Below are 115,343 nucleotides of genomic sequence, written 5' to 3'. Positions count from 1 at the left end.
GGGATCTTGCTTGTGATTCCGCATACAATGTCCAGCGATACGTTTTTGATTACCATTTGTTGTTCCTCCCTTTTCTGTTAAAAGCCCTGTCCTGAAAATCAAAGCAGGGTTTTTTCTTGTTTTGTTTATGCAAGAGCTTCATCAAGAACTTCTTTCATGTTATCCACAAACTGAATGTTAAGTCCCTGTAGGATCTCTTTGTCCATCTCTTCGATATCCGGACGGTTTTTCGTCGGAACGAGGACTTCTTTTATTTTCGCATATTTGGCTGCAAGCAGCTTTTCTTTCAGTCCGCCAATCGGAAGCACACGGCCTCTTAAAGTAATCTCACCTGTCATGGCAAGGTCTGCGCGTACCGGTTTCCCGATAATAGCGGAAAACATGGCTGTTGCCATGGTAATACCTGCGGACGGGCCATCTTTTGGAACAGCACCTTCCGGGATATGTACATGGATATCTTTTTTCTGGAAAAATTCTGCATCGATTCCATACTCATCTGCAACGGAACGGATGTAACTGATACCTGCCTGTGCAGATTCCTTCATTACATCTCCAAGCTGTCCTGTAAGAAGCAGCTCACCTTTACCCGGCATAACATTGACTTCGATCTGAAGAGTATCACCACCAACCTGTGTCCATGCAAGGCCACGGGCGATTCCAATCTCATTTTTTTCATTGGCCATAAGATAATCATATCTCTCTTTTCCAAGGAATCTGGAAATATTTCTGGATGTTACAACCACCTTATCTTTGCCTTCTTCCATAAGAGCTCTCGCAGTCTTGCGGCAGATGCGGCCGATATTTCTCTCAAGAGAACGGACTCCGGCTTCTTTTGTATAGCTGTTGATCAGCTTGCCAAGTGCAGCCGGCTGGATCACCAGTTTTCCTTTCGGGATTCCGTTGATTTCCATCTGTTTCGGAATCAGATGCTCTCTTGCAATATGTTCCTTCTCATTCTCTGTGTATCCGGAGATCTCTATCAGTTCCATTCTGTCAAGAAGTGGTCTCGGGATTCCCTGAACATCATTTGCAGTGGCAATAAACAGTACCTCAGAAAGATCCTGGGGTATCTCCACATAATGATCATTGAACTTGCTGTTCTGCTCAGGATCCAGCACCTCGAGAAGGGCCGCGGAAGTATCTCCCTTGTAGTCGCTGCTTGTCTTGTCGATCTCGTCAAGGAGCATCAGCGGATTGCTGACACCTGCTTCTTTCAGCGCAACAGTGATCCTTCCCGGCATGGCACCCACATAAGTCTTTCTGTGACCACGAATCTCAGCCTCATCACGTACACCGCCAAGACAGATACGTACATATTTCTTATTCATGGCCTCTGCAACAGAACGGGCAATGGAAGTCTTACCGGTTCCCGGAGGGCCTACAAGACAGAGGATCGGACTCTTGCCCTTATGTGTCAGCTTACGCACTGCAAGGAATTCCATGATACGTTCTTTTACATCTTTCAGTCCGTAATGACCTTCCTCAAGGATTCTCCACGCATTCTCAAGATCTTCGGAATCCTCAGATTTTTTATCCCACGGAAGAGCAAGAACTGTCTCAAGATATCCCCTCTGCACTGTAGCCTCTGCCGCACTGGCTGCCATTCCCCTGAAACGGCCGATTTCCTTGGATATCTTCTCTTTTACTTCGTCGGAAGCGTTAAGTTCTTTCAGCTGTTTGCGGAATTCCTCAACATCATCAGCTGTATTATCCTCGCCAAGCTCCTCACGGATCGTCTTAAGCTGCTCACGGAGAATGTACTCCCTCTGATTCTTGTCGATATGAGATTTCACCTTGCGCTGTAGATCTTTTGTGATATGAATCACTTCAATCTCACTGCCAAGAAGTGCACCCAGGATCTCATAGCGGTCATTGAGAGATACAGCCTCAAGAAGCTTCTGTTTATTCTGATAGGACATCGGAAGATTCACTGCGATCTGATCGATGGTCTCCTGCACATCCTCAATGGTCATGATCTGATTTACCAGATCTCTGCTTATTTTGCCGCTCTCTCTGCAGTATTTCTGGAAAAGCTCCCGGATACTGCGGAGCATAGCATCTTTTACAGGTTCCGGATAATTTTCCTCCTGGGCTGTGACAACCTCGCATTCTGCTTTCAGGTATGGTTCTTCCTGTTCCAGGCTTAAAACCTCTGCCCGTTCCTGTCCTTCTACCAGAACACGGTAGAGATCCTGCGGAAGCTTCACCACCTGCTTAATATAGGCAATGGTTCCTACCTGATACAAATCATCAAGCCCTGGTGTCTCAACCTCCGGGTCTTTCTGTGTCAGAAGAAAAACCTTCTGGTCATGGAGCATTGCTGCTTCCACTGCACGGATTGATCTCTCTCTGCTCACATCAAAGTGTACGATCATCTCCGGCAGAACCGTAGTTCCGCGCAGAGCAATCATTGGCATTATATCGACCTGATTTGTCATTTATGTCATTCCCTTCATCAAGCTGTTACCGGCTTGCCTTTCTTTCTTGAACGGGATGTTTTGTGTCCTGCCTTCTTCGCAGGAGCCGGGGCCTCCCCGTGGATGATCTCCGCTTCTCCGGTTCCCTCCACTGCCTCTTTTGTGATGATACATTTACGGATTGTATCATCCGATGGTGTCCTGTACATCAAATCCATCAGAGTATGCTCCATAATGGAACGAAGTCCTCTGGCACCTGTTTTTCTCTCAAGAGATTTTCGCGCAACGCTCTCAAGTGCCTCGTCCTGGAACTCAAGCTCCACGCCATCCAGCTCAAAAAGCTTGTCATACTGCTTGGTAAGGGAGTTCTTAGGCTCTTTCAAAATACGGATCAGCGCATCCTCATCAAGGGAATCCAATGTCACAACAACCGGAACTCGCCCGATAAACTCAGGAATCAGACCGAATTTAATAAAGTCTTCCGGCATAACTTCCTTCAGAATTTCACCTACATTGCGCTCTTCCTTCTCGGAAACCTCTGCACCGAAACCGATAGATTTGGTATCCTGCCTGGACTCGATGATCTTCTCCAGTCCGTCAAAAGCTCCTCCGCAGATGAACAGAATGTTCGTTGTATCGATCTGGATAAACTCCTGATGCGGATGTTTTCTTCCTCCCTGCGGCGGTACGCTTGCAACAGTTCCCTCAAGAATCTTCAGGAGTGCCTGCTGTACGCCCTCACCGGACACATCTCTTGTGATAGATGTGTTCTCGGATTTTCTTGTGATCTTGTCGATTTCATCGATGTAGATGATTCCGTACTGTGCACGTTCAATGTCGTAATCTGCTGCCTGGATGATCTTCAGAAGAATATTCTCAACGTCCTCACCAACATAGCCTGCCTCTGTGAGAGTGGTGGCATCTGCGATGGCAAAAGGAACATTCAGAAGTCTTGCCAGTGTCTGTGCAAGAAGTGTCTTACCGGAACCTGTCGGGCCAAGCATCAGGATATTACTCTTCTGAAGCTCAACATCCAGGTTTCTGGAAGCAAGAATTCTCTTGTAATGATTGTAAACAGCTACAGAAAGTGCTTTTTTGGCATCGTCCTGTCCAATAACATATTCATCCAGAATGCTGTGGATCTCTTCCGGTTTCAGAAGATTGATTCCTGTTCCATAATCATCTTCTCGATCATACATGCTGAACTCTTCTTCCATGATCTCGGAACAGATACCGATACATTCATCACAAATATATGCTCCATCCGGACCTGCGATCAGCTTACGTACCTGATCTTCGGTCTTATGGCAAAAGGAGCATCTTACCTTTCCTTCTCTTACTTTATCTGCCATATGATTTTGTTTCCTTTCTAAGCGTAAATGTCCGTCTCTCGCAGACATTTGAAATTTCTTTTTAAAGCAAGATAAGACTCCTGTGTTTTTACAGGAGTCTTTTCTTACGCATTATTTGTGGATCACAACACCATCGATAAGACCATATGCCTTAGCTTCTTCAGCTGTCATATAGTTGTCACGGTCAGTATCCCGTTCCACAATCTCAAGAGGCTGTCCGGTATTCATAGAAAGAATTTCGTTCAGCTTCTTTTTAGTTTTTGCGATCTGGTCAGCTACAATCTGGATCTCAGTAGCCTGCCCCTGTGCACCGCCTGAAGGCTGGTGAATCATGATCGTTGAATTCGGAAGTGCATATCTTTTGCCTTTGGCACCGGAGGACAGGAGAAAAGCTCCCATGCTGGCTGCCATTCCAAGGCAGATTGTAGATACATCGCACTTGATATACTGCATTGTATCGTAGATTGCCATTCCGGCAGTTACAGAACCGCCCGGGCTGTTGATATAAAGCTGGATATCCTTGGACGGATCTTCAGCTTCCAGGAAGAGAAGCTGTGCAACGATCAGGTTCGCACTGACATCGTTTACCTCTTCTCCAAGGAAAATGATTCGGTCCTTAAGAAGTCTTGAATAAATATCGTAACTTCTTTCTCCTCTGCTGGTCTGCTCAATGACGTAAGGTACTAAACTCATTTTGCCCTCCATTTCCGAGGTTTATTACGCCTCTACAGCTGCATCGGCAACTAATGTAACAGCTTTCTGAACAGCCATATCTTTCTTCATCTGCTCCATCTCGTTCTCACCGATGAGATCTTTTAATTTGTCTGCTTCCATCTTGTACATCTCTGCCATCTTGGAGATTTCTTCATTTACCTCATCCTCTGTTGGCTGGATGTTCTCTACCTCAGCGATCTTCTCAAGAACAAGTCTTGTCTGGATTCTCTTAAGAGCCTGTGGCTTCATGTCTTCCATCATCTTTTCAACGCTCTGTCCTGTGAACTGGAAGTACTGCTCCATGGAAAGACCCTGAGACTGCATTCTTCTTGCAAAATCGTCAAGCATCTGACGTGTCTGTGTCTCGATCATTGCCTCCGGAATATCCATCTGGGCATTCTCGATCACTTTATCTACTGCTGCGTCTTCTTTTGCACGACGTGCATCTTCTGCTTTCTTCTCTGTCAGGTTCTTCTTAACGTCTTCTTTGTACTCAGCAAGTGTATCAAACTCAGATACATCCTTAGCGAAGTCATCGTCAAGCTCCGGAAGCTCTTTTGCTTCGATCTTCTTAACATCGCACTGGAATACTGCTTCTTTACCGGCAAGTTCTTTAGCCTGATACTCCTCCGGGAATGTAACCTTAACCTCTACGTGGTCACCTGTCTTAGCACCAACAAGCTGCTCCTCGAATCCCGGGATAAATGTGTTGGAACCAAGTGTCAGCGGGTAGTCTGTTCCTTTACCGCCCTCAAATGCTTCTCCGTCTACGAATCCCTCGAAGTCAATTGTTGCTGTATCGCCGTTCTCTGCAGCACGATCCTCAACTGTGATCGTTCTGGAGTTCTTCTCCTGCTCTTTCTTAAGCTCTGCCTCAACTTCCTCGTCTGTTACCTCTGTCTCAGACTTCGGAACCTCAAGTCCTTTATAGTCGCCAAGAGTTACCTCTGGTTTGGTAGCTACTTCTGCTGTAAAGATAAATGGTTTGCCAGGCTCAACCTGTGTTACATCGATCTTAGGCTGGGAAACGATCTCAAGATCACACTCAGCAAGTGCTTTGCTGTAATGCTCAGGAATCAGAGCGTTAGCAGCGTCCTCAAGGAATACTCCCTTTCCGTACATCTGCTCGATCATTTTTCTTGGAGCTTTTCCTTTACGGAATCCTGGAATGGAAATTCTTCCTTTCGCTTTCTGATATGCGTTCTGCATTGCCTTGTCAAGATCCTCAGCGGAAACTTCAATTGTAAGTTTCGCCATGTTTTTCTCCATTTTCTCCACCTGTAAACTCATGTTTCTTGTTCCTCCTTAATTCTATCGAGTAAATACCTTATATAAATAGTTAACACTCGCATTTTAAATATTTACAGTCATTTCTGTAGTATAGCATAATCACTATAAAAACGCCAGTATTTTTTTCGACTTATATAGCTCTTATATTGCTGTAAATTCACGGTTTTCTGTATAAATCTCGGTATCGTGCCTGTACATCTGCCCTTATTATTATGCGTTCATACAGGAACCGTCTCTTTTAATAGATTTTTTTTGTGGAATATACCACAGATTCTGCAATTTCCTCTGCTTTTGCACTTCCTTCCAGCTGACGGATCAGGGAAAGACTGAAATCGATTGCTGTTCCGAGTCCTCTGCTTGTTGTTACATTGCCGTCAACAACAACCGCCTCCAGAGACGTATTTGCGCTTGTAAGCTGTTCCATTACGGATGGATAGGATGTTGCATTTCTTCCCTTGAGGAAACCAAGTCTCTCAAATACTCCCGGTGCTGCACAGATAGCTGCTATCTTACCGCCTTTCTGGTAAAAATCCGTGAGAAGATCAGTAAGCGGTTTATATTCTTCGAGATATTTTGTTCCCGGCATTCCCCCCGGAATTACCAGCATATCTGCGTCAGAGAAATCGCACTCTCCGAAAGTCCTGTCTGTGAGAATATTGATTCCGTGGGAGGTTCTGATCTCTTTTGTTTCTTTAACAGATACTGTCTGGATATCGATTCCGGCTCTCCGCATCAGATCAACTACTGTCAATCCTTCAATATCCTCAAAACCGTCCGCGAAAAAAATATATACTTTGCTCATAATGTTTCCCATCCTTTCTTTTCTATATGATTCCGGGTTTTCCGGTGATTTTCCGTTCTATTTCATAATGCTTTTTTCTGTAGGAAATGTCAAGAAAAATACGGCTGAAATAACAAACTCCGTACTTTGCAAATGTTAATGAGCATTGCAAAACCTTGTTATTTCATATAAAATGAGGGCAGCATATTTTAAACAGGAGGTTATTAACAGTTAAATATAAATTATAAAATCATATAAGTACATGTTGAGTTTTATAAGATATTAGAGCAGAATATTATTGAAAGAAGTTGATGCTTTGAGTAAATATTATTCTATACATGAATTTTCAAAAATTATAGGCGTATCCGCCCAGACATTACGAAATTGGGATGCCAATGGAAAACTTCATCCGCATCATACTACAGTAAGCGGCTATAGATATTATTCTGACGAACAACTCAACCAGGTAATAAATGTAAAGCCTAAAAATCGCATTACAATTGGATATTGTCGCGTTTCCAGCCATAAACAGAAAGATGATCTGGAACGACAGATTGATAATGTTAAGACATATCTTCTGGCAAAAGGACAGCCATTTGAGATAATAAGTGATATCGGTTCCGGAATTGATTATAAGAAAAAAGGACTCCAGGAATTGATCAGGCGAATATCTCAAAATCAGGTTGAAAAGGTTGTTGTTTTATATAAAGATCGGCTATTGCGATTTGGTTTTGGATTGATAGAATATATCGCTTCGCTTTATAATTGTGAGATTGAGATTATTGATAATACTGAAAAATCCGAACAGCAGGAACTTGTTGAAGATCTGGTTCAGATAGTCACAGTATTCAGTTGCAAATTACAAGGAAAACGAGCGAATAAAGCCAAGAAACTTATCCGGGAACTGATACAGGAGGAAGCAGATGGTAAAAGCCATAAAAGCAATGTTGATACCAAACAATGTACAGAAAACTAAGATGTTTCAGTACGCAGGTGCTTCAAGATTTGCTTATAACTGGGCTTTGGCAAGGGAAATAGAAAACTATGAAAAAGGCGGAAAATTCATTTCAGATGCAGAACTCAGAAAAGAATTTACAAAGCTTAGACATTCTGATGAATACGCATGGTTATTGAGTATTTCAAATAATGTAACCAAACAGGCAATCAAAGATGCCTGCACTGCTTATAAGAACTTTTTCAAAGGTTTGCAGAAATTCCCAAGATTCAAGTCAAAAAAGAGATCAATGCCGAAGTTCTATCAGGATAATATTAAGATACAATTCAGCAATACTCATGTTAAGTTTGAAGGATTTTCTTCGGGCAGGAAAAGAAATAAACAAAAACTAAATTGGGTAAGACTTGCAGAGCATGGTCGTATTCCTACAGATGCTAAATATATGAATCCGCGAATATCCTTTGACGGATTGAACTGGTGGATCAGCGTATGTGTGGAATTTCCTGATTGCATAGAAAAACTTAATGATGATGGAATTGGTATAGATCTAGGAATCAAAGATCTGGCTATTTGCTCTGATGGAGCTAAGTATAAGAACATCAATAAAAGTCAGAAAGTAAAGAAACTAGAAAAACAGAAACGCAGATTACAGCGTAGTATCTCTCGCTCTTACGAGAAAAATAAGAAAGGAAAAAGTTACTGCAAAACAAATAATGTAATCAAAAAGGAAAAACTTTTATTAAAACGAAATCACAGATTAACAAATATCCGTAAGAACTATTTGAATCAGACTACATCTGAAATTGTAAATCGAAAACCAAGATTTATTTGTATTGAAGATTTGAATGTTAGTGGAATGATGAAAAATAGACATTTATCAAAAACAGTTCAGAATCAGGGTTTTTTTGAGTTTAGAAAGCAGCTTGAACACAAGTGCAGCGATAAAGGGATTCAGCTTATTGTGGCTGATCGGTTTTATCCATCATCAAAGCTTTGCAGTTGTTGTGGAAATATTAAAAAAGACTTGAAATTATCTGACAGGATTTATAAATGTGATTGTGGAAATGTCATTGATAGAGATTTTCAGGCATCTATAAATCTCAAGGCTTATGGAGAAGGATTTGCAAGCTAACACTAAAACGTTAGTGCAAATATGTACGGGTACGTTAATCCGGAATTTACGCCTATGGAGAGTACAAGAACTTGTGAGTAGATAGATATTTATATCATCAAAAGCATACTCGTTGAAGTAGGAATGAAACATAGAAGTTTATAACTTTTTATAAGTTTTCAGTAACGGTATCTGTTTTATGGAAATCGAACGTAAATTTCTGATCCCGAAAGAAAATCTGCCAGCCGACCTGGCTTCCTATCCCTGCCGCAGGATCGAGCAGGGTTATCTCTGTACTTCACCTGTAGTCCGCATCCGCAGACAGGATGATGAATATTTTCTTACTTATAAATCAAAAGGCCTGATGAGCCGCGAAGAATATAATCTTCCTCTGACTGCCGATGCCTACGAACATCTCAAACCTAAAGCCGATGGTATCCTTATTACAAAAGACCGCTACGTAATTCCTGAAAAGGACGGACTTTTTATTGAACTGGATGTGTTCCATGGAGAGTATGAGGGGGTTCTTCTTGCTGAAGTGGAATTTCCTGCCGAGGATGCTGCTAATGCTTATATTCCACCGAAATGGTTCGGGGAGGAAGTAACCTATTCCACTAAATACCATAACAGTACTATGAGCCAAGGATGGTAATATCCCGCAAATCAGCTCTTGTATTTCTTATTTCCAGTGCTATAATTGGGATTGCAGGCAGATATAGTTCATCGGTAGAACATCAGCTTCCCAAGCTGAGGAGGCGGGTTCGACTCCCGTTATCTGCTTTCATTGCCAAGGGAGGCACGCTTTCGGGAGCGTGTCTTTTTTTATAAAACATAATTCTAAGGAGGATTTTTATTATGAAGATCGGTTTTATCGGATGTGGAAATATGGGTTCTGCAATGATCGGCGGTATTCTCCGCCAGGGGATTTTTTCAAAAGATGAGATCATTGTTTCCAACCTTACAGAAGAAGGCAGAGAACGCAGCGAAAAAAATCTCGGTGTTGTCACCACTCCGGATAACAACGAAGTGGTCAGATCTGCAAAAACTATTGTACTTGCAGTAAAACCCCAGTTCTACGAGGAAGTCTTAGATGAAGTCCACAACAGCCTCACAGCAGATCACACTATCATTGGAATTGCCCCGGGCAAGACCCTTGCATGGCTGGAAGAAAAAGCCGGTCTTCCTCTGAAGGTTGTCCGTTTCATGCCAAATACTCCCGCACAGGTTGGTGAAGGCATGACTGCTGTATGTGCCAACGAGCGCGTTTCCAAAGAAGGACTCGATGAAATTCTCAAGATCACAGACAGCTTCGGATGCACAGAAGTGATCCCTGAACGTCTTATGGATGCTGCAGGCGCTGTAGGCGGCTGTGCACCGGCTTATGTATTTATGTTCATCGAAGCTATGGCAGATGCCGCCGTAAGTCAGGGAATGCCCCGTAAACAGGCTTACAAATTTGCTTCCCAGACAGTACTTGGCAGTGCAAAGATGGTTCTTGAGACAGGCAGACATCCTGGCGATCTGAAAGACATGGTCTGCTCCCCTGCCGGAACTACCATCGAAGGTGTACGCACACTGGAGAAAAACGGTTTCCGCAGTGCTGTATTTGAAGCTCTGACTGCTGCCGCTGAGAAGGGCAAAAAATTATAATTCCTCACAAACCAAAAAATAAAAACCCCGCAGGAATTTACAAAACAGATGATATAAATATATCTCTTCATCAGGCATACTGCCAAGGATATTATATCTGTACCTGATTTTGCAGATCCTGCAGGGAATTATTTTATACCAAATTTCCTGCAATTATTTCTACTTTATGATCTTCTCAGGATGATACGCACTACAGCAATTCAATCAGTGCATCAATATCTTCCATCTTCGTTCCCCAGCTTGTAGCAAAACGGATCACTGTATGATTCTCATCATATTTTTCCCAGAAATCAAACCGGACTTTTTTTGCAAGTTCTTCTTTTTTATTATTTTCCAGGATTATGAACTGCTGGTTTGTCGGAGAATCAATATAAAGCTGGTATCCTTTTTCCTGAAGAGCTTTTTTTAGCTTCATAGCAGTGTCAATGGCGTTTCGGCTGATCTTTGTATACAGATCATCTGTAAATAAAGTATCAAACTGGATTCCCAGAAGACGCCCCTTGGCCAGAAGAGCTCCCTGCTGCTTCACCATAGTCATGAAATGTTTCGGAGCTTTTTTCGTAAAAACAACTGCCTCACCACAGAGTGCTCCTACCTTGGTTCCGCCGATGTAGAATACATCTGTATATCTCGCAATATCCTCAAGTGTCACATCTGTTCCCGGGCTTACCAGGCCGTATCCAAGTCTTGCTCCGTCCAGGAACAGCGGAAGCTCATAATGTCTGCACACATTGAAAATTTCTTCCAGTTCTTTCTTTGTATAAAGCGTTCCGTATTCTGTAGGATGGGAAATATATACCATTCCCGGAAATACCATATGGTCATGACTTTCATCCCCGTAAAAAGTTTCGATATATTCGGTTATACTCTCTGCTTTGATCTTTCCGTTCTCTGCCGGAAGTGCCAGAACCTTATGTCCGGTATACTCGATAGCACCGGCTTCATGGCAGTTTACATGACCAGTCTCAGCTGCCAGTACACCCTCGTATCTGTTCAGCACGGAACCGATAACTGTCGCATTGGTCTGAGTTCCTCCTACCAGAAAAAACACCTCTGCATCCGGACAGCCACATGCCTTGCGAATCTTTTCTTTTGCAGAATCACAGTATTTATCTGTGCCATATCCGGAAAGCTTCTCCATGTTTGTCTCCACAAGTTTTTCAAGGATCGCTGGATGCGCTCCCTCGCAGTAATCGTTTACAAAAAATAACATTTTATTTTCTCCTCATCTGTATTTCCATTTTATTTGACCGTCTGCCCCGGAATGATCTTACAGGTGGAAAACGATTTGAATTTACAGGAAATCGCCCCCTTCATCTCCTGTTCCAGGAAAAGCATGGCCACATGTGCACGTTCCAGATGCTCCATCCGAAGCGTGGTAAGAAGGATATCTCCAGTAAGATAATCCGGAAGCTCATCTACTCCCAGAAGAGAGATGTCTTCCGGAACCGAAATCTTCTTCTGCCGTAACGCACGCATCACTCCAATGGAAATCTGATAATTTTCCATGATAAAGGCATCCGGCAATTCATGCGTCTCCAGATATTTCAATGTTGCCTCACATACCTCACTGGTAGTTTCTCCCAGCGGGTAAATAGATTCTTTCTCCAGTGGCAGGCCATTCTTCCGAAGTCCTGCACGGAATCCTGCACGCCTCTGCTGGAAATTAAAGATATTCTGGGTATTGGCCAGATATTTGATATTCCGGCAGCCTCTGGAAACCAGATAATCCACACAATCCCTGATTCCTTCCACCCCACCGAAGGTAACGCAATGATATTCATTCCCAAGATCATTATCATAGATCACCATTGGCTTTCGGATCGCCCGAAACGGCGGAAACTGATCCGGCTGCATCTCCGTTGCATACAGGATCACACCTGCCACATTTTCCTCATTAGCCTCACGCACTACACGCTCCACATCTTCTTTTTTTTGTGAAGAAGCGTAAGTCACGCTGATGATACAGCCCATTCTTCTGGCTTCCTGTTCAAATATCGTCAGGCTGTCCGGGCATACATCCAATTCAAAATTCTTGAGGAATCTGAGATCATTATCAATAAAAAGTACCTTGATGATATTTTTATTCTCTAATTCCTGCTTGTTTTTTTCTTCTTTTTGTCGTTCTGCTTCTCCTGAAACTTCTTCAATATAATCAAAAATCCTTCGTCGGGTTTTCTCACTGACTCCTGGTTTATTGTTTAAAACCAGGGATACCGTTGCTTTGGAAAGATTAAGATTTCTCGCTATATCTGCTGCCTTTATCTTCATTCTGATCCCTCTTGATTTAAACTTCTCCTTGATTCTAAACACTTTTGGTTTTCCTGTCAACATAAAGCAGGGAGCCGCCTCTCCGGCAACTCCCCATAAATCACTTAACCTCGCGCACACGCACAGCCATATACTCTCTTCCCGGCAGGTCGATCCGGAACTTGCCTTTAAAGGTTCCTTTTTTCTCGATGGTCATGTTCCATGTATCGATTACTTCTACCTCAAACTCTGTTTCATCATCAATATGATACTCTCGGAATGACGGACGCATAAAGCTGTAATAGAAAATATAGTACTTAATATCCTGAAGACTGTTGTCTACAGATGCCCCAACCTCATCCCACTGATTTTCAAGAGGACGAAGTCCTGGTGCAGGAGTCTCCTCCATGATTTTCTGAAGAAACTTAAATCTCTCAGGGCTCTCTCCATGAAGCTTTCCGCCATGGGACCACCAGAGGATTCCCTCATCATTCATATATGTCTCGCCATGTCCCGGATATGCACCTCTGCAGAATGCTTCCCAGAAACGTCTTGTCATTTCTTTTCCGCTGATATTTCCCCAGCCGTGCTGAATATTTCCCTCGTAAGCGATTTCATCCAGAACTACCGGTTTCTTGTATCGGATACGCCACTCATTTACCATCTCAGAGGATTTGTAAAGATCCTGTCTCTGGATGCTGCAGTGAGTAATCCATGGTCTTGTGTAATCATAGAAGCTCTTGCAGTTATGGATGGAGCGAAGATGATTGTATACATCTTTTTCCTGGATAATAGCTGCGTAACGCTCCCAGTCCTCAGTTGTCTTTTTCGGGAAAAGATCGTACTCATTCGCAAGAGACCACCATACGTTTCTGTATGCACTCACTCTGGCAATGAGATATTTCCAGTAAAGATCATCACACTCTGCACTCATCTCACTGAAGCCCCATCTGTCATATGGGTGCATCACAATGATGTCAGCCTCAATACCCAGCTCCATCAGCTTCTTCACACAGTCATCGATATGCTGGAAATGTTTCACATTAAATCTCTTGTAATCGAAGTTATTGCCTTCTGCACAGCCGCCATACTCCAGGAAATTCTCAGATGTAAGAACTGAACTGTCCATCGGAGTTCCTTCATATGGATAGCTGATCGGCTCATTCAGGTTGTAGTCGTAATGTTTCGGGAATACACAGAAACGAATCTTGTTGAATGCACTGTCTGCCAGTGTCTCCAGTGTCTGTTTCTGAAGCTCCTCGCTCTGAAGCTCCCATACATAACATGTTGTTCCGATAGAATAATATGGTTTTCCATCTTCATATGCCATGTGATAAGTATAGGATACGCGAACAGGTCCATGGTTGTCTTCTTGTGCAGGTGTTACATGGAATGCACCTGTGTACACCTCATCGGAAAAGCTTCCTTTGATCTCAAATGTATAATCTCCTTCAAAGGATGGCATGAAACGTACACGGTAAATTCCGTCTCCATCATAGAAACCATCTACGGTTTTTGTCTCTTCTTTGCCTTTAAAGGTTCCCTGAATTGCATAATCGGTAAACGGATTCCCTTCATGTTTACCTGGCATTTCAGCTTCAAAGGTTCCCCATTTTTCTACGGATTCTGTATATTTGCAAGTACTCATAAGTCGTCCTCTTTCTTTCTGTAGTCATCCAGGCGGCTGTTCACGCCCCGTTACGCTGCCTGCATCTGATATCAAGATTTAACTGCTCCGGCCATACCTTCTACGAAATATCTCTGGAAGATCAGGTATACAACCATAACCGGTATAACAGAAACAAGTACACCTGCACACAGGTAACCATAATCTGTTCCGTGCTCACCTACGAATGTCATAATACCAACCGGTACTGTCTTCATGGCATTGTCGTTGATGATAACGCTGGCCAGAAGATACTCATTCCATGTGGAAAGGAAATCTGTGATAAACAGTGTTGCGATCGCCGGTTTTGCGATCGGCAGGATGATCTTGTAAAAAAGCTGCCATTTATTACATCCGTCAATACATGCAGCCTCATCAATATCTTTCGGAATTCCCAACATGAAACCTCTCATGATCAGGATACAGTAGGAAATACCAAATCCGATATATACATAGAATAATCCGAAATATGTGTTCAGAAGATTCAGTTTGCTGTAGATAATATTAATCGGCACAAGTGCTGTCTGCATCGGAAGCATCATACCAATAAGGAAGAATACAAAAAGCCCCACTCGATGTTTGATATTCAGTCGTGTTAATGCAAAGGAAGCCATAGCTCCTACGAAGATACCAAGCGGCACTTTCAGGCAGGAAATGATCAGGTCATTTTTCATATAGTTGAAAAGATTTCCTTTTGTGATGGCATTTGTAAAGTTGTCCCATGCAATCTCAGCAGGAAGCTGGAACAGACTTAAACCGCTCATGAAATCTTTTTTATGCTTCAGTGCTGTTACAACAAGTGTGAAAATTGGCACGATCCAAATCAGCGCAAGAATGATCAGAAGCACATACAGCAGCACTTTTTTTGTGATTTTTTTACTTTTTCCGTCCATTGTCTGCACCTCCTACTTTTCTTTTGCTGTAAAGGAAATATACGGAATGATTACTACAAGCATCATAACTACCATGATACATGCAACCGCAGTTCCCATACCTACATTGTTATACTGGAATGTCTGTGAATACATATATGTAGCAAGAACCTGGGTGGAGTTGTTCGGGCCGCCGCCTGTAAGACCCTGTACAATATCATAAACCTTCATAGCTGCTACGATCAGAGTTGCAAGAACCATAACGAATGTTTCTTTCATAAGCGGTACCGTAACACTGAAGAATTTACGGACCGGGCCTGCACCGTCAATTGTTGCTGCCTCAAGGACATCCGGTGATACTGACTGAAGTCCTGCCAGGAAAAGGATCATAGGCTGGCCGATTCCCTGCCACAGTGCTGCTGCAAAAATTGCATACAGGCTGACCTTCGGGTCGGAGATCCATGTCTGTTTAAAATTAATTCCAAGTACTTTGAAAAACTGATTGATAAAACCGATATTCGGGTTGTAGATCCATCTCCAGATGATCGCTACTGCGATTGGTGCGATAACACATGGAAAATAGAAGAATGCACGGAACACAGTACGTCCGCGGAACTGTTTATTAAGGATTACTGCAAATCCAAGAGAAACCGTCATCATAAGTACGATCGTCAGCACGATCCAGATCAGGTTATTCTTCAATGCGATCATAAATGTTGCATCATTTGTAAACAGATTGATATAGTTTGCCAGACCTACAAATTCTTTCTCCGCAACACCGTTCCATTTAAACAGACTGATAAACAGTGAGTAAAATACAGGTATTACAATAACGGAAAGGTAGATCACTGCTGCCGGTATCAGAAACGCATATGCGCCAAGATCAATTTTGCTTTTTTTCTTCATTCTGGATTACCTCCATTTTTCGTAAAAGAGCGGCCAAAGCCCGCGCTCTGGCCGCTCCGTTATGCTTTTATGATTATTTAGCCTGATATTCCTCGATTGCTTTCTGGATATTAGCTGCTGCATCTTCCGGTGTCATCTCGCCGTTTGCAACTGCATCCTGTGCATTAAAGAGAACATCTGCAACCTCTGTCGGGAATGCCTGGTCAGTGATCGTGAATGTACCGTTCTCATTAGATGTTTCAAGCATACCGTTTACGTTGACCTGCTCAGCCGGAGCTTCAGCGCCCTGTACAGGAAGCGGTACGTTATAGTATTCACCATACTCTGCAACATTCTCATCACTCTGATAGTAATCCATGAACTTCACGCATGCATCAAGTTCTTCATCAGAAAGATTAGCATTGAACTGTGTCATCTCTGCGAAAGCAGACATACGGTTGTCATCACCTGACGGGAATGCAAATACACCATAATTGCTAGGATCAAGATCATTCTGGATGAACTGTCCGTCATACCACTGTCCCTGGAGATCCATTGCACACTCTCCTGTACCCATTGCCATGATGGTATCGTTCGGATCAAGTGTAAGGAAACCATCTGGGAAGTATCCTGCGTCAACCCACTCTTTATATTTCTCAAAAGCCTGTACTACTGCATCGCAGTTCCAGCTCTCCTCAAATGTGTTCAGCTTGTCATGAAGCTCAGCACCTGCATAGTGCTCAACAAGAAGCTCAAACCATCTCATTACATGCCATCCGTTAAGTCCGGCTGTATCCATTGGTGTAACTCCGTTATCTTTCAGAGTCTTAAGAGCTGCTTCGAAATCCTCGAATGTAGCAGGAACTTCGATTCCGTTATCTTCAAAGATCTGTTTATTGTAGTAAACACCAAGTGCATTGTAGCTTGTCGGATATCCGGAAAGCTTGTTTTCAAATGTACAGAGATTTAAAGAAGCTTCTGTAAATTTGTCGTTCCATCCGTTATCTTTCGCATATTGTGTAAGATCATATGTCTTTCCATTCTCCTCATAGAAGCTTCCAAGACTGCCGCCCCAGTTAAACCACATACTTGGAAGTGTATCGGAAGAAGCTGCTACTTTGCAGGCATCCTTGATTCCATCTGTGTCATAGAAAGAAGCTGTTACTTTAATATCCGGATTTGCTTCGTTGAATGCCTCTACGATCGGCTCAACCGCGTTCTGTCTTGTGTTCAGTGTCCAGAAAGAAACCTCTGTTGCTGCACTTACGGAAGAAGCCATTCCGAATACCATTGTTCCTGCAAGTACTGCTGCCATTACCTTTTTAAAATTCATCTCATTTCCTCCTTTAAACTTTTTCATGAATTTTGTTTAGTTCGTTTCGTTTTTGTTAAACTTAAGATAGCATATTGTTTAGTGCTTTTCAATCACTTTTTACTATTTCTGCATTTATTATAATTTTCTTTTTATATTTTTGTGCATTTTGCCATATTCTTATGCTTATCTGTTTAATGTGATATAAACTTTCTAATCTTATATGTAAAAAAACGCTTATACATTGTTTAGTTTATAGATTTCATCTGTTTATTCTCTGCCATTTTCAGCCTGTGTTTTTTTTACATTTTCTGCTATTTTGTGACTTATATTGCAGCATTTTCCTTTTTTTCTGCTTTATATGCTAAAAATCCCTGTGGGTATTTTATAGATCCACAGGGATTTCTTCTCTTTCTTTTAAACTTTTTTTATTATTTATCTTTTGATGCCTTTTCTGCACTGGATGTCTGGACCAGATCTTCATAGTTCACCCGCTGAGACAGTTCTCCTGCATCTTCCAGGATATCCTGAAGAAGCTCAAAACTGTGTTTCTCAAAAATAAGATTTTCTTTCCAGGTATCCTGGTCGTAATAGCGTTTTACAATAGTAGTGATAGTTTCAATATCTGTTTCCTTGAATTGTGGTGCGATCACTTCTGCGATCTCCTCCGGAGTATGGACTTGAACATAGTTCATTCCTTTCTGCAGTGCATCGGTAAATTTCTGGATGATCTCCGGATTTTCTTCCATATAACTTACTTTTGCACTGTAGGATGTGTAAGGCACATATCCGGATGCTTCTCCAAGAGATGCCACCACATAACCCCCACCTTCTTTTTCCAGGATCGTGGCTGACGGTTCGAACTCTACAGTATATGCAGCTGAATCATCACCGGTAAAAGCTGCCGCTGTGGAACCGAAATCGATACTCTGGTCAATAGTCAGATCCTTTTGCGGATCAATGCCGTTTTTCTTCAGAATATATTCAAATACCATTTCCGGCATGCCACCCTTACGACCGCCAAGAACCTTCTTCCCTTTCAGATCCTCCCATTTGAAATCAGGCATCTCTTCTCTCGCCACAAGGAAATTCCCTGCACGCTGGGTTAACTGTGCGAAATTCACGACAGGATCAGTTGCACCCTCCTGATAAGCATAGACAGATGCTTCTGCGCCCATAAATCCGATATCTGCCTCACCGGAGATTACAGCAGTCATCGTTTTATCTGCTCCAAATCCCGTCACCAATGTCAGATCCAGACCTTCCTCAGCAAAATATCCCTCCTCGATCGCAACATACTGAGGTGCGTAGAAAATCGAATGCGCCACTTCATTTAAAGTGACTTTGCTCAATTTCTCCTCTTCCTTATCTTTCTTTGCTGCAAAGACTGTCATCGGCAACGCCGTCACTGCCAGCACAACTGCAGCTGCCAGTGCGATCCATTTTTTATTTTTCATACAGATACTCCTTTTTTGACTTCTGATTTTAGCATATGCCCAAAGGACCTGAAGGGTTCTGCCGAATGGATTGGTACGTCTTCAACAGGTAAAAATCTACTCTACCGTTCATTACGATCTGTGCTATAATAGAGCTCATAACATCAGCGTTCCCTCCTGTCACTTTCCGGAACGCTGTAAACAGGAGGAAATCAATATGGATATTAAAAAGGAAATCCACGCATTATCAGAAGAAATGCTCACAAATCTTGGCAGACTGGTTGCCATTGACTCCCAGCTCGGTACACCTTCCGAGGGAAAGCCATTCGGTGAGGGCCCTGCAAAAGCCCTGGAAGAAGGACTTAAGATTGCCGAAGAGCTTGGCTTTAAAACCGTAAACCTGGATAACTACTGTGGTTATGCCGAAATGGGTGAGGGCGATGAGATCGTCGGCATCGCCGGTCATCTGGATATCGTTCCTGTAGGTGGAGACTGGACCTACGATCCGTTCAGCCTTACCCGTGAAGGCGATCATGTATACGGCCGTGGAACCACTGATGACAAAGGCCCTATCCTGGAGGCGCTTTATGCCATGAAGCTTCTCCGCGACCACGGCGTGAAGCTGAACAAAAGAGTCCGCCTGATCATGGGCTGCAACGAGGAAACAGGTTCCAGATGTATGGCACACTACAATCAGGTAGCAGAAGAGCTTTCCTGCGGTTTCACACCGGATGCCAGCTTCCCGTGTATCCACGGTGAAAAAGGCCGTGCATTTATGATGGCCTATTCTAAAAATACCCGCATCATCTCTGCAAACGGCGGCTTTGTTGCAAATGCAATGTGCGACACCTGCACAACTGTGATTCCTGCAGATGCCGGCCTGAAAGAAAAACTGGAAGCAGCACTGTCCCAGAGTAAACTTCAGGAATACAAAGTAACAGAAGAAAACGGTGAGCTTACCATTTATGCCAAAGGTGTTCCTGCCCATGCCAGCACACCGGCACTTGGTGTCAATGCTGCAGGCGTAACTTTCGAATGCCTTGCAAAAGCCGGATTCGAGGATGATTTTGTAGAATTCTATAATTCTCATCTTGGAACTTCCTGCGACGGTTCTGGTATTGGCCTGAAATTTGCAGATGAATACGGCGACCTGACATTCTGCAACGGAATCGTCAAAACAGAAAACGGAGTGATCTCCTGCACCATCGACATCCGTGTTCCTGTAACACTTGGTGAGGCAGAACTCCGCAAAATGTGTGAGGACAAACTGGAAGACAAAAACGGTCGCATTGAGATCGTTGAAGTTGGCGCACCGTTATTCTTCCCAAAAGAATCTCCTCTCGTAACCGCACTGTATAAAGCCTACACAGATGTTACAGGTGACACTGAACATAAACCGGTAGTCATCGGAGGTGGCACTTATGCCAAATCCCTCAAAAACATCATTGCTTTCGGACCTGAAAAAGAGGGAATTGATTACCGTATCCACGGAGCCGATGAGTTTATCCTGGTATCTGGTATGGAAGAAGCGGTACTGATCTATATGGAAGCGATCAAAAACCTACTTGCGATCTGAAATCAGGAGGATACGAAATCATGAGTACAAAAGCTGAATACGCTACAAAATTACACGAGAATGGCTGTAATTGTGCACAGGCAGTTGCCTGTTCTTTCTGCCGGGAATTTGGCATTGATGAAAACGAGATGTTCCGTATTGCCGAGGGCTTCGGACTTGGAATGGGTGTTATGGAAATGTGCGGTGCTCTTTCCGGAATGGCTATGATCATCGGACTTTCCAACAGCCGCGGAAACACCGAAGAAGGTTCCGGCTCCAAGGGTGACACTTACAAAAAGCTCCGCACCTATATCCAGAAATTCAAAGAAAAAAACGGATCCTGTATCTGCCGTGAATTAAAAGGTGTGGAAACAGGCAAGGTTCTCTGCAGCTGCCCGCAGTGTATCACGGATGCGGTTGCTCTTACAGAAGAATATCTTGCGGAAAACAGATAATCTCATAAAATAGAACAGCAGAATTGTATATTCCCTGTAATCCCGGGACATACAGCTCTGCTGTTTTCTTTTCCTGTTCCTATTCTCTTTTCACTGTCAGATCCTTCACCCATCTGTATTTCTTATAATCCAGGTACACCGCCGGGATCTTTACAAATTCATCCAGGCTGATGAGCTTTCTGGTAAAAATGCCAGGGCTCTTTTATTTTCCATTTATTTTTGCCCACGCCTCCTCATCAAACTTACGATCCTTAAAGTAATATGGCTTGTCCGCATCTGTGATCTCTCAGATAAAACTTTTGTTCTGCCTCTTCTAACTCATCCCCGATCACACCGTCTTCCTGAATTTCGCCGGTGACACTCCAAACTGCTCCCGGAACAGATGATAAAAGTGGCTCACATTGGAAAATCCGCAGCACTCACAGATATCCAGGATCTCCCGGTCTGTCTGTGCCAGAAGATAAACTGCATATTTCAGACGCTCCTGGTTGATATACTGGGTAGGCGTTTTCCCACAGATTTGTTTCAGCAGCCTGCAGAGATGGCTTGGAGAGCAGGGAGCCAACTCGCACATTTTTTCGTAGCCTTCCTGGAGATTTTCAATCTTTGACATATTTAAGAGAAGCTCTGACAACCAGGAAGGCATCTGATTCCAGGGATCCTTTTCATCATAAGTGAAGAAATAATCCTCCAGAAGAAGTGCAATGACACACTGCGCATGATATCTTGCGTGCCGAGGATGGCTACTGTTTACCAACTTTCCCGCAGTATCCATTGCATCCAGAACCTTGCGGAAATTTTCCCCTTCCAGATGTACATAGGCAGGCATCTCACCATTTATCAGTTTATCCATCTTTTCCTCCTGCTCCAGAAACAGGGAAACATTCCGGAGCACCTGGGTAGAAAAGCCCAGATTCCGGACGCAGAAATTCTCCGAATGATAAAAGTTATAGCTGTGCATATCATTGGGGCGTATAAAAAACAGATCCCCCTTCCTTACTGTCTGCACAGAATCATTGATCATATGATAGGCCGTACCCTCTGAAATGATGAAAAGTTCATAATGATTATGAGTATGTATTGGCACATGCTTGTAAATATCCGAAATCGTATAGGAAAGTCCGGACTCTCTGTTCAGCGGATACTGTTCTTTTCCAAATACCGGTATTTCCATCTTCTCTTCTCCTCCCCACTTTCTGATATCAATATACTACAAAAATCTGACAGCTGTAAACAAGAAACATCGTGTAAATTGTGATATTCTTTTACCGCATTGAAGAAGATTTTTCATTGAAGATGATTTCTCTGATGCAGAAACTTACTCTTTATTTTTTTCAGGGAGGACTTATTATCATGTCATCATCCAAAACTCGATTTTTTAATCCGGCTGTTGTAGGTCTGATCATGCTCAGCTTTTTCCTTGGTACCAGTGAATATACGGTGATCGGTATCCTTCCGGAAATTGCGGACGGATTCGGGATTTCACTGACTCAGGCCGGAAACATTGTATCTCTGTTTGCCTTTGCCTATGGCCTGGGCACTCCGTTTCTGGCTGCCTATGTGGGAAAATACAACCGTTTTCGTATTACCATGCTGGGAATCTCACTGTTTGCGCTCTGCAATCTGATCTGTGCCATTGCTGTCAATTACATGGTATTTCTGGTGTTCCGTATTCTTACGGCTGTGGTTTCCGGCACTGTGGTCTCCATCTCCATGACTTATGCGGAAGATGTTGCTTCCATTCCGGAGCATATCCCTGGTGTGATCGCAGGTGTTTTTTCAGGCTTCAGTGTCGCTTCTGTTGTGGGTGTGCCTATCGCTTCCACCATCACCCAAGTTTTTGGCTGGCGTGCGGCTTTTATCACGATCTTCGTGGCAACCCTGGCTCTGCTGGCACTTCTGTTTGTGAAGCTGCCGCGACAGAACCGGCTGAAGGCCGGAAGTATTCTGGAACAGTTTAAGCTTTTTCTGGACAAAAGGATCTCCATTGGCTGTGCCATCGTTTTCCTGGCAGGTGCCTCCACCTACTGCTTCTATACCTATCTGACACCGATCTTCCAGCAGGAGCTTCATATTCCGGATTCCATGCTGAGTGTTGCGCTTCTGATCTTCGGTATTGCAGCGATCACCAGCAATGTAAGCTCCGGTCAGGTGGCAAACAAAACCGGCATCCGCCTGCTGCCCCTGATCTACGTCATCCAGACTGTATGCCTGCTGCTTCTGCCCATTGCCACCCATAATCTGGTAAGCGGAGGACTGGTACTTTTTATCCTCGGTGTTATGATGTATCTTCTGAACTCACCACTGCAGATGCATTTTCTGAAGATTGCCACCAGAGAGCATCCTGCCTGTGTAAACCTGGCATCTTCTCTGATCTCGGTTTTCTTTAACTTTGGTATTGCAGCCGGTTCTGCCATGGGTGGAGTGATCGTAAAATATGCCGGACTTCGTTTTGTAGGGATCGGAGGTGCAGTTCCAGGCATCGGAGCAATCATCTGTGCTGTGATCCTGCTTCAGATCATGAAGCCTGGTGCGGATATCCGGTAAGTAAAAATACAGCCAGGAAATTATCCGGATCTTATATCTGATATTCCTGACTGTATTTTATTCTCTCAATATTCTTCTGTTACTGATGTGGTTTTATTTTCATAGTCTTTCAATCCCATAATCAGGACTTTTCTGCATTCCTATTTCATCTCGATCCTAAACAGTCTGGCTGCTTTTTCCAGAGGCATCTTCACTACAAGATTTCCGTTTTCGATCTTATATTCGCACATCTCTTCCTTCGGATAGATCACAGATACTCTGCGGATCTGATCTGCATTTTCCAGAGGGATCACTGCTTCTGTTGTTCCTGGTGTCCATACAGAAAGATAGGTATTCTTCTCTGCTTTCACTCCGTAAGCAAGAACTTCAGATTTCAGAGTTCCAAAACCAAGTGGGAAAAACGGCACGCCGTCACAGACTTCCTCTCGGATCTCCTTATACAGGGAGATTCCCTCCTTCATACGGTTCATGGAATTTTCTCCCAGCTTCCATACCATACCGCTGATATATGGGCGGAGAAGCATACCATTTACTACATTGTAGATCACATGCTCTTCTTCATCCTCATACGGATATACCCACATACCTCCCTGCTCCGGAGTTACCGCACTGGCCACGTTGGCAGCGATATTGGCATTGTAGAGGTAATCCGTCTGATCACTGGTAGACTGCAGGCTTAAGATCTTCAGCATACCATAATCCATACGCTGTCCTCCGGAACCGCAATTCTCCACAACAAGCTCCGGATAATCCCGGAAAATCTCCTCATACCACCGGTGAAGGCATTCATAATGCTCACGGATGGCATCTGCACAGCTGTCACTGTTCAGGTCACTTCCGTATCCCATGGTTACGTTATAGTCCACTTTAAAGTACTCTACGCCGTAATCATTGATCAGCCTGTCTACTACATCACGGCAGTATTTCCGTACCTCCGGATTGCGGAAATCCAGCATATAGCGTTTATTGTCAATGTGGCGTTTTCCATGGCGGCAGACAAACCAGTCATCAGGAAGCTTGTTTGCCAGCTTGCATGCAACTCCCATAACCTCGATTTCCAGCCAGAGTCCCATTTTCAGGCCTTTACTGTGTGCATAATCGCAGACTTCTTTCAGACCATTCGGGAATCTTCCGGATGCTTCTTTCCATTCCCCGACACGGTCCCACCAGAATCCGTCATCATACCATCCCGCATCCAGACAGTAATATTCACATCCGAGCTCTGCTGCCTTGTCAATAATGGAAAGCTCCCGCTCAGTTGTAGGGTCTCCCATCAGGCAGTTCATGTAATCATTAAATACCACGTTCAGTTTCTCATCGTCCGTATTTGGTCTGCGTACTTTTCTCCGATATCTGGTCAGTGCCGCTGCTGCCGGATTCAGGCCACCTTTTACAACAGCTGCCCCTGCCGGAACGGTTGTGAAGCTTTCTCCCGGTTTCAGATTCTTATACCAGCCGTGCTCCTGCTCTGTGGCGCCGCTTAAGGCAAGATACAGATTTCCGCCCTGTGCAGAGCCGTATTCTGCCAGCCACTGTCCTGAGCTTTCAATCTGGAAAATATATGTCTCCCCTGTTTCTCTGTCCTCTGCAATTCCCATGGGAAGATACTCACAGGTAGACCAGGTGCCCTTTCCGCTGTAGCAATAGCGGTTCAGGCCATATCCCTGATGATTGAAGCCATCTACGACCATGCCGTTTAAATTCAGTGTTTCTGCATCGTATTTCTGCCACTGAGCCTCACAGCACCAGCTGTTAAACGGCACATAGATATCTGTTTTTTTATAATAAGGCTTCTTGCCACCTCTGGAAATCCCCTGATACATAAAAGAAGAAACATAGGTCAGCCCCTGATCCTCGCTTCCCTCGTTGATGATCTCTGTCCAGGTCTGTACTGCCGGCACTCCGTCAAACAGGCGCATATGATATACTGCTTTCAGCTTTTCCGGGGAAACCATTACGATCTCCAGCTCTTTTCCGCCGTCCTGTGCCTTCAGCTCATGGTTCTCATAAACAAAATCCACAGAGGACTGATTGATGTTGTTTTTGTAGGCATGCATATTCAGGCTGCCTGTACCGCTTCTGTGGATCTCAACAGCCGGATAACAGATATCCTCCTTCGGCTCCATAACTGTTTTTTTTACTTCCTGTGAAGAAAAATCTGCCAGCTCTACCACACCGTTTTCTCTGATACGGAACTGGATATCCAGGCCGTTTTCATGTAATTCGATCGTTTCCATTTCTCTATTTTTACAACTCATATAAAGTATCCTCCCGCTTTTCTAATCCTGCTCACAGTATAGCATCTGTTTTTTTATAAGGTGACAGGTATCATCCCCTGAATGTAAAAATGCAATATATTGTCGTATTTATTTTTACATGATATACTGTTTTCAGACTATAAAACAGACATTGCAGCCAATGTGGATTGCGAATATCTGCTTAACTCGCACTTTTCAGTTCATACGTTCACATTCCGCTTCGCAACATATTCAGGAGGTTTTTCATGCCAGATATTTTTCAGGACTCTTCCCGGTATTTCCATGTTTCTGCTTTTTACGCTCTCTCCCTGCCTTATTATCATATGGAGCATCACACCCATTCCAGCTATGAGATCATGTATATCACCTCCGGTTCCTGCCGGGTTTTCTGCCTGAATGGCACACAGGATACAGAATTCCCGCTGAAATCCGGACAGTTTATCTTTATCCGGCCGGATGTACCTCACAGGCTGGAGATCCCGGATGGTTTTCCATGCTCGATCCTGAATCTGGAATTTTCCCTTACTTCCGAAAAAAGCCCGGTTTCTCCAGAGCTTCTTGTAAAAAAGGATCCCGGATTTTCCCGGTTCTGGAATTTTATGGATTCCTCCCAGGGCTTCTGCTCCGGCACGGATTCCCGAAGCTTAGGATACAGTCTGAAGGATCTGCTCACCTTTCTGCATCACAGCTCCGGTCAGATAAATGAGGAAGAATTTCTCTTCTTTCTTCTTTTCAGCCGAATGCTTACAGAGCTTGCATTCTGCGCCCGCTCCAGCCGGAGTGCCCAGGGAATCGTCCATCTGAAAAAAGCACTCCGCTACATTGATGAGCATTATCTGGAAGATATTGATATTCCTGCCATCTCCGCATATGCAGGGATCAACAAATCCTATCTGCAGGCACTCTTTACAGAAAAAAACGGCTGCACCATCAATACTTATATTAACCGCAAGCGTATGGAACAAGCAGTCTTTCTTCTGTGCAATAGTACTCTGCACATTACGGATATTGCCTTTTCTTCCGGATACAACAGCCGGCAGCATTTTGCACATACCTTCGAAAAATTTTATCATATGAGCCCTTCCCGGTACCGAAGTCTCCATACACGACCGCTTCAGTCAGATACAAAAAAGAAGCGGTACCATATGGCCGATGGACTGAAGCTGGAAAGCGAACCCTTTCCTCAGAAATAAAACTTACCATCTTCAATACACCTTCCGGCTGATATCTGCGATCCACGTCTGATCAGCCGGAAAAAAAGAGACCAGGCACGAAGCTCTTATCTCTTCGATAACCTGGCCGGCTTTTTATATTATTTTGAAAAACTCTTCTATGGAAGCAGATTCTGCATACTCTTCAGACTGATCGCCAGTGTGGAGGTATTGTGCAGAAGTGCGGATGTAGTCGGCTGCAGAATTCCCGCAACACCGCAGGCGATCAGACCTGCGTTAAAAGTAACGATGAAACGGTAGTTACGTCTGATGCGTTTCATCAAAGCATTGCTGATTTCCTTGAGTACTACAAGCTCCTGAAGATCATCTGCGCCTACTGTAATATCTGCGATCTCACGTGCGATTTCTGCTCCGTCACTGATGGCAATACCAACATTGGCCGCGGAAAGTGCCGGTGAATCGTTAATTCCGTCACCTACCATAATAACCTTTCTTCCGGCTGCCTTCTCTTTCTCAATGAAGTTAGCCTTGTCTTCCGGAAGTACCTCGGAATAATATTCATCCACGCCTACACGTCTGGCAATGGCTGCTGCTGTACGCTCGCTGTCACCTGTCATCATAACGATCTTGGAGATTCCTGCTGCGCGCAATGCATCAACAGAAGCCTTCGCTTCCTCACGGAGCGGATCCTCGATGCAGATCACGGCTGCAAGGCGTCCATCGATTGCAAGATAAAGGTGGGAATACTCCTCCGGAATATTATCGAATTTCGCCTGTCCATCCTCCGGAATTACACACTTCTCATCTTCAAATACGAAGTGGTAACTTCCGATCACAGCTTTATGATCTTCAATTGTTGTGGAAATGCCGTGTGCTACGATATATTCAACCTTGGAGTGCATCTCCTCGTGGGCCAGCTGTTTCTTCCTGGCTGCGCTGACAACGGCCTTAGCCATGGAGTGGGGGAAATGTTCCTCCATACATGCTGCGATACGAAGCATCTCATCCGGATTGTTCTCCTCAAATGATACCACATCCACAACTGTCGGTTTCGCCTTGGTCAGTGTTCCTGTTTTATCAAATACAATAGTATCTGCCTCAGCAATAGCCTCCAGATATTTACCGCCCTTAACTGTTACCTTATGTGTACCAGCCTCACGGATCGCGGACAGTACGGAGATCGGCATTGCAAGCTTCAGAGCACACGAAAAATCTACCATGAGGATTGCAAGTGCCTTGGTAGCATTTCTGGTGAGGAGATATGTAAGTGCTGTTCCGCCAAGTGTATACGGTACCAGCTTGTCTGCCAGATGCTCTGCTTTGCCTTCAAGGGAAGATTTCAGCTTCTCTGATTCCTCGATCATGGTAACGATCTTATCGTAACGGCTGGAACCGCCTACTGTCTTCACACGGATCGTGATCTCGCCTTCCTCAACAACAGTGCCTGCATAAGCTACGCTGTCCGGCTTCTTGCATACAGGTACAGACTCTCCTGTAAGAGATGCCTGGTTAACCATAGCCTCTCCATCTGTAACAATTCCGTCAAACGGGATAACGGTACCCATTCTTACTACTACTTCATCTCCCGGCTGGATCTCTCCGGACTCTACCAGGATCTCCTGCTCATCCTTCTTAAGCCATACCTTGCCCACGTTCAGGGACATGGTTCTGGCAAGATCGCCAACGGATTTCTTATGTGTCCATTCCTCCAGAAGCTCTCCGATTCCAAGCAGGAACATAATAGAGCCTGCTGTACCAAAGTCCTGACGGAATACAGATACGCCGATAGCAGTTGCATCCAGAACCGGCACCTCGATCTTGCGGTGAAGAAGTGTATCAATACCCTTCCAGATATATTTCAGGGAAGTAGCTGTTGTATAGATCGCATTCAGCGGATATGGCAGAAAAAGCTTTCTTCCATAATGACAGATCACCTTGGATATCAGTTTCTCCTGATATTCTGAATTCAGGGCTCTTCCTGAGCTCTGCAGTACCTGTGACGGAACTTCCACATCCTGATAATGGAACGCCCGGATACCGGAAATGATCTCCGCTCTGCTCCCCTGATAGCATACTACTGCATCACAGGTTCTCTCATATACCTTGGCAGTAACCACTCCGTTAAGGTTCTCAAGGTAATATGCCAGTGTATCTGCCTGCTCATAGCTCATTCTCTTCTGATCAAGATGGATACGAATCCTGCCTCTTGTCTCATGTCTGATAAAAAATTTCACGGAAAATCGCCTCTTTACTCAGCTTTCTCTTCTGCTGCTTCTTCTGTTGCCTCTTCTTCTGTCTCTTTGAAAGCATCCTCACCTGCAGGCTCTTCTGCTGTCTCAACATCTTCTACAGCCTCTTCCGCTACTGCTCTCTCCTCATTGATTTCCTTAGCCTCAGCATAAATATCTTCAGCGTTCTCCTGAAGGTTTGTAGCTGTCTTCATGATGCAGTCTTTAGCTCTTAAAACGGCTGCTGTACATCCTGTGTAAAGCATCTTCGCATCCTTGCTTGTAAGGATCTTGATTCCTGCTGTTCCGAAAAGAACACCTGCTGCAAAAAGTCCTGATTTTTTAAATTTGAAGTCTGCCATAATAATCTCCTCCTGATATGATTATTTCTTTACTGTTTTCCGGGAGCTCTTCTTAAATCTGCCCCGATATTTTTATCATTATATGGCACTTTTAAAAAAAAGTCCAGTGTTTTTTTGTGTGAATTTAAAACAATTTGATAAATTTTCAGTTATTTTCTTCTAACAGTTGTTTTTTACTAACAGTTGTTTGGAACTAATTTTTAGTCTTTCCAAACTGTTCTTACCTATTATATAGTTATACTATGTTTCCGGTGACAGTATTTCTATCCGATCTTATGTACCGGAAGCAGGGCAAGTGTTCTGATATTCTGCCCTGTGATATCTCCGCAAGCTTTCAGTCCGGCCAGGATCACCTCGTTAAGCTTCTGCCCGGACAAATGGCAGATCGTATCATCATCCAGCTCCACTGTGCAGGCTCCTTTTGTGCTGCAGGCCACACGGTACATGTTCTTTCTGCTGATAGCCCCTATGGACTCTAACGTATTGATCATACGGTATACAGTTGCCACGCCGATCTTCTGATCCAGGGCAAAGGCTCTGTAGTAGATTTCCTTACAGCAGGAGCACTCCCCCTCCAGGATAATGTCCAGAAGGATCATCCTCTGTCTGGTAATACGCAGCCCCCGTTCCTTCAGCTTCTCTATAATAAGATCCTTCTGCATCTGTGTGTGTCGGTAACATCCTGTTCTCTTCTCATCTTTCTCAGCTTCTGTATTCTGCAATCTGAACCCTCCTTTATTATTGAGAGAACTTTTCTTTTCCCTATTAAGTTAGTATACCTCAACTTCAGTTAGCTGTAAATAACTCTTTTGGATTTTTTTTCAGATATTGAGGATTTCGCCGTAATACGGTATACTATTTGGTGAACATGTCCATACGAAACCGTCGTTTTGACAAAATGACGAAAAATCCCCTCTCGTTTTTTCGTCAGAATGACAAGAAACTGCCGGAAACTTTGTACGATTCAGCTCTAGCTCTTTTTCTCCATTTTCGATATACTGTTAACCAGCAAAGGAAATTACGTAAAAACAATATATTAATTTTGGAGGGAAACAACAATGGCAAGTTTATCATTATCTCACATTAATAAAACTTATCCGAACGGCTTCCAGGCTGTTAAAGATTTCAACCTGGAGATCGAAGATAAAGAATTCATCATTTTCGTAGGACCGTCCGGATGTGGTAAATCTACAACACTTCGTATGATCGCAGGTCTTGAGGAGATCAGCGGTGGTACACTGAAGATCGGTGACAAGGTTATGAATGATGTAGAGCCTAAAGACCGTGATATCGCAATGGTATTCCAGAACTACGCTCTGTATCCTCATATGACAGTATATGATAACATGGCATTCGGACTTAAGCTTCGTAAAGTTCCGAAGGATCAGATCGATAAAGCTGTTCGTGAAGCAGCAAGAATCCTTGACCTTGACAAGCTTCTTGATCGTAAACCGAAGGCTCTTTCCGGTGGTCAGAGACAGCGAGTTGCTATGGGACGTGCTATCGTACGTAATCCTAAGGTATTCCTTATGGATGAGCCTCTTTCCAACCTGGATGCTAAACTTCGTGTACAGATGCGTATCGAGATCTCCAAGATCCATCAGAGACTGGGTGCTACAATCATCTATGTAACACATGACCAGACAGAGGCTATGACACTTGGTACCAGAATCGTTGTTATGAAAGACGGTATCGTTCAGCAGGTTGATACACCACAGAACCTGTATCAGAAACCGGGCAACCTTTTCGTTGCAGGATTCATGGGATCTCCGCAGATGAACTTCCTTGACTGCGTTATCTCCGAAAAAGGCGGCAACACAGTTGCTACAATCGGTAACGAGCATGAAGTTATCGTTCCTGCTGCCAAGGCTAAAGTTCTTAAAGACAAAGGCTACATCGGAAAGAAAGTTGTTCTTGGTATCCGTCCTGAGGATATCCATGATTCTCAGATGTTCCTTGAGACATCTCCAAGCAAACCAATGAACTCAGTAGTTAAAGTTTACGAGCTTCTTGGTGCCGAAGTATTCCTGTACTTTGATGTTGACGGAACTCAGATCACAGCACGAGTTGATCCTCGTACAACAGCTAAGACCGGCGATCCGATCAGATTCGCATTCGATATGGAGAAAGCTCACTTCTTCGACAAAGAGACAGAGCTCACAATCACAAACTAATTCTCACAGAATTATAAAAACTGAATTTAACCCCGGGGGATATGATTTCCCGGGGTTTCTTTTTTGCTAAAAAGTTTTACTTGAGAAAGGATCCTGATTTTATGAAAATACAGCAAACACTTCAAAAATCTCTGGAAGACTGGAACCGGATCAGTGGCCTGGATTTCTGTATCCTGGATGAGAACAACCAGATTTACATTACCACCTGTGATAAGAAACTTCCTTCTGTAGAAAAACTGACTCAGTTCCGGGAAGACGCAGCCCTCTGCGTCTCCAACCGCTCCTGCAGTCTCTATAAACTTGATAATGGCTCCGGCGATATGCTGCTGATCGTATGGGGTTCCGGCGATTCTGCTTCTACTATTGGAGAGCTTGCAGTCTGCCAGATTGAGAGCCTTCTCTCTGCCTACGCTGAAAAAACAGACAAGAATTCTTTTATGCAGAATCTTCTTCTTGACCGGTATTCCCAGGTGGAGGCTTTCAATAAAGCTGCCAAGCTGCATATTTCCCCTTCTGTCCGGCGTGCAGTATTCCTGGTTGAGACCAAGCAGCATAAGGATGAAAGTGCACTGGCCACTATCCGAAACATTTTTTCCGCCCGCACCCGGGATTTTATCACAGCCCTGGATGACTCCGGCATTATCGTTGTCCGCGAGCTGCAGAACACTGAGAGCTACGAGGAACTGGACGGCATTGCCTGCATGCTGGTGGATATGCTGAACACAGAGGCTATGACCTCCGCCTGGGTTTCCTACAGCAATGTTGCAGATGATATCATGGAACTTTCTGATGCTTACAAGGAAGCTCGTACAGCCCTGGAAGTAGGAAAGATCTTTTATGCAGAAAAAAACGTCTTCGGATACAATCAGCTTGGTATCGGCCGCCTGATCTATCAGCTACCCACACAGGTCTGCGAGATGTTTGTAAACGAGATTTTCGGAGATGAATCCCTGGAGTCCATTGATGACGAAACTTTGAATATTATCCGAACCTTCTTTGAGAATAACCTGAACCTCTCTGAGACTTCCAGACAGCTATATGTACACAGAAATACACTGGTGTACCGTTTTGAAAAGCTTCAGAAACGTTTTGGACTGGATGTCCGTACTTTTGAGGATGCCCTGGCCTTTAAGCTGGCTATGATGGTGTCGGATTATATTACATATTCCAGAAATCACGGCAAATAATGACTGTTCCTTACTTCAGCAGCATCAGATGCTCCGGCGGAAGATACAGATATTCCGGAAGATCCTGATCCGGATCTTCGGTAAAGCTGTTCTTAGGACGCATCCACCACAAACCTTCGGAAGCTTTCTCTTCTTTATTGGCTATCATGTACTGATGCTCAAATGTTGTCTCCATGTACTCGCTCACCTGTACCGGCATGCAGTTCTCACCAGGTTCTGATGCCGGACGGAGCCAGTGACCACGGATTCCCACATGGGTAATGTCCTCTCCCACCTTCTCTGCTGTATGAAGCTTCAGTTTCCAGTCCTCTGCAAAAATCTCATACTCTCCAAGCTTCTTTATGGAGGAATAATTCTTGCAGCCTGTCAGTCTGGCCGCCTCCATCAGTCCCGGCTGTTCAAAAATGCTCTTTGTCTCGCCTGTCACAAGAATACGGCCCTTGTCCACAATGGAAAGTTCTTTGCAGAATTTGTACGCCTCATCTCTGCTGTGGGTTACAAGGATCATATCGCCCTTGTAATCCTGGAGAAAATCCTGCATTTCTCTCTGTAGCACATCTTTCAGATATCCGTCCAGCGCGGAAAAGGGCTCATCCAGGAGAATAGCTTCCGGTTCACCGATCATCATTCTGGCCAGTGCCACTCTCTGCTGCTGTCCACCGGAAAGCTGGGAAGGATACCGCTTTTCAAGGCCTTCCAGGTGATACCGCCGGATCAGGTCTGCCACTTCCTCCCGGATGGAAGCTTTTCCACCGCGATAACCGCAGCTGATATTCTGTTCCACAGTCATTGTGGGAAAAAGTGCATAATTCTGAAAGAGATAGCCGATTCGCCTCTTCTGCGGCTTCAAATCAATACCTGCCTCAGAATCAAAGACCGTTTTTCCGTTAATGACGATCTTTCCCTTATCCGGTGTCTCAATTCCCGCAATACAGCGAAGAGTCATGCTTTTGCCACTGCCGGATGCGCCAAGTAGCCCGATGGCTGCCGAGCTGCCCTCAAATTTTACTTTCAGGGAAAAATCCCGGAAATTTTTTTCGATATTTATGCTGACTGCCATCAGATCCACCTTCTTGTCTTCATTCCTCTTCCGGATACGATATTGATCAATGCCACGATCGCAAAAGATATCAGCACGATCACAACTACCCAAAAGCCTGCTGTTCCATAGTTCCCAGCTGCTGTTTCTGTCGCAATTGCAACGGAAACTGTTCTCGTTTTTCCCAGAATGTTTCCCGCAAGCATGGAGGTTGCTCCGTACTCACCAATAGCACGTGCAAAGGCCAGCACCGTTCCTGATGCGATTCCAGGTCCTGCTGCAGGCATTACCACCCGCCAGAAAATCTTATTATCACTCATTCCAAGAGTCTGTCCTGCATAGATCAGATTTATGTCCACCTGCTCAAAAGCTGCTCTTGCATTTCTGTACATTAACGGAAATGCGATCACAGCTGCCGCTACCACACAACCTTTCCAGGTCTGCACGATCTTGATATCAAAATTCTCAAGGAGAAAGCTTCCAAGAGGTCTCTTGAGACTGAAGATCAGAAGCAGGAAGAAGCCTGCTACAGTCGGCGGCAGTACAAGAGGAAGTGTTAGGATCCCATCCAGTACTGCTTTCGCACCCGGACGGAGCTTCATGATCTTTCTGGCGCAGAATACTCCCAGAAAAAAAGCGATCACTGTGGCAACCAGCCCTGTTTTTAAGGAGATCCAGAGTGGACTCCAGTTTATTTCTTTTAAAAACTCTGCCATATTTTATCCCAGTCCTGCGCGGATCATTATTTAGATGTGCTGTCTGCAGAATCTGCACTGTCCTTATCTGCTTCTGTGCTGTCTGTATCCTGAGAAGCAGACTCGTCAGCATCTTTATCTGTGTCATCAGCCTCATACGCAGTAAATCCATAGTCTTCAAATACCTTGATCGCTGCATCAGACTCTACATAGTCAAGGAATGCCTCTGCTGCCTTGGTGTCATCCTCAGAAGCCTCTTTATCCTCGATCAGTCCTACCGGATAAAGTACCGGTGTCTGAAGGCTGTCTGCCGGTGCCTCTGCAAGAATCTCTACCTTATCAGCAACTGATGCCGCATCTGTGGCATATACAACACCTATTTCATTACTTCCCTCACTGACTGCTGCCAGAACATCTGTTACATTCTTGCACTCGTTGATCTCCATCTCATTGACCTTGTCCATGATCCCAAGGTTTGTAAAAATCTCACGGGAGTACTGTCCAACCGGAACATCCTCTCCTGCAAGTGCCATATTCTCTGCATCTGTCACATTCTCAAAACCTGTTACCTTAGTCTCACCGTCTGTCGGTTTAATCAGAACAACTTTATTCTCAAGAAGGTCTGCGACGGTATCCTCTTTTGTCAGCTTCTCTTCGGTAAGAGCATCCATCTGCTTGTCTGCTGCTGAGAAGAAAAGATCACAACGTGCTCCTTCCTCGATCTGAGTCTGCAGTGTACCTGAGCTGTCTGCGCTGTAGTAAATGGTTACGTTCGGGTAAAGTTCATTGAAATCCTTCTGGATCTCTTCCATGGAGTTGCTGAGGCTGGCTGCGATAAATGCGTAAACCTCACCTTTCAGTTCCTTGTCACCTTTCAGTTCCTTGTCACCCTGCACTTCTGTGTCTGCTGCGAACACAGTTCCGGTCATAAGACCAGTGGTTAAAACTCCTGCTGTAATGGCTGCTAAGATTTTTTTCTTCATCTTTTTCTTCCTCTTTTGTTTTGTTTCGTTCGGTTTCATTCTGTTTTGAATGATTTCGTCTAATTTTACCGAAATAAAAATTTCTTGTCAAGCCATAAGGCATTGCTGTTTTCCACCGCCCATGCTATCATGAAAAAAAGCTTTACCCTCAACGATCAAAATAAAGAACAAGGAGAAGATATTTATGAAACTCAGTGCACGTAATCAGTTAAAAGGAAAAGTTATCAACATCAACAAGGGAGCTGTAAACTCCATCGTCTCTATTGATATCGGAGGTGGAAACATCATCACTGCAACCATCTCCTGCGCAGCTGTGGAGGAACTGGGACTGAAAGTTGGCTCTGATGCCTATGCTGTGATCAAGGCCACAAGCGTTATGGTGGGAATCGATGAATAAATTTTATACAGCACAGGAAGTCGCAGATAAATTAAAGATCAAAAAAACTACTGTCTACGAGCTGATCAAACGTGGAGAACTTTCCTCTTCAAAAATCGGCAAACAGCTGCGTGTCAGTGAAGAACAACTGAAAGCGTATCTGGACAGTACAGTGCAGTCCAGTATTTCACAGATCCATGACTATCAGCCGGAAAGTTCTCTTCTGAAAAGAGATTACCTGCTCCATTCCAGCGGACTGATCATCAGCGGGCAGTCTTCTCCTGCGCTGGATCTGCTTTTAAACCAGCTGCCTGCACAGCCCGGAAGCCTTCCGGTACTTCAGTCTCATCTGAACACCTACAACGGACTTTACTCCCTCTATTTTGAAAAGGTCCACATTGCCTGTGCAGCGGCTTCTTTTGAAGATATCCAGAGCCTTGTTCCCGGAATTCCGCTTACTGTTCTTCATTTCTACAGCTACGAGATCGGTTTTTATATAAAAAAAGGAAACCCCCGGAATATTCAGGGATTTCCTGATCTGCAGCGCGCAGATATTATTTTTGCCAACCGTGAAAAGGGCAGCAGCCGCAGAGTTTATCTGGACCGCCAGCTAAATAAGCTTGGGATTTCTCCGGAAAACATATCCGGATACCGCAATGAGCTGGTTTCTGACAGCTCCACTGCTGCCGCTGTTGCAGGCGGACAGGCAGATATCGCTCTGGGCGAAGCTTATACTGCCAGAACCTTTACAGATTTGGAATTTCTTCCTCTTGGAACAGAAACCATGTATCTTGTGATGGCATCTTCCAGCTTCAGCAGTCCTGGTTTCCAGGCTGTAGTCAACGCCTTATCCTCCGAATCTTTCCGACAGGCTCTATCTCTACAGACAGGATATGATACCTCACATACAGGAGAAGCTGCACATTTCTGAATGTGCAGCTTCTCCTGTATGTAAGTCTTTGTGTCAATCGGATATTCGCAATCCGCTTTCGCTACTTGCTCATAACCGAATAACTGCTCCGCAGTTTATCAGGAGGGGCTTGTACCCCTCCTGATACAAGTTAGTCCCACCCACTGCTTATTGCTCCTCGCAATTGAAGCAGGGGACTTACTTGATTCGGTTAAATATCAGTTCAGATAGTTGTATACCATGGAAGATATCCTCCGGATTCCATACTGAAGATGGCCTTCGGATGCTCCGCTTGAAAATACACACAGCACATAAGTCGTCTTTTTTCCATAAATAATGGCAATATCGTGCTGTACGGAGCTTGTCTCACCGGTCTTGTTGGCACATACTATACCTGCTGGAAGGCCGGCCGGGATCTTATATCTGACCTGCTGGTTCTTGAGCAGATTCAGCATTTCTTTAGAATACTGTTTTGATACACAGGTTCCACGATAGATATTTTCCAGAAGTTTTCCGCAGTCTTTGGCAGACGCCTGGTTTCTCTTTCCGTCACTTGTGATATAGGAACTTGACGGATGAAGAGTACAATGACATCCTGTATTTGTGTATCCATTCTTTTTCAGATACTTATTGACTGTCGCAGCACCTTTTACAAAACTGCCGCCACCTTGCCTTCTTACCAACTCGTTATAACATTCATTATCACTGACTGTGATCATATTCCACAGCAAACTGTTTATATTAGATGTCTTCTTTAGCTTTCCGCTCTTGATCTGATCGTAGGTTGAGGCCATTACAAAAGCCTTGATGGTACTGGCCGGATACATAGCCTGGTCATTAAGATTGATCACATTTCCTGTCTTTAAATCTTTTACATAGACTGACCAGTTTCCGCCGTAACCAGATGTGTAATTCTTAAGCTGAGCTTTAAATTCACTGAGCGCATATTCTGATTTTGTGCTTTTCTTTCCCTGATAGTCTACATATTTTCCATCGGGTGTTTTCATGTTTTTGGCTATGGTTCCGTTGGATTTCAGATAATATCCGTCTTTCCAGCAGCTGACTTCCATTTTTCCGGTTTTATCCACATAATATTTCCGACTTCTGTAAGTAATCCACCCGGCTTTTTGCGTCAGCCGGCCATTTCCACCGCCAAAATAATAATTACCGTTGTATTTCTTTCCGTTTACAGTGATGTTCATCTTATGGAAATGTGTGTAAAAACATATTCTTCCATAACCGCTGAAATAATAGTAGCCGCTTTTTAACGTGCGGCCGTCAAGCTTTCTGGCTTTTACATAGCGGATTCCTGCTGCCCGGCAGTTGAGTTTTCCCCGTTCTCCTGCATAGTAAACGCCTCCGAAAATTTTTCCATCCAGCTTCTGCTCTGCGATCTTTACAAAGCCCTTCTCTCCCGGCGAAAAACGTCCGTTTGAGTCAGAAACATAATATCCGTCAAATGTCACTCCCTGTACCGTAGTTTTCCTGAAATGATAAACTGCACGTTTCCGTATCAGCCTGCCGTTCTGATCGAATATGTAAATACCGGCATGCAGAAAATCTGTGGGGTTGACTGCAAGATACTGTAATCCTGTAAGTTTTTTCTTCTTTGAATCTCTCAGATACCAGTTCTCACCGGACTTGCAGAGATAACTTCCGCTTTTATCCCGGAATTCGATTTTTTTCTGTGTGGACGCTGCTTTAGTCTCCACCATATTTCCCGCTGAAACAATACAAAAAATTGCCGCAAACATAAACATATATGCAATAGCAGCAATTCTGATCTTCCTTTTTTCTTTCCCCATTTTATTTACTGCCTGCCGGAATCCCGGCAGGCTTTCCTCCTGTGTGCAGATCTCCGTATCAGATGATCCTGTTATTCTTCTGACCAGTCTCCGTTATCGTCCCAGATAATGTCTCCGTCACCGCCATCACCGCTGTCATCGATCACATCATCGCCGCTTCCGCTGTTGCTGTCATCTACATAATTGCCGTCATCACTGCTGTCGCTTCCGCTGTTATCATAATTTCCATCATCGCTGCTGTCACTGCTGTCGTCGCTATTGTCTTCACTATTATCATAGCTTCCGTCATCACTGTTGTCGTCATAACTTCCACCATCACTGTTATCATAGTCTGTATTGTCAGATGTGCTGTCTGTATCTGTGGATGTGTCTGTTACGCTTGAAGTATCTGTACTGTCTGTGGTATCTGTGCTGTCTGTCTCACTGTTATCTGTCTGGATATTTCCCAGTGTGCTCTTCTCTGATTTATCGCTGAGACTTGTGTATGTAAGATATGCTTCTCCGCTGTCGATCAGAAGTTTCGCCTTCTCCATGTCTCCAAGCTCTACAGTATAGATCTCGTAAGCATTTCCGTCTCCATCTACGATCTTCATATCATAGACTGCATTTGTTGCAGAATCCGGTGTATAATACATCTGTACCTGCTCTGCATCCTTGATGGTTGATTCTGCAGGAACGAGATTTTTTCCCCATTCCTCTCCACCGGCTGCACGGAGATAGATCTCACGGATCTCACCTTTCGTGCTGTTGGTAATATATACAAATTTCGCTGTGCTTGTCTTCACGCCGATCAGCTTCGGTGCCGGTGTTGAAGTCGGCAGCGGACTTGTTGTAGCCGGTGCTGCAGTAGGAACTGCTGTCGGAACCGGTGTCGGTGTTACCTCGGTGTCTGTTGATGCGGACTTGCCGCATCCGGCTACTGTCAGTGCTGCAGCAGCGGTCAGTGCGATCATGATCTTTTTATATTTCATAATAATTACCTCCTGAATATTACTTTATGCAAGCAGTGTTTTTCCAATAAAGTATCCAAGTACCAGGATACCGAGAATGATCCTGTACCATCCGAATACCTTGAAATCATGTTTCTTAATATACCCCATCAGGAATTTAATTGCAAGGATGGATACCACAAAAGATACCACAACTCCTACAATAAGAATTACAAACTCCGTGGATGTAAATGCAAAACCGAATTTCACAAGCTTCAGAAGACTGGCTCCGAACATAACAGGAATTGCCAGGAAAAATGTGAACTCAGCTGCCACAGTACGTGATGTTCCTGCAAGAATACCTCCGATGATAGTAGATCCGGAACGGGAAGTTCCCGGGATCACGGAAAGTACCTGGAAGCATCCGATGATTAACGCTGTCTTAAAGGAAAGATCATCAAGTCTTGTGCAGGTTGGTCTGCGGCGTTTATTGTAATTCTCAATAACAATAAAGAGCACACCATAAACGATCAATGCAATGGCAACTACAACGTAGTTATAAAATTTCTTCTCAATAATATCATTAAATGGCAATGCAATGATAATAGTCGGCAGACATGCCACTAAAATCTTAAACCACAGGATCCATTTTTCCTTGTCGCAGTATTTCTCAACAAAGGTAAGTACTACTCTGGATACTGCCGGCTGTTTGCGAAGTGCTATTCTGGTCCGCTTGGGAATCGGCCTTATGTAAAAAGGCCACAGCTTGCTCCAGTACAAGACAACAACAGCCAGGATAGCACCCAGCTGAATAACAACCAGGAAAAATTCCATAAATGCCTCTGACACATTCAGCTTGATAAATTCATCTACCAGGATCATGTGTCCGGTACTGCTGATGGGAAGCCACTCTGTGATTCCCTCCACAATACCAAGAATTATAACCTTCAGCAACTCTATAAAGCTCATACAAACTCCTTTCTCTGCAGCACGTTTCTTTCTTACGTGATGAAATGAAGCTTCTCATTTCTCTCTGCTACATGCAATGAACGTATTCTTTTCATAATTTACGTTCATAATAAGATAAGGACCGAGCCGATGTATAAACGGCGGCCCCGTCCTTATCAGTATATTACATATTTGGTGATTCGTAAACTTTCGAATCTTTTATTTCGCAAAATTTACACAGTTTTTATATTTTGCATTAATTACCGATTATCGATGGTCGCAATATCTACCAGAGTCAAATGATTCAGGTCTGTATTCTCAAGACTGGTAACAAGTGCCTCTGCAGTATCAAGACTTGTCAGTACATTGACACCTGTCTCAATCGCATTTCGACGGATCACGAAACCATCCTTCTGATGCTCAACACCCTGCGGCGGTGTATCGATAACAACATCGATCTTGTGACCAAGGATCAAATCCATAAGGTTCGGAGACGGCTGCTCCAGTTTGTTAGTACGTGTTACCTTGATTCCATTCTCAGTAAGGACATGTGCTGTACCTCTTGTTGCAAAGATACGATATCCCTGAGCCTCGAATCTTCTTGCGATCGGGATAATATCTTCTTTATCTTCATCCTTAACAGTAATGATCATCTGTTTATGCTTCGGAAGACGGATTCCTGCTCCGATAAATGCCTTGTAAAGAGCCTCGTTGAAGGTCTTTGCGATACCAAGACACTCACCTGTGGATTTCATCTCAGGTCCGAGGCTGATATCTGCGCCTCTGATCTTCTCGAAAGAGAATACAGGCATCTTGATTGCAAAGTACTCTGCTTCTTTCTGAAGTCCCGGTGTGTAGCCCAGCTCTTTGATCTTGCGGCCAAGGATCACTCTTGTTGCAAGCGGAACGATCGGGATTCCTGTTACCTTGCTGATGTACGGTACTGTACGGCTGGAACGTGGATTAACCTCGATTACATATACATCCTCACCTACAACGATGAACTGGATATTGATCATACCGATTACATGAAGTGCCTGTGCAAGACGGCGTGTGTACTCGGCGATTGTTTCTTTTGCCTTCTGGCTGATAGTCTGTGCCGGATATACGGAAATACTGTCTCCGGAGTGGATACCTGCGCGCTCAATGTGCTCCATGATTCCAGGGATCAGGATGTCCTCACCATCGCATACTGCATCGACCTCAATCTCTTTACCCATCAGGTACTTGTCAACAAGAATCGGATGCTCCTGTGCGATCTGGTTGATGATTCCGATATACTCCTCCACATCCTCATCGCTGACAGCAATACGCATTCCCTGACCTCCAAGTACATAGGACGGGCGGACAAGTACCGGATATCCCAGCTCATTGGCAGCTTTTTTAGCCTCTTCTGCTGTGAATACGGTGTGCCCCTTCGGTCTCGGGATCTGGCATTTCTCAAGAATGGCATCAAAGAGTTCTCTGTCCTCTGCAGCATCTACGTTCTCAGCAGATGTTCCAAGGATCTTAACGCCCATCTTGATCAGTGCCTCTGTAAGCTTGATGGCTGTCTGTCCGCCGAACTGAACAACCGCTCCGTCCGGCTTCTCGATATTTACAACATTCTCAACATCTTCCGGTGTCAGTGGCTCGAAATACAGCTTATCTGCAATATCAAAGTCTGTACTTACTGTCTCCGGGTTGTTGTTGATGATGATAGTCTCATATCCTTCTTCTGCAAATGCCCATGTACAGTGTACAGAGCAGAAGTCGAACTCGATACCCTGACCGATACGGATCGGGCCGGAACCAAGTACCAGGATCTTTTTCTTATCTTTTGTCTCAACTGCTTCGTTCTCCGTCTGCTCATCACCGTATACAGAGTAGTAGTATGGTGTCTCTGCTGCAAACTCTGCTGCACAGGTATCTACCATCTTGTATGCTGCACGGATTCCGTACTCTTTACGAAGATCTTTGATCTCAGCCTCTGTTTTTCCTGTCAGGTCTGCAATGATGTAGTCCGGGAACTCCAGACGCTTTGCTTCCAGAAGAAGCTCTTTATCCAGCTTCTGAGTCTTAAGAGACTGCTCCATCTCAACAAGGATAGCCAGCTTATCGATGAACCAGATATCGATCTTTGTGATATCGTGAAGCTTCTCCTGGGAAATATTTCTGCGGAGGGCTTCTGCGATCTTCCAGATACGGCGGTCATCTACAATATTCAGCTCGTCCAGCAGCTCCTCATCAGAAAGCTGTGAGAAATCATAGGACATCAGGCTGTCAACGTGCTGCTCCAGGGAACGGATGGCTTTCATTAAGGCACCCTCAAAATTATGGCAGATGCTCATAACCTCTCCTGTAGCTTTCATCTGTGTTGTCAGTGTACGTTTCGCTGTGATGAATTTATCAAATGGCAGACGCGGAATCTTAACAACACAGTAATCCAGCATCGGCTCAAAGCTTGCGTATGTTTTGCCAGTGATGGCGTTCGGAATCTCATCCAGTGTGTATCCAAGTGCGATCTTGGCTGCAACCTTAGCGATCGGATAACCGGTAGCCTTACTTGCAAGTGCAGAAGAACGGCTTACACGAGGGTTAACCTCGATTACACAGTACTCAAAGCTCTCCGGATGAAGAGCGTACTGTACGTTACATCCACCTGTGATGCCAAGCTCTGTGATGATATTAAGAGCAGATGTACGAAGCATCTGATACTCTTTATCTCCAAGTGTCTGGGAAGGAGCAACTACGATGGAGTCACCGGTGTGGACACCAACAGGGTCAATATTCTCCATATTGCAGACTGTGATGCAGTTTCCTGCACTGTCTCGCATTACCTCATACTCGATTTCTTTCCATCCGGCGATACATCTTTCTACAAGAACCTCACCTACACGGGAAAGACGGAGACCATTCTCAAGGATCTCACGAAGCTCCAGCTCATTGTGTGCGATACCGCCGCCACTTCCGCCAAGTGTGTATGCAGGACGGAGAACAACCGGATATCCGATAGTCTGGGTAAACTCAACACCGTCTTCTACAGTTGTAACGACCTTGGATGCTGCAACCGGCTCGCCGATTTTTTCCATGGTGTCCTTGAATTCCTGACGGTCCTCAGCTTTACGGATCGTTGCTGCTGTAGTACCGATAAGGCGTACATTATGCTCTTTCAGGAAGCCCTTCTCCTCAAGCTCCATGGCAAGGTTCAGTCCTGCCTGGCCGCCCAGTGTAGGAAGTACGCTGTCCGGTTTCTCTTTAATGATGAGCTGCTCTACGACCTCAACAGTCAGAGGCTCAATGTAAACTCTGTCTGCAATGTCTTTATCTGTCATGATGGTAGCAGGATTGGAGTTTAAAAGTACAACCTCCATGCCCTCTTCCTTAAGGGAGCGGCATGCCTGGGTTCCTGCATAGTCAAACTCTGCTGCCTGGCCGATTATGATCGGACCTGAGCCGATTACAAGTACTTTTTTTATGTCCTTATTCCTTGGCATTATTTCTCTCCTCCCATCATCTTCATGAATCTGTCAAACAGGTAACTGGAATCCTGTGGTCCCGGGCATGCTTCCGGATGGAACTGTACAGTAAAGATGTTCTTTCCATTGTATGCCATACCTTCGTTTGTTCCGTCGTTGACGTTTACAAATGCAGGATGTGCGATATTTTTCTCCTCAAGGCCTTCTGCGTCTACAACGTAGCCATGGTTCTGAGAAGAAATATAAACTCTTCCTGTCTCCAGGTCTTTAACCGGGTGGTTGCCGCCTCTGTGACCGTATTTCATCTTATGGGTGTCTCCGCCTGTTGCAAGAGCCATCAGCTGATGTCCAAGGCAGATGGCAAAGATCGGTACATCAGAGTCGTAGAGTTTTTTGATCTCTTTAATAATAGAAGTACATTCCTTCGGATCTCCAGGGCCGTTGCTGAGCATGATGCCGTCCGGATTGTCACCGAGGATCTCTTCTGCGGATGTCAGAGCCGGGTAAACAGTAACCTGGCATCCTCTCTCATTCAGTGAGCGTGCAATGTTTTTCTTGGCGCCCAGATCAAGAAGGGCAACCTTCGGTCCGTTCCCCTTAAGCACTTCCTTCTCGTGGCAGGAAACCTTCTCTACCACTTTTCCTGTTGTATATGCTTTCAATCTGGGGATGATTGTATCCAGGTCATAGTTCTCATCAACTGTGATCATTCCGTTCATGGTTCCCTTCTCACGAAGGATCTTAGTCAGTGCTCTGGTATCAATTCCTGCGATTCCCGGAATGTCGTTTTTGCTCAGAAAATGCTGAATAGTGTCTACGCTTCTGAAGTTGCTGGGAACTCGTGATAATTCGCGTACAATAAATCCGTCAATCCACGGCTTCCTTGATTCCTGGTCATCATAACAGATTCCGTAGTTTCCGATCAGCGGATATGTCATACACACCGCCTGTCCTGCGTAAGAAGGATCTGTCATTACTTCCAGATAACCGGTCATGGAAGTGTTAAAGACAATTTCACTGATGACTTCCCTTGCAGAACCAATGCTGGTTCCTGTAAATACATGGCCATCTTCCAATATCAGAAATGCTTTCATACAATCTCCCTTTCTTTGTTCTCTTATTTTATCCTAAATCTTCAAGATTGTATCACAGGAAGCGGCATTTTTCAACACCATACGCCAAAAAAATGTTTAAAACTAACTCAAAATATTTTTTTTGAATTTTTTCAATTTTTTTGAATTTTTCTATTGACATTATCCAATTCCTGAGTTATTATAAGTGAGCAGTCGACGAGCGGAGCAAACAAAGCGAAGCAAGCCGGTTGAAAAAATGCAGGAATGGCGGAATTGGCAGACGCGCAGGCTTCAGGTGCCTGTGGTCGCAAGATCGTGTGGGTTCAAGTCCCATTTCCTGCATTCTTTTTTATTTTATCCAAAATCAAAAAAACAGAAGTGACTGGCCAATCAGCACTTCTGTTTTTTTATTTATATTTCAGATCATAATCTTTTTCTTCCATATAAGACAGGGCTCTCCATTAAACGGAAAGCCCTGTCTTATATATCTGCTGCTTTTTATTCTTTTTTCAGCTCAGATGCTTCTGCTTCTACTGTTTCAGAAATTTTCTCCTCTGCTTCTATTGTTTCTGCTTTAGCCACATCTTCTGCAGTGGCTTTTTCTACTATCTCTTCGTCTGTTTCTTTATCCACAGCATCTTCTGTTCCATCTGCCGGCGCACAGTTCTCAGTATCATCTGTCACCTCAGCCTCAGCTGCGTTCTCAAGCTCCTCATCTGCGACTTCGATCACTTCTGAATTCTTCTCCTCGATCTCCGGCTCCGGGGTCGGACATGCCGCACCACAGTACGGGCAGAAGCTTGCCTCACGCATCACGGCCTTATGGCAAGCCGGACAGAATTTTTCTCCCTTACTGGCCGCAATAGCATCTCTGTAGTGATCGGCTTCCAGTATATGCTGGCTGATTTCCTCACAAATAGCACCTACTTCTCCGTCAACAGCTTCACCACGCTCATAACGTGCATAGATCATTCTTCCGATATCCATCATCAGCTTCTCTGTCATACGCTCCTGTGCAGAAAGCTTGTTGCGAATCTTCTGGATCTCATAAAGATTCTCAGCCTTTGTGCTGAATCCTTTCGCCTTACGTGTCAGTGTATTTCCCAAATCATCCCAGAAACTTTTTGCCATAATTGCCACGCTCCTTTTCTATATGCTTTATAACAGAAACAAAAATTCTCTTATCCTTCCAGTGCCGGAACTTCCTGGCCTCTCATCAGGATCTTAGGACCGCCGTTCCCCTGGATATATCCTTCTGTGATCACAACCTCACCGATATTGACATCCTTCGGGATCTCATACATGATATCCAGCATATACTCCTCAAGGATAGCCCGGAGTGCTCTGGCTCCTGTATGACGCTCCATTGCCTTACGTGCAATGGCATGCAGTGCACCATCCTCGAATTCCAGTTTCACCTCGTCAAGTGCCAGAAGTTTCTGATACTGTTTCAGGATCGCATTCTTAGGCTCTTTGAGAATTTTTACAAGCATATCCTCAGTAAGTCCGTTCAGTGTAAAGATAATCGGAAGTCGGCCGATAAACTCCGGGATCATTCCGAAAGCGCGGAGATCATCTACTGTTACCTTCTCCAGCACATGAGGATCATTATCGTATTTATCCTTCAGATCAGCATAAAATCCGATAGATGCCTGCTTGTTCAGTCTCTCCTTGATGATATTCTCAAGATCCGGGAACGCTCCTCCGCAGATAAACAGAATATTTCTTGTATTGACTGTCACCATAGGTACCATAGCATTCTTGCTGGTTGCACCTACCGGAACCTCAACTTCGCTTCCCTCCAGAAGTTTCAGAAGTCCCTGCTGAACAGCCTCTCCACTTACATCTCTCTGGTTGGTGTTCTTCTTCTTGGCGATCTTGTCGATCTCATCGATGAAGATGATCCCATGCTCTGCTTTCTCCACATCATTGTCTGCTGCAGCAAGAAGCTTGGAAACAACACTCTCAATATCATCACCGATATATCCTGCCTCTGTCAGGGATGTAGCATCTGCAATAGCAAGCGGTACCTGGAGAAGTTTCGCAAGCATCTTCACCAGATATGTCTTACCGCAGCCAGTCGGTCCGATCATAAGCATATTGGATTTCTCGATCTCAATATCGTCCATGGTATCTGTTGCTACTCTCTTATAATGATTATATACAGCTACAGACATTACCTTCTTGGCATATTCCTGGCCGATCACATATTCATCCAGTGTAGCTTTGATCTTATGTGGTGCCGGAATGTCTTTCAGATTGATCACCGGCTTCGGAGTCTCGGATTTCTTTTTGATCTTCTTCGCCTGATTTCCCGGATTCTGAAGGCTGCTCAGATCGATCATGCTTACATTCGGCATGTTAAAAAGATCTGAGTAATTCATATTTCCATTGCTCATCTGAGTATTCATGGTATCAAAACTCTTCTGCATGCAGTCTGCACAGATATGTATATTATTGGGAAGATCGATCATCTTCCCTGCCTGGCTCTCCGGCCTGCGGCATAAAAAGCAGAATTTCTCGTATTTCTGCTCCTGGTCATTGTCTTTGTTGTTATCAAACTGATCTGCCATAATGTTTCCCTTTCTGGTTTTGTAGCGCGGGATACAGAGCATGACGGTACTTCATATTCCGCTCTTCTATATGCTCCAGCCCAAGTATCATACTGCACATTATAACACATAATTTCTATATATAAAAGCATTCATGATTTGGGTTCAGATTAAGTTTTTATAAAAAAATGGAGAGCCACATAATCACTCTGCAGCTCCCCATCTCTGATATTTCCCTTTATATTATTTTTAACTGATCCGCAAGCCTTAATTATCAGAAGCCGGCTTGCTTCCAAGAGTAACTTCTACAGTCTGCTCTTTGTATTCTCCGCTGTCTGCTCTTGCGATCACCACTTCGATAGTCTCGCCAGACTCATAATACTGCAGCTTGGAAACAAGATCATCCTTGCCACTTACTTTCTGACCGTCCAGTTTCACGATAATGTCACCTTTTTTGATTCCGGCCTTGTCTGCTGCGCCACCTTCTGTTACTTCTGTAAGGAAAGCTCCTGCAGGCATATTGTACATCTGGATCGCTTCTGTAGTAAGATCCGCAGCCTTGATTCCCATGTAGCCGACTTTTGAGGAATCTTCCACCTTATCACGTGTCTCACGGTTCATCAGTTCCTCCAGGATCGGCTCTGCCTTGGAGATCGGGATCGCATATCCCATTCCCTCTACCTGGCTGTCTGCATACTTGGCAGCGTTGATTCCGATCACTTCACCCTTCATGTTCAGAAGCGCACCACCGCTGTTGCCGGGATTAATGGCAGCATCTGTCTGGATCAGCCCGCTTGCTTCGCTGTCCTCTGTGCTGATATCTCTGTTCAGGGCACTTACCCAGCCTGAAGTAACAGATTGACCATAGCCAAGTGCATTACCAATGGCAACAACCTGCTCACCAACTACAAGATCATCAGAGCTTCCAAGCTGCGCGATCTTAATCTCCTTCATTGTTTCTTCCGGGATATCGGATTTCTCAACTGCGATCACCGCAAGGTCATTCTCTTCATCTGTCCCTTTGATTTTGGCAGAAACTGCATTCTCCACATCTGCATCACCTTCGGAGCCTGTGTTTCCTGAAAAACTGCTGTCACTGCTGCTGGCCATAGCCTGTGTCTCTTCTTCCGCACCAACTACATCGCTTCCCGCAAAACATACTGTAAGTGTAGTCGCACCGGATACGACATGATTGTTGGTAGCAATCAGAAGCTCATCATCATTTTCACCTACAATGATTCCGGAACCACTTCCAGCACTCTGATACTGACGTGTTCCATATCCGAAAAAGCTCGGGATTTCCTGAACACTGACAGATGTGATAGCTACGATCGATGACATAGTCGCCTGTGCAACTCCTGCTACTGTTCCGCTCTCTGCCACAATGTTCTTTACAGCAGAATCAGAAGAACTGCTGTCTGTACTGTCCTCTGTTTCTGTAAGTGTCTGGGTCTTTTCAACCTGCGTACTGCTGCTGTTACTATTAACGCCAAGCTTATCTGCTGCCATATTTACACCCTGGAAAACAACACCTGCCACCAGTCCGAAAATCACTGCAAGGGAAACTGCTGTAGCTGCTTTTCTGCCGAAGCCGCCATTTCCATTTCCATTGGATGTCCTGGTTTTCCGTGGTTTCTTCGGTGGAATGCTTCCTCCTGCATAGTTGCCCGCCTGGGGCTGATGTACCTGATAATGTGCATATTTCGGTGTATCCATTCCATTCTCATTGTTTACGGCTGTGTCAGAACTGTCTGTACTTTTTCTCTGATTTTCCTGTATCCTCCGTCCTGCCGAATATGGATGTGCCAGCGGTTTGTTATCTATATTATCAGTGCCAGTTTCTGCTGCACTGCCGGTATCTGCATTTCCATTGGTATCCAGAGCATTCTCTTCTGTCAGAACAGTTCGGCCCGTATCCTGTGGATCCTGTCCCCATTTGTTTTCTTCACTCATGATTCTGGTGCTCCTTTCTTGTTTTTTCGTCTCGTATCTTCTTTATGAATCCCAGTTTAACAGGGAATTGTGTTCAAACTGTGATATATCCTTAAAAAAACAGTGATCCTCCACATCTCTGCCATTACCGGTGTTTTTTCCAGTAATATGGACTCATGGTACAGGACAGAATCAGCTTCTCCGGAAGCTTCTGATATCTTTTTCCCAGAAAATATCCTGCGTATTTGGAAGCACTCTGAAAAAACAGGCCCGGGATCAGCCAGATGTGGCCTGTACGTACAAGATAAGCCATGCTTTTTTTTACCAGACGGATTCCTTCTCCCTCAGATGGAACACCTTCAAAAACCTCCGGATGCTCTGCCTGGGAAACGCCCAGATCAAAATTCCTGTGGAACTGCTGCGCGCAGGAATAGTTGTGGGAATGATATACTTTTGCATCTGCTGCATAGACAACCGCATAGCCTTTTTTTACCATCCACCCCGCATAGATCATATCTTCATTAAAAATAGCTCTCTCCGGGAAGCCACCCAGTTCGTCATAGATCCTGTGGTCATAAGCTGCACATACATTAGAACAGAAATAAGTTTTGATTCCCCTGGTCTGTACGTCTTTTTCTGTTTTTATGCAGGACTGAGCCGGATAATTAAAGGAACGGGTATATTTTTCCAGGAAGCGGCAGTCCTCTTTTGGAAGCTGTCTTGCATAAGCAGCACCTGCATTCTCATGATCCACAATGGCTGATACCAGATTCCCGATCAGTTCACGGTCAGCCGGAAGTGCATCCTGAGTCATAAACACAAGGATTTCTGCATCTGAAAGCTCTGCTGCCTTTCTCCTGGTTGCTCCATGATCGAATTCCTCTTTCATAAGATGATGAACCTCTACCAGCGGATAATCGATCTCCCACTGTTTTTTCCAGAACTTTTTCTCCGTATTCATAACAATGATCCTGTTAATAGGATATTTCTGTGCACTGAGACGTTCCAGAAGCTTTTCGAATTCTTCTCCCGGACGGTAAGCCGGAATAATCACATCGATTTTAACTGTACTCATATTTTTCTCCTATCCAGAAAGGACCACCCGATGCTGGATGGTCCTCTCTGCTTATTGATTATTTATTTAGTTTATTCGCCGTCTGTGAGGCTCTCCTCATCAACGGCATAATCATTTTCTCCGGAATAGTCCTCATCTGCGCCATTGTTGGAATAATCCGTGTCATATCCATCATCAGAATCATCGGCACTGTAATCTGTACCACCGCTGTAGTCTGTACCGCCGGAATAATCGATATCATTACTATAATCCGTATCAGTACCGGATGAATAATCCACAGAAGTATCTCCCTGCCAGGAATAGGAATCATCTGTAGTATCATTTGGAATATCTGTTACCGCAGGTGCAGTATCCTGTACCGCATCACCACCGCCGGCAATATTTATGATCTGTGCACTCTTATTCAGAACATCCTGTGTTGGTGAATAATTAGTATTTCCATACAGGAACTGATGCACTTTCAACACATTAGATTCCAGAGTGGCCGGTACGATAACACTTCCCTTAACTGTTGCAAATTTATAGTCTAACGGGAATCCGGTAGTCTCATCAATGCTGTAGCCGATCACTGTCGGGATCATCTTCAGGATCTCAGTCTTGGAAACAGAAGTTGTGACCATCGGGAATACCTGATCCATAATATCAAAGATAGTTGAAAGACCTGCTTTCTTTGCCTTGTCCACGATCATCTGGATCACTCTTCTCTGTCTCTCAGTACGTCCCATATCCAGACTTGCAGTATAACGTATACGGCAGTAGGAGGTAGCCTGTACGCCATTCAGGTGATAAGTGCCCACAGTCGCTTCCTCATCTTCCGGTTTCGGATCCGGAAGTTCCACAGGTGTATAGCTCTTGCCTGTCTCCTCGGAAGTTTCCACACAGTAATTGTTCATGTGGACGATCTCCGCATAGGAAAGTGGGATATCCAGCCCTCCAAGACAGTCTACCACAGTTACAAGTGCATCGAAATCAATGGCAACATAATCTGTGATATTCAGGTCAAGGTTGGTATTCAGCATGGAAACTGCCTGTGTAGGTCCGCCCAGTGCATATGCAGCGTTGGCCTTGGAGTAGGTATCATCTTTTACATTGAGAAGAGTATCTCGGTAAACGGACACCAGCTTGACAGCCTTCGTGTCATTATTGATGCTTGCAATGATGATAGTATCACTGTTCTCTGTGTTCAGCTTCTCATTCTTGCTTCTGTGATCCAGACCGAACAGTGCATATGTGGTATATCCTGTCATCTGCGGTGCCTGATCATTGGTTACGATATCCTGCTCTGCAAGATCTGTCTCCTTAATATCGATCTTATCCAGCTTGGCTGAGATCTGTCCATATACGTACAATCCTCCGATAAACAAAAGCAGTACGATTATTTCCAGGACGAACAGAACTTTTTTGCTCTTTTTCCGAGGTTTTGACATCTTTTTCTTTTCCCCTTTTTAGTATGCATTCTTGTTGATAAAGCCCTTGAATATGGTAAGAAACATGATCTTTATATCAAATCCTACTGACCAGTTCTCAATGTAATAAAGATCACATTCTATCCTCTTTCTTATAGAAGTATCTCCGCGGTAACCATTGACCTGTGCCCATCCGGTAAGTCCCGGACGAACCTGATGCTTGACCATATATCGCGGTATTTCCTCCCGAAACTTCTCTACAAAAAACGGTCTCTCCGGTCTCGGTCCTACAAGGCTCATCTCGCCTTTCAGGATATTAAAAAGCTGCGGAAGCTCATCAAGACTGGTATGCCGCATCAGCTTGCCGATCCCTGTAACTCTTGGATCGTTCTTGACAGTCCATGCTTTCTTCTCTTCAGATTCCTTCTGGATCTCCATGGAACGGAACTTGTACATCCTGAAAGTCTGATTATGAAGCCCTACACGTTCCTGTTTGTAGATCAGCGGTCCCGGTGAGGTCAGCTTGATCAGAATGCACAGGATCAGCATAACCGGAGACGAAACGATAATAGCCACGATCGCGCCTACAATATCCATCGCCCTCTTGATCATTGCATTAAACGTGTTGCTTAAGGGCACATACCGGATATTGATCACCGGAAGCCCGAGAATGTCTTCTGTATATGGTTTGGTCGGAATAATATTATTATAATCCGGAATAAATTTCGTATGCACTCCTGACTTTTCGCATAAGCTAACGATCTCTTCCAGACGATAATACTCACTTAATCCCAGGGTAATAGCTATCTCATCCAGCCGACTGGACGGGAGGATGATCATAAGGTTGGCAATCCTTCCGATCACCTTGATTCCCTTGTAGGTCGTACCTGCCGGTACATTATCATCCAGTATTCCCCTGATCACGTATCCCCATTGCGGATTCTGCAGGATCCTGTCTACATATTCCTCAGCAGCACGGCTGTATCCAACCAGCAGCACCTGTTTCTGGTTCATTCCTTTCTTTCGCATGTCTCTCAGAATATAAAAAATAAACATACGCACGCCCCACTCAAGGACAATGTTGATAAAGCAGAAAGAAACCAGTGTAAGACGGGAATAATCCAGCTCTTTAAAATTATAAAGCGCAAACATGATAATAAGGAGCCCTAACGCATTCGCCTTCACAATTCCGGCGAGCACGAGACGACGCCCCTGCATCCGCATCGGTGTATAGAGGTCAAAAGCCTGATACAGAAGCAGATAGCCCGGAATAATGAATATCAGCATAAACATATATTCCTGAACAGTCTTGGACTGTACCGCGGAATGCTCAAAAATTCCCTGGAAACGAATCAGCCATGCCAGTGCATAGGAGGCCGCGACCACAAATACATCGATCAGCATATGGAGACGACTGAAATTTTTCTGGTTATCTTTAATCAATTTCCGCCACCTCATTTAAGTTCATTGCCTTTATCTTATAATAGATGAAACCCAAAAGCAACAAAATCTTCCCTGTGAAATATAAAAATTCTGTAAAAATATGGTGTTTTAACCGGCAAAACGCCTAAAAATGTTGATCCAGAGTTCAAACTGGAGCCCGATATAGCGAGGCAGATTCCTCATGGAAAACCTTACTTTTTTGTTTTTCCGGCTGATCTGGAAGCCGTTCTTGATGCCTGCCAGGTACTCACGGCCGAATCCCTTTGAAGTAAAAAACAGGATTTTTGCCCCGAATCCCACAATGAAAAACGGCAGATTCAGTATGATCTGAAGGAACGGCATGTTCTTGTATATCAGGTAAATATTATTTCTGGAGGAATAGCGTATCTTGAACTGGTTATATCTGGAACCGCTTGTTCCGCTTCCTACATGATAAACTTTTGCTTTTGGTGCATACCAGTTCTCATATCCGTGGATACGTGCCCGGTATCCGATATCCAGATCTTCCAGATATGCAAAATGCTCCTCATCAAAATCGCCGATCCTGTCAATATACTTCTTTCTGTATATTGCAGCACCTGCACAGGTGGAAAAAATCTTCTGTTCTTTATCATAATTGCTGATATCCTTGCCTTTTCCTCTGGCATAGGCCCAGCCAAGTGCGCAGTAATAATTGCCTGCATCATCCATCTTATCTCTGTCATGAAGCTGGATCATTTTTGCCTGGCAGGAAAAAGCCTTCCTGTGTCTTCGAAGAGCCGCCACCATCTCCTCAAGGAAATCGGTTTCCGCCTCTGTATCGTTGTTCAGAAGCAGTACATAAGGAGATCTCGCTGCATGGATCCCTTCATTAACTGCCCTGCTGAAACCATAGTTCTCCGGAAGCTGGATCATATGCACCCAGGGATATTCCGCTGCCACAAAAGCACAGCTTCCGTCTGTAGATCCGTTATCTACCAGTATTACTTCAAAATTACTGATCGTCTGTCTTTCCAGGCTGGAAAGAACACCGTCCAGATATGCCATACCATTAAAGTTAGGTATAACTACCGAAACTTCCTGCATTGATTCATCCCTTCTTCTTTCCCATTCCCGGAAGTGGTTTCAGGGAATAATTCCATTTTGTAAGGGAAAGATTTTTGTTGTAGTAAGGATCTCCATTCCTGAGGATATCCAGCCAGTGACAGCGCATATACTCGATCTCCGTCTGAAAACGACGGACTTTCTCATCGCTGTCTTCCGTACCTCTTGATTTCGACTCGTAATGGTACAGTTTCACATATGGATCGTAAACGATCAGATGGCCGTGGCTTCTCACTTTCAGACAGAGATCCACGTCATTAAATGCAACTGCAAGTTCCTCGGTAAAACCACCTGCCTCCAGGAAAACGGATTTCTTCATCATCATGCATGCAGCTGTCACACAGCTCATATCCTGCAGGATCGATGCCTTATGAAGATATCCGGTTCTCTCTGCCGGCATGTTTACAAACATATTTCCGGCAATCCCGCCCATACCAACAACACAGCCTGCATGCTGGATGGTATTGTCCGGGTAAATCAGCTTCGCACCAACTGCTCCCACTTCCTTACGCTGGCATACGCCGAGCATTTCTGTAAGCCAGTCCGGATCAATGATCTTCACGTCATTATTCAGAAAAAGAAGATAATCACCTTTTGCATTACGGACACCGAAGTTATTGATAGCTGAATAGTTAAATTCTTTTTTCCAGCGGATCAGATGAACCTTTGGATCTCCGGAAAGCTGTCTGTAGTAATTGAAGATCTCATCGGAGCTACTGTTGTTCTCCACGATGATGATCTCGTAATTCTTATAGGAAGTTTTTGAAAAGATGGATTCCACACATTCCTTAAGTGTTTCTTTCTCCTCACGGTTCGGGATGATAATGGACACCAGTGGTTCGCCCTGCACCGGATATTTCACGCGGTAAAATCCAAAATCCGGAGTGTGCTCCACAGTTCCCTTCGTCCCTGTTCTGTCAAGATTACCCTCAATGGCTCGTCTTCCTGCTTCGAATGCATACATCTTACTTGCCGGGTTATCTGCTGTGGAAGATTTATGGGTACGCCAGTGATACAGGATTTCCGGCACATGGATCACTTCTCTTGCCTGTTCCACACAGCGGAAGATAAAATCATAATCCTGGGCTCCGTCAAATTCCCTGCGGAATCCACCGGCCTTCTCAACTACATTTCGTCTTACCACCAGAAAATGACAGATATAATTGTTGGATCTAAGAAGATCCAGGTTGAAATCCGGTTTCAGATGAGGCTGGAAATGTTCGGTAAGATCTGTTGTCACCTTATCCTCATCTGTGTACACAATGTCTGCTTCCGGATGTTTCTCCAGGGCTGATACGATCTCATAGAGTGCATTTGGTGCAAGCAGGTCATCGTGATCCAGAAGTCCCACGAAATCCCCCTTCGCCATAGCAAAAGCTGCGTTGGTATTCTCAGCAATGCCAAGATTCTCCTTCAGATCCTGATACCTGATGCGGCTGTCCATCTCTGCATAGGATCTCAGCACAGTTTCCATATCTTTATCTTCCGGGCTTCCGTTGGCCAGACACAGTTCCCAGTTCTCATAGGTCTGTGCAAGAAGTGAATCCAACATCTGTCTTAAAAAGCGCTCCGGTGTCAGATACGCCGGCACTACAATGCTGATAAGCGGGCCGTCCTTAAATTTATGTCTGCGCTGTTTTTCCAGGGCTTCCTCTGTTGGCTGATATGCTTCATACCACGGTCCGTATGGAACTTCCTCGGGTTCGAATCTCTCATGAAGACGGATCCAGAACTCTTTCAGGCCGTAATGCTTCAGATATCTCAGCCCTTTCTGTACTGTATAGGGTGAAAGCTTTTTTACAAGTCTGTCCCATTGAATTTTTCCTGTGGAATCATCTTTACTCATATATTTTCTCCGTATTACTCAATTTGATAGATGTATTTTAACATTGTAGCATTTTTTTTGCAAGAAAGAGAGAAAATGTGTTATACTTGCTTAGAATATGATTGCTGGTCACAGAGTGAACAGCAACCTTTATCATACCTAAACAGGAGTACCATACATTATGAAAAAATCAAGATTAACCGCAGCTCTTCTGGCATTTGGAATTTCTGCTTCCATGATATTCCAGACACCTGTATATGCTGCCGAAGATACAGCAGTCACTGCTGCCGCAGCATCCACGATCACAACCAATTCCATAAGCGGGTGGCCTCAGGGCCCGGATATCACATCCGCAGCCGCTGTAGTTATGGAAGATACCACCAATACCATCCTCTACGCAAAAGATATGGATCAGTCACTTTCTCCTGCAGGTGCAGTGAAAATTATGACCTGTCTTCTGGCTCTTGAAAACAGTCAGCTTACTGACCAGGTGACAATGACAGAAACTGGTGTTTCCGGTGTTACAGACGGAGGTGCACATATCTCCTCACAGCTTGGAGAAGTTTTTACCATGGAGCAGTGCCTGTATGCTATTATGCTGGCCTCTGCCAATGATATCGCACTTCAGATCGCAGAACAGATCGGAGGATCTGTAGAAGCATTTGTGGAGAAGATGAACTCCCGTTCACAGGAACTGGGCTGTACCAACACGGTATTTACCAATCCGACCGGTCTTCCGGATGATAACCAGCATACTACTGCTCATGATCTTGCACTGATCATGCAGGCAGCTATTAATACTGACGGTTTCCGTGATATCGCAAGTGCGACCTCTTATACAATACCTGCTACCAATGTTTCCGGAGGAGCCCGCAACCTTACCAGCAGTTTTTCCCTGACCAACCAGACTGCATCTGCTTATTACAGCGGATGTATCGGCGGCCGTGAGAGTACAACAACAGCTTCCGGAAGCGTTCTTGTCACAGCAGCAGAGCGAAACAGCACAACTCTTATTTGTGTTGTTATGAACGGAGCCACCGGACAGACTGCCAACGAAGCCACCACGCTTATGGATTATGGTTTTGGCAACTTCCAGCTTCTGGATCTGGGCCAGGAAGATTTTCATATTCTTTCCGGCGGACAGGTGATGATTCCTTCCGGTGCAACATCTGATGATCTCACCACAGAAGATACAGAATCAGACGGACAGATCAGCCGTACCTATTCTTTTGGCGGCACACAGGTTGGAACTGCAGTCATCGAAAACACTGTTGAAGATTCCGCAACGGCAGATAGCCAGGAGAACGATACGAATATGGAAGCAGCCAGAGTTTCTCAGAACGCTTCCCCGGTTCCTTATTTTATCATCGGCGGAGTCGGCGTTCTTCTCCTTGTACTTCTTCTCCTGAAAATGATCAAGGTTATTAAATCCTGATTGAATTGGCGGCCACTCTACAAAATATAAAAAGGGGATGCGAAAAACTCAATCGAGTTTTTTACATTCCCCTTTTTATATTTTAAAAATCTTCAGCCCTTCTTCTGCATCCTATCTGACAGCAGTTTTTCTCTTTCTCCTGTATCCTGTAAAAGCCACAAGCCCAAGATACACAATCCAGCACACGCCGCCTGCTATCATTCCGGATCTCAGTCCCGGAACCTGGTAGGTAAGCTCGATCTGATGCTCCCCTTCTGCAACTTTAAATGCAAGGAATCCGATATCACCTTTAAGGATTTCAGTCTCCTCACCGTCAACAGTTACAGTCCAGCCCTTTTCGTAAGGAATCATGCACATTACATATCCATCGGCCTTTGCATCCACGGTTCCTGTCACGTGAGAATCTTTTTCCGGCGCATTCAGTGTTACCTCTGAATTCTCCTGCGCTTCTGATACAGCATCAAGCTCACTGATATCCCCTATTTCTTTTCCACCTTCCACAGCTATGGCATTCTCAAGAAGAGTCTCCCTGTTTTTCTCTCTTACATCCTTCTGGCAAAGCTTCTTCAGGCTTTCTTCTGAGATCGTATTCTCATAAAATCTGGCAACACTGCCTTCCTCTTTATTACGGTAGAGACAAATTTTCCCAAACCGGCTGATCAGCTCATATTTACTGCTGTCCAGTTCCGGATTCTTTGACATAAGGTAACGAACTCCCATAAAAGCTCCGAACACATTGTCATCTGCCATCTGCCAGAATGTGTAACGGTTCCTGTCCAGATAACAGAATTCCGGATAACAGGTCTTTACAAATTCTTTTATATTTCCGTTCATAACAGAGTTATAGGTACTGATTCCTCTGTAATTCTGTGCAAGGGAATCCATGGAAATCGTTCCTGCCGAATAATCCTTCTCAACTCTGTAGAATTCCGGATCTGCCTCTTTTAAATAAGCCAGCGTATCCTGCACATCCTGACTGTAAAGCTCTCTGTAATAAGTCTGAGGCCTGGCAAACATGGCCCCAGCTGCCGTCTCCTCATCCTCAGCCTGCTGCCGCTCATTAAATGCCATAGTCTGGGCATCCATCTGTTCTTCCGGTGTATCTGTTTTTTTCAGGCAGATCCTGTCTGTGTAGGTGATCCCGCCTTCTGAGATTACATTTATTCCCAGCATCAGGATCAAACATCCGGTTATCACTCTGCGTACAGCCTGTTTCCGGCAGAATCCCAGAGTCAGAACGCAGAGTACCATCACACTTCCGGTCACTGCAAGAAGCACTGCATTTATCCTGTATTCCCTGAAAATACTGTCCTCATATCCCGCCATGTACGCACGGATCATCAACACCTCCGTGATCACAAGTCCGACAATACTGATCTTTCCCTCAGCTTTAAGATAATCCCACATCCACGCAAATACCATAAGAAAAACTGCGATCAGAATGTATGTATAGCGGTTGGTGGCCGGTGTTGTAAACGCATTGAACACGATTCCTCCACCTGGAAAGATCAGGCAGGCCAGAATCAGGACTGCCGCTGTATAAACTGCAGCTTTTACCCGTCTCTTCGCATCACTTCTCCAGAACAGGAGCAGAAACTGAATAAGAAAGATCACCGCAAGCGTAGAACAGAACAGCACCGGTGCCTCATAATAATTCTTATATCCTGTATACCTGGAATTTCCCATAGTCTGCAGGTTCTGCAAATTCGTTGAAAACGGCCGGATCAGAAGTGACTCATAATAGGATATTTTTTTATACGGATAAAAACATTCCTTCAGAAATTCCACAAGCCCGCCTCTGGCCGGTGCAACTCTGGACGAATTCATAATATTCGCAGCCATTGGAAGAAATACTCCAAGACTCATTCCGATTCCCAGAACCATCTGGGCACAGCCGCTGAAAAACCTGCGTAATCCTGTCTTAAAATCTTCTGCATCCATCACAAGCCGGAAGATCAGGTAGAATCCGGCACCGATCAGCGTCATATAGGAAAGATAGACACTGTAGATCCCGCTTAAGAACACTGTCACCGGAAAAAGCGCGCGTCCCTTTTCCCTGCGGATAAATTTCTCCTCAAAAAGAAGGATCAAGGGCAGATAGACCACCACCATACCGAACTGGTAATGCTGCCCCCACACAAGGAGATATCCGTTCAGTCCATAGACAAAAGAGGCCAAAAATCTGGACTGTCTGCTGTACTTAAACTCTGAGAGGAACCAGTAGAAAATCCAGCCTGCAGCCATGATCTTCAATATCTGCAGAACAACCAGATAATACAGCATATGTGCAGGTCCTAAAACTACTCCTATCAGACAGATCAGGATCAGAGACGGGTCCGCCTGCAGAATGGTAAAAAGATTCGTTCCAATTCCATTGGTAAAATCCCAGAATGAAAAATTCCCGTCACGGAGATGGTTCACGATATCAGCATAGTACATTGTGTACTGCTGCCAGGTATCCCCTCCAACATCGTCAAAAACCAGCACTGAGTCACCAAACAGATACTGACGGAAAATAAACAGGCAACTGAAAAACAAAGCTGCCAGAAGCAGCAGCCTTGTCTTTGATTCTTTTGTTATATATTTTTTCATGAGCCCTGTCCTCCTAGATCCGCTTCAGAGAAAAGTCCTGGCTTTTCAGTGTCAGATTCGGGTTGTAATAGGGATCACCGTTTTTCAGGATATCCGGCCATTTTTTCTCAAAGATGGAGATCTCACGGTTGAAACGTGCCACCTTCTCCGGTGTATCCTCCAGACCTCTTGATTTGGATTCATAGTGATAAAGCTCTGCATACGGATTGTACACGATCAGGTATCCTGCTTTTCTCAGCTTCATGCAGAAATCAATATCATTAAATGCAACTGCAAGATCCTCAGAAAGTCCCCCCACCTTCTCAAAGGCACTGCGCTTCACCATCATGCAGGCTGCTGTGACAGCACTGTAATCCTGGGCACAGATAATACGGTGGCAGTATCCTGTCGTTCCTCTTGGCTGCATCACAAAGCAATGCCCTGCAATTCCGCCAAAGCCGATCACAACACCTGCATGCTGGATCGTGTCATCCTCATAATACAGTCTGGCTCCTACTGCACCTACATCGCTGCGCATGCAGTACCCAAGAAGCTCTTCCAGACAGTCCGGATTGATGATCTCCGTATCGTTATTGAGGAGCAGGAGATACTCTCCTTTTGCAAAAGAAGCTCCATAGTTGTTGATGGCAGAATAATTGAATACTCCATCCCAGTAAACTACATGGGCTCTTTCATTTTCCTTCTCGAGCTTCTTATAATATTCAAATGTGGCAGGATCTGTACTGTTATTTTCCACAATTACATACTCGTAATTTTTGTAAGCAGATTTCCGGTCAATGGAATCCATACAGCGTTTCAGATCATCAATGTGATCCTTGTTGGGAATGATAATGGAGATCAGCGGATCGTAGTCCCGCACAAATTTCGTTCTGTACAGGCCAAGGAACTCTCCGTCCAGAACCTCTGCATTCACACCGATCCTGTTGTAATGCTCCTGCACAGCTCTTCGTCCTGCGTCAAAAGCATAGGTCTTGCTCTCCGGATTCTCAGCTGTGGAATCCTCGTGGCATCTCCAGTGGTACAAAATCTTGGGCACATGACAGATTTCTTCATCCTTCACAGCTTCCACACAGCGAAAAACAAAATCGTAATCCTGGGCTCCGTCGAACTCTTTGCGCAGCATTCCAACTTTATCTACTACCCTGCGGGATACCACAAAAAGATGGCAGATATAGTTTACTGTGCAAAGAAGATCCGGATTGTAATCCGGCTTAAAATGCGGCTGGAAGAATTTGTGTCCGTCCATGGACATTTTATCTTCATCAGAGTAGATCACCAGTGTCTCCGGCTTCTCGTTGAGAGCCTTCACACATTCAAACAGTGCATGAGGTGTCAGCTCATCGTCATGATCTGCAAATGCAATAAAATCCCCGGTCGCTGCTTCTATGGCACTGTTTGTATTCTCGGAGATCTGCAGTGTACAGTCGTGGGAGATCACTTTGATCCGTTTATCTTTGGCAGAAATTTCCTTCAGGATTCCTGCGATCGGAGAATTATCCCCACTTCCGTCAGAAAGACACAGCTCCCAGTTGGTATATGTCTGCTGCTGAATGGACTCCACCAGCCTGCGCAGATATTTCTCCGGTGTTTTGTACAGCGGTACAACAATGGATATCTTCGGGCTGTAGCTGAATTTTGTTCTTCTCTGCTTCTCCAGTTCTGCCTTGCCCGGAAGATGGCGGGTGATCCACTTCTGATATGGGATCTCTCTTGTGGAAACTGTGCGGATCTTGGATACCACTTTTCCGGCAAGAGCTGCACCTCCCTGGGATTTCCAGTAACGGATTCCTTTTTTTACATACTTATCAGCTTTTTTTGCAAGAATATCGAGTTTTCGAAGTGGAACAACTTTTACTGTTTTTCTGTCTCCTGCGTAGAATACCACATAGAGACATTTACCGGAAACACCTGTCACCTCCGTGAAAAATCCTGTTTTCTCCGGATGCTCGATCTCATCGTAAAGCTGATCTACATCCACACGGTCTGTTCTCTGGATGTCTGCTGCCAGCTGTTCTTTATTCTCGTCATAAATGCGGATGGTCACAGGACTTTTTGCGATAGCCCAGCCTCTTAAGCGCACCATTCCCTGCTGTACTTTTTCTTCCTCAAAATACACCTGTGGCTTGTCCCGCTTTTTTTCAAGCTCTGCAGCTGTGATGGAAAACCACACGGTTCGCTTCCCTTCAGATGCTGCATAGATCACCAGCTTACGGTACTCATCCAGCTGATCCGGCATCTCTATCGTCATAGTGATCTGCTCACCGCGCATAAGATCCGGATCTTTAAAACGCTCCATGGCACTTACGATCTCAAGCTTCTCCACTTTCACCGGGAGCTTCTGACTGTCCAGGCAGACTTCCACTTTCGCTTCTTTCGGCCAACTTCCCTGTACAATATATTTATTTCTGTCCAGCAGATGAAATCTTTCTCTTGTTACTTCAAATATTTCCTCAGGCATGATACTCCCCATTTCTTTCTTCTTTTCGCAGAGAACAGTCCCCTTCTTTCAGGGACAAATTCGGACTGTAGTACGGATCACCTTTCAGCAGGTCTCTTCCCCATTTGCGCTTAAAGCATTTCACCTCTTTTCCGAAACGAAGCTGCTTCTCCGGTGTATCCTCCAGTCCTCTTGACTTGGATTCATAATGATAAAGTTCTGCATAAGGAGTAAATACGATCTTTTCTCCCATGCTGCGAACCTGCATGCACAGATCAATATCGTTAAATGCCACACGAAGCTCCTCGTCAAAACCGTCTGTATCGCAAAATACAGATGCTTTCATCATCATGCAGGCCGCTGTGACAGCACTGATCTCCTGCACGGAAACCAAGCGTCCCATATATCCGATCTCATCCCGGTTAGCCTTGCACATGATATGTCCGGCAATTCCGCCAAGTCCCAGCACAACACCTGCATGCTGGATGGTATCATCCGGATAGTACAGCTTTGCACCAACCATTCCCACGCCCTTCTGCTGGCAGATTTGAAGCATCTCCTCCATCCAGGACGGGGTGATGATCTCCACATCATTGTTCAGGAACAGAAGGTACTCACCTCTGGATTCCCTTACAGCAAAATTGTTGATGGCAGAATAGTTAAATTCTTTTTTCCAGGTTAGTACTCTCACATTGTCGTATCTTCTCTGCAGTTCCTCATAATATACGAAGGTATCTTTCTGCTCGCTGTTGTTCTCAACCACAAGGATCTCATAATTCTTCCAGGTAGACTTCTCCTCAATGGAAGTTATGCAGAGATCCAGATCATCGATATGATCCTTGTTGGGAATGATAATGGAGATCATAGGCTCACCGTCAATGGCTACATGGCTTCTGTACCAGCCCGGACGGTCTGTCATCTCCACCTCTGCCTTAATTCCCAGTCTCCTGTAATGATCCTCCACTGCACGCTTCCCTGCCTCAAAAGCATACCGCTTGCTCTCCGGGTTAGCTGCCGTGGAATTCATATGGCTTCTCCAGTGGTACAGAACTCGCGGGATATGAACGATCCGTTCTGCCTGCTCACAGCACCGTAAGATCAGGTCAAAATCCTGTGCTCCATCATACTCCGGCCGGAACGTACCGGTCTGTTCCAGAAGACTTCTCTTAAATGTAAAAATATGACAGATATAATTATTCTCGCGAAGACGGAACAAATTATAGTCCGGCTTGAAATTCGGCTCAAAATAATGTTTGCCATCCATGCTGACTTTATCTTCGTCTGTGTAGATCACATCTGCCTTCTGTTCTGTAATGGCCTTCGCAATGTGGAACAGCGCGTCCGGTGTAAGAACATCATCATGATCACAGAGCAGGATATACTCTCCTGCTGCCAGCTTCATGGCTGCATTGGTATTCTCTGAGATTCCCTTGTTCTCTTTCAGCTTTTTATAAGTAATGCGGTTTTCTTTTCTGTATTTTTTATTGAGAAAAGCTCGTGTTTCCGAACCCTCACTGCCGTCTGCAAGACACAGCTGCCAGTTTGTGTAAGTCTGGGCTCTCACAGAATCGATCAGCTCTTTCAGATATTCCTTGGGCGTGTTATAAAGAGGAATCACAATACTGATCAGAGGTTTTTCTTTAAATACAGTCTTCTTCTGTCTCAGAAGCTCTTTTCTGCCGGCTGCATGAGATTTCAGCCATTCCTCATAATCTACGGAAACACTGTCCGGCTGATGGGTTGCCACATAACGCAGGAATTCTTTCAGGCCTTTTTCTTTAATATAGGCTCTGTTTGCATCCTTATTCTCTATGGAAAACAGGTTCATCCTCTGGTAAAAAACGGATTTTTCTTTTTTCAGTTTCCAGACATCCACCAGATATTTCTTCTGCGTCTTCGGTCCTTTAAAGCAGACCAGGAGCTCCTTGTTTCCGGTTTCTTCCAGGTCCACCTGAATGGAAAAACCGATCTCACGGCTTCCGGAAGCTGTAATTCCACGCTCTTCTTCCACATCCGGACGTCTTCCCCGGTTTATGGTGCATTTCACCGGTTTCCCTGCGCGGTCTTCCACAAAAATCTCATCGGATCCCTGCTGATCCAGTACCCATCCTTCTACAAGAAGTGTATTTTTTCCCAGGATCTGCTCTTTATCAATACGATATTCCATCATGCAGTCCATGCAGAAAGCTTTCAGTTCTTTCCCTGTGGAGGAAAAGATCACTTCTTTCTCACTTCCATCAGAAAGAAATACTTCCAGCCTTGTATATTTCTCTGCCAGAGTCAGGATCTCCGGAATCTTCAGGGTGAATCCTGCATCCCAGACTTCTCCAAGTTCGGACAGACTTCTGGCAACATCAGCTCTGTCAAACCTTACCGGCTGCGAAATGGAAATCTCCTCTCCATCTCCCTGCAGGAAAAAAGTAAGCGCGGGATTTCCCTGCTCTGTAGCCCATCCGGTCAGGATCAGCGTATGAGCATTCCTGTCATTGTATTTTTTTTCATCAACATTCCAAAGTATTTTTGCCATAGTCATATCCCTCTTGTGAACAGCAGCACTCTGTCATATTTTTTTGAATTTACGGTATGCACGCCATAAACGGCTGTGTTTCATAACCTCAAGCATTTTTTCATTTCCATCAATCTCAGCGCAGATCTGACGGAGCTTCCGCTCTTTGTTCTGATATTTCTGCCAGAATTTCTGCCCTGCTTTTTTCTCATCTGTAAATTCCAGATCGATCTCTATAAATTCTGCATTTTCCGGAATTTCCTCAATGATGATCTGAGGATCCTCACCTCCGAAATAGTAAGTATCTCCACCCAGGCTGCATCCTTCTGTAAAAAACTTCACAGGTGTTCCGTCTGACCAGCTCATCCTGCGGATATGCAGGCCGCTTCTCAGTTCACCCGGATCAAGTCTCAGCTTTCTGGTGTGAGCAGGAAGCATTACTTTGGCATAGACCTTTTTGTTCTTTATCGGATATTTTCCGGAATCTGCTTCATTGAAGTCTCTGCCTGCATCCCAAAATACCTGCAAACTCTGAGAAGCTTCCAGTTTCTTCACCTCATAAAACTGCACAGCATCCGCCTTGCCCGGTGAAATCCTTTCATAGAGGTTCAGCATGGCATTGTGGCTGCCAAGCATGTATTTCTGGAAATTCTTCTCCATCTCAGCATAAGCTTGGCATTCTTTCTCTGTGAGGCAGGCTTTTTCATAGAAGCCTCGGCTCTTCAGATTTTCACGTTTTCCATCACTTTCCAGATAATAGTGGATCATGCGGTACACAAGGAAATTGGACGGTACCGGGAAAAAGAATGTCCACTCGTAATCGATGACAGTAGCTTTTTCGCCTTCGAGTATTACATTTGCAGGAACAAAATCAATGTTGGAAAGTGGTGCAGCTTTCAGGTTCTCCGGCAGCTCTGCATCGCCGAATACTTTCACGAATCCCTCTGTTTTCTGAAAATCTTCCTTCTCATGAATCTGTTTCACTTTATTTATATAGGAAAAAAGCAGTTCTTCTGCCTGGTCGTTTTTTCCTTCTTCCAGAAGAGTATCCAGCCTTTCTTCCAGAGTCATGCCTGTAAGATATTCAAATTCTGCGGCTTCAGGCTGTGCCTTGCAGCGATTTACCCGGATTCCTGCAGCTGCATAAAGTCTGCCAAGCTCTTCGCAGATTTTCTCCAGACCATTTACATGGCTTTCTGCCTCTTTTGTTTCCGGAACTTTCTTTACGACACGGCTGCCGTTTCCTGTGTGATCGATCTCTGTGCGGATGTCAAATTTCCTGTCCCTCTCATTGGAAAACTTGGCATAGATGGTTTCCATCTCAGGCTGTTCCTTACCGATCATAAGCAGGAAAGAATTGGCAAATTCCTGATACAGATCATTATCAAGAAGTGTATCATATACCGGTGATTCCTGGAAAAGCTGCAGCCGGAAGCGGTCAAAATTATATTCTGTCCGGTTCAGCTCGCCTTTTTTCGGAAGATATTTCTCAGAATATACAGTCATCGGGAACTTGTAATCCGGAAACGGATAGTACCAGGATGCCTTCAGGTTCCCGGCCTGTTTCAGGATCTGACGAAATTCTTTTCTTGTAAAAGTCTTGACACCATTTGTCCTTGGATAGCCTTCCAGCCCCTCGAAGAGAGTTCCGAAATGATCCTCTGTGCATCCGGCCCAGTATTTCAGGCCCAGACGGTTCTCAATAGCAAGAATGATCCTTCCGTCCGGTTTCAGATGTCTGGAAATGATCTTCAGAAAATCCACATATGGATCTTCGCTCTGAATATAAGCCTCCCCGTACTCGAACACTCCGATCAGGGTAATATAATCGTATTTCTCTGTGAGATTTTTCTCGATCTCCTGGAAATTTCCCACCAGGATCTTAAGATTCTCCTGGTTTCTGTGGCGGTAGGCATTGATACGGCTGCGCTTCATGGAAAGATCAATACTTGTCACCTCTCCTGCATTACGGCACAGCGCACCTGTGACAGCACCGCATCCTGCACCCACTTCCAGAACTTTCTCGTCTCCCTTAAAAGGAACCCAGCTTAAGATATTCTCCCTGATATGGGAAAAATGATACAGGATCGGCCAGCTCTCCTTTTCTGCGATCACACGGTTAAATTCTTCCGGTGCGTAATCTCTGGCAATGGATAACATCTCATCCTCAATAGCACCGTCACTATATAAGTCTTTACCCGGATAATACGTGGTATCCAGGAATACCTTTCCGATTTTTTCTCCCATACTTAATCCTCACACTGTATTTCTACTTTGGAATTCATATCATAAAAGCCCACTGTATTCTTCGCGGAAACTACCGTGATGTTGCAGGCATCATAGAGTCTGTGGAACACAGTAAAATCACCGTCTTTATAGCCGGTACATCCGAAAGAAAGCAGATACTCCCCGCCCTGGAGGTTCATCTCCTGGGTAAAAGTAGCTGTACACACATCACCTTTTCCTGATTTCTCTACCTGTACTTTCTCAAACATGGTGTTGGTTCCTGTGATCTCCGTCCCTTTTATATTCTTAAAGGTATAAGCCATAATGGGCTCCTGGATATCCTCGTTGAAACGGACTTTCATGCAGATCCGGAAACTGCTGCCTTTCTCAATGGTATTGGAGCGGACTCCCTTATCATCCACCACCTCGAAATCAATGATCTCAGCCATACGGTTTCCGTACTCCAGCATGTTCGGGTTGGCCTGAAAATTGCCTTCGCCCTTCTCCTCTTTTGAAGGAGTTCCTGATTCTTCCTGCTGCTTTACAGGATCCTGCCCTACCAGAAGCTGCTTGTAAAGATCTACCATCTGCTTCGGAGAGCCTTCATCCATCTTCACACCTTTATTCAGAAGAATAACCCTGTCGCAGTATTTTGACACACTACTCAGGTCATGACTTACGAACAGTATGGTCTTTCCCTGTTTCTTGAACTCTTCGAATTTATGATAGCATTTTGCCTGAAAAAATACATCACCTACTGACAGTGCCTCGTCAACAACAAGGATCTCCGGGTCAATATTGATAGCAACAGCAAAAGCCAGACGCACGAACATACCGCTGGAATATGTTTTTACAGGCTGGTGTATAAAATCTCCAATATCTGCAAAATCCAGGATATCATCAAGTCTGGCATCAATCTCTTCCTTAGAAAATCCGATCATGGTTCCGTTAAGATATACATTTTCAAGACCGGAATATTCCATATTAAATCCTGCGCCCAGCTCCAGAAGTGCGGAGATACGGCCATTAACCTTTACCTCTCCTTCTGTCGGAGTCAGCACGCCGGTAATGATCTTTAAGATGGTGGATTTACCGGAACCATTGGTTCCGATAATTCCCACACACTCGCCTTCCTGAATGTCGAAATTCACATCATGAAGTGCGTAATGCTCACGATAGAGCTTCTTCTTAGTAAGCCCAAGTGCCTCTTTCAAGCGGTCAGAGGGCTTGTCATAAAGCTTATACATCTTGGTGAGATGGCTCACCTGTATTACATTTTTATTATCCACGTTCTTTCTTTCCTCCACATTCTCTACAGTACATCTGCAAAATGAATGCGCAGACGTTTAAATACCCAGCTGCCAAACAGGAAGCACAGGATCGTAAATACCCAGAAATAGACCGTCCATCCTGCATGCTCAAAGAACCAGGACTTCATAAGGAAGGTATCTCTGTATCCTGAGACCACATAATATAACGGATTCAGCTTCAGGATTTTCTGAAGTGTCTCATGTCCCTGAAGTGAAGTCTCGGCGATCCACATGATCGGTGTAAGCCAGATTCCAACCTGAAGTGCAATGTTGATGATCTGAGTCAGATCACGGAAAAAGATCACGATCGCACTGGTTGCATAGCTTAATCCCAGAACAAGGATAAACACGCAGATGCTGTAGTAGATCAGCTGAAAATAATACACATCCGGGAATTTTCCATATGCCGCATACAGGATAATGGTAAACAGCACAAAGAAACAATGTACAAACAATGCGGAAATAATCTTGACAACAGGCAGCACACTGATATTGAATACTACCTTTTTGACCAGATAATTATATTCCAGCATAGAGTTGGTTCCTCCGATCAGGGCATCCTGAAAAAAGAACCATGGCACAATACCTGCTACCAGATACAGAACAAACGGTACTCCAAGATCTCCTGTACCGGAACGAAATCCCACAGAGAATACAAACCAGTATACCAGGATCGTGATCACAGGCTGGATAAAAGCCCACACGATTCCCAGGTAGGAGCCTGCATATCTTGTCTTGAAATCATTTTTTGCCAGCTTGAATATCAGTCTTCTGTTTTTATAAATGTCCGTTGGTAAAGAAAAAATCGTTTTCAAATCTCATGCTCTCCTAATTATTTACGGTACTCTTTAAAGCTTCCCCATTTTGTATCCTTGTCAGAGAAGCTTAATTCCATTCCCTCCGGGATCGGCCACTCAACTCCGATATCAGGGTCATTCCAGATAAGTCCGCCCTCATCATTTGGATGATAGAAGTCAGAGCATTTGTAAACGAACTCCGCATGCTCGGAAAGTACAAGGAAACCATGCGCAAATCCCTTCGGGATAAAGAACTGCTTCTTGTTCTCAGCGGAAAGTACAACACCGAACCACTGTCCGTATGTTTTGGAACCTTCACGAAGGTCAACAGCTACGTCAAATACTTCACCGTTTACAACACGTACAAGTTTGTCCTGCGGGAAGTTGATCTGGAAATGAAGTCCGCGGAGAACTCCTTTGTGGGAACTGGACTGGTTATCCTGAACAAACTCCACGTCAATTCCAGCTTCTCTGAAATCGTTGTAATTGTAGGTCTCCATAAAATATCCTCTGGCATCACCAAATACTGTTGGCTCTACAACTTTCAGTCCTTCAATATCTCCGCACTGTGTAACTTTGATTTTTCCCATTTTTTTATTCTCCTTTTTCTAATTTATTTAACTTTCCTATCTTCTGTGTTTTCTTTCTTTTCTTCCAAGAGCAGCAAGAAGTGCGATCAGTATGAGAACCATTACCGCCATAGCCATAAGAAGGATCTTGCGGAGAGCCGGTATTCCTTTTGTTTCGCCTTCTTCCCCTGCAGTTGTGCTCCGGGTGTCCTGAGTGTTTTTGCTGTTCCTGCTCACTTCACCGGATGAAGTGCCGGAATCACCGGTATTGTCAGTCCCGGCAGACTCGTCTGAAGTATTACCGGTTGTTCCAGAAGCTGCTGTCTGTCCTGCGGTTTCCGAAACAGCTGCTTCCGGTGTTGGCGTAGCTGCCGGCTCATCCACAGTGGAATTTCCCACCTGATGATCCCCCACATAATAGACAGTATCGACTTTTCCATTATTATTCTCAGATTTCGTTGTCAGTGTATTCACATCCATTCCATTCGGAAGGATCACACTTCCGCCATCTACTGCAGTTTTCGTAAAATTCCGGAATCCGTAATCAAATAATGCCTTGGAATCCAGACAGCAGGTGGAAAGCTCAACTCCGTGCATGACCACAGCAATATACGTTGTGCCATTCTGTTCCACAGCTGTTACCAGAGTATGGGCAGCAAGATTGGTAAAGCCTGTTTTTCCACCGATACAGCCCTGATAATAGATATCACTCTCTGGAGCAAACATCGGATGATGTGTGTGAAAAACACGCTTATCACTGGTCATGTTGGTAGGCTTGATGGTATAATCCGCGTCGCCGATCACGCTTCGGAAAGCTTCATTCTTCAGTCCCTCCCGGAAGATCAATGCCATATCTTTAGCAGAAGAATAATGGTTTTCGTCCGGAAGTCCGCTGGAATTGGTAAAATGTGTATTCGTGCATCCGATCTGGGCTGCACGCTGGTTCATCATATCAATAAAATTCTGCTCAGTTCCACCTACGTGCTCTGCGATCTGGGCAGCTGCATCATTGGCGGACTGGATGATCAGGGCATGCAGACAATCCTGCATGGTCATGACCTCGCCTATTTTTGAATTGATGTTGCTGGAATCTGCAGTTACATTACGCACACCTGTCTCTGTAAATGTCACCTGCTCATCCATAGAGGAATTTTCCACAGCAACAAGAAGTGTCATGATCTTGGTGATACTGGCAGGATAACGCTGCTGATCCCCGCCTTTGTCAAAAAGCACAGCTCCTGTATCTGCATCCATAAGGATTCCCGTATCACTTGCAATATCTGCTGCCTGGGGCCATCCCTGGATCTTATTGGTATCCACCTCATATTTGGTATTAAGGTCAACTGCCGCCATTACCTGCACCGGCAGCATCAGGGACATATACAAAGCAGTCAGAAGCGTAAACAGTTTTTTAACTTTTCTCATAATTTCTTCCCTTCTCTTTTATGCCATCAACCGGATATTCATGATTCAGTAAAATATTCGATCAAAATCCATCGAAGGAAGCAATCGCATCCACAACTCTCTTTGCATCCTCCATATCCAGATTGTAGTACATTGGAAGACGCATCAGCCGCTCGCTTTCTTTTGTGGTATAAACATCCTCACCGGAAAATCTTCCGAACTTCTGTCCGGCCGGTGCGGAATGAAGAGGTACATAATGAAATACGCAGCTGATATCTTTCTGACGGAGATATTTGATAAGTCTTGTCCTTACATCCATATCATGCACTTTTATATAGTACATATGCGCATTATGGGTACATTCTTCCGGAACATAAGGCTGCTGGATCTTCCCCTCATCAGCAAGGAACTTCAGGTTCCGGTTATAAAAATTATAAATCTCCATTCTCTTGTCGCTGATCTTCTGGTGCTCCTCCAGCTGCGCATAAAGATATGCAGCATTCAGCTCACTCGGAAGATAAGAAGAGCCGTAATCCATCCAGCGGTATTTATCTACCTGCCCGCGGAAAAACTTGCTGCGGTCTGTGCCTTTTTCTCTGAGGATTTCCGCTTTCTCCTGGTAAATATCCTCATTGAAAAGAACTGCGCCGCCCTCTCCCATTGTATAATTCTTCGTCTCATGGAAGCTGTAGCAGCCAAAATCTCCTATGGTTCCAAGTGCCTTGCCTTTATAATAAGCATCAACGCCCTGGGCCGCATCCTCCACAACCTTTAGGTTATGGCGTCTCGCAATATCCATAATAGTATCCATCTCACAGGCAACCCCTGCATAATGAACCGGAACGATCACCCTGGTCCTCTCTGTGACAGCCTGCTCGATCAGTTTTTCATTGATATTCATGGTATCCGGACGGATATCCACAAACACGATCTTCGCTCCCCGGAGCACAAAAGCATCTGCAGTGGATACAAATGTGTAGGACGGCATGATCACCTCATCTCCCGGCTGGATCTCCGTGAGATATGCAGCCATCTCAAGTGCATGGGTGCAGGAAGTGGTCAGCATCACATGCCCCGCATGGAAACGCTCTTCCATCCATCGGGAGCACTTTTTGGTATATTCGCCGTCACCGCAGAGCATTCCTCTGTGTATGGCATCTTCAATATACGAAAGCTCCTTCCCCACAAATGCGGGTCTGTTAAAATCAATCATCTGCTACCTCATTATCTTTTGCTTGAATGTTTCTTGTTTCCCGCACAACATACTGCGGTGTCTTATTGATATTCAGGATCAGTTTTCCGATATATTCGCCAATGATTCCCAGCATCAGGAAGCAGATGCCAAAAAGCACCAGCATGGCACACATCAGGGAAGACCATCCGATGGCGATTGTCGGATCCAGCAGCTTTCGGATCAGCACAACAATAGCTCCGATAAAACCGGCTGCTGAAAAGATCGTTCCAAAAAAAGTCGCTGCTCTCAGTGGGATCACCGTAAAATTCAGGCAGGACATAAAGAGCTTCAGCCCTCTCCTGAAATTATAATTGGAAGTTCCCACCTCTCTCGCAAAATGTTCCACCTCAATATTTGCAATATTATGCGTAGTACGGAAAAACAGTACCTGCAGGAAAATATTGTAGCCATCATATTTCACAACTTCATCCCGCACATATTTGCGGCAGCACCAGAAGCTGCTCATCTGGATATCCTTCGGGCGATCCAGAAGATGCCACAGAAGATATCTGCTGATGGCTCCTGTGATATTCTTCATCATGGAAAATTTTCGCTGTTTAAATACACCGAATACGATATCATATCCTTCTTCGATCTTCGCAAGGAACTGCGGGATCTGTGACGGATGATTCTGCATATCATCATCCATTCCCACGATCAGCTCACCCTCTGCCTGGGACATTGCCGCCATGATCGCATTGTGCTGTCCGAAATTTTTGGCAAGGTTGATTCCCTTTACATTTGGGTGTTTATCGGAAAGTGCTTCGATAGCCTTCCAGGTTCCATCCCTGGAATAATCGTTTACAAGCACAAATTCGCATTCGTATTTATCAAGTTTCTCAAATTCCTCTATGGCAAGCTCTACAACCTCACCAATGGTATGTTCGGAATTGTAACATGGTATAACAATTGATACCAGCATTCTCTTTCTCCTCACAACAGACTGTCAGCCGCTTCTGTCTGACAGCCCGTATAGTTCTTTTTCTACAGTGAAAACACAATGATCCCCGCAAGGATCAGTGCGATTCCTACCAATTTTCTTTTGCTCAGTCTTTCCTTCAGAAAAATATACCCCATCACAGCCACAAAAATGTATCCTGTAGATTCCAGGATCGGCTGCATGGAAAGGGGAACTTTTTTCAGTGCCAGCATGGTCAGGATCACGGAACAGAAAAACATCCCGTAAGAAAAAATGACCAGCGGGTTTAAGTATTCCCTGAGATGATTCTCATAGGTTCTGTCTGCTGCTTTCTTCAGAAGTATCTGAGATACCGAAGAAATAAACACAGAAACAAGAAGCAGACATATGGCTCCAGTCAGTTTACTCATACGCGCTTCCCTCCGTTTTCTTCTCTGTCACCGCTTGTTACAAAATAAATCCCTGCAAAAATAATACAGGCTCCCAAAAGCATATTCCAGGTAATCTTCTCATCAAAGATAAGTTGCCCCCAGATAATCCCCCAGATCAGTGTTACCGGCTTATTGGCATAAGCTACTGTCAGAGGCATCCTCTTCAGGATCTGCTGCCAGATGATCGCATATCCAAACATGATCACAAACACCAGCCCAAACCAGAAGATAAACTGCAGGGAAAAAATATTGTCTGTGTATCTGGATGCCATTTTTGAACAGACACCACTCAGTGAACTGCACAAAAGACTTATGTGCAACAGCAGAAAAAGACCTTTTTTTATATTTCCATGGTTACTCATGTTATTCTCTCACAATCATGATATAAATTCAATGTTTATTTTCGACAAAACATCTGCCAGATTTCGCCGGCAGTCGTCCAGATTTCTGCCTTTCAGTATTACCTGACCGATCCTGTCCCGTCCATTTTCGTACTTACGGATTTCCTCTCCTGGCTCCACATTAAAGGAAAGATCCACGATATTCTCTGTCCGCACGTTGTCATTATGAATCTGTTTCAGGATTCCGGATCTGTCCGAAGTCAGGATGTGGGACAAATTGGCTGTGCATGGAGATGTTTTTTCAAAAAGGCTCTCCGGGTTCATATCCAGTGCCAGTCTCACCATGGCTTCATAATAATCGGTATCATAATACAGGCTTACAGCCTCCGGAAGACAATTTCCTCCGGCTCGTCCGGTGATCTCAATGACATAGATTTTCCCGTCCTTCTCCATCATATCGCAGTTTACCGGACAGTTATCCATTCCAAGAGCCTGAACAGCAAGTTCCAGCTGATGCTCCACTTCGCGGCCAAGAGTGTCCATTTTCTCATATGGAACAGAATGGCCTATAGGAGTCGGAACATAGCTCTGATAATTTTCAATATTATTCGGAAGGCAGAAAAGAAATTTCCCATTGGAGATCATGGCCTCACAGCCAAGCATCTGTCCCTGAATGAACTCTTCCACCAGACAATAGTCTCTTCTTGTAGCTGCCATGGTATCCGGATAGTGAGCATAAGCTTCCTCACGGGTCTCGCATCGGAAAAGCCCTCTGCTTCCCATCTGATCCACAGCTTTCAGGATCACCGGAAATTCCAGCTGGTCAAGTGCAGCTTCCAGTTCTTCTCTGTTATTGATACAGATATGCTTCGCACAGCGGACACCGCCTTTTACAAAAGATTCCTTCATATAATATTTGTCACTGCATAAGAAACCTGCCTGTGCTGACAGACCTTTCAGCCCCATATATTCACACACATATCCGATGGAACGGATTCCTGCATCCAGACAGCAGGTTGTGATTCCGTCAATGTTGTGTTCGCGGGCAGACTTCAGAACTGCCTCCGGATCAGAAATGTCTGTATAAGAACATTCATCTGCAATGTCAAAGCATGGCCATTCTCCGGGCGTGCTCACTGCTACGGTAGCTATCCCCAGCTTCTTCGCCATTTTATAAAGGGGAAGCTGTGAATAGCTTGCCCCCAGTATCATCAGTTTTTTCATGCTCGTTCATCCTCCAGAAAATCAAAAAACAGCGGCAATCCACCTGTGTGCAGGAAGAGGATATTTTTTCCCCGGATATTTTTCTCACGGATGTATTCCATCATACCGTGAAACGCCTTTCCTGTATAGGTCATGTCCAGATACACGCCATCTGTCTCGTATACCTTGCGGATCGTTTCTGCTACCGGTTCCGACCAGGCTCCATATCCGCCTTCCATATATCCATCTGTAAAAAAGATCTCTTTTTCCCAGCCTTCCGGTAGCTCCATGGAAAATCTCTCTGCATATTCAAGAAGATTATTGCGGATCACTTCTTTTCCGCGTTTTTCATTACGTGAAACGGAAATGCCTGCAATATTACAGTCCGAACCGTTCTTAATTTTACCTGCCATCAGACCGGATTGTGTTGCATTGGTACTGGATGCCAGAAAAATATAATCCAGCTTCACGCCGGAGTTTTTTTCCCAGGAAAGGATCTCCTCGTATGCTTCCTCATAAGCCTTCATTGGCGGCCATTCATTGCCCTGGCCGAATTCGTTTCCGTAAATATAATATGGACGAAAGCCTTTCTCAGTGAGCTCTGCCATAGCGCGGCGCACAGCATCTGCGATGTCTTTTTTGCCGCAGGGGATCTCATGAACGTTCATCCTGCGAATAATCCGGCTGTTTCCATTTTCTTTTGATTCCCTGATATCTTCAGTATTGTGGATCATGTAGCACGGCATGGAAAGTTCGTTACAGAGACTTGCCAGGATCCGACAGAGATTGGAATGATAATTGCCGTAGATCACCATGCTGTCATAACCATCTGCCTGCATGTTTTCCACATATTTTCTGGCAAAACGTACCTTGTTTCCACCAAATGAGAATGGTAAAAGATCATCTCTTTTCATATAGAAACTATTCTGCCCATCACTGATACGAAGCTTCTGTACCGGAGTTTCAAATATCTGGATTGGATTCTCCAACGGTCCTCTGTGAAGGATGTGGTTCATCTCCTCCATGGTTTCTGTCTGCAGAATATAAAATCCAGGCCTGCTTCCGCTGTCTGTGATCTGGCAGTGCTCCACATCTCCCTCCAGAACTGTCCCTCGGATAGCTTCCGGATGATTATTCCGAATCCAGTAAAGCTTCTCCAGATCTTTCTGATCCATAATAAAACGCACTGCCGAGATATGATGTTCTGCATCTTTTTTTATCTTTGGCGGATTTCCGGCTGCCACATCTACTACCATGCCAACAAAATCCTGTTCTGTGGAAAGCGGCACCAGATCCGATCCGATACAGTCTCCGCCCATACGGGAACCGATCTCAATAATCCGCACATTTCCCTCTTCATCAATACGAAGCTCGCTGTGTCCGGCTCCATTCTCAATTTTCAGTGCGGTCAGTGCCCTGAATACCGTTTCTTTTACTTTTTCCTGTAGTTCTCTGGTGAGGGGTGCAGGTTCCAGATGGCCCACTTCTATATAATGAGGCTCTCCTGTTGTATATTTCTTTGTGATGGCAAGCAGTGTGTGTGTTCCCTGATAACTGATGGTCTCCACACTGTACTCTGCTCCCTGAATATATTCTTCCACAATAGCTTTCTTTTCAAAAGACTGTTCAACAGCCTGGCTGATCGCTTCTTTCAGCCCTTCCGGTGATTCTACTTTTGTGATGGCACGGCTTCCGGATCGGTCTGTAGGCTTTACGATCACAGGGTAAAATGGAGGCATTACCTCATCATCTTTTCCTACAGCTGCAAAAAACGGAACTGAAAGTCCCGCTTTCTGAAAAGCCTTTCTCATGGCAAATTTATTGGTGGAATTGATGATACATTCACGACTATTTCCCGGAAGCCCCAATTTCTCTGCCAGATACTGAACTGTGATATTAGCCAGATCAGATCCTATGGTCGTTACTGCATCTGGCCGGATCTTTCTGCATATATTTAAAATTTCTTCTTTTTCTGTGATACTGATCTCATAGAACCGGTCTGCATCTGCCGCCCCTGTTGCACCTTCTCGCCAGGCAAAAACATGGGTCTCATAACCCATGTCTTTTGCTTTGCAGATCAGCGGTCTCTGAAAATCATTGGCACCGATGATTACTATCTTTTTCATTTTTTACCTTTTTTCTTTGCAGCAGCCTGTGCTGGTGTTAAATAAACTCCGTTCTTGTCAAATGTACATCTTTTGCCATTGATCTTTACTGTACAGTCTTTATACATGATACCTGTATCTTCGTCAAAGCAGTACTTCTTATCTTTCAGTATAAGCCAGCTTCTGCACATCTTTCCGTCGGATGTGAAATAATAGGTATGCTTCTCACCATTTCCACTCCAGGTGTAAAATACATCCCTGACCATGACTCCATTGCTTCCAAAATAGTATACATCGTCATTGCTGTTGGTGTATCTCACATTCTTCAGCATGTAGCCTTTCCTTGCATGGAAATAATAATATTTACCGGCTACACTTCTCATCTTTTTCAGACTGTTGCCGTTTTTGTCAAAATAATATCTCTTACCGCCTACAGTTAACCACCTGCTTTTGATGATCACTCCGTTTTTATCCACATAACGGATCACATTATTGGAATCTGTGATCAGTTTGCTCTTACGCATTCCCAGTGTCTTATCAACGTAGTAAGTTTTGTCATTAACTGTCACCCAGCCGGTCTTTTTGACACCATTGAGATAATAAAATTTCTTTCCGTTCTCTGTTACCCAGCCTGTTTTTCCATTGGAAGTGTCCGGCTTGGCAGATGCCTTATAAGTACTGGCTGTATATTTTCTCGGGGTGATGATCTTTGTATAATCTACATAACCAAAATCGATATCTACTGTGGACCAGATTGGAATTCCTGCTATCAGTTTCTTGGTTGTATTCAGATATCCGCCTCCATCGCCGTCTGTTGCCTGCCAGATAGAGTATTTATAATCGTTCCTGGATGGTGCAAGGATTCTGTCACCGTAGCTAGCCAGCCATACATCGTAACCTGTCAGCTTGCTCCAGTCTATCTTGTTGTTATACCAGTCCAAATTGCAGTAGATCATTGGATAATAGCCGGCTTTTTTCACCTCGTTGCAGAAAGCCTTGGCAAGATTGGCGATCTGTGTTGAGGAAAGACTTCGCATTTTACTGTATTCGATGTCGTATACAACCGGATAAGAAACCTTGTAACCGTTCATTTTCTTAACAGCAAGCTGTGCTTCCTTCATAGCCTGCTGTGTTGTTGTAGCAAGACTGTAAACATAAGTTCCTACCGGCATTCCAACCTTCTCTGCCTGCTTCATATTATAGTCATATTTCTTATCCATATAATTCAGGCCGTAGGAAATCCGCACAAAAGCAAAATCTACATTATCGTTCTTTACCTTGGCCCAGTCGATAGTATCCTGCCATTCAGAGACATCAATTCCTCTTGTGATCGCTCCTGTCAGTTTCTGACCACTTCCGTTGTAGCAGACGCCATTGATCTTTTTCCACGCTTTGGAACTGGCTCTGGAATTCTGCGTTGCCTTTCCGGCTGGCACTTTTTCTTCCTGAGCCACTGCCTCACTGCGGTCTACTCCACCACCTCCCATAGCCATTGCTGTAGTCCCCATTGTTCCGATACCTAACATTGCCGCCATGCATCCTGCTGCCAGCCATTTCTTCCAATTTCGCATTTAATTTCTTTCCTTCCCTGAATCTACTTATTTGTTCCTGCCTGCTCATCATTATACAGATAGGAAAATGGAAAGTAAAGCTATATATGGAAAAAGACCGGTGCCAGCCACTCAGGCTGAACACCGATCTTTTAAATCTTTATGCTGCTATCTTCCTATGTTTTTTAACAAGATCACGGAACTGCCGGATCTGTTGGGTCAAAGTTCCCGGAACCACGTAATGGTGTAATTGGTTTACGTCCTAACGGGCCTTTGAATGTTTCATTCTTGTTGTATTTACCATCAAAAATACGAATGGTAGCTCCATTGCAGTTGTAATATACCCATTTTGCATCTGCAACACAGACACGGATACATCCATGAGATGCCGGATTACCAAGTTTCATATATTCTCCAACTGAAAGATTATAAACACTTCTTGTTGCACCAGCTACAGAATGAACAAAAATTCCTCCCTGTCCACATCCTTCAACGTGAGTTCCATACTGTCCCCAGGACGGTCCCATCAATGGCTGCCATCTCAAATTGCTTCTCAATGTATAAGTACCAGTCCATGTAGGTGTTCCGGAAAGTCCAACAGAAACCCTGATCGTCTTAACCGGAATTGTCTTGCTGGAATTGGTATATACAGTCATAACTCCATTAATTCTGTCAACTTCCACATAATATGGTCCTTTGTAAATAGAAGATATATCATTACGACGATATCCATTCTTATCAAAGTAATAGAGTTTACCATCAATCCAGCAGCTTGTATTTTTCACATAATCTTTTCCAGTACTTGGATTAATATATTTTACTTTATTGTTGTAATCACTGATAACTACCCATCCCGTAGTAAAACGGCCCTGATTATCAAGACGGCCATTAACTTTACCACGTTTAATCGCCTGATTCGTTAATACTTTATAATCTTTAAGATAATACCAGTATTTACCTACTTTCTGCCAGCCGCTCTTCTTAAGAACACCTTTACTGTCTGCATAGTACCAGTTATTCTTGTAACGGATCAATGTATTCTTGTACATCCATCCTCTGTGTGTTGTGGAGTTAGATGTAGCAAAGAAATATTTCTTATTATTGATCGTTGTAATGCCGCTTGCTACTTTACCTGAGCTTGTAAAGTAATAGCTCTTCTGGGAAGATTTGGCTGTAAGCATCTTATTCTGATAGTGGTTGCCATTATTATCGAAATAGAACCATCCCAGAAACTGTCCGCTTGTACCGGTGACTTTCTGCCAGCCGGTCTTCTCAGCAACTCTTCCTGCTGTACTGCCAAAATAATAGTACTTATTGGACGCTCCTGCACATTTATGCCAGCTGTTCTTCCAGGTAGTTCTCTTTCCGTCACTGCCAAAGTAGTATCTGTTGTGGTTGTACTTAACCAGTTTGCTTTTGATCACATGTCCCTTGGAATTAGTAACATAATAAGCATTGTTCTGAGCTTTTGCCATGGTGTTTTTAAGGACATATCCACCGGAGCTCAGGAGGAACGTATTGGTCTTGGACATTACTTTTGATACATATGTACCGTGTTTCATGACCTGTCCGATCGTAGCTGCTTTCGGGCTGCAGTAGATGAATCTTTTCACACCTTTGCTGTTTACATAATACATCCATCCGCCGTGGAAAAGTTTTCCGGGAATTCCGTCTGTATCTTTTGCCGGCTTGAAGTAATACTCGAATGTATCAGAACCAGCTGCAAGCTTCTTAATTCCTGTATATGGTGTACCATTTGTCTTCAGTGTATAGTAATCACTTCCGATTTTCTGGAGCTTACCGGAGATCTTCAGATCTGTCACAGAAGTAAAATTGCCTGACGCATTGTAATAACGGAATGTGCTTCCTGTCCACAGCCAGTATTTCTTCTGCTGCTGTCCCATATTGGATGTCCATGGTGTGACAGCCTTGCCCTGGCTGTCGGAATACAGAGTTGCCTTGTTGCTCTCCAGGAAATACCACTCTACAGATGTTGTTCCTGTATATCCGGCTGTTCCCGGTTCCCGTGTCATACGTCCTGTTACCAGATATCCATCCTCATTAAAGAGATAATATCCTGTATGTCCGTTGGTCTTGATCTTAAGAAGTCCATCCTGAGCTGTAAAAAACTCATCCTCTACAGTTGCAGTATCTGCGCCGGACGGAACATCTGAGTCCGCCTGTACCGCTTCCCCATTATCCAGAGATACATCCTCTGCAGTTTCTGCCGCATCGCCCGTCTGAGCTTCTGAGTCATTTACAATCTGAGCTTCTGTCTCATCCTGAACTGCTGTATCAGCAGATACGCTGTCAGTCTGCTCATCTGCCTGGTCCTCTGATGTCTGATCCTCTGTTGTCTGATCCTCTGTTGTTTTCGCTTCCGGCACCTTGTCCTCCGATACTTTTTCCTTACGGAGTCTGTACCCCAGCTCATCAGATACCCAGTCACAGATTCTGGCCTCAACAACACCATTTACAACAGATGCCCCTGTAGAGGCTGCTTCCGCAGCATCTCCGCTGTTTACCGCATCCTGGGAATCTGCCGATGTAATCTGTAATTCATCTGCATCTCCTGCATTAAAATCCTCTGCCGGATCAACTTCTTCCGGTGTTTCTGTGGCATCCGGTGTCTCTGTGATATCCGGTGTCTCTGTTACATCCGGTGTCTCGTCTGCTGTGTCTGCAGGTGTTTCAGTTACATTCGGGATAACAACATCTACGGTATCCCCATCTTCTGAAACATCTGTCTGAGGCTGCTGAACAGTCTCTTCTTCGTCACTGAAACTGTCCGCCGCTGAATCTGAGTTTGTCTCAGCTGCAACTTGTACGTCTGGAGTGCTTAAAGCCGCTGCTCCGGCTTCCAGCGTTCCGCCCATACACATCGTAAGGCTGAGCACGATTGCCACAACTCTTCTTTTCACAATAATTCCTCCTGCCTGTGCCGCCATAAATGGTTGATATATTTGTTACGGTTTCATTCGCCCAGTCCGCTCTTGATAAGATCTGCAAGAGAATCGATTGCCTCCTGCTCATCCTCACCGTCGCAGATCAGTGTGATCTCATCTCCACTCTTCACACAGGCTCCAAGAACGCTCAACACGCTCTTCGCATTTGCTGTGCCTCCATCATACTGAAATGATACTGAAGATTTATATTTGATCGCCTCGCCGCACAAAAGTCCGGCAGGGCGGAGATGAAGCCCTGACGGGTTCCTGACCGTTACCTTATAACTTAACATTTCCGCTTTCTCCTATCCTGTTCCTCATCCATTATTTACTGACCGTTTTCTGTCTCCGCGTTGGAAACCTTGGAAACCTTGATCTCTGCTGTTACATCCTCCAGAAGTGTATAGCCGTTTGGAAGACTGACCTTGATCGGCACTTCATAACTGCCCTCTTCCCAGTCATCCATGGAAAGGGATGCACTGACAGCTCTTAGGTTAAAGCCTGACAGATCACCATTTTGAGCTTTTACTTTCAGTTCTACATCTGCCACCTCAAATGCCATCTGCAGGTCATCCGGCAGCCCCTTAACCTTGATATCCTCTGTTGGAAAGCTGTATATCTTGCTGCCATCCGGCAGGATATTCACAGTGATCCACAGATCCGCACTGGATCCTGATGTCAGTTTCAGTCCATCAGGCAGAAGTTCTGCCAGATTTATTTTCTTTTCTACGTCATTACTCTTTCCGGAAATATCCACATTCTCATTATCCAGATAAATAGTATTTCCCTGAAGCTTCAGATTGTTCAGTGCTTCATCACTGCCAGCCACACTGAAGGTCTCCGGAACAGTCGTAACGCTGTCCACAACATATCCTTCAGCCGGTTCGCCGGTATATCCTGCACTGATCCGTATATCAGAACGTACTTTCCAGAGTTTCGCTGTGACATTAACCTTTCCGTTGTTGTCAAATTTCAGATAACTCATGGAATTGGAAGAAAGCGTATCCTGATTCTTGTCTGTAATAGTCATCTCTGCATTGGAAATGGTGGTATCCTGGGCGATACCATCTACCTTTGAACTTACGTCTACGCTCACACTATCTATCTTAGCAACAAGTGATTCCGGACCTGTAATTCTGACTTTTTCCGGATTCGCAGTAAGGGACGCGATCTCCATTCCCTGTGCAGCCTTGCTGTCACCGCTGCTTACATTGATCGCAAATTCTTTGGTAACTTTCTTTTCCAGATGGACACTTAAATTCTGAGGTGAAACACGGATATTCTCCGGAAGGATTCCTGAGCAGGTTGCTGTAATAGGAATCATTACAGGATCTGTATCTGTAGATTCTGCCTGCTGCAGATCTGCAACTGCCTTGATATCACTGGAAGTAAGGCGGTTCACTGTCTTTCGTTCACCAGTGATATAAACTCTGACAGTGTTCTCACTGTCATCCTGCATGACCATCTCGCCAAGCTGATCAACATACGCTTCGTTGATAATCTGCACATCTGAAATCACGAAACCTTTCGTAACAATAGGGTTATCCACGTTTACTACGATCAGCCAGACCAGGATTCCCACAACAACTGACATGATCTTCAAAGGGATGTTCTTAGTCAGATTTTTCTTCATGTTTCACTCTCCCTTTCAGCAGATTCCTCAGTTTTCCATTCTCAACTACTTTCTTGTTCTGGGCTGAAACAAGAACTTCCCGAAGCTGCCTGCTGTCAAGTCCTCTGGAAAGTTCGCCGCCCTGTGCAACAGAAACCTGTCCTGTTTCCTCTGAAACAATGATCGTAAGGGAATCTGTGGCTTCACTGATTCCAACACCTGCTCTGTGTCTCGTTCCAAGCTGCTTGCTCAGCTCCATATTATCAGAAAGCGGCAAATAGCATGTGGCAGCTACCACCCTGTTTCCCCTAACGATCACTGCACCATCATGCAGCGGTGTGTTATGTTCAAAAATATTGATCAGAAGCTGACTGGTAAGAATACCGTCAATGTTGATTCCCGTACGCACATATTCATCCAGACGGATCTCTTTCTCAATAACGATCAGAGCACCGGTTTTCACCTCACCCATATCAAAACAAGCTTTAACCAGTTCATTGATGGTCTTGTCATTGAAGCGTTCCTGTACTTCTCTGCCTGTATCAAAAGGAATGATGGTGGAAACAATCTTCTTCTGTCCTAGCTGCTCCAGCGCACGCCGAAGCTCGGGCTGGAAGATTACGATCACACCGATCACAAGGACATTGGCCAGGTTCCGGAATATCCACAGGATCGTATTCATCTTAAATATATAGGCAACCAGGATAAATGCGAGGACTACCAGAATACCCTTCAGAAGCGTATAAGCCCGTGTAAACTTGATCCAGGCCATAAACTGATATACAAAAAAGGAAATCAGTCCAATTTCAATAATGTCTATCACGCCAATTCCGGGCAATGTGATCTTTCCGATATATCCGCCAAGAATTGCAAGAATATTCTGCATAATTTCCTCCTTTCCTCCTGATCCGCTTAATTAACCGTCTGTCCCACAGATCAAAGATCCTTCAGTGACTCTTCAAGCTGTTTTTCAAAATCAATCTTATCTACTTCCTGAGGTGTTTCACTTATTGTATTTTCAAAAGTATTATCCAGTATTTCTGCCGGTTTCTGTTCTTTCTTTTCTTTCTTGTAAGAGATATTTTCTTTCTTATAAGATACCGGAATATCTTCTTTCCTTTTTTCTTCTGCAGGCTCTGCATTGATCTTCTTGATACTTCTTTCGGAAGTTGCAACAACTGCCTTCGGCACAGCCTTCACATAGTAGTAATATTCATCATCCTCATATTCCAGCCGCTCTGTTCTGCTGTAATCCCCTCCGAATACAAAGAATTCCATTACCGAACCAATCAGTACGGAAACCACCGCTGAAATGATCATCGGTACCATGGATACGGTTACATCAAAGCAGAAATCTCCTGCAAGGATAACCAGAATATAAGTTACGCCGCCAACAATAATGGCAATTCTCCACGCATAATCAAAAGAGCGTGTTCTCAGAAGATTCACAAGAAGAACCACAGCCACAAAAGCGATCACAGTAATCCACATAGCCCAGTTCTGCACAAGGCCATCAGAAAGAAGCTTAAGCTTCGCTGCGATCTCAGTATCCGGATCACTCAGTGCTGCTGACTGCGCATGCACAAAACGGATAAAATAGTAGATCACAACTCCGCATCCCGCCGGAAGCGAAGAAAGCGCACTGCCTAACAATCCTGCTCCGATCGGAAGAAGTGCCGGAACACTGAAGCCGAAAGAAAGCGGTGTCAGGATCAGTGCCAGATTCTGTGATCCACTGAATCTTAAAAACAGAATCATCATAAACAGGATCAGAACCAGCATAAATCCTGCAACTTCAATGCTCACTGCATAACAGTGTCCGATCATCATCGCAAATCCCACAAACATCATCACAGACACAGGAAGAATGGAACATACCAGTGCCAGGATCAGAATCACAAAAATATTATCCAGCTGCTTCATATATCCCATATTGCTGTTGATCCAGAGGAAATAGACAAATGCCAGGACAAATTTCAGAACCGGCAGTATATATACTTCATATTGTCCGTAAAATTTCTTGATATTCTGTTTGATCTCGAGTAAAGCTGTCATTTTTTATTTCCTCCTGCATTTCTCCGGACAGGCATTCTCTTCTCTTCCCGTCCGTAGATTTTTTCCAGTTTGGTAAGATCCTGATAGTATTCCCGGACACTCTTCTTGGCACGGTAATACTTCACAGAATACTGGATGTAGGTCAGTACTGAATACACGATAAGCACGATCAGATAACCGACTACGATATAAATTCCCACAGCAACCAGATTAATCTTATTCACGTTGTCCATAAGATATTCACTGAAATATGCCGCTACTCCGGCAAGTCCCAGTACATAACCAATCGTCACCAGAAAGAAATTCTTGATCAGTGCAAGACCAATATAGTCACTCCGGTAAAATCTGCTCACCGGAAGATACTTCCTGCCCTCACCATGCTCATACATGGCCAGTCGGTTCATGACCTTCACCTTTTCTTCATTTACCATAAATTACTCCTCATAAGCTTTCTTATATTGCACTTTTTACTTTTTTACGCAGTAATCCCATTTAACTGCAATCAAATTTATTGTAGCATATATCCCTACCTATGAAAAGCATTTTTTGGCTCTTTTACTGCCTTCCTGCGCATACTGTGAGAAAATAAACAGCCTGCGCTCCGGCTTCAAAAAGGCACATGGACATAGCATCCATAGTACTTCCCGTTGTGTATACATCGTCTGTTATCAGCACAGGGATTCCTTCCAGTTCCCGTGTCACTTCGTATGCTTTCCGAAGATTATTCCGCCTCTGGGCTGCGTCCAGTTTCTTCTGTGATTTTGTGTTGCGGATTTTAAGTACCAGACTGTCATCCCAGGGGATTCCTGTAATTATGCTCAGTTTCTCTGCAAGATATGCCGACTGGTTAAATCCGCGCATACGTTTTTTCGCAGGATGAAGCGGCACCGGCACAATAAGCTGAGGCTTCCAGCGTTCCAGACATTTTTTTCCATAAATACTCATGGCTTTTGCGTAAAAATCTCCATATTCCCGGCATCCGTAATACTTAAAACGTACCAGAGACTGCCGCCATACCTCTCCATAGGGGAAAATACTTCTTCCTTCTGTAAAATAATGACCGTTCACTCTGCAGACCGGGCAATATTCTTCCTCCAGCTTCACCGGTTTCCCGCATTTCATGCACAGTGCACCGGAAAAGGGGTGGAGCTTCTCTGCACACTTCCCGCAGAGAAGCTGTTTTCTGTCTTTCAACACCTCATGACACAGAGGACATTTCTTCGGATAAAGCATATCCAGTAAAAATTCAGCAGTTTTTCTCAAGAAAATCCTTTCTCCCCGACGGCACTCTCCTGATCGTCTGCTTCATTCATCTCCCGTATTCTCACGTCCAGAGAGCTGTATCTCTGCTGCTGTTTCTCATTGCGGATCATCTCTGCAAAAGTATTCTCACTGCCCACCACAGTAACGCATTTCCTTGCCCTGGTAACGGCTGTGTAGAGAAGATTCCGGTTCATCAGCATCCTCGGACCGGAAAGCAGCGGCAGAATCACTGCCGGATATTCGGATCCCTGAGACTTATGTATGGTAACAGCATAGGCAAGTTCCAGCTCCTCCAGCTGCTTGAAAGAATACTCTGCACGGCGGCCATCTTCAAACTGTACAGTGGCTGTCTCCGCAAATTCATTGATTTCTTCCATAATGCCGGTATCTCCGTTAAAAACACCTACACCTTTATCAACCGGTATCTTATATCTTCCAAGGATCTCCCACTCCAGCTGGTAATTGTTCTTCACCTGCATGACCTTATCACCCTCGCGGAAAAGCCTCTGTCCGATTTCTTTCTCTTTCTTTTTATCATCCGGCGGGTTGAGATATCTCTGCAGGATCTGATTCAGTCGTTCCACCCCCAGAAGTCCCTTACGCATAGGCGTCAGAACCTGAATTTCATATGGCTTCGCCTCTACATAACGCGGCAGTTTCTCCTGAATCAGAGCAATTACCACACGAATGATGATATCTGCATCATATCTTTTCAAAAAAAAGAAATCCCGGCTCTTATTGTTGATCGTTACCTGCTCACCGCGATTGATCTTATGTGCATTCACAACAATATCGCTCTCGGAAGCCTGGCGGAATATCTTCTTCAATTCCACAACAGAAAAACATCCGCTTCGGATAATATCACGCAACACATTTCCCGGTCCTACACTCGGAAGCTGATTCTCATCACCTACCAGGATCAGCCTGGTTCCTGCTGTCACAGCCAGAAGCAGAGAATGTATCAGCGCAATATCTACCATGGACATCTCATCAATGATGATCACATCCGCCTCCAGCGGATTCTCTGAATTTCTGTCAAAATGAACTGCACGGCCTTCCTGCTCTCCCTCCGGCATTCCATTCAGCTCCAGAAGACGATGGATCGTCTGCGCTTCATAGCCTGTAGCTTCTGTCATTCTCTTGGCTGCACGGCCGGTAGGAGCTGCCAGACGAAGTTCAGCCCCTTCTTCCTCAAAATAACGGATAATGGCATTAATCGTAGTTGTCTTACCGGTTCCGGGTCCTCCTGTAAGAATAAACAGTCCATGCTGGGCTGCTGCCATGATCGCCTGTCTCTGCATTTCATCCAGCTCTGTACCTGTTTCTTTCTCGATCCTGATGATCCGCTTCGCCATCATCTGCTCATCCTCCGGACAGAGAATATTCAGCTCATTCAGCATTCTCGCTGTATTCAGTTCCAGATAATAATAGCGTGTAGGATAAACAACCTCACCTTCTTCTGTCTCTTTCATGATCAGTTTCCGGTCTACCACCATATCCATGAGATGCTTTTCCATATAAGAAGGATCCACCCCCAGAAGCTGCGATGCCCTGGAAAAAAGTACCTCTTTCGGAAGATAGATATGGCCTTCCCCGGAAGCCTGTAAGAGAGTATACAACATACCACTTCTGATCCTGTAATCTGAATCTGTATGTATTCCGATTCTGGATGCGATCTCATCTGCAATCTTAAAACCCACTCCGCTGATATCCTCAGCCAGACGATAAGGATTCTCCTGAAGAACATTGTATAACGTCTGCCCGTACTTCTGATAAATCTTTGCTCCCAGATTCAGAGAGATCCCGTATTTCTGCAAAAAGACCATGGCACGGCGCATATCTGCCTTCTCCGTCATCTGTTCTGCGATCTCCATTGCTTTTTTCTGGCTGATCCCTTTGATCTCTGCCAGACGTTCCGGTTCTTCCTCCACAATCCTTATGGTATCATCTCCGAAACGTCGTACAATCCTTGCAGCAAGTGCCGCACCGATTCCCTTAACAGCGCCGGAGCCCAGATAACGTTCCATCGCAAGAGCATCTTCCGGCATTTTCTCCGTGTAAGAAGAAATCTGAAACTGTCTGCCATAAACCGGGTGTGTTGTATAATTTCCCACTGCTTCTATGGACGCACCCTGGGTAAGAGCCGGAAAATTTCCCACGCAGGTCAGTTCCGAATCATCCTCCGTTCCCTTCATCACCATGACGGTATATCCATTATCTTCATTTCGAAAGATCACATGATCTATATATCCTGTAACTGTTTCACTCATCTTATTCTCCATCTGTCATATCAGATAATAATGCAAAAGGCACTGCATCTGCAGCGCCTTATCTTATATGAACTCTATCCGTGAACATTTCGCTCTGCTATACGTTCATAAATGCAATCACTTCTCTTATCTGTAGTAAAACGGGCTGTAGCGCAGACATTACGATTCCGCTCTGTTACATCCTCGACATAATCTCCGCATATTTACCTGTTCCGGCGGCTACTACCAGCATGGCATCCTGAACAGTCAGTGTACTAACACCTGTCTTCTGTTCGATCAGTGCGTCCATTCCATGAAGCATGGCTCCGCCGCCTGTAAGCACAATTCCTCTATCCATAATATCTGCGGCCAGTTCCGGCGGTGTCTTCTCAAGAACGCCATGTACTGCCTCTACGATCTGTCCGGTGCACTCACGAAGTGCCGTACGGATCTCTTCAGAAGTCAGCGTTGCCACTTTGGGAAGTCCTGTAATGATATTCCTTCCCTTCACTTCCATAGTCCGAAGATCTGCTTCTTCACTTGCTGTTCCAATCTCGATCTTGATCTTCTCCGCAGCATCCTCTCCAATAAAAAGGCTGTGCTTCTCTCTCACGTAATTCATGATCGCGTGATTGAAGTTATCTCCTGCAACCTTGATGGATGCGGAAACTACCACTCCTCCAACGGATATCACCGCCACATCTGTGGTACCGGCTCCAATATCTACGATCAGATTACCAAATGGCTTGGTGATATCCACACCTGCTCCAATAGCTGCCGCAATAGGTTCCTCTACAAGAAAGACCTCCCTGGCTCCTGACTGATAAGCAGCTTCTTCCATTGCCTTACGTTCTATCTCTGTAATTCCGCTTGGAACACTGATGCTGACCCTCGGTTTGCGGAACGCTCTCCGCCCCATAGCCTGAGAAATAAAATACTTCAGCATCTTCTCCATAACATTATAATCTACGATCACACCTCTTCGTATCGGCCAGATCACCTCCATATTGGAAGTAAGATGACTTGCCATCTGTCTGGCTTCTTCTCCGATTGCCCTGATCTTCTCTGTATCTTTATCATAAACGACCACAGAAGGTTCTCTCAAAACAATCCCCTTGCCTGTGGAAAACACCAGACTGTTTCTGGTTCCCAGATCGATTCCGATATCTTTTGCCGGCATATATCCTCCCGCCTGCACCAGCAGACTCTGTCTGTGGTACGCACTTTCTGACTTGTTCTGTTTTATACTAAAGTTCTCGCACTTCATTATATACAAAACAGCACAAATTGAAAAGGACTTTTCCCGGTTATTTCTTTGATCTTTCCGATTCTATTCCTTTCTATTCCTGATTCAGATATTTCTTAACATACCTGCCGGTATAGGAAACTGGGCTTGCAGCAACCTCCTCCGGCGTACCCTTGGCGATCACGGTTCCGCCTCCGTCTCCGCCCTCAGGGCCAATATCAATGATATAGTCTGCTGTCTTGATCACATCCAGATTGTGTTCAATCACAACAACTGTATTGCCGCCTTCAGACAGGCGGCGCAGAATCTCGATCAGCTTGTGGACATCTGCAAAATGAAGTCCGGTCGTAGGCTCATCCAGAATGTAAATCGTCCTTCCTGTGCTACGCTTGCTCAGCTCCGCAGCAAGCTTGATACGCTGGGCCTCTCCTCCGGAAAGCGTGGTGGACGGCTGTCCCAGACGGATATAGGAAAGTCCTACATCGTATAAAGTCTCAATCTTTCGCTTGATAGACGGAACGTTCTCAAAAAATGTCAGTGCCTCTTCCACTGTCATATTGAGCACATCGTAAATACTCTTATCTTTATATTTCACCTCAAGGGTCTCTCTGTTATAACGTTTGCCTTTACATACCTCACATGGCACATAGACATCCGGAAGGAAGTGCATCTCGATCTTGATGATTCCATCTCCGCTGCAGGCCTCACATCTTCCGCCCTTCACATTGAAACTGAAACGTCCCTTCTTATATCCCCTGGCCTTGGCATCTGCTGTCGCTGCAAAAAGATCACGGATCTGGTCAAATACTCCTGTGTAAGTAGCCGGGTTGGAACGGGGAGTTCTTCCAATCGGAGATTGGTCAATATTGATCACCTTGTCCAGCTGGTCAATTCCCAGGATATCATCATGCTTACCGGGGATCACTCTTGCCCTGTTCAGATCTCTTGCAAGTCTCTTATACAGAATCTCATTGATCAGCGAACTCTTACCGGAACCGGAAACACCTGTGATGCAGGTCATCACTCCCAGCGGAATATCCACATCAATATGCTTCAGATTATTCTCTGAGGCTCCTTTGATGGTCAGGAATCCTGTTGGCTCTTTACGCACTTCCGGTACCGGGATCCTCAGACGTCCGCTTAAGTACGCACCTGTCACAGAGCTCTCATTCTTCATCAGATCCTCTGCCGTACCCATGGCAACCAGCTGTCCGCCATGCTCTCCCGCTCCCGGACCGATATCGATCACGCAATCTGCTGCGCGCATAGTGTCCTCATCATGCTCTACTACGATCAGGCTGTTGCCAAGATCACGAAGACGCATCAGTGCACCAAGCAGCTTGTCATTATCTCTCTGGTGAAGTCCGATACTCGGCTCATCCAGGATATAGGCAACCCCAACAAGACCGGAACCGATCTGTGTGGCAAGACGGATTCTCTGGGCCTCTCCACCGGAAAGCGTTCCTGTAGCTCTTCCAAGGGAAAGATATTCCAGACCGACCTCTGAAAGAAACCCCACTCTTGCGCGGATCTCCCTGAGGATCTGCTTACCAATCAGCTCCTGCTGCTCGGAAAGCTTCATCTCCTTTAAGAATCCCATCAGCTTCTCCACCGGCATATTAGTCACTTCATAAATATTCTTATCGGCCACTGTAACGGCCAGGGACTCCTTCTTCAGTCGCTGTCCCTTACATGTATTACATGGAGTGATCCGCATAAAGCTCTCATATTCCTGCTTCATAGACTCAGAACCGGTCTCACGGTATCTCTGTTCCACATTACGGATCAGGCCAGGAAAAGCCACATCATAAACACCCTCTCCACGCTGTCCCTTATAGTAAACCTTCACAGAATGACCACCTGTACCATTGATCAGAATATCCTGTATCTTCTCAGGATATTCACAGAATGGTGTATCCAGTGAAAAATCATACTCTCTTGCCAGTGCATCCAGGATCGCTCTTGAAAAACTTCCCTGCGTAGTACAGGACTGCCATCCAATAACAGCGATAGCACCCTCATTAATACTCAGCTTCTTATCCGGAATCATAAGATCAATATCAAACTCCATCTTATAACCAAGTCCCAGACACTGCGGGCAGGCTCCAAATGGATTATTGAAAGAAAAGCTGCGCGGCTCGATCTCATCAATACTGATGCCGCAGTCCGGGCAGGAAAAACTCTGACTGAAATTCAGCAGCTTCCCACCCATGGTATCTACAACAAGAAGCCCGTCAGCCAGCTCCAGAACTGTCTCAATAGAATCAGAAAGACGCTTCTCGATTCCCGGCTTCACGATCAGCCGGTCCACAACGATCTCAATATTATGCTTGATATTCTTATCCAGCTTAATCTCTTCGGAAAGCTCATAAAGACTTCCATCGATCTGCACCCTCACATAGCCGCTCCTTCTGGCCTGATCCAGAAGCCTGGCATGAGTTCCCTTACGCCCGCGGACTACAGGTGCAAGAAGCTGGATCTTCTGACGTTCCGGAAGTGTCATGATCTGGTCTACCATCTGATCTACCGTCTGCCTGCGGATCTCACGGCCGCACTTCGGACAATGAGGGATTCCCACACGGGCATATAAAAGTCGGAAATAGTCATAAATCTCCGTTACTGTTCCCACTGTAGAACGTGGATTCCGGTTGGTTGACTTCTGATCAATGGAGATTGCAGGAGGAAGTCCCTCAATGCTCTCCACATCCGGCTTCTCCATCTGGCCAAGGAACTGCCTCGCATAGGAAGAAAGAGATTCCATATACCGTCTCTGTCCTTCTGCATAAATGGTATCAAAAGCCAGGGAAGACTTACCGGAGCCACTAAGTCCGGTAAGAACTACAAACTGGTCTCTGGGAATATCCACACTGAGATTCTTCAGGTTATTCTCATTGGCTCCCCTTATTCTGATAAAATGTTTCTTATCTTTTATCTCTGCTGACATTCGTGCCTGCCACTCAAAATATGTGTAAATATACTCACATCGAGATAACGTAGACTCTCACGAGTTCTACTTACTGCTTCACCGTGTATGTTTTTGATTGACCGAAATCATATCTACTCACAAGTTCCTGTACACTCCACAGTCGTAAATTCCCGAAAATAGCCTTCGGTACATACTCACGTTTGCATTTTAGTTATGCAACTTCGTAAGTTATTGCATCTCTCAAATTAAGTGCAGCATTGAAATCTCTGTCTTCGACATAACCGCAACTGCATTTGAATATTCTATCTGAAAGCTTTAAATCTTTTTTGATAGCGCCACAGCAGTGACAGGTTTTAGATGATGGATACCATCTGTCTACTACTCGAAGTTCGATCCCATTTTCATTGCATTTAATTTGAAGCTTTGTTCTAAATTTATAAAACTTTTGTGATGCAACTGCTTTTGAAAGATGTCGATTCTTCATCATACCCTTTACATTTAAGTCCTCAATCGTTATATAAGATGGCTTGGTTTTCACTATCTCAGCGACTGTCTTGTTAATGTAATCAGTACGGATATTATCTATCTTATGATGAAGTTTCTGTACCTTGAGTTTTTGTTTTTGTATATTCGCCCTTTGAGTGACTTCTCCTTTCTTTAGATTTTCATACTTACGGAAGAGACATCTCTGTTCCCGGATAAGTTGTTTCTCAAGCTTTTTCAGTCTTGCTGACTTGTTGATGTTCTTATAAGTCTTACCATTAGAAACAATGGCAAAATCCCTTAATCCTAGGTCTATGCCAATTCCTGCATTGGAATTATCAGCAATCTTGTTATTGGAAATTTCTACAAGGACTGAAACATAGTATCTGTCAGCTTTCATTGAGACCGTGCCGCTTTTAATCACATATCCGTCTTTAGTTGTTGGAATATATCCTTTTTCTTTGATACGGACCCAACCAAGTGACGGAATATTGATTCTATGCCTTTCGCAACGACAATCCTTTGGATTATTCTTTACAAAATACATCTTTACATCAGATCTGCCTTTCTTTTTGAACTTAGGAAAAGCACTCTCGTGATTGAAAAATCTTGTAAAAGCAGTTTGTCCATTATTTACTGACTGTGTTACTGCTTTTGAATAAGCTTCCTTGATCCACGAATACTCTGGATGCTCAGAAAGATATTCATTGTTAAGCCAGACTCTAAACCTGTTACTACTCATAAACTTTTCACCGTTGTCGTAAAGTTCTTTATTATGAGCAAGATAGAAATTATAAATGAATCTACAGGTTCCTATCGTCTTATGAATCTTGACTTTCTGTTCCTCTGACGGATTTATTTCCGTCTTGAAGCTCTTTAGCAATTTCCACATCCCTTTCTATTTGTTTTTTATACTTACGAAGTCCGTACAATCTGCAAGAGAACACAATACCCTGGCATAAATAACTACCTGACGTTGGTCATCTTCAGTATTTATTCCTTTGAATTGCAGATATTGGTCATAAGTGTAATAACGTCTATCAGTTGGAGTTCGGTTTGCTTTTAGAGTTCCTTCTCTATCCCAACGCTGTAATGTTTTTACAGATACACCTAACAGTTCAGCAAAATCTTTTGGCTTGTAATTTGTAATATTTGATGTGTTCATAACAATTTACTCCTTTGAGTATATTTAAACACATTTAATCATGTTGGTTAATAAATTTGATTACTTAAGATAACCTCCTAATCTGTATCTCCATGTTCAAACGGATATTCTTAATCTGACCCACCGCATAAATCTTTATAAAACGGATATTTGCATTCCGCTCTGCAGTTCGGTTACATCTTTTTTACAGTATACAATCAGAACATCCGTTCGTCAAGTTGGAACTTTCGACAAATCAGTCATTCGCAGTGAACCTCACAGCAGAAAATCCGCCATTATCCCATTACTCACATGAATTCCTTTTCTTGTAAGATATATCCTGCTCTCTTTTTTCTCCAGCATTCCGATAGACAGATATTTTTCCAGCACATCCCCGTAAATACTTTCTATTTTTTTACCGAAATATTCCTCAAATACATCCATTGACACGCCTTCCGTCATACGCAGACCCAGGAACATGAACTCAGCCATCTCATCTGCCTCGCCAAGACGCTCCATATCACAGCGGATCTTCTCCGGCTGTCCGCTGTTTTTAATATATTCTTCCATATTATCTGTATTGGAAAAACGTATATGATCCACGAGTGAAGATGCCCCAAGTCCCAGACCCAGATAATCTGTTCTCTGCCAATAGCCCTTATTATGCCGGCACTCCAGACCTTTTTTTGCATAATTGGAGATCTCATACTGATGAAATCCGTACTCCCCGAGGATCGCTGCCGTATCCTCATACATCCGGTATTCTGTATCCTCATCCGGAAGCTTCAGGTCCCGTTCCCAGAAAGGTGTCCCTTCCTCCACGATCAGGCTGTAGGCAGAAATATGCTCTGGCCCAAGAGCTGCCACTGTGCGTAGATTTTTTTCCCAGCCTTCATATGTCTGATCCGGGATCGCGCTCATCAGGTCAATATTGATATTGGAAAATCCCGCCTCCCTTGCCAGGGAAAAACTCTCCAGAAACTCTTCCCATGTATGAATCCGTCCCAGGATCTTCAGTTCCCGGTTCTGCGGTGACTGCAGACCTAGACTAAGCCGGTTAACTCCATGTTCCAGATAGTCTTCCAGCTTCTCTTTATACAAAGTCCCCGGATTCGCTTCGATTGTGATCTCAGCATCCGGGGCCATAAAAACCTTATTTCTGATCTGATCCAGAACCGCCCCGATCAGGGCAGGATCCGGCACGGAAGGCGTTCCTCCGCCAATAAAAACTGTAGTGATCTCTCTGTCCGGAAAATCAGGGACAGACGCCACTTCCCGCTGAAGGGCCTGGAAATATTCTGCCTGGCGTTCTTTTCCCGCAGGACCTGAGAGAAAATCACAGTAATCACATTTTTTCACGCAGAAAGGGACATGAATATAGAGTTCCAGAGGCTTTTTTGCCTTATTCTCCATCATAGTCTCCTTCCCCTGTATCATCATAGCTGCTGTTGTCGCCGTTTTCATCGGAATATCCGGAATCACCGCTATTATCCGATCCATCGCCACTGTCAGAACCATCTGTACTATCTCCATCGGATGTATCTGCACCTGATGTATCCGATTCAGAATCACCGGTGCTTCCATCTGAAGCCGCTGCTGCCGGAGTCGGTGTCACTGCTGCCGAACCCAGTTCTGCCCCTCCATTCTCTGCCAGATATTCATTCACCATAGTCAGATTTCCATTCGTTGTCACTGCATCCGGATCCACAGTTTTCGGATCCGGTGTTGCTGTAGGTTCCGGAGCTGTGCTGATCTTGATCACACTGTCAACTGCATCTGTTTTTTTTCTGGAACCGCATCCGGTAAGCAGAACGGCTGACATAGCCAGAAGTCCTGCCACCAGAAACAGTTTATTTGCATTTTTTTTCAAAAAGTCATCTCCTATTTATCGTCCAGCTTCAGCACACTCATAAAGGCCTTCTGCGGGATTTCCACGTTACCTACCTGACGCATACGCTTCTTACCTTCCTTCTGTTTCTCAAGAAGTTTCTTCTTACGGGAAATATCGCCGCCGTAACATTTGGCAAGAACGTCTTTACGCATGGCACGTACTGTCTCTCTGGCAATAACCTTGCTTCCGATCGCTGCCTGGATCGGAATCTCAAAAAGCTGTCTCGGGATCTCATCTTTCAGCTTCTCGCACATCTTTCTGCCGCGCTCATAAGCTGTATCTGCATGTACGATAAAGGAAAGTGCATCCACCTCTTCCTTATTAACAAGGATATCCAGCTTCACAAGCTCACTTCTCTCATATCCGTCCAGCTCATAATCCAGGGAGGCATATCCTCTGGATCGTGATTTCAGGGCATCAAAGAAATCGTAAATGATCTCGTTAAGTGGCAGTCTGTATTTCAGAAGAGCACGTGTTTCTTCCATATATTCCATGCCTTCATACTGACCACGTCTCTCCTGGCAGAGATCCATGATCGCACCGATAAACTCTGTTGTCACCATGATCTCAGCCTTGACCATCGGCTCCTCCATGTATTCAATCTCCGAAGGATCGGGAAGGTTGGTCGGATTGGTCAGTTCGATGATCTCACCGTTTGTCTTGTAAACTTTGTAAATAACACTCGGTGCGGTAGTTACAAGATCCAGATTGTACTCTCTCTCCAAACGTTCCTGAATAATTTCCAGATGAAGAAGTCCAAGGAAACCGCAGCGGAAACCAAAGCCCAGGGCAACAGATGTCTCAGGCTCGTAATAAAGAGAAGCATCGTTAAGCTGCAGTTTCTCCAGCGCATCACGGAGATCGCCGTACTTGGCACCGTCAGCCGGATAAAGTCCGCAGTAAACCATAGGATTTACTTTCTTATATCCAGGCAGTGCCTCTGTACACGGATTATCTGCATCTGTGACAGTATCACCAACACGGGTGTCGCGGACATTCTTGATGCTGGCTGTGATATATCCAACCATACCAGCTGTCAGCTCATCACACGGAATAAACTGACCTGCGCCAAAATATCCTACTTCAACAACCTCTGTGGTAAATCCGGTAGCCATCATGTGTATCTTCGTACCCTTCTTCACACAGCCATCTTTAATTCGGCAGAATACGATAACACCTTTATACGGATCATAAACAGAGTCAAAGATCAGTGCTTTCAGCGGTGCATCCACATCGCCATGCGGTGCCGGAACCTTATTTACGATCTGTTCCAGAACCTGATCTACATTCAATCCTGTTTTCGCTGAAATCTGCGGTGCATCCTGTGCCTCAATTCCGATCACATCCTCGATCTCATTAATTACACGCTCAGGATCTGCACTTGGAAGATCGATCTTATTGATAACCGGTACTACATCCAGGTCATGATCCAGTGCCATATATACGTTGGCAAGCGTCTGAGCCTCAATTCCCTGAGCAGCGTCAACAACAAGAATCGCACCATCACAGGCTGCAAGGCTTCGGGAAACCTCATAGTTAAAGTCTACATGTCCCGGGGTATCGATCAGGTTAAAAATATACTCATTTCCGTCTTTAGCCTTGTATACAATACGAACAGCCTGGGACTTGATGGTAATTCCACGCTCTCTCTCAAGTTCCATGTTATCCAGAACCTGCGCCTGCATTTCTCTTTCTGTGAGAAGTCCTGTCATCTCGATGATGCGGTCTGCAAGTGTGGATTTTCCGTGGTCAATATGTGCAATGATACAAAAATTTCGAATTTTACTCTGGTCTATCATTCAGGAAGTCCTCCTTATGTTTCTTTCATGCAAAGCTCCTGCATTCATCATGCAAAAGCATATTTTTCCATACTGTTCCTTATCATAGCACATTTTATCCTTCTTTGTCACTGCCTTTCAGCACTCTGTTTAAGATATCTGCAAAAGGTTCCATTGCATTTCGGACTTCCTCCACTGTATTAGTCTGCGCACCGGCTTCCAGAAGCAGCGCCCTTGGTCTTAAATGGAGGTTGTAACGAAGACCCGCCAGATAAATTCCTCTGTAAAACTGCGGATAGTACTGCGCTGCCTGGTATTCCAGCTGGAAAGAAAATGCCAGATTATCTTCTATGTAAGGGTTTGGAAGATAACTCACTGCCCCCTGATTGACCGTATAGCTCAACCCGTTATAAAAAAGAATCTGAGCTGTTTGTTTTCCATTGATCTCCGTTACCAGATGACGGTCATCCGGCACTCCATCCCTGTGAAGATCAATAACTACCTCCACTGTGGGATTTTCCTCCAGAACTTTTTCTATGGAAGAGCGCGCATAGTCGTAGGCTTTGCTCCGATCCAGCTCCCCGCCCATGATATCAAAAGCATCCGTTACATGGATCACCTTGTAGCCGTAATTTTTTTCCAGAATATCTGTGAGATAATTTCCCACTCCCACTATGGTATCTTCCGTTTCACCTTCCCTTGAATCGGAAAAAGTCTCCTGGGAATGGGTGTGGTAGATCAGAATCTGGGGTACAGATGAATCCTGTTTAATGGACATATCTTCTTCCAGGAATCTTGTCCCGCTGATCTGCCCGGCATTGGTTTCCGTATTGGAATCCAGGATAAAAAAATGGTTCATCACATAATCAAAATCAGCCAGTTTCGCCTGAGATAAATCGATCTGAGGATGAGGCAGTGCCACGGTTTCCTGCTCTTCTTTCTCTTCTTTCTCTTCTTTCTCTTTTTTCTCTTCCACGCCACTCTTGCTTTCATCCACAATTTTGTCCTTCTCGGCCTGCGTCTCTTCTTGCCTCTCATCCCGACTGTCTGCAGCATCTTTCTCCGCCTCTGCCATCATAAGTTCCTCCTGCTCTCTCCGATTCTCGGCTGCTACTTCTTCCCCCAGATGCTCTGCATTTTTTTCCTGCAAAAGCATCTCTGTTTCCCGATCTCTGCCGTTTTCCTCCTGCAAAGCCTTCTTTTCCAGAAAGCAATACAGCGGCAGAGACCTGTAAACCTCTCCATGCCTGAAAAAATCTCCCGGAAGCGCGGCCACTACACAAAGAAAGATCAGGCTCAAAACCACGCAGAATGCCCTCTGGATATTCGTCACCAACGATCACCTCTTATGGTATTTTATGACCTGTCCTCTCTGATTAGACTATCAGAAAATGCCAGGTTCAGTCCCTCCGAAATTGTAAAGCTCAAATACTTGACAGTCTCATCCACATCCTTTGGAGTCACAAACATAGTATAAAGCTTTGGCGAGATCATTTCTTCCAGAAATTCCTTCTGTTCCTCTTCCTCCAGTGCATCCAGAAGATTTGCCATGGAATCATGGACGATAGTAGCTGCATCTACCACTGTAGGCACCCCAATTCCTATTACCCTTACGGACAGATTCTCTTCGTTTAAGCCCTCTCTGTGATTTCCCACACCGGACCCCGGACTGATTCCTGTATCTGTGATCTGGATAGTCCGGTTCAGCCTCGCCGTACTTCTGGCAGCCAGCGCATCAATCGCAATCACCACATCCGGTTTTGTCTCTGCTACAACCCCCTGGACAATCTCCAGTGTCTCCATTCCAGTCTGCGCCATCACACCTGGAACAATTCCGCTGATCTGGTGCATTTTCATATGAGAACAGGATTTCAGACCATACTCCCGGATCACATGCCTTGTCATATGAATATTTTCCACTGCCCGGGGACCAAGGGAATCTGCTGTGATGTCCTGATTTCCCAGTCCTACCACAAGTACAGACTGCTGCTGACTGAAATCAATCAGTTCTTTTAAGTGATGCGCTACCTCCTCTGAAATCTCCCTGTGATAATCCTCATCCGGCACGGAAAGATCCGGAGCCTCGATGGTAATATACGTTCCCTGGGGCTTTCCCATAGTCTTCGCACCATTTTCCGTTGTGATCCGAACAACCGTAGTCCGCACATCTTTCTCCTTGTCGTACTTTTCCCGAACCTCCACTCCATGAACTTCCACGTTTTCCTCTTTGAAACGCTCTGTTGCCTCAAGTGCCAGATCCGTCCTGATCCTGTTCCTTCCTGCCATAAGCTCTCCTCTTCTCCTGATAAATTTCAATCGTCCGCTATCTATCCGCGAACATTACTGTATTTCTGTCTTATTCTTCCCTCGTTTTCCCATAAATATGTATCATTTCTCATATCACCCACAGCATTTGGTGTTTTTTTGTCATATTTTTGAGATTTCCGTAAAAAACATCTTGACATTTCCGCACACGTATAATAATATATATAAGCATGTTTCATAGGAGCGCCCGTGTCTGTTCCTGTGAATGTAATTTTTTATATTATATTTTTAGGAATCGGAGGTGTACGAATTGGCTAACATTAAATCCGCAAAGAAGAGAATCTTAGTTAACAGAACTAAGGCTGCAAGAAACAAAGCAATCCGTTCTGCAGTTAAGACTTCCATTAAGAAAGTTGAGACAGCAGTTGAGAATAAGGATAAGGCAGCTGCAGAGGTTGCTCTTAAGGACGCAATCTCCACAATCAGCAAAGCTACATCCAAGGGCGTTTACCACAAAAATAACTGCGCCAGAAAAATTTCCCGTCTTTCCAAAGCTGTCAACAGCATTGCGTAATAGACAACGGAATATTTTAGTTATAAGCTTATAAGTAAAAGGAAAGACAGTCGAACCGTCAGCGACTGTCTTTTTTATTTATTCAAATATATTTTTGCCAATATAAGGAGTTTTTTTCATGAATCCACATCCCTTTCCCTACCTTATTATCCGCAGCAGCCGCAAGACCCTGGCGATCCAGGTCAGTACTTCCGGACAGGTAACTGTCCGCGCACCGCACACAATGTCAGAATACACCATTGACAATTTCCTCGCCCAAAAAGAAAGCTGGATTCTGAAGCATCTCGCCCATGCCACACCAGCTCCGGCAAACACTCCCGATGAAAATCCCCCTCTCTCTGATTTCCGCCGCAGCTATTATATGGACTCTGCCCGGAAAATATTCAAAAGAAAAACCGCATTTTACGCACAAAAAATGAACGTAACCTACGGCCGTATCACGATCCGGGAGCAGAAGACCCGCTGGGGAAGCTGTACCAGCGAAGGCAACTTAAACTTCAACTGGCGTCTCATTTTTGCCCCGGAAAATGTTCTTGATTATGTTATAGTACACGAACTTGCGCACCGGAAAGAAATGAACCACTCTCCTGCATTCTACGCAGTCGTGGCCTCCGTAATGCCGGAATACAAAACTTACGAAAAATGGCTCAGAGATAATGGCAGAACTCTGTGGCAGAATCCCTGAAGCTCACACTCCCCTCGCTGAGCTGTACTTCACGATCAGAAGTTCCACACTGAGCACATCTCCCAGCGTACCGGTCTTCACAGCCTCTTCCGCATCCACAAAATCCCGCACAGCATTCTCCAGCTCTTCCACAGTGTAGGATCTGGCACAGGATGCCAGGTTCCGCACAACAAAAGAGGGTACTCCCAGTTTGGAAGCGATCTCGGTTTGAGAAAGACCCTCCTGTGACATTTTCTTGGTCAGGCAGATCTGACGAAACTGTTTCGCCAAAAGAAACAATATCCGCATCGGCGGTTCCCGAAGAGTCAGAAGGTCATAGTACAGATCCAGGGCCCGCTTCTGGTTCTTCTCCGTCACCGCACGCACCATATCAAAGATCTTATTGGTTGTCTGCGTGGTACAGACAGCCTGGATATCTGCAGCCGTCACAACATCTCTTCCGACCGTATAGGAGATCAGCTTTTCCAGCTCCATCCTTATATTTCCCATATCTGTTCCCGTCATGGTCAGCAGAAGCTCCACATCTCTCTGGGTGATCCTGCGGCCATTTTTTCCAAGGATTCCTGCTGCCCACCGCATAAGAGTCTTTTCATCCTGCTGTTTAAATTCCCCGATGCTGCCGCAGGCTTTTACCGCCTTGTACATACGGCTTCTCTTATCTACTTCAGACTCGCAGAACACCAGATACAGATAATCAGGCAGAGCTTTCATATAATCTGCCAGTTCCTCACATTTGTTCTTAAAGAATCCCGTATCCTCAAGAAGGACTACTCTTCGCTCTGCAAAAAAGGGCATGGTATCACAAAGACTCAAAAGCTCCCGGACATCGATCCCCTTCCCCTCATATCTGGTAAAATTCATGGTATCATCGTCCGGGTTCAGAGCCTTCACCAGATTTCTTTTATATTGCTGTTTCAGATAGGCTTCCTCACCGTAAAGGAGATATGCCTGCTTAAATTTTCCTGTTTTAATATCTTCCTGAATATTCTTCAATCTCTGTACCCCTGTCTGATTTTCTCTGTAATCCAGTTTATACGACAACTGCCGGAAATGCAACACCCAAGCAAAAATTTGACTTTCCACCGGATTCATGATACTGTAAACAGGTACATATTCCGGCAGATCCGTTCTGTCAGCGAAATATGCGGAAGGGAGTGTTCCATTATGGAAAAAAGAAGAAACAGCAGAACAAGCAACCTGAAGAGCGCAACCACCAAGGCCAAAGCTACCGTGAAATCAACTGTAGAAAAGATTGAAAAAACACCTGCAGCTGAAAAAACCGTTAAAGCAGTCAAAAAGGCAACAGAGACTGTAGCAGCCAAGGCACCAGAAGTAGTAGAAGAAGTCAAAAACACTGTAAAAAATCATAAGATCAGCGGCATCACACTTGAAATTTTTGAGACATCCATCACAGTTGCAGACCTTGAAGCAGCTGTTAAGAAAGATGCAGAAGCAAAGGGCCTGAAAGGCAAAGAGCTCCACATCTATGTAAATGCAGAAGAAAGAGCAGCTTACTACACTGCTGACGGAGAAGGTTCCGACGATTACAGGATCGATCTGGCCACTCTGTAAGCTCCGGCGGATCTGTTCCGCGATCGCTTACTATGCCGGTCTGTCTGTGACATTCCGGAAACGCAAAAAGCCATGCACAGGACATTTTCATCCGGTCCCGCTGCATGACTTTTCTTTTTTATCTTTTACCGGATCTTTTTGATCCAGTCTCTGGAGCAGCCTACTGCAGCTCTCCAGCCTTTTACCATGGCATTTCGCTTCTCGTCATCGATCGCCGTGCGGAAAATACGTTCCACATCACGGCTTTCCAGTACAGCCTCCTTGCTCTCCCAGAAACCAACTGCAAGACCTGCCAGGTATGCTGCACCAAGAGCAGTTGTCTCAATGCACTCCGGACGTTCCACAGCCACATTACTGATATCTGACTGGATCTGTAAAAGAAGATTATTGGCACTTGCACCGCCGTCCACACGGAGAACAGCCAGATTACTTTCCGCATCCTCTTTCATAACTTCCAGAACATCATTTACCTGATATGCCAGAGATTCCAGTGTTGCACGCACAATATGATACTTATTCACACCACGTGTCAGACCTACGATGGTTCCACGCGCATACTGATCCCAGTATGGAGCACCAAGCCCTGTAAATGCAGGTACTACATAGCAGCCGTTGGCATCCGGCACTTTTCCTGCAAAATACTCAGTATCGGATGCAGAATCTACAAGATGAAGCTCATCACGGAGCCACTGGATCGCAGCACCAGCCACAAATACAGAGCCTTCAAGAACATATGTAACCTTGCCGTTCAGCCCCCATCCGATGGTTGTAACAAGACCATTCCTGGAAAATACCGGCTTGTCACCTGCATTCATCAGAAGGAAGCCGCCGGTTCCGTACGTATTCTTAGTCTCACCTTTCTCAAAACAGGCCTGTCCGAACAACGCCGCCTGCTGATCTCCTGCGGCACCAGCCACAGGAATCTTTCCGCCGAAAAATGACGGATCTGTTTCCCCGTAGATCTCACTGGATTCTTTCACCTGAGGAAGCATACATTTCGGGATATCAAGTTCTTCAAGGATCTCATCATCCCATTCCAGAGTATTGATATTGAACATCATGGTTCTGGACGCATTGGAATAATCTGTCACATGGACAGCTCCCTTGGTCAGTTTCCAGATCAGCCATGTCTCTACCGTGCCAAAAAGCAGCTCTCCGTTCTCTGCTCTTTCTCTTGCACCTTCTACATTATCCAGTATCCATTTTACCTTTGTCGCAGAAAAATAAGCATCAATAACAAGACCTGTTTTCTGACGGAATTTCTCCTCCAGACCTTTTGCTTTCAGGCTGTCACAGTACTCAGAAGTTCTTCTGCACTGCCATACGATTGCGTGATACACAGGCTGCCCCGTATTCTTATCCCACACAATGGTAGTTTCTCTCTGATTTGTAATACCAATCGCTACGATATCTTCCGCCGTCGCCTCGATCTGATTCATTGCCTCTCTGGCAACAGAAAGCTGTGTGGACCAGATCTCACCTGCATCATGCTCCACCCATCCCGGTTTTGGAAAATGCTGGATAAACTCCTTCTGCGCCACACTGCGGATCCTTCCGTTTTCATCAAAAAGAATACAGCGGTTGCTGGTGGTTCCGGAATCCAGCGCCATAACATATTTTGCCATATAAAAATCCTCCAATACACTTCTTAGCTGCAGTTCAATACCTCTGCAGCCTCATAATTCCCATACCTTCTGATTTGTAGTGGAAACCGCTGCTGCCCCCGCACCCAGGGCCCCCATCACATCCTCCTTATCGGAGATCAAACCACCTGCGATCACAGGCACCTTGCTTGTTTTACATATCTGTTTAAGAATCTTCGGCATCAGTCCCGGCAGAACCTCCACCACATCCGGCAGCTGCTCATGCTGATTTCCCAGATTCTCAATATTCTTGATCGCCATGGAATCAATAAGGAAAAAGCGCAGAACTGTATACATTCCAAGCTTCTTCGCCCTGTTGATCATGGATGCTTTTGTTGAAATGATCCCATCTGCGTGGATATTTTTGCAAATATAATCCACAGAAACCTCTTTTGAGCTTAAACCTGTGATCAGGTCTATATGTGCCATCGCGATCTTCCCCGCCTGGTGGATCCGCTCCACAATTCCCCCAATAGAACGGATATCTCCATACAGGATAAAGATCACGGTAAGCTCCTCTCTGCCCAGACAGTTCTGAAGTCCCTGTTCATCCTTTACAGCCGCTATGATCGGGTTCGCCTCGATCGCGTCCAGAAATTCTTTGTTCATCTTCTCTCTTCCTCCGCAATGTTCACACAATATCATCATATCTCCGCGCATTGTTTGAAGATATTATTCTTATTGTATCAGTTTATTGCTTCGAAGACCAGACACATTTGCCAAATATATCTGTTTTATTTCCGGCTGTATTACAATTCTCAGACAATCTTCTTCTCTGGTAAAAGAAAAGAAGCCCTTATGGACTTCCCTTCTGCAGATACATTATTTCTCAAACGGGAATTTGAACTGTGTAAGTCCGAATTCATCGCGAAGTCCGATAAACTCTTTCTGAACTGCCTCTGTCACCGGAACTCCTTTATCCTTACGATACATCCATACATCATATTCCTTCTCGCCTGCTGTGTAGATACGTTCCTGTCCAGGAGCCTTCTCGGAGCCTCTCAGGTCTCTCAGGATATCACCGCATGTTTTCTTGAATGCCTCTGCACCCATAAATGCCTCTGTGTCGATAGCAATAAAGAAATGTCCAAGATGATATGGACGAATCTTTCCTTCCTCATCCTTACCATCCAGAGCTTTCAGGAAGAGACCGGACTGAAGAGCTGCGGAAAGGATCTCAACAACAGTAGAGTATCCGTATCCCTTATATCCTCCGGTTGTCTCACCAAATCCACCGAGAGGAGCAAGTGCTGCCTGCTGGCTTCTGATCTTCTTAAGGATCTCCGCACTGTCTGTAAGCTCCTCTCCTTCTCTGGAAATAACAAGACCCTTAGGAGTATCATGGTTAATACGTGCGTAGTATTCGATCTTGCCATTCTGGATAACAGATGTTGCACAGTCCAGTGTAAACGGGAACGGCTCATCTGTAGGCATACTAAATGTCAGTGGGTTAGTTCCAAGCATATTCTCAACACCAAATGTCGGTGCAACGGATGGTCTTGCGTTGGTACCGCTGATACCGATCATATTCTCTTTTGCTGCGAGACCTGTCCAATATCCTGCGATTCCATAATGGGAAGAGTTACGGACTGCAACCATACCCATGCCGTATTTATGTGCTTTTTCAATACACATGTCCATAGCCTTCTTGCTGGCTACCATTCCCATACCATCGTTAGCATCAAGAACTGCAGTTGTTGGTGTCTCTTTAAGAATATCGATCTTTGTTACAGGATTTAAGATTCCGGATTTGATACGGTCGATATAGATCGGTTTGAAACGGTTGCAGCCATGGCTCTCAATTCCACGTCTGTCACTTTCCAGAAGTACGTCAGAGCAAAGTCTTGCATCCTCCGTCGGAACTCCCATTTTCTCAAATACTGCAGTCATAAAATCGTCTGCAAGCTGCCAGGAAATAAAAGGTCTTGTTTCTTTCTCCATTGTAAAAAGCCCCTCCATATACATTATTATAGTTTTTTTATTTTACTTATATAGATCTGCAGCAGGACCCCCTCCTGCCGGAGATGTAAACACAACCTGCAGTAAAGCGGACATTCGCAATCCGCTTCGCTACTTGCTCATGAACGCAGTCGCTTCGCGATCTGCGTTCAAATTCAGCCTGCCTCCTGTATGTACCTCACAGAAAGTGTCTTTACATCGCAGTGTCAATCCTCATCTGCCACTGCTCTTCCTCTGTCCGGATAATTGGTGATAATGGAGTTTACTCCCCATTTCTTCATCCTTCTCATATCCTCTTCCTCATTTACAGTCCAGACATTTACCCCAATGCCGTTCTGTGAACAGCTGCGTACATGCTCTTCTTCCAGATATTTCAGATTCGGATGATAATACTGAACATCACAATTTCTCGCATAAACGCCTGCATTGTCCACATATTTATCTACCAGAAAACCACCTGCAATGGTTTCATCGCTCTGTCTGCACAGTACGATGGAAGCATTATTAAAGGAAGAAAGAATTATCCGATCCTCCAGTCCGTATTCACAGATCATGTCGATCACTTTCTCTTCCATACCACCATAATAATAAACACTGTTCTTCAGCTCAATGTTGGTGATCAGATCTTCTTCCTCAGCCATCCATTCCAAATACTCTCTCAGAGTCGGGATCTGAAGTCTGCCGAATTTTCCGGCAAATTTATCCGGATAGCTGCAATCCAGTTTACACAGTTCATCATATGTAAGATCATAGATATATCCGCTTCCATCTGTGGTACGGTCAACCTTCTCATCGTGCATGATCACCGGAACCAGATCCTTGGTCAGCTGTACATCAAGTTCAATTCCCTCGCATCCAGCCTCCACAGCTTTCTGAAACGCCAGCATTGTATTCTCCGGATATTCTCCGCTGAAACCACGATGTCCAAATACTTTCATTCTAATCATCCTCCATTCAATGCATTACATCGTTGTTAGCATTTTTGCTAATTCATATTTCTGATTATATCATAGTGTTTATTTATTTTCAACATTTTTCGTCTGTTTTTTTATGTTTTTTTGTTGCTTTTTAATTAATTATTCTTTTTCTTCTTATTATTTTTTGTGCATTTTGTATATTTCATTTCGTGGCAAACAAAGCGATAAAAACGCCTTTTCAGGTTCATTTTATTCGCTTTGTCTGCCTGAGGGCTGACATATTATAAGCATACAGATCGCCATATATATCCTTTGCAGATCACTGTATGATCTGCTTCACATTTCCTGTAGCCACGATATCCACGCCTGTACCTGCTACATTCTCCAGGATCACATCTCCGATCTGAACCGGTGCTTCCATACATACGTCCCTCAGTGCATCCACACAGTCAAAAATCTTTCCTTTTGGAATATCCTGTGCCGTCTTTACTGACACCACCGGCATGTTTCCATTCTTCGCACGCACGGTCGTTGTCACTATCCTGGTTGGATCTGTCACTTCCTTCACTGCATATTCCGCACCTTTTTTACAGGTATTTCCTGTGACGGAAACGATCTCTTTTCCATTCATTTCCACCAGAAGGGCGCATCCCATGGGACATCCGATACAAGTAAGATTCCTTTTTTCCATTTTTATCACTCCTCCACCTGGATCACAAGTTCATGTTTATCCTGTTTCTGTTTTCCTTCCAGAATGGAAAGAAGCTGCTCTTTTTTCAATTTGATCTGTTCCATCTCTCCAGGTGCTGCCACCTGTTTTTTTCTGGAAAAGATCCGTTCTCCATCCAGATATGCACGGATGTAACAATTTTTATACACATTTCCCACACGGAAGCGGACCAGCTGCTCCTCCGCCATATGACCGATACGGATCTCAGACGGCACTGTATAGCGGACTCCGTTTTTGGGCGAAAGCGTGATCTTTATCTCTTCCGGTATTTTGTCCTCTCCATTGTTGTTTATATAGAGAGCCGCATTTCTTCCTGCATTGCCGGCTTCCTCCGAAACAAAATCCACCAGGTCATGAACATGAAGAACATTTCCGCAGGCAAAAACGCCTTCTACATTTGTCTCCAGACTTTCATTTACCACCGGTCCGGAGGTCACATTGCTCAGCTTCACACCTGCCTGTCCGGAAAGCTCATTCTCCGGGATCAGACCAACAGAAAGAAGAAGCGTATCGCATTCAAAAAATTCCTCTGTACCGGGAATCGGGCGTCTGTTTTCGTCTACCTCTGCAAGCGTGATTCCTTCCACACGCTCTTTTCCTTTTATGTCAACCACTGTATGGCTAAGCTTCAACGGGATCCCAAAGTCGTCCAGACACTGCACGATATTTCGCTTCAGGCCTCCGGAATATGGCATCAGTTCTGCCACTGCCTTAACCTCTGCGCCTTCCAGCGTCATACGTCTGGCCATGATCAATCCGATATCACCGGATCCCAGGATCACTACTTTTTTTCCCGGCATAAATCCTTCCATGTTTACAAGGCGCTGTGCTGTTCCCGCTGAATAAATGCCTGCCGGTCGATATCCCGGAATGTTCAGTGCACCTCGCGGTCTCTCTCTGCAGCCCATGGCAAGGATCACAGCTTTTGCACGAATCTGATACATTCCCTCCTGGCGGCTCATGGCAGTGATCACTTTATCCTGGCTGATATCCATGACCATGGTGTTCAGCCGGTACTCGATCTGCTGCTCTTTTACCATCCGGATAAAGCGTGCCGCATATTCCGGTCCTGTCAACTCCTCCTGAAATGTATGAAGGCCAAATCCATTATGGATACACTGATTCAGGATCCCGCCCAGTTCCTTATCACGTTCCAGGATCAGGATACTCTCTGCTCCCTCTTTCTTTGCAGCCAGGGCTGCTGCCAGTCCTGCAGGGCCTCCGCCTATGATCACGATATCTCTCTTCACCATAATCTTATCATTCATGGTTCTCGCCCTCCTCTGCAATTTTCTTGTTGATTCCTTTGATCAGTCTGGAATCTCCGCCTGTTTTTGTGATCTCCTCCATGGAAATGCCAAGCTCCCGGCTGAGGATCTCCATTGTTCTGGGAGAGCAAAAGCCTGACTGACATCTTCCCATTCCTGCTCTTGTACGACGTTTTACTCCATCCAGAGATTTCGCTCCGAGAGGTCTTCGGATCGCATCCAGAATCTCTCCCTCAGAGATCATCTCACATCTGCAGATGATATTTCCATATTCCGGTGATCTTTTGATCAGCTCATTTCTTTCTTCCAGAGAAAGCTCTGACGGATCCAGGATCCCTTTTCTCACCGGATTAAAATCCGGATTTACTTCCGGATGTAATTTTTCTTTTACGATGTCAGCAATCATACAGCCAATGGCCGGTGAGCTGGTAAGTCCCGGTGATGCGATTCCTGCACAATCGATAAATCCGGGTGCATCCTCCACCTCTCCTATCACAAAATCCATACCGTCCTCGATAGCACGGAGTCCCGCAAAGCTTGTGATCACCTTCCGCAGTGGAATATCCTTTACTGTTTTACCGGATTTGATACTTACTGTCTCCATACCCTCCGAAGTAGTTGCTGTTTCCTCCCGATCCTCCAGATCCGTAGCTGTAGGTCCGATCAAAAGGTTCCCATGAACAGTCTGTGTTACCAGAATTCCTTTTCCGCTCTTGTTTGGAAGTGCAAAGATCGTATGATTCACATGTGTTCCTGCACTTTTATCAAGGAGCATATACTCACCCTTACGAGGAGTGATATGCAGTTTTTTCTCACTTACCATATTATGAAAAACATCCGCATAGACACCGGCAGCATTAACGATACAGCCTGTCTCAAAATCACCTTTTGAGGTTTCCACAACAAAACCTTTTTCCTGTTTTCGGATGTTCTTTACTTCTGTGTCAAATTTAAATTCCACACCATTGTTATATGCATTCTCTGCCATTGCAATGTTCAGTTCAAAGGGACAGACAATTCCGGCTGTCGGTGCATACAGTGCTGCCAGCACCTGGTCAGACAGATTCGGCTCCATGGCAAGTGCCTCTTCTCTGTCAAGGACCCTCAGTCCCTCTACTCCGTTTTTCAGTCCTCTTTCACGCAGCTTATGCAGCATGATAATTCCATTCTCAGTTGTACAGACAGTCAGTGAACCAGTCTGTTTAAAAGGAAAATCCAGTTCCTTCGAAAGCTGTCCCATCATATTGCTTCCCTTCACATTCAGTTCCGCCATAAGGCTTCCCGGTTCTGCATCATAACCGGAATGAACGATTCCGCTGTTTGCCTTGGAAGTTCCGCAGCATACATCCTCTTCTCGCTCCAGAACGCAGATTTTCAGCCGATATCTTGAAAGCTCTCTCGCCGCTGCTGCTCCAGAAACTCCTGCTCCGATAATGATCACATCATACATAGATCTGTTTCTCCTTTCCTGTTTGCGGATCTTCTGAACTGTCCCCGGCTTTCTCTGCGCCGGAAACAGCAGAATATCCGTTGCAACACAAGCATTGCCGTCCGCAGGTAAATATTCTGCGAGGAGTACTGCTTACGAACAGCAATCTTTCAAACGAATATGCCATTATTTTTATGCCGTAACCCTTGTAACCCTTGTAATCCTTTTGAAACATTAACATTTGCGCATAAAAATAGCCGGCATAAAAACACACTTATCCATGTGTCTTCATGCCGGTCTCTGTTCTCAATGGCATTCTCTGTATTCAGCAAGCTGAATCAGATTCCTTCTTCACTTTGTATTCATTGTATCAGACTATTCTTCATATTTCAAGTGCATTTTTCGTAAAATACATCGTTTTTTCTTTAACATGCTCTTAACTTCACCAAAAGCCTGATAAATTTCATTGTATTCCCGATCATATTTCCTCCACAGAAATAACTCCTTCCTGCTGTCTTACCTCACGAAATACAGTATGGCGTGCTTTCCATTTGGCAGCCTCCATTGTTGCCTGGATCACCACACTCTGTGTTTTGGATCTCTTTTTGATGATAACTACGTTGGAGATCAGGATGTCCTCTTCCCGGAGCTTCTTTATGACCATACTCATCTTGTCTTCATTTTCAAACTCCATATATACGTCATAGGTATTGGAATGCTCTTCCACATAAACCTCTATATATTTCGCATATTTGAACACCAGAATAAGCCCCAGCGTGGTAAAGATCGCACCGCTGTAAAAGCCGATCCCCACAGCAAGTCCGATACACGCGGAAGTCCAAAGACTGGCTGCTGTCGTAAGACCGGATACATGTCTCTGTCCTGTCACGATGATGGTTCCCACTCCAAGAAAACCGATTCCGCTGACAACCTGTGCGCCAAGTCGTGCAGTATCTCCGATTCCTGCCCCATTAGAATATACATGGATAAAATCGCCCGTCATCATAACCAGAGTTGCCCCCATACAGACGATCATATGTGTTTTTACACCTGCCACACGCTTCTTCATTCCACGATCAATACCGATCAGACATCCAAGAAACATCGCAAGAATCAGCCGAAACAGCGTCGATCCCATATTTAAAGTGTGCAAATAATCCGATATTGCATTACATGCTCCGAGAATTCCGCCCATAAATTTGCTCCTTTCCTGTTGTATCATTATTTTCTGCCGGTGATAACGCCAATCGCGCATCACTTCATTTTGCCCTGCACAAACGCCGCAGACCACACTCCCGCCATTCGAAAGCTGTCTAGTCAACCGGACTCACTCCATCCGTCTCACTACACAGTTTTTTCATATGATCCTATACCCCGGATATACATTATCTGTAGTCTCACAGCATGTAAGTCAAGACCACCCGCTTAGCGGGTGGCTTGCTCTGTCCCTATAAGGGACTATTCCCTGCTTGCGCCCGGAAGGCGCACTGACAGTCTGCCAACTGCACCACATTTACAGCAGCCCCTTCCAGGGGCTATTTCAGTGCTTCCTTATTCCGGCGCTGCCCCAAAAGGGGCTTGCTGGTTTGCTTTGATTTCCTACTACTGCTCCAAGCAGTTTATTTCTTGTTTTTCTTCACTGGCTCACCCGTAAACGGATCGATATACTCTACTAATGACATCTGGTCATATTCTAAATCTTCTTTTAATTGATTCTGAATATACTCTTTTATTGCAGCTGTATTTTTTCCTACTGTATCTACATAATATCCTCTACACCAGAAATGTCTATTTCCATATTTGTATTTCAAATTTGCATGTTTTTCAAATATCATTAGTGAGCTTTTTCCTTTTAAATATCCTACTATTTCTGATACCGAATATTTAGGTGGTATTCTTACTAGCATATGTATATGATCCGGACAACACTCTGCTTCTATTATTTCTATTCCTTTTCTTCTGCATAATAATCCTAATATTTGTCCTACATCTGCTTTTATATCTTTATAGATTACCTGTCTTCTATATTTTGGTGCAAAAACAATATGATACTTGCATTCCCATTTAGTATGAGCTAAACTATTTACGTTCATTTTATGAACCTCCTGTGATTTAATATTTGTGGTTTGCAGACCTACATTTATTTTAACACAGGAGATTACTTATATCTAAAGATCTTCCCTCCCCCTGCATAGCAGGGGGGGTATTTTTACTGTCACACAAAAAAGCGACAGAAACAACACATCTTTCGATGTATTCCTTCTGCCGTTCTCTCTTCTCAATGGCACTGTCTGTTTTTATATATTTCAGACACATTTTCAACTTGTTAATAAGCATTATACTGTAAAATTTACTATATTTCAAGTGTATTTTAATATTTTATATGGCAATTTCAATAAATATTTTTTTCACAATCTCACAGTGCCATTATTCATTTTTTCATATTTATATTATAATCCCATCTTTGACAGTTGAGAAAATAAAAAACTGCTGTAAGTCCAATGTTTATCGGCTTTACGGCAGTTTGGATACGATTTTTAAAATATAGTAATGTTTTCATTACAGATAAAAAATTGAAAAATACTGTATTATTTCTTAAAAAGATAATTTTTCCCTTCGTTATAAGTTCCCTTCATTGAAAGCCGAACAGCTAATTTCCCAGTCATCGGATCTTCAATACCTATACTGATCTTATATTTCTTTCCGGCCAGTGAGATCAGCTTTTTTACCTGCATTCTTGTTTTTGTCTGTAAAGTTTCTTCCGGCAGAAGTGATTTTAACGAAATGTCAACCGCTTCTTTTTCAAGACTATTTCCATCCTCGTCTTCTACCAGAACCCATACAGGCCAGTCTTCATAAAATGGTGCAACTCCATCATTCTTCCATTTAAGATTCAGGCTGACATAACCCGGCATCTGAATAAGACTTGCTTCCGAAATCCACAAACGATATCCCATGCTTCCTAAAACTTTCCTATAACCGTTTTCATAAGTTTTATCCGCTACTTTCGGTCCAAGAAAAGTAGTATGTGCCTTCTTTATCAGATTTATTGTCTGATCCAGATTTGTGTCAAGCAACTCTTTCATTGTAATTGAACTTGTAAATTCACCTCCGGAAGGAAACTTTTTCCAGAAATCTTTCATTGCGGATAACCCTTTTTTCTCATGAGTCTGGTCAAACTCACCGCCTTCATTGATCCAGCGAAACCATTCCTCTGTGCTCTCCGGCTGTCCGGTCATATCGTTGTAGAGACCTGTTCCATAATGTTCTCCCTCACTAAAAGGTCTTCTCATCAGTATCATGGAATCAGGGAATGCCTCTGTCCATGGAATCATATAACGTTCTCTTACAGATTCTTCCGGCAGACTCTGTATTCCTGCGGAAATATTTACATGCCATTCTCCCCAGTGCCCCAGACTTCCAAGTTCGATATAACTGACCAGTCCATCTCTGCCAAAATGCTCTCCAAGTGCATTAACTGCCCTTTTG

The 115,343-nt window shown here is 44.6% G+C and carries 92 protein-coding genes, 2 tRNA genes and 1 pseudogene (2 of these 95 cut by a window edge); 18 read left to right on the top strand and 77 right to left on the bottom strand.

The genetic code is table 11. The features are described 5' to 3' along the window. From yihA to AC04Q4_RS15520, 6 genes are all read right to left on the bottom strand, one after another. Positions 1 to 56: the 5' portion of a ribosome biogenesis GTP-binding protein YihA/YsxC gene (gene yihA / locus AC04Q4_RS15545; protein ID WP_119238703.1), read on the bottom strand. 556 nt of this gene lie to the left of the window's left edge; the window shows 56 of its 612 coding nt (coding positions 1-56); it begins with the start codon at positions 54 to 56; its stop codon lies beyond the left edge, outside the window. 69 nt (positions 57 to 125) lie between these two features. Continuing rightward, on the bottom strand, positions 126 to 2,438 hold the full coding sequence (gene lon / locus AC04Q4_RS15540; RefSeq protein WP_476389267.1) for an endopeptidase La: 2,313 nt from the start codon (positions 2,436 to 2,438) through the stop codon (positions 126 to 128). Between the two features lie 17 nt (positions 2,439 to 2,455). Beyond that, positions 2,456 to 3,769 (bottom strand): ATP-dependent Clp protease ATP-binding subunit ClpX, encoded by a 1,314-nt coding sequence (gene clpX / locus AC04Q4_RS15535; RefSeq protein WP_173738311.1) that lies wholly within the window; start codon positions 3,767 to 3,769, stop codon positions 2,456 to 2,458. A gap of 111 nt (positions 3,770 to 3,880) precedes the next feature. Then, complete coding sequence (gene clpP, locus AC04Q4_RS15530; RefSeq protein WP_173738312.1) at positions 3,881 to 4,462, bottom strand: ATP-dependent Clp endopeptidase proteolytic subunit ClpP; 582 nt, start codon at positions 4,460 to 4,462, stop codon at positions 3,881 to 3,883. 24 nt (positions 4,463 to 4,486) lie between these two features. Further along, entirely contained in the window at positions 4,487 to 5,773 is a 1,287-nt protein-coding gene (gene tig, locus AC04Q4_RS15525) for a trigger factor (protein ID WP_173738313.1), read from the bottom strand. 238 nt (positions 5,774 to 6,011) lie between these two features. Next, entirely contained in the window at positions 6,012 to 6,578 is a 567-nt protein-coding gene (locus tag AC04Q4_RS15520; RefSeq protein ID WP_173755972.1) for a DJ-1 family glyoxalase III, read from the bottom strand. Between the two features lie 292 nt (positions 6,579 to 6,870). On the opposite strand from AC04Q4_RS15520, the gene AC04Q4_RS15515 reads away from it, so the two are divergent. The 5 genes from AC04Q4_RS15515 (at position 6,871) to proC (ending at position 10,270) form a co-directional block, all read left to right on the top strand. Continuing rightward, positions 6,871 to 7,530, top strand: coding sequence for an IS607 family transposase (locus AC04Q4_RS15515; protein ID WP_476389395.1), 660 nt, complete (start codon positions 6,871 to 6,873; stop codon positions 7,528 to 7,530). After that, a complete protein-coding gene (locus AC04Q4_RS15510; protein WP_476389266.1) occupies positions 7,478 to 8,641 on the top strand; it encodes an RNA-guided endonuclease TnpB family protein in 1,164 nt (387 codons plus the stop codon). The genes AC04Q4_RS15515 and AC04Q4_RS15510 overlap by 53 nt, the downstream gene beginning before the upstream one ends. A 178-nt stretch (positions 8,642 to 8,819) precedes the next feature. Next, complete coding sequence (locus AC04Q4_RS15505; RefSeq protein ID WP_476389265.1) at positions 8,820 to 9,272, top strand: CYTH domain-containing protein; 453 nt, start codon at positions 8,820 to 8,822, stop codon at positions 9,270 to 9,272. 57 nt (positions 9,273 to 9,329) lie between these two features. After that, positions 9,330 to 9,400 (top strand) — tRNA-Gly (locus tag AC04Q4_RS15500). Between the two features lie 75 nt (positions 9,401 to 9,475). Next, positions 9,476 to 10,270 carry a pyrroline-5-carboxylate reductase gene (gene proC, locus AC04Q4_RS15495; protein ID WP_173738606.1) on the top strand — a complete coding sequence of 265 codons (795 nt, stop codon included), beginning with the start codon at positions 9,476 to 9,478 and terminating at the stop codon, positions 10,268 to 10,270. Between the two features lie 190 nt (positions 10,271 to 10,460). Here proC and AC04Q4_RS15490 read toward each other — a convergent pair whose 3' ends face one another. The 7 genes from AC04Q4_RS15490 to AC04Q4_RS15460 all read right to left on the bottom strand — a co-directional run bounded on the left by AC04Q4_RS15490 (position 10,461) and on the right by AC04Q4_RS15460 (position 18,712). Further along, positions 10,461 to 11,483 (bottom strand): aminotransferase class I/II-fold pyridoxal phosphate-dependent enzyme, encoded by a 1,023-nt coding sequence (locus tag AC04Q4_RS15490; RefSeq protein ID WP_476389264.1) that lies wholly within the window; start codon positions 11,481 to 11,483, stop codon positions 10,461 to 10,463. Positions 11,484 to 11,512: 29 nt separating this feature from the next. Beyond that, a complete protein-coding gene (locus AC04Q4_RS15485) occupies positions 11,513 to 12,541 on the bottom strand; it encodes a substrate-binding domain-containing protein (protein WP_476389263.1) in 1,029 nt (342 codons plus the stop codon). Positions 12,542 to 12,641: 100 nt separating this feature from the next. Continuing rightward, entirely contained in the window at positions 12,642 to 14,168 is a 1,527-nt protein-coding gene (locus AC04Q4_RS15480) for a DUF5605 domain-containing protein (RefSeq protein ID WP_476389262.1), read from the bottom strand. Positions 14,169 to 14,239: 71 nt separating this feature from the next. Next, complete coding sequence (locus tag AC04Q4_RS15475) at positions 14,240 to 15,079, bottom strand: carbohydrate ABC transporter permease (protein ID WP_119238694.1); 840 nt, start codon at positions 15,077 to 15,079, stop codon at positions 14,240 to 14,242. Between the two features lie 12 nt (positions 15,080 to 15,091). After that, entirely contained in the window at positions 15,092 to 15,964 is an 873-nt protein-coding gene (locus tag AC04Q4_RS15470) for an ABC transporter permease subunit (RefSeq protein WP_476389261.1), read from the bottom strand. Positions 15,965 to 16,037: 73 nt separating this feature from the next. Further along, positions 16,038 to 17,276, bottom strand: coding sequence for an extracellular solute-binding protein (locus AC04Q4_RS15465; protein ID WP_476389260.1), 1,239 nt, complete (start codon positions 17,274 to 17,276; stop codon positions 16,038 to 16,040). Between the two features lie 410 nt (positions 17,277 to 17,686). Next, a complete protein-coding gene (locus AC04Q4_RS15460) occupies positions 17,687 to 18,712 on the bottom strand; it encodes an ABC transporter substrate-binding protein (protein ID WP_476389259.1) in 1,026 nt (341 codons plus the stop codon). 196 nt (positions 18,713 to 18,908) lie between these two features. Here AC04Q4_RS15460 and AC04Q4_RS15455 point away from each other — a divergent pair, with 196 nt between their 5' ends. Together AC04Q4_RS15455 and AC04Q4_RS15450 are read left to right on the top strand one after the other, a co-directional pair. After that, positions 18,909 to 20,267 (top strand): M20 family metallopeptidase, encoded by a 1,359-nt coding sequence (locus AC04Q4_RS15455; protein ID WP_195455892.1) that lies wholly within the window; start codon positions 18,909 to 18,911, stop codon positions 20,265 to 20,267. Positions 20,268 to 20,287: 20 nt separating this feature from the next. Then, a complete protein-coding gene (locus AC04Q4_RS15450) occupies positions 20,288 to 20,701 on the top strand; it encodes a C-GCAxxG-C-C family protein (RefSeq protein ID WP_296048897.1) in 414 nt (137 codons plus the stop codon). A gap of 328 nt (positions 20,702 to 21,029) precedes the next feature. Here the strand turns inward: AC04Q4_RS15450 and AC04Q4_RS15445 are convergent, their stop codons facing one another. Then, a complete protein-coding gene (locus AC04Q4_RS15445; RefSeq protein WP_173738598.1) occupies positions 21,030 to 21,875 on the bottom strand; it encodes an AraC family transcriptional regulator in 846 nt (281 codons plus the stop codon). Positions 21,876 to 22,054: 179 nt separating this feature from the next. On the opposite strand from AC04Q4_RS15445, the gene AC04Q4_RS15440 reads away from it, so the two are divergent. Next, a complete protein-coding gene (locus tag AC04Q4_RS15440) occupies positions 22,055 to 23,248 on the top strand; it encodes an MFS transporter (RefSeq protein ID WP_173738597.1) in 1,194 nt (397 codons plus the stop codon). A 140-nt stretch (positions 23,249 to 23,388) separates the two neighbouring features. Here the strand turns inward: AC04Q4_RS15440 and AC04Q4_RS15435 are convergent, their stop codons facing one another. After that, positions 23,389 to 25,506 (bottom strand): alpha-galactosidase, encoded by a 2,118-nt coding sequence (locus AC04Q4_RS15435; protein ID WP_476389258.1) that lies wholly within the window; start codon positions 25,504 to 25,506, stop codon positions 23,389 to 23,391. A gap of 245 nt (positions 25,507 to 25,751) precedes the next feature. Here AC04Q4_RS15435 and AC04Q4_RS15430 point away from each other — a divergent pair, with 245 nt between their 5' ends. Next, positions 25,752 to 26,699 carry a helix-turn-helix domain-containing protein gene (locus AC04Q4_RS15430; protein ID WP_476389257.1) on the top strand — a complete coding sequence of 316 codons (948 nt, stop codon included), beginning with the start codon at positions 25,752 to 25,754 and terminating at the stop codon, positions 26,697 to 26,699. Between the two features lie 137 nt (positions 26,700 to 26,836). On the opposite strand, the gene AC04Q4_RS15425 is transcribed toward AC04Q4_RS15430, so the two are convergent. The 3 genes from AC04Q4_RS15425 to AC04Q4_RS15415 all read right to left on the bottom strand — a co-directional run bounded on the left by AC04Q4_RS15425 (position 26,837) and on the right by AC04Q4_RS15415 (position 29,930). Continuing rightward, entirely contained in the window at positions 26,837 to 28,912 is a 2,076-nt protein-coding gene (locus AC04Q4_RS15425; RefSeq protein ID WP_476389256.1) for a heavy metal translocating P-type ATPase, read from the bottom strand. 14 nt (positions 28,913 to 28,926) lie between these two features. Then, positions 28,927 to 29,268, bottom strand: coding sequence for a DUF6110 family protein (locus AC04Q4_RS15420; RefSeq protein WP_476389255.1), 342 nt, complete (start codon positions 29,266 to 29,268; stop codon positions 28,927 to 28,929). Positions 29,269 to 29,531: 263 nt separating this feature from the next. Then, on the bottom strand, positions 29,532 to 29,930 hold the full coding sequence (locus AC04Q4_RS15415) for a transcriptional repressor (RefSeq protein ID WP_173738614.1): 399 nt from the start codon (positions 29,928 to 29,930) through the stop codon (positions 29,532 to 29,534). 396 nt (positions 29,931 to 30,326) lie between these two features. On the opposite strand from AC04Q4_RS15415, the gene AC04Q4_RS15410 reads away from it, so the two are divergent. Together AC04Q4_RS15410 and AC04Q4_RS15405 are read left to right on the top strand one after the other, a co-directional pair. Beyond that, positions 30,327 to 31,442 (top strand): ABC transporter ATP-binding protein, encoded by a 1,116-nt coding sequence (locus AC04Q4_RS15410; RefSeq protein WP_173738593.1) that lies wholly within the window; start codon positions 30,327 to 30,329, stop codon positions 31,440 to 31,442. A gap of 101 nt (positions 31,443 to 31,543) precedes the next feature. After that, positions 31,544 to 32,629, top strand: coding sequence for a PucR family transcriptional regulator (locus tag AC04Q4_RS15405; RefSeq protein WP_173738592.1), 1,086 nt, complete (start codon positions 31,544 to 31,546; stop codon positions 32,627 to 32,629). A gap of 10 nt (positions 32,630 to 32,639) precedes the next feature. On the opposite strand, the gene AC04Q4_RS15400 is transcribed toward AC04Q4_RS15405, so the two are convergent. The 3 genes from AC04Q4_RS15400 to modA are packed head-to-tail and all read right to left on the bottom strand — an operon-like array spanning position 32,640 to position 35,346. Then, the gene (locus AC04Q4_RS15400; protein WP_195455922.1) at positions 32,640 to 33,689 is read right to left on the bottom strand and encodes a sulfate/molybdate ABC transporter ATP-binding protein; all 1,050 of its coding nucleotides are present in this window, start codon (positions 33,687 to 33,689) and stop codon (positions 32,640 to 32,642) included. Next, on the bottom strand, positions 33,689 to 34,384 hold the full coding sequence (gene modB, locus AC04Q4_RS15395; protein WP_173738590.1) for a molybdate ABC transporter permease subunit: 696 nt from the start codon (positions 34,382 to 34,384) through the stop codon (positions 33,689 to 33,691). Before modB ends, AC04Q4_RS15400 begins: the two co-directional genes overlap by 1 nt. Before the next feature lie 26 nt (positions 34,385 to 34,410). Beyond that, positions 34,411 to 35,346 (bottom strand): molybdate ABC transporter substrate-binding protein, encoded by a 936-nt coding sequence (gene modA / locus AC04Q4_RS15390; protein ID WP_173738589.1) that lies wholly within the window; start codon positions 35,344 to 35,346, stop codon positions 34,411 to 34,413. Between the two features lie 184 nt (positions 35,347 to 35,530). Between modA and AC04Q4_RS15385 the strand changes: the two genes are divergently transcribed. Next, positions 35,531 to 35,743, top strand: a complete 213-nt coding sequence (locus AC04Q4_RS15385) for a TOBE domain-containing protein (protein WP_118062004.1) — start codon at positions 35,531 to 35,533, stop codon at positions 35,741 to 35,743. Beyond that, entirely contained in the window at positions 35,736 to 36,653 is a 918-nt protein-coding gene (locus tag AC04Q4_RS15380) for a helix-turn-helix transcriptional regulator (protein ID WP_173738588.1), read from the top strand. The genes AC04Q4_RS15385 and AC04Q4_RS15380 overlap by 8 nt, the downstream gene beginning before the upstream one ends. A 197-nt stretch (positions 36,654 to 36,850) precedes the next feature. On the opposite strand, the gene AC04Q4_RS15375 is transcribed toward AC04Q4_RS15380, so the two are convergent. The 5 genes from AC04Q4_RS15375 to AC04Q4_RS15355 form a co-directional block, all read right to left on the bottom strand. After that, a complete protein-coding gene (locus AC04Q4_RS15375; RefSeq protein WP_173738587.1) occupies positions 36,851 to 38,437 on the bottom strand; it encodes a serine hydrolase in 1,587 nt (528 codons plus the stop codon). Between the two features lie 71 nt (positions 38,438 to 38,508). Then, positions 38,509 to 39,408 (bottom strand): SPOR domain-containing protein, encoded by a 900-nt coding sequence (locus AC04Q4_RS15370; protein WP_476389254.1) that lies wholly within the window; start codon positions 39,406 to 39,408, stop codon positions 38,509 to 38,511. Between the two features lie 24 nt (positions 39,409 to 39,432). Next, positions 39,433 to 40,335, bottom strand: a complete 903-nt coding sequence (locus tag AC04Q4_RS15365; RefSeq protein WP_173738585.1) for an undecaprenyl-diphosphate phosphatase — start codon at positions 40,333 to 40,335, stop codon at positions 39,433 to 39,435. Positions 40,336 to 40,574: 239 nt separating this feature from the next. Further along, positions 40,575 to 43,790 (bottom strand): carbamoyl-phosphate synthase large subunit, encoded by a 3,216-nt coding sequence (gene carB, locus AC04Q4_RS15360; protein WP_173755727.1) that lies wholly within the window; start codon positions 43,788 to 43,790, stop codon positions 40,575 to 40,577. Next, entirely contained in the window at positions 43,790 to 44,866 is a 1,077-nt protein-coding gene (locus tag AC04Q4_RS15355) for a carbamoyl phosphate synthase small subunit (protein WP_119239138.1), read from the bottom strand. Before AC04Q4_RS15355 ends, carB begins: the two co-directional genes overlap by 1 nt. Positions 44,867 to 45,103: 237 nt before the next feature. Here AC04Q4_RS15355 and AC04Q4_RS15350 point away from each other — a divergent pair. Beyond that, a tRNA-Leu gene (locus tag AC04Q4_RS15350) sits at positions 45,104 to 45,187 on the top strand. 156 nt (positions 45,188 to 45,343) lie between these two features. Here AC04Q4_RS15350 and AC04Q4_RS15345 read toward each other — a convergent pair. From AC04Q4_RS15345 to AC04Q4_RS15310, 8 genes are all read right to left on the bottom strand, one after another. Then, complete coding sequence (locus AC04Q4_RS15345) at positions 45,344 to 45,976, bottom strand: zinc ribbon domain-containing protein (protein ID WP_173755726.1); 633 nt, start codon at positions 45,974 to 45,976, stop codon at positions 45,344 to 45,346. Positions 45,977 to 46,026: 50 nt separating this feature from the next. After that, the gene (clpX, locus tag AC04Q4_RS15340; protein ID WP_173755725.1) at positions 46,027 to 47,418 is read right to left on the bottom strand and encodes an ATP-dependent Clp protease ATP-binding subunit ClpX; all 1,392 of its coding nucleotides are present in this window, start codon (positions 47,416 to 47,418) and stop codon (positions 46,027 to 46,029) included. Between the two features lie 246 nt (positions 47,419 to 47,664). Then, positions 47,665 to 49,350 (bottom strand): S1C family serine protease, encoded by a 1,686-nt coding sequence (locus AC04Q4_RS15335; RefSeq protein ID WP_243873891.1) that lies wholly within the window; start codon positions 49,348 to 49,350, stop codon positions 47,665 to 47,667. A gap of 124 nt (positions 49,351 to 49,474) precedes the next feature. Further along, positions 49,475 to 50,404 carry a glycosyltransferase family 2 protein gene (locus AC04Q4_RS15330; protein WP_173738581.1) on the bottom strand — a complete coding sequence of 310 codons (930 nt, stop codon included), beginning with the start codon at positions 50,402 to 50,404 and terminating at the stop codon, positions 49,475 to 49,477. Between the two features lie 71 nt (positions 50,405 to 50,475). After that, the gene (locus tag AC04Q4_RS15325; RefSeq protein ID WP_173738580.1) at positions 50,476 to 51,831 is read right to left on the bottom strand and encodes an LCP family protein; all 1,356 of its coding nucleotides are present in this window, start codon (positions 51,829 to 51,831) and stop codon (positions 50,476 to 50,478) included. A gap of 18 nt (positions 51,832 to 51,849) precedes the next feature. After that, positions 51,850 to 53,253, bottom strand: a complete 1,404-nt coding sequence (locus tag AC04Q4_RS15320) for an undecaprenyl-phosphate glucose phosphotransferase (protein ID WP_173738579.1) — start codon at positions 53,251 to 53,253, stop codon at positions 51,850 to 51,852. Positions 53,254 to 53,361: 108 nt separating this feature from the next. Next, on the bottom strand, positions 53,362 to 54,318 hold the full coding sequence (locus tag AC04Q4_RS15315) for a glycosyltransferase (protein WP_476389253.1): 957 nt from the start codon (positions 54,316 to 54,318) through the stop codon (positions 53,362 to 53,364). A gap of 4 nt (positions 54,319 to 54,322) precedes the next feature. Beyond that, a complete protein-coding gene (locus AC04Q4_RS15310; RefSeq protein ID WP_178773244.1) occupies positions 54,323 to 56,182 on the bottom strand; it encodes a glycosyltransferase family 2 protein in 1,860 nt (619 codons plus the stop codon). A 160-nt stretch (positions 56,183 to 56,342) separates the two neighbouring features. Here AC04Q4_RS15310 and AC04Q4_RS15305 point away from each other — a divergent pair, with 160 nt between their 5' ends. Next, positions 56,343 to 57,596 (top strand): D-alanyl-D-alanine carboxypeptidase family protein, encoded by a 1,254-nt coding sequence (locus AC04Q4_RS15305; RefSeq protein ID WP_476389252.1) that lies wholly within the window; start codon positions 56,343 to 56,345, stop codon positions 57,594 to 57,596. A gap of 111 nt (positions 57,597 to 57,707) precedes the next feature. Here AC04Q4_RS15305 and AC04Q4_RS15300 read toward each other — a convergent pair whose 3' ends face one another. From AC04Q4_RS15300 to gpr, 32 genes and pseudogenes are all read right to left on the bottom strand, one after another. Further along, entirely contained in the window at positions 57,708 to 60,188 is a 2,481-nt protein-coding gene (locus tag AC04Q4_RS15300) for a YfhO family protein (RefSeq protein WP_476389251.1), read from the bottom strand. Between the two features lie 13 nt (positions 60,189 to 60,201). After that, on the bottom strand, positions 60,202 to 62,646 hold the full coding sequence (locus AC04Q4_RS15295; protein ID WP_476389394.1) for a glycosyltransferase: 2,445 nt from the start codon (positions 62,644 to 62,646) through the stop codon (positions 60,202 to 60,204). Then, entirely contained in the window at positions 62,639 to 65,152 is a 2,514-nt protein-coding gene (locus tag AC04Q4_RS15290; RefSeq protein ID WP_476389250.1) for a glycosyltransferase, read from the bottom strand. Before AC04Q4_RS15290 ends, AC04Q4_RS15295 begins: the two co-directional genes overlap by 8 nt. Positions 65,153 to 65,185: 33 nt before the next feature. Beyond that, positions 65,186 to 67,378, bottom strand: a complete 2,193-nt coding sequence (locus AC04Q4_RS15285) for a methyltransferase (RefSeq protein WP_173738572.1) — start codon at positions 67,376 to 67,378, stop codon at positions 65,186 to 65,188. Positions 67,379 to 67,380: 2 nt separating this feature from the next. Next, positions 67,381 to 68,646 (bottom strand): ABC transporter ATP-binding protein, encoded by a 1,266-nt coding sequence (locus tag AC04Q4_RS15280; protein WP_330594904.1) that lies wholly within the window; start codon positions 68,644 to 68,646, stop codon positions 67,381 to 67,383. 23 nt (positions 68,647 to 68,669) lie between these two features. Beyond that, entirely contained in the window at positions 68,670 to 69,482 is an 813-nt protein-coding gene (locus AC04Q4_RS15275) for an ABC transporter permease (RefSeq protein ID WP_119239148.1), read from the bottom strand. 17 nt (positions 69,483 to 69,499) lie between these two features. Beyond that, positions 69,500 to 70,054, bottom strand: a complete 555-nt coding sequence (gene rfbC, locus AC04Q4_RS15270) for a dTDP-4-dehydrorhamnose 3,5-epimerase (protein WP_173738571.1) — start codon at positions 70,052 to 70,054, stop codon at positions 69,500 to 69,502. A 36-nt stretch (positions 70,055 to 70,090) separates the two neighbouring features. Further along, the gene (locus AC04Q4_RS15265) at positions 70,091 to 71,458 is read right to left on the bottom strand and encodes a D-alanyl-D-alanine carboxypeptidase family protein (protein WP_173738570.1); all 1,368 of its coding nucleotides are present in this window, start codon (positions 71,456 to 71,458) and stop codon (positions 70,091 to 70,093) included. Between the two features lie 61 nt (positions 71,459 to 71,519). Further along, positions 71,520 to 72,650: a dTDP-4-amino-4,6-dideoxygalactose transaminase gene (gene rffA / locus AC04Q4_RS15260; RefSeq protein WP_173738569.1), complete on the bottom strand. Its 1,131-nt coding sequence runs from the start codon at positions 72,648 to 72,650 to the stop codon at positions 71,520 to 71,522. Then, on the bottom strand, positions 72,643 to 73,593 hold the full coding sequence (locus AC04Q4_RS15255) for a glycosyltransferase family 2 protein (RefSeq protein WP_173738568.1): 951 nt from the start codon (positions 73,591 to 73,593) through the stop codon (positions 72,643 to 72,645). The genes rffA and AC04Q4_RS15255 overlap by 8 nt, the downstream gene beginning before the upstream one ends. A gap of 62 nt (positions 73,594 to 73,655) precedes the next feature. Next, positions 73,656 to 74,000, bottom strand: a complete 345-nt coding sequence (locus AC04Q4_RS15250; protein ID WP_173738567.1) for a DMT family transporter — start codon at positions 73,998 to 74,000, stop codon at positions 73,656 to 73,658. After that, entirely contained in the window at positions 73,997 to 74,293 is a 297-nt protein-coding gene (locus AC04Q4_RS15245; protein WP_243251465.1) for a DMT family transporter, read from the bottom strand. The genes AC04Q4_RS15250 and AC04Q4_RS15245 overlap by 4 nt, the downstream gene beginning before the upstream one ends. A gap of 105 nt (positions 74,294 to 74,398) precedes the next feature. After that, complete coding sequence (locus AC04Q4_RS15240) at positions 74,399 to 75,586, bottom strand: ATP-grasp domain-containing protein (RefSeq protein ID WP_173738565.1); 1,188 nt, start codon at positions 75,584 to 75,586, stop codon at positions 74,399 to 74,401. After that, positions 75,583 to 77,691, bottom strand: a complete 2,109-nt coding sequence (locus AC04Q4_RS15235; RefSeq protein WP_173738564.1) for a pyridoxal-phosphate dependent enzyme — start codon at positions 77,689 to 77,691, stop codon at positions 75,583 to 75,585. The genes AC04Q4_RS15240 and AC04Q4_RS15235 overlap by 4 nt, the downstream gene beginning before the upstream one ends. Continuing rightward, on the bottom strand, positions 77,688 to 79,241 hold the full coding sequence (locus AC04Q4_RS15230; protein ID WP_173738563.1) for a GH25 family lysozyme: 1,554 nt from the start codon (positions 79,239 to 79,241) through the stop codon (positions 77,688 to 77,690). The genes AC04Q4_RS15235 and AC04Q4_RS15230 overlap by 4 nt, the downstream gene beginning before the upstream one ends. A 173-nt stretch (positions 79,242 to 79,414) precedes the next feature. Continuing rightward, the gene (locus AC04Q4_RS15225) at positions 79,415 to 82,141 is read right to left on the bottom strand and encodes a L,D-transpeptidase family protein (protein ID WP_173738562.1); all 2,727 of its coding nucleotides are present in this window, start codon (positions 82,139 to 82,141) and stop codon (positions 79,415 to 79,417) included. Positions 82,142 to 82,194: 53 nt separating this feature from the next. Continuing rightward, positions 82,195 to 82,458, bottom strand: coding sequence for an HPr family phosphocarrier protein (locus AC04Q4_RS15220; protein ID WP_173738561.1), 264 nt, complete (start codon positions 82,456 to 82,458; stop codon positions 82,195 to 82,197). A 35-nt stretch (positions 82,459 to 82,493) separates the two neighbouring features. Beyond that, positions 82,494 to 83,798 carry a CdaR family protein gene (locus AC04Q4_RS15215; RefSeq protein WP_173738560.1) on the bottom strand — a complete coding sequence of 435 codons (1,305 nt, stop codon included), beginning with the start codon at positions 83,796 to 83,798 and terminating at the stop codon, positions 82,494 to 82,496. Next, positions 83,779 to 84,663, bottom strand: a complete 885-nt coding sequence (cdaA, locus tag AC04Q4_RS15210) for a diadenylate cyclase CdaA (RefSeq protein WP_173738559.1) — start codon at positions 84,661 to 84,663, stop codon at positions 83,779 to 83,781. Before cdaA ends, AC04Q4_RS15215 begins: the two co-directional genes overlap by 20 nt. Before the next feature lie 50 nt (positions 84,664 to 84,713). Next, on the bottom strand, positions 84,714 to 85,832 hold the full coding sequence (locus AC04Q4_RS15205) for a hypothetical protein (protein WP_173738558.1): 1,119 nt from the start codon (positions 85,830 to 85,832) through the stop codon (positions 84,714 to 84,716). After that, positions 85,829 to 86,263 (bottom strand): hypothetical protein, encoded by a 435-nt coding sequence (locus AC04Q4_RS15200; protein ID WP_173738557.1) that lies wholly within the window; start codon positions 86,261 to 86,263, stop codon positions 85,829 to 85,831. The genes AC04Q4_RS15205 and AC04Q4_RS15200 overlap by 4 nt, the downstream gene beginning before the upstream one ends. Positions 86,264 to 86,387: 124 nt before the next feature. Next, the gene (locus AC04Q4_RS15195; RefSeq protein WP_243251467.1) at positions 86,388 to 87,095 is read right to left on the bottom strand and encodes a ComF family protein; all 708 of its coding nucleotides are present in this window, start codon (positions 87,093 to 87,095) and stop codon (positions 86,388 to 86,390) included. Next, positions 87,092 to 89,365 carry an SF1B family DNA helicase RecD2 gene (gene recD2, locus AC04Q4_RS15190; RefSeq protein WP_173738556.1) on the bottom strand — a complete coding sequence of 758 codons (2,274 nt, stop codon included), beginning with the start codon at positions 89,363 to 89,365 and terminating at the stop codon, positions 87,092 to 87,094. The genes AC04Q4_RS15195 and recD2 overlap by 4 nt, the downstream gene beginning before the upstream one ends. A 175-nt stretch (positions 89,366 to 89,540) precedes the next feature. Further along, a complete protein-coding gene (gene mreB, locus AC04Q4_RS15185) occupies positions 89,541 to 90,524 on the bottom strand; it encodes a rod shape-determining protein (protein ID WP_173738555.1) in 984 nt (327 codons plus the stop codon). A gap of 160 nt (positions 90,525 to 90,684) precedes the next feature. Further along, complete coding sequence (gene uvrA / locus AC04Q4_RS15180) at positions 90,685 to 93,534, bottom strand: excinuclease ABC subunit UvrA (RefSeq protein ID WP_476389249.1); 2,850 nt, start codon at positions 93,532 to 93,534, stop codon at positions 90,685 to 90,687. A 193-nt stretch (positions 93,535 to 93,727) separates the two neighbouring features. Beyond that, positions 93,728 to 94,891 (bottom strand): RNA-guided endonuclease InsQ/TnpB family protein, encoded by a 1,164-nt coding sequence (locus tag AC04Q4_RS15175; protein ID WP_173738553.1) that lies wholly within the window; start codon positions 94,889 to 94,891, stop codon positions 93,728 to 93,730. A 57-nt stretch (positions 94,892 to 94,948) separates the two neighbouring features. Continuing rightward, positions 94,949 to 95,149, bottom strand: a pseudogene (locus tag AC04Q4_RS15170) (MerR family transcriptional regulator); the annotation flags it as partial. Between the two features lie 270 nt (positions 95,150 to 95,419). Then, a complete protein-coding gene (gene hemW / locus AC04Q4_RS15165) occupies positions 95,420 to 96,559 on the bottom strand; it encodes a radical SAM family heme chaperone HemW (RefSeq protein ID WP_456298182.1) in 1,140 nt (379 codons plus the stop codon). Beyond that, complete coding sequence (locus tag AC04Q4_RS15160; protein WP_173738552.1) at positions 96,546 to 97,013, bottom strand: hypothetical protein; 468 nt, start codon at positions 97,011 to 97,013, stop codon at positions 96,546 to 96,548. The genes hemW and AC04Q4_RS15160 overlap by 14 nt, the downstream gene beginning before the upstream one ends. Before the next feature lie 11 nt (positions 97,014 to 97,024). Next, positions 97,025 to 98,833 (bottom strand): translation elongation factor 4, encoded by a 1,809-nt coding sequence (gene lepA, locus AC04Q4_RS15155; RefSeq protein ID WP_173755710.1) that lies wholly within the window; start codon positions 98,831 to 98,833, stop codon positions 97,025 to 97,027. 94 nt (positions 98,834 to 98,927) lie between these two features. Then, a complete protein-coding gene (locus tag AC04Q4_RS15150) occupies positions 98,928 to 100,145 on the bottom strand; it encodes a stage II sporulation protein P (RefSeq protein ID WP_476389248.1) in 1,218 nt (405 codons plus the stop codon). Between the two features lie 23 nt (positions 100,146 to 100,168). Further along, a complete protein-coding gene (gene gpr / locus AC04Q4_RS15145; RefSeq protein WP_476389247.1) occupies positions 100,169 to 101,098 on the bottom strand; it encodes a GPR endopeptidase in 930 nt (309 codons plus the stop codon). Positions 101,099 to 101,387: 289 nt separating this feature from the next. Here gpr and rpsT point away from each other — a divergent pair, with 289 nt between their 5' ends. Beyond that, on the top strand, positions 101,388 to 101,651 hold the full coding sequence (gene rpsT / locus AC04Q4_RS15140) for a 30S ribosomal protein S20 (RefSeq protein WP_021976748.1): 264 nt from the start codon (positions 101,388 to 101,390) through the stop codon (positions 101,649 to 101,651). 118 nt (positions 101,652 to 101,769) lie between these two features. Next, entirely contained in the window at positions 101,770 to 102,336 is a 567-nt protein-coding gene (locus AC04Q4_RS15135; protein WP_178775040.1) for a YgjP-like metallopeptidase domain-containing protein, read from the top strand. A gap of 3 nt (positions 102,337 to 102,339) precedes the next feature. Here the strand turns inward: AC04Q4_RS15135 and holA are convergent, their stop codons facing one another. Continuing rightward, on the bottom strand, positions 102,340 to 103,329 hold the full coding sequence (holA, locus tag AC04Q4_RS15130) for a DNA polymerase III subunit delta (protein ID WP_476389246.1): 990 nt from the start codon (positions 103,327 to 103,329) through the stop codon (positions 102,340 to 102,342). Between the two features lie 171 nt (positions 103,330 to 103,500). Between holA and AC04Q4_RS15125 the strand changes: the two genes are divergently transcribed. Then, positions 103,501 to 103,908, top strand: coding sequence for a DUF6465 family protein (locus tag AC04Q4_RS15125; protein WP_021651876.1), 408 nt, complete (start codon positions 103,501 to 103,503; stop codon positions 103,906 to 103,908). 125 nt (positions 103,909 to 104,033) lie between these two features. On the opposite strand, the gene glpK is transcribed toward AC04Q4_RS15125, so the two are convergent. The 10 genes from glpK to AC04Q4_RS15075 all read right to left on the bottom strand — a co-directional run. Then, positions 104,034 to 105,533: a glycerol kinase GlpK gene (glpK, locus tag AC04Q4_RS15120; RefSeq protein WP_476389245.1), complete on the bottom strand. Its 1,500-nt coding sequence runs from the start codon at positions 105,531 to 105,533 to the stop codon at positions 104,034 to 104,036. Positions 105,534 to 105,584: 51 nt separating this feature from the next. Next, on the bottom strand, positions 105,585 to 106,160 hold the full coding sequence (locus AC04Q4_RS15115; protein ID WP_015527444.1) for a glycerol-3-phosphate responsive antiterminator: 576 nt from the start codon (positions 106,158 to 106,160) through the stop codon (positions 105,585 to 105,587). A 213-nt stretch (positions 106,161 to 106,373) separates the two neighbouring features. Next, positions 106,374 to 107,492 (bottom strand): Ldh family oxidoreductase, encoded by a 1,119-nt coding sequence (locus AC04Q4_RS15110; protein ID WP_114002062.1) that lies wholly within the window; start codon positions 107,490 to 107,492, stop codon positions 106,374 to 106,376. Between the two features lie 224 nt (positions 107,493 to 107,716). Continuing rightward, the gene (locus tag AC04Q4_RS15105) at positions 107,717 to 108,448 is read right to left on the bottom strand and encodes a glycerophosphodiester phosphodiesterase (RefSeq protein WP_119239169.1); all 732 of its coding nucleotides are present in this window, start codon (positions 108,446 to 108,448) and stop codon (positions 107,717 to 107,719) included. A gap of 298 nt (positions 108,449 to 108,746) precedes the next feature. After that, positions 108,747 to 109,118, bottom strand: coding sequence for a DUF1667 domain-containing protein (locus AC04Q4_RS15100; RefSeq protein WP_476389244.1), 372 nt, complete (start codon positions 109,116 to 109,118; stop codon positions 108,747 to 108,749). 5 nt (positions 109,119 to 109,123) lie between these two features. After that, complete coding sequence (locus AC04Q4_RS15095; protein ID WP_118625966.1) at positions 109,124 to 110,410, bottom strand: NAD(P)/FAD-dependent oxidoreductase; 1,287 nt, start codon at positions 110,408 to 110,410, stop codon at positions 109,124 to 109,126. Positions 110,411 to 110,417: 7 nt separating this feature from the next. Next, on the bottom strand, positions 110,418 to 111,875 hold the full coding sequence (locus tag AC04Q4_RS15090) for an FAD-dependent oxidoreductase (RefSeq protein WP_476389243.1): 1,458 nt from the start codon (positions 111,873 to 111,875) through the stop codon (positions 110,418 to 110,420). A 457-nt stretch (positions 111,876 to 112,332) separates the two neighbouring features. Next, positions 112,333 to 113,049, bottom strand: coding sequence for an MgtC/SapB family protein (locus AC04Q4_RS15085; protein WP_015527451.1), 717 nt, complete (start codon positions 113,047 to 113,049; stop codon positions 112,333 to 112,335). A 424-nt stretch (positions 113,050 to 113,473) separates the two neighbouring features. Beyond that, on the bottom strand, positions 113,474 to 113,947 hold the full coding sequence (gene tnpA / locus AC04Q4_RS15080; RefSeq protein ID WP_173739202.1) for an IS200/IS605 family transposase: 474 nt from the start codon (positions 113,945 to 113,947) through the stop codon (positions 113,474 to 113,476). A gap of 495 nt (positions 113,948 to 114,442) precedes the next feature. Further along, positions 114,443 to 115,343, bottom strand: the 3' portion of a protein-coding gene (locus tag AC04Q4_RS15075) for a DUF4832 domain-containing protein (RefSeq protein ID WP_243251474.1). 464 nt of this gene lie beyond the right edge of the window; only the last 901 of its 1,365 coding nucleotides appear in the window; its start codon lies off the right edge, out of view; the stop codon is at positions 114,443 to 114,445.

It is taken from the genome of Blautia sp. HA8986, from assembly GCF_056504635.1.
The sequence above is the reverse complement of the archived record's forward strand: the minus strand, read 5'-3'. Positions and strand labels throughout refer to the sequence as shown.

What these genes read in the sequence shown, in the direction of transcription:
- AC04Q4_RS15345 (WP_173755726.1), bottom strand. Translation starts at nt 45,976, where the DNA reads ATGGCAAAAAGTTTCTGGGATGATTTGGGAAATACACTGACACGTAAG.
- AC04Q4_RS15100 (WP_476389244.1), bottom strand. Translation starts at nt 109,118, where the DNA reads ATGGAAAAAAGGAATCTTACTTGTATCGGATGTCCCATGGGATGCGCC.
- AC04Q4_RS15480 (WP_476389262.1), bottom strand. Translation starts at nt 14,168, where the DNA reads ATGAGTACTTGCAAATATACAGAATCCGTAGAAAAATGGGGAACCTTT.
- AC04Q4_RS15330 (WP_173738581.1), bottom strand. Translation starts at nt 50,404, where the DNA reads ATGAGTACAGTTAAAATCGATGTGATTATTCCGGCTTACCGTCCGGGA.
- AC04Q4_RS15245 (WP_243251465.1), bottom strand. Translation starts at nt 74,293, where the DNA reads ATGGCATCCAGATACACAGACAATATTTTTTCCCTGCAGTTTATCTTC.
- AC04Q4_RS15235 (WP_173738564.1), bottom strand. Translation starts at nt 77,691, where the DNA reads ATGAAAAAGATAGTAATCATCGGTGCCAATGATTTTCAGAGACCGCTG.
- AC04Q4_RS15405 (WP_173738592.1), top strand. Translation starts at nt 31,544, where the DNA reads ATGAAAATACAGCAAACACTTCAAAAATCTCTGGAAGACTGGAACCGG.
- AC04Q4_RS15510 (WP_476389266.1), top strand. Translation starts at nt 7,478, where the DNA reads ATGGTAAAAGCCATAAAAGCAATGTTGATACCAAACAATGTACAGAAA.
- AC04Q4_RS15200 (WP_173738557.1), bottom strand. Translation starts at nt 86,263, where the DNA reads ATGGTAAATGAAGAAAAGGTGAAGGTCATGAACCGACTGGCCATGTAT.
- tnpA (WP_173739202.1), bottom strand. Translation starts at nt 113,947, where the DNA reads ATGAACGTAAATAGTTTAGCTCATACTAAATGGGAATGCAAGTATCAT.
- rffA (WP_173738569.1), bottom strand. Translation starts at nt 72,650, where the DNA reads ATGATTGATTTTAACAGACCCGCATTTGTGGGGAAGGAGCTTTCGTAT.
- AC04Q4_RS15205 (WP_173738558.1), bottom strand. Translation starts at nt 85,832, where the DNA reads ATGACAGCTTTACTCGAGATCAAACAGAATATCAAGAAATTTTACGGA.
- AC04Q4_RS15305 (WP_476389252.1), top strand. Translation starts at nt 56,343, where the DNA reads ATGAAAAAATCAAGATTAACCGCAGCTCTTCTGGCATTTGGAATTTCT.
- AC04Q4_RS15335 (WP_243873891.1), bottom strand. Translation starts at nt 49,350, where the DNA reads ATGAGTGAAGAAAACAAATGGGGACAGGATCCACAGGATACGGGCCGA.
- clpX (WP_173755725.1), bottom strand. Translation starts at nt 47,418, where the DNA reads ATGGCAGATCAGTTTGATAACAACAAAGACAATGACCAGGAGCAGAAA.
- mreB (WP_173738555.1), bottom strand. Translation starts at nt 90,524, where the DNA reads ATGCCGGCAAAAGATATCGGAATCGATCTGGGAACCAGAAACAGTCTG.
- clpX (WP_173738311.1), bottom strand. Translation starts at nt 3,769, where the DNA reads ATGGCAGATAAAGTAAGAGAAGGAAAGGTAAGATGCTCCTTTTGCCAT.
- AC04Q4_RS15085 (WP_015527451.1), bottom strand. Translation starts at nt 113,049, where the DNA reads ATGGGCGGAATTCTCGGAGCATGTAATGCAATATCGGATTATTTGCAC.
- proC (WP_173738606.1), top strand. Translation starts at nt 9,476, where the DNA reads ATGAAGATCGGTTTTATCGGATGTGGAAATATGGGTTCTGCAATGATC.
- AC04Q4_RS15455 (WP_195455892.1), top strand. Translation starts at nt 18,909, where the DNA reads ATGGATATTAAAAAGGAAATCCACGCATTATCAGAAGAAATGCTCACA.
- AC04Q4_RS15375 (WP_173738587.1), bottom strand. Translation starts at nt 38,437, where the DNA reads ATGGGGAAAGAAAAAAGGAAGATCAGAATTGCTGCTATTGCATATATG.
- recD2 (WP_173738556.1), bottom strand. Translation starts at nt 89,365, where the DNA reads ATGAGTGAAACAGTTACAGGATATATAGATCATGTGATCTTTCGAAAT.
- modA (WP_173738589.1), bottom strand. Translation starts at nt 35,346, where the DNA reads ATGAAGAAAAAAATCTTAGCAGCCATTACAGCAGGAGTTTTAACCACT.
- AC04Q4_RS15420 (WP_476389255.1), bottom strand. Translation starts at nt 29,268, where the DNA reads ATGGCAGACTTCAAATTTAAAAAATCAGGACTTTTTGCAGCAGGTGTT.
- AC04Q4_RS15240 (WP_173738565.1), bottom strand. Translation starts at nt 75,586, where the DNA reads ATGAAAAAACTGATGATACTGGGGGCAAGCTATTCACAGCTTCCCCTT.
- AC04Q4_RS15265 (WP_173738570.1), bottom strand. Translation starts at nt 71,458, where the DNA reads ATGAGAAAAGTTAAAAAACTGTTTACGCTTCTGACTGCTTTGTATATG.
- AC04Q4_RS15230 (WP_173738563.1), bottom strand. Translation starts at nt 79,241, where the DNA reads ATGCGAAATTGGAAGAAATGGCTGGCAGCAGGATGCATGGCGGCAATG.
- modB (WP_173738590.1), bottom strand. Translation starts at nt 34,384, where the DNA reads ATGGCAGAGTTTTTAAAAGAAATAAACTGGAGTCCACTCTGGATCTCC.
- lepA (WP_173755710.1), bottom strand. Translation starts at nt 98,833, where the DNA reads ATGATAGACCAGAGTAAAATTCGAAATTTTTGTATCATTGCACATATT.
- uvrA (WP_476389249.1), bottom strand. Translation starts at nt 93,534, where the DNA reads ATGTCAGCAGAGATAAAAGATAAGAAACATTTTATCAGAATAAGGGGA.
- AC04Q4_RS15125 (WP_021651876.1), top strand. Translation starts at nt 103,501, where the DNA reads ATGGAAAAAAGAAGAAACAGCAGAACAAGCAACCTGAAGAGCGCAACC.
- AC04Q4_RS15090 (WP_476389243.1), bottom strand. Translation starts at nt 111,875, where the DNA reads ATGTATGATGTGATCATTATCGGAGCAGGAGTTTCTGGAGCAGCAGCG.
- carB (WP_173755727.1), bottom strand. Translation starts at nt 43,790, where the DNA reads ATGCCAAGGAATAAGGACATAAAAAAAGTACTTGTAATCGGCTCAGGT.
- AC04Q4_RS15440 (WP_173738597.1), top strand. Translation starts at nt 22,055, where the DNA reads ATGTCATCATCCAAAACTCGATTTTTTAATCCGGCTGTTGTAGGTCTG.
- AC04Q4_RS15110 (WP_114002062.1), bottom strand. Translation starts at nt 107,492, where the DNA reads ATGGAGAAAGAAACAAGACCTTTTATTTCCTGGCAGCTTGCAGACGAT.
- AC04Q4_RS15370 (WP_476389254.1), bottom strand. Translation starts at nt 39,408, where the DNA reads ATGAAATATAAAAAGATCATGATCGCACTGACCGCTGCTGCAGCACTG.
- AC04Q4_RS15285 (WP_173738572.1), bottom strand. Translation starts at nt 67,378, where the DNA reads ATGGGAGAAAAAATCGGAAAGGTATTCCTGGATACCACGTATTATCCG.
- AC04Q4_RS15325 (WP_173738580.1), bottom strand. Translation starts at nt 51,831, where the DNA reads ATGTCAAAACCTCGGAAAAAGAGCAAAAAAGTTCTGTTCGTCCTGGAA.
- AC04Q4_RS15380 (WP_173738588.1), top strand. Translation starts at nt 35,736, where the DNA reads ATGAATAAATTTTATACAGCACAGGAAGTCGCAGATAAATTAAAGATC.
- clpP (WP_173738312.1), bottom strand. Translation starts at nt 4,462, where the DNA reads ATGAGTTTAGTACCTTACGTCATTGAGCAGACCAGCAGAGGAGAAAGA.
- AC04Q4_RS15415 (WP_173738614.1), bottom strand. Translation starts at nt 29,930, where the DNA reads ATGCAGAAGGATCTTATTATAGAGAAGCTGAAGGAACGGGGGCTGCGT.
- AC04Q4_RS15475 (WP_119238694.1), bottom strand. Translation starts at nt 15,079, where the DNA reads ATGGACGGAAAAAGTAAAAAAATCACAAAAAAAGTGCTGCTGTATGTG.
- AC04Q4_RS15290 (WP_476389250.1), bottom strand. Translation starts at nt 65,152, where the DNA reads ATGGCAAAAATACTTTGGAATGTTGATGAAAAAAAATACAATGACAGG.
- glpK (WP_476389245.1), bottom strand. Translation starts at nt 105,533, where the DNA reads ATGGCAAAATATGTTATGGCGCTGGATTCCGGAACCACCAGCAACCGC.
- tig (WP_173738313.1), bottom strand. Translation starts at nt 5,773, where the DNA reads ATGAGTTTACAGGTGGAGAAAATGGAGAAAAACATGGCGAAACTTACA.
- AC04Q4_RS15365 (WP_173738585.1), bottom strand. Translation starts at nt 40,335, where the DNA reads ATGAGCTTTATAGAGTTGCTGAAGGTTATAATTCTTGGTATTGTGGAG.
- AC04Q4_RS15445 (WP_173738598.1), bottom strand. Translation starts at nt 21,875, where the DNA reads ATGGAAATACCGGTATTTGGAAAAGAACAGTATCCGCTGAACAGAGAG.
- AC04Q4_RS15385 (WP_118062004.1), top strand. Translation starts at nt 35,531, where the DNA reads ATGAAACTCAGTGCACGTAATCAGTTAAAAGGAAAAGTTATCAACATC.
- rfbC (WP_173738571.1), bottom strand. Translation starts at nt 70,054, where the DNA reads ATGGGAAAAATCAAAGTTACACAGTGCGGAGATATTGAAGGACTGAAA.
- AC04Q4_RS15105 (WP_119239169.1), bottom strand. Translation starts at nt 108,448, where the DNA reads ATGAAAGTATTTGGACATCGTGGTTTCAGCGGAGAATATCCGGAGAAT.
- AC04Q4_RS15135 (WP_178775040.1), top strand. Translation starts at nt 101,770, where the DNA reads ATGAATCCACATCCCTTTCCCTACCTTATTATCCGCAGCAGCCGCAAG.
- AC04Q4_RS15505 (WP_476389265.1), top strand. Translation starts at nt 8,820, where the DNA reads ATGGAAATCGAACGTAAATTTCTGATCCCGAAAGAAAATCTGCCAGCC.
- AC04Q4_RS15465 (WP_476389260.1), bottom strand. Translation starts at nt 17,276, where the DNA reads ATGAATTTTAAAAAGGTAATGGCAGCAGTACTTGCAGGAACAATGGTA.
- AC04Q4_RS15470 (WP_476389261.1), bottom strand. Translation starts at nt 15,964, where the DNA reads ATGAAGAAAAAAAGCAAAATTGATCTTGGCGCATATGCGTTTCTGATA.
- AC04Q4_RS15460 (WP_476389259.1), bottom strand. Translation starts at nt 18,712, where the DNA reads ATGAAAAATAAAAAATGGATCGCACTGGCAGCTGCAGTTGTGCTGGCA.
- hemW (WP_456298182.1), bottom strand. Translation starts at nt 96,559, where the DNA reads ATGATGGAGAATAAGGCAAAAAAGCCTCTGGAACTCTATATTCATGTC.
- AC04Q4_RS15250 (WP_173738567.1), bottom strand. Translation starts at nt 74,000, where the DNA reads ATGAGTAAACTGACTGGAGCCATATGTCTGCTTCTTGTTTCTGTGTTT.
- AC04Q4_RS15095 (WP_118625966.1), bottom strand. Translation starts at nt 110,410, where the DNA reads ATGGTGAAGAGAGATATCGTGATCATAGGCGGAGGCCCTGCAGGACTG.
- AC04Q4_RS15115 (WP_015527444.1), bottom strand. Translation starts at nt 106,160, where the DNA reads ATGAACAAAGAATTTCTGGACGCGATCGAGGCGAACCCGATCATAGCG.
- AC04Q4_RS15215 (WP_173738560.1), bottom strand. Translation starts at nt 83,798, where the DNA reads ATGAAGAAAAATCTGACTAAGAACATCCCTTTGAAGATCATGTCAGTT.
- AC04Q4_RS15300 (WP_476389251.1), bottom strand. Translation starts at nt 60,188, where the DNA reads ATGAAAAAATATATAACAAAAGAATCAAAGACAAGGCTGCTGCTTCTG.
- AC04Q4_RS15295 (WP_476389394.1), bottom strand. Translation starts at nt 62,646, where the DNA reads ATGCCTGAGGAAATATTTGAAGTAACAAGAGAAAGATTTCATCTGCTG.
- AC04Q4_RS15450 (WP_296048897.1), top strand. Translation starts at nt 20,288, where the DNA reads ATGAGTACAAAAGCTGAATACGCTACAAAATTACACGAGAATGGCTGT.
- AC04Q4_RS15175 (WP_173738553.1), bottom strand. Translation starts at nt 94,891, where the DNA reads ATGTGGAAATTGCTAAAGAGCTTCAAGACGGAAATAAATCCGTCAGAG.
- AC04Q4_RS15490 (WP_476389264.1), bottom strand. Translation starts at nt 11,483, where the DNA reads ATGTTATTTTTTGTAAACGATTACTGCGAGGGAGCGCATCCAGCGATC.
- AC04Q4_RS15220 (WP_173738561.1), bottom strand. Translation starts at nt 82,458, where the DNA reads ATGTTAAGTTATAAGGTAACGGTCAGGAACCCGTCAGGGCTTCATCTC.
- AC04Q4_RS15485 (WP_476389263.1), bottom strand. Translation starts at nt 12,541, where the DNA reads ATGAAGATAAAGGCAGCAGATATAGCGAGAAATCTTAATCTTTCCAAA.
- gpr (WP_476389247.1), bottom strand. Translation starts at nt 101,098, where the DNA reads ATGGCAGGAAGGAACAGGATCAGGACGGATCTGGCACTTGAGGCAACA.
- AC04Q4_RS15410 (WP_173738593.1), top strand. Translation starts at nt 30,327, where the DNA reads ATGGCAAGTTTATCATTATCTCACATTAATAAAACTTATCCGAACGGC.
- cdaA (WP_173738559.1), bottom strand. Translation starts at nt 84,663, where the DNA reads ATGCAGAATATTCTTGCAATTCTTGGCGGATATATCGGAAAGATCACA.
- lon (WP_476389267.1), bottom strand. Translation starts at nt 2,438, where the DNA reads ATGACAAATCAGGTCGATATAATGCCAATGATTGCTCTGCGCGGAACT.
- AC04Q4_RS15355 (WP_119239138.1), bottom strand. Translation starts at nt 44,866, where the DNA reads ATGAAAGCATTTCTGATATTGGAAGATGGCCATGTATTTACAGGAACC.
- AC04Q4_RS15255 (WP_173738568.1), bottom strand. Translation starts at nt 73,593, where the DNA reads ATGCTGGTATCAATTGTTATACCATGTTACAATTCCGAACATACCATT.
- AC04Q4_RS15315 (WP_476389253.1), bottom strand. Translation starts at nt 54,318, where the DNA reads ATGCAGGAAGTTTCGGTAGTTATACCTAACTTTAATGGTATGGCATAT.
- AC04Q4_RS15400 (WP_195455922.1), bottom strand. Translation starts at nt 33,689, where the DNA reads ATGGCAGTCAGCATAAATATCGAAAAAAATTTCCGGGATTTTTCCCTG.
- AC04Q4_RS15430 (WP_476389257.1), top strand. Translation starts at nt 25,752, where the DNA reads ATGCCAGATATTTTTCAGGACTCTTCCCGGTATTTCCATGTTTCTGCT.
- AC04Q4_RS15310 (WP_178773244.1), bottom strand. Translation starts at nt 56,182, where the DNA reads ATGAGTAAAGATGATTCCACAGGAAAAATTCAATGGGACAGACTTGTA.
- AC04Q4_RS15435 (WP_476389258.1), bottom strand. Translation starts at nt 25,506, where the DNA reads ATGAGTTGTAAAAATAGAGAAATGGAAACGATCGAATTACATGAAAAC.